We start from the raw sequence: 115343 nt of genomic DNA, 5'->3' as shown, positions 1-115343 counted from the left end.
CCAAGGGCAAGTTCAGGAGTTGGAAAAACAACTGAAGCAAGCTCAGGATGCTGAGAAAGCCGCCGGCGATCAAATGACAGTGGCACAGCAACAATTGGGTTTTGCCCAGAACCAATTAAATTATGCTCAGCAGCAGTTAAGTTCTTCGCAAGAGCAAGTAAAATCAGCCCTGGCTCAGAGAGATTTGGCCCAAGAACAGTTAGCGAAATCCCAACAAGTATTGAAGTCGAATCAAAACATTCTAGGCAGACTCGCCCCCCTGGTGGAGGAAGGAGCCATCGCTGAACTGCAAAAAGAACGTCAAGAGCAAGATGTTTTCAGAGGCCAAAGCGACGTTCTCAAACAGCAAGATCAAATCAAGCAGCGCGAAGGTGAAATCAACTCTCGCAAAGGCGAAATTAACACGCGCCTCGGTGAAATCAATACGCGCCGAGGCGAAATTAACGCGCGTCAAGGTGACATCCAAAAAATTAGTGCTGACATACAGCGCCAGCAAGGAGAGCAAGCGCGCATTCAGGAGTCCATCGCCCGCGCCCAAGAACAGTTAAAAAACACCAAGGATTCCTGGGCAAAAGAACTTTACAGCAAAATAGCTGAAAACCAGAAACAAATTGCCAGCAGCGATTCTCAGCTAAGCCGCTTCAAAGTGGAAAACCTGAAAAAGCTGTCCGAGGTGAACGCTCAGCTAGAAAAGGCTCAACAAAACCGCGACACTCAAGTGATGAAGGCTCCGGTATCGGGGGTAATCTTTGATTTGAAGCCTTCTACGAAGGAAAAAGCTGAGTTGGATATGGCGAAAGATCCGATATGCCAATCCATTATTAATACGGTGGTGAAACCGGGCGAACCGCGCCCAGCACGCTGCGAAGAAGCTTATTACGAAGCGCAGCAAACTGAAAAGCTGCTCAAAGTTTTGGATGACGACAACGGTCTGCAAGCAGTGGTTTACCTGGAAAACAGCAATGTGGCTCTGGTATTGGATGCTTTGAGACAGAAGCGGGCAAAATTGGAGCAGTATCACGGCAAGCAATTAGATGGAGAAAAGATTGACTGCGAAACAGGTAAAAGTTGCGTTTGTCCAGAGAAGGAAGTTAACAGAGAGAAACTGGGTTTGACGAAATACCAATGCGTGCCTGTGGAAGTGAATGTTGAAGCTTTCCCGGCGCTGGAGTTTGGTACTGCTGAGGGTGAAGTGATAGAGATTAGCAGCGATGCTGAGCCTCCTACGGAACTGCGGAAATACTACGCTTTCAAAACCAAAATTAAGCTCAAGAATCAGAAGTTTGTTTTGAACAAGGGCAAGGCCAATCAAGTTGAGGTTAACTTGCAGTCTGGAATGTCCGTGAGTTCTAATATCAATATCGGCAAGCGGAGTGTTTTGCAGATGTTTATCAACCGATTTACTGGGAAAATGGATACGTTCAAGACTATTAAGTAATTCGGTTAACCGAATTGAACGCGAGGCTTTTAGGCTGTTCGGAAACCCGGTTTCTTCAAGAAACCGGGTTTCTAGGTGTTATGTTTTTCAACTTGTTTGTAGTAAGGAATGCAAGTCCCGCTCGGCTCAAACTATGAGGAGTAAAGTCTTCACTACCAACTTGATAAAAATTATTTAACCGGGTTTGATATAAAATGGTGATGGCAATCGGTGCGATCGCACTTTCATGAAAAAAATCATCTTATTTACTTTATACCTAATTCCTGTTGTCCTGTTAATCGGATTTGTAGCGAATTTTAGTGTTAACGTTCCCGTTGATGACGAGTGGAGGTTAGCGGGTCTTTTTCAAAAAATAGCTGCGGGAAATGTAACTTTTAACGATTTTTGGGGTTTGCACAGCAACCACCGAATACTTTTCCCTAAAATAATTATTGCGGAGCTGGCTTTTGCTTCCCGATGGAATATTAATTATCAGTTGTGTGTCAGCATAGGTTTGGCTGGGATAACTTTTATCGCTATGTACAAGTTATCCTCAATGCAAGTTAAGAATGTCGCGGATGATTTGTGGCATTTAGCTAATATTTTAACTTGTATTTTGCTTTTCTCTCTAGTTCAGCACGAAAACTGGCTTTGGGGATTTCAATTAGCGTGGTTTTTTGTAAATTTATGTTTTGTAGCTGCGGTTTATGCGCTGGTTTCACATCACAAATTATTGCCTAATATTAGAATCTCTATTGCTGCTGTATTCTGCTTTTTTGCTAGTTTTTCGCTCGCTCAAGGCTTGCTGTCTTGGTTGGCTGCGATTCCGGCTGTGGTGGCTTTGGAGGGAAATGCAGCGCAGAAACGAAAAAGAGCGATCGCATGGATGCTGCTGTTTGTGGCAACTTGTGCTGTTTACTCAATAGATTATCATCCTAGTCGGAAAGCAAGTATTATTTCATTGTTGAATCAGCCATTTGTAGTTATTGATTACTTTTTAAGTTTGCTGGGTTCGCCAATTGTGCGATCGCCTGGAATCTCGGCATTAGTAGGATTGCTAATATTTGCAAGCTTTGTATTTTTTGTAGTTTATTTTGGTCAAAAGATTGTATCACGTTCGGTAGCTTCATCTGTGAGTGCTAACTCAGAAAAGCAATTTCAAGTCCCGGCGATTCCTTCCTCCCTCGCAATGACAGATAGGAATGATATTGGTGAGAATTATGAGGCTTTACCTTGGCTGTCCATAGGTTTTTTTTCTGTTTTATCGGCTCTGTTTATTACGGCTGGTAGGGCTGAATTTGGGGCAATTCAGGCGCTCGAATCGTCGAGATATACGACTAATTCAATTTTGCTATTAATTGCTGTGGTTCAGCTAGGGCAATTGTTTGTCCGAGGTAATTATCAAGAAACAAAAGCAACGTTAAAACGGAATTATAAATTTATTTATCGCGTAGTTGCAGGGCTGTTAATTGCCACAATTATTGTTAACTCTCAACAGGCGATCGCCCAATCTCGCTCAGCACTTATTTACAAACAAGGCGCTCAAGATTGTTTGCAGTTAATTAACTATCTGGAACCCTCTAATTTTTTCGATAATTCGCCGGAAAGCTGTTTGAGGGTGCTGAGCAAAAAAACTTGGCTGGTGAGAGAAGGCGCTGCAATAATCGACAAAATAGGTTGGATAAAGTTCGCGAAAAATGTAGAGTTTATTTCTAATACCAAGAAAGTTTACGGTTATTTAGACAAACCTCAAACTAGCGATAAATCCTTGACTGTTAAGCAAAATGATGCTGTCAAGGCTGCTGGTTGGGCGGTTTTGCCAGAAAAATTACAACAGCCGAATATTGTACTGCTATCTGTCGGGGACAAAAAATCTTTTTTTGCTAACGCTTATGTAAATTTGGACAGTCCCGACATCGCTAAGAGTTTAAAATCTGAGTTGTACAACAATGCCAGGTGGGCTGTTGATTTGTCGGATAATAATTTGTCCATCGCCCAAACTGAAATTAAAGCTTGGGTGTATAATCCTGTGGACAACCAATTTGTCAAATTAAAGGGAGAGGAGCAAGTGAGAGTCGAGGAACTCTAAAAAATTCATGCAAGAGATTTTTTGGTTTCGCTCAACTTGTTACTCAAGTCCTGTTATGATTTAGAACAGTTTATCACTGTTATCCGTAAACATAGAACACAACCTCTCGCTTGTTGCCTTAATCAAGCACTTGAATCATTACTCTTTTCTCTTTCCTGTCCAAGCAAACATAATGAAAAAAAGTACCTTACTGATTCTTTATCTGATGCCTGTGCTCTTAGTAATTTGGTTTGTAGCTGCTTTTAGCGTCAATGTTCCCTTTAGGGATCAATGGGCATTAGTCCCTATTTTTGATAAAGTGACGGCTGGAACTTTAACCTTTAGGCCTTTTTGGGCTTTACATAGTAACCACCGGATACCAGTCCCAAAAATTATTATGACTATACTCGCGTTTATATCCCATTGGAATATCAATTATGAAATATGTTTTAGCATTTTTTTATCTCTCATAAGTTTTGGTATCCTCTATAAAATCTCTGAGACCACAGCCAAGGGTGTGAGCGCTCGTCTGTTCCATTTAACAAATATTTTAACCTGCTTGTTGGTCTTTTCCCTCGTTCAAGAAGAAAACTGGCTGTGGGGGTTCCAATTAGCATGGTTTTTGATTAATTTATGTGTTATTTTAGCAGTATATTGGCTGAATAAAAAATCCCAAATATCTGCTAAAATGAGAATATTTTTAGCAGGCATATTCTGTTTCGTTGCTAGCCTTTCATCCGCCCACGGCCTCCTCTCTTGGCTCGCCATCATCCCTTCATTATTTGCCTTAGAAGGAACAGTAAAGGAAAAAATCCAGCGATTGCTAGGATGGGTGAGCCTTTGGGTAGCTTTATTGGCTATCTATACAATTAATTATCATCCTAAAAATGCTAATTACAAAATAGATTCTTTGCGAGAAGAGCCATTCCTCCCATTCCATTACTTTTTTAGCTTACTCGGTGCGCCAATTGTCCGATTGCCGATAGTTTCAGCGGTTATAGGCTTAGTCATTTTTTCCGGTTTTATTGGTATAGTTGTCTATGTTATCAAAGTTATAAAAACCTCTCAGTTCAAGTTTGTGCCTATCACAGAATTAACACCCTGGCTATCAATTGGTTTGTTTTCTCTGTTATGTTCTCTTGCAATTACGATTGGTCGCGTGCGATACGGGGTCGAACAGGCTTTTGAATCGAGATATACGACAACTTCTCTGTTGTTAATCATTGCTTTTGTTCAGATTTTTAATATATTAAATTTTAAAAAGAGTAAAAAAATACAACTTTTGCTAACCTGATTTATCCTGTTTTTACGGTTATTTTAGCTGGTACAATCACGATAAACTCTGGATTTGCAATTGCCAAAGCTCAAGGTGATCTTCCCTACAGATCAAGCATCAAAACTTGCTTAGAGCTAATTAATTATATGGAAAAATCTCCATTTCACGAATCAGAAGATAGCTGTCTCTTTCTGCTCAGTGGTGAAAAACCTTTGTTCGTTAGAAAGCGTGCAGAAGTCCTCGATCGAATTGGGTTTAGACATTTCCCCAAAGACGTAGCTTTTATTACCAATAATAGCGAAAACTACGGCTATCTTGACCACCCCCAGACAATAGATAAACCCTTAGTTGTCAAAAGCAATGATCGCATCCGGGTGACAGGCTGGGCAATTCGCCCAGATCACCAGCAACAACCCACACTCGTGCTACTATCATTAGCAGACAAAAAATCATTTTTTGCCAATGCTTGTGTCACTCTGGATAGCCCTGATGTAGCCAAGGCGTTAAGGTCTAATCAGTATAGTCGCGTGAGGTGGGCTGTTGATTTTTCGGCGAAGAATTTGCCGATCGCCCAAACGGAAATTAAAGCTTGGGTGTATAATCCTGTGGACAACCAATTTGTCAGGTTGCGTGGTGGCGCTAGGATAAAAGTGGAGGATGAGGAGTGAAAATTTCTGTGATTATACCAGCTCACAATGAGGAGGGCTGTTTGTACGGTACTGTGCGGGCGATCGCCCAGACGCTTGATTTAGAAGGCATTCCGCACGAAATTTTGATTGTGAATGACAACAGTGTCGATCGAACTATTGATATTTGCCAGGAGTTGTCAGAGACTTTTCCCACAGTGAGATACATCAACAATCAACCTCCCAACGGTTTCGGATTTGCCGTGCGCCGGGGATTGGCGGAATTTGACGGAGATGCGGCAGCAATTGTGATGGCGGATGCTTCCGACGATCCGATGGATTTGGTAGCAGGATACCGCAAGTTGCAAGAAGGATATGATTGCGTTTTTGGTTCCCGCTTTATCAAAGGCGGCTTTATAGTTGATTATCCAATTCACAAGTTAGCAATTAACCGCTTAGCAAACTGGTTTGTCAAAAGTATTTTCGGCTTGCGGTACAGCGATGTCACCAATGCTTTTAAAATTTACCGCCGAGAAGTAATTGAAGGCGTACAACCGATTTTGAGCCATCATTTTAATTTGACAGTGGAACTGCCTTTAAAAGCAATTGTTCGGGGTTTTTCCTATACGGTGATTCCTTTGAGGTGGTACAATCGGACTGCGGGTATTTCTAAACTGAAAATCAAAGAGATGGGTAGTCGATATTTGTTTATTGTCTTGTATGTCTGGCTGGAAAAACATCTCTCTCGCGGCGACTACCACCGGACTAGAAAGATAGCAAAATTAAAAGTGAATGCCTGAGAGAATTTTAATTGTTGGTGGTGCGGGTTTTATCGGCAGTTGTTTGGCAATTGGCCTGAAGAAACTGCACCCGGAATGGCAAATAATTTGTTTAGATAACCTGCGTCGCCGGGGATCGGAATTGAATCTGCCTCGGCTTAAAAGTTGCGGGATTGAGTTTGTTTACGGGGATATTCGCACAGCGGCAGATTTAGATCCAGTTGCACTCAATGCTGACTGCATTATAGATTGTGCTGCGGAACCTTCTGTGCTGGCTGGTTTTAGTTCGCCACAGTACGTTTTGCAGACGAATTTACTGGGCACTGTGAATGTTTTGGAGTTGGCGAGACAAACGGGTGCGAGTTTGCTGTTTTTGTCTACGAGTCGGGTTTATCCGATCGCCAGTGTCAAATCTGTTAAGCTGTTGGAATTGCCGAATAGATTTGCGATCGCCCCTGAGCAAACTTTACCCGGTATATCGGAGTTGGGCATATCAGAAGACTTCCCATTAAAAGGACACCGTTCGCTTTACGGAGCAACTAAATTAGCTTCGGAATTGCTGATTGAGGAATACAGGGAAGCATACAATGTGTCGGCAATTATTAACCGTTGCGGGTTAATTACCGGTGCTTGGCAAATGGGTAAAGTCGATCAGGGAGTTTGCGGTTTGTGGGTGGCGGCTCACTATTTTCAAAAGTCGCTGAGTTATATCGGTTTTGGCGGCAGTGGGAAGCAGGTTAGGGATTTACTGCACGTTGAAGACTTGTTGAGGTTAGTTAATTACCAGTTAGAACATTTTGCTGAATTTGACGGCGAAGTTTTTAATGTTGGCGGCGGTGTGAGCAACAGTCTTTCTTTGGTTGAGACAACTGATTTGTGCCAAAAGATTACCGGAAAATCGATTTCAATTAATCCTGTTTTGGAGGAACGCGCGGGGGATATTCCGATTTTTATTACTGATTCTTCTAGGGTGATGGAGAAAACAGGATGGCGGCCTGTTATTGGGCCGGAAGCGGCTTTGCAGGATATTTATGATTGGATTGCTGCTAATGAGGTGGTTTTAAGTTCGATTTTGTAGGGAGTTTTTTAATGGCAGATTGCAAATAGTATGGTGCGTCGCTATGGGAAATTTCGCCACTATTTGAGTGACTAGAACCGACGCACCCTACGGCGAAATTTCATCCCCGTCTAAAATTCCCACCATTATTTTCATTAAATCCTCTAAATCGTCAGGCACTTTAAACAAATTGATATCTTGAAAAATAGTGTGCTGATTTCGGTCTAACTTGCCAAATCGCCAGACATCTCCCATTGTCACCGCACCGTAAAAGATATTTTGCTCTTCAACGTGAGACATCGCAATCAATTCTACAGCTAGTTGGGTAAATCCTCTAGTCATATCGTCGTTCTTTGCTTCAATGACTAGCAATTCTCGCTCGGATTTTACGAAATAATCTAAATTTCCCTTTAACCAGCTATTAACGTTGAGAGTATACTCAAATCGCAGTTGACATTTGCAGTACCGGATGATGTCCAACAAAACTGGCGATACTAATGATTCTCTTCTAGCTGTTTCGCTGCTGAGACTGACAAAAAATAAAGTTTCTTTAATTCTTTGTTTGAGAAAAGCTATTTCTGCCAGTTCTCTAGAGGTATGCGGCAAAGACAGCTCAGTTTTGATCAGCGAGTAATCAAATTCTGCTAAAATTTGATCCGTTTCGTAAGGTAACTCAAAGTATGAACGAAATGTATATTCTCGACCTTCCTGTAAGATTTTTTGCTTGGTCATTCTGTTTGAAATCGCAATGTATTTGTTTGTACATTATATATCAATTTTTCCAAGCTTAGAAGATGAGGAATAGCCATTTTTAACAGGACTCAGCATTTATCCCCAAACTTCTGTCAAATCCAAGACAAACCCCGGCAACACATCTTCACCGGACAAAGTAACAGGATTTTCCAGCACTTCTACATCTTGATTTTGCCTGTAAATTTCCACCTTTCTGTTTTTTCTATCTATCAACCAACCTAAACGAGCGCCATTGTTCATATACTCTTTCATCTTGGCTCGCAGCGGTTCCATGTTGTCAGTTTTAGAACGAAGTTCTACCACAAAATCAGGACACAAGGGAATAAAGCTTTCTTTTTGTTTTGGGGTGAGTGCATCCCACCTTTCTTGACGCACCCAAGCTGCATCGGGAGAGCGATCGGCTCCATTGGGCAGGTGAAAACCAGTAGAAGAGTTAAATGCTTCTCCTAATTTAGTCTGGCGGTTCCACAACCAGAGTTGTCCTTCTATACTGAGATTTCTCTTTCCTGTTTCGCCTCCGGTTGGTGGGTTCACGATTAATTCTCCTGTGGCTGTGCGTTCTAATTGTAACTCCCGATTGGCGCTCGCCAATTCAACGAACTGTTCGTGGGTAACGGTGAGTGTTAGTGTTAGTGGAATATTGACTGGAAGGGCAGCGGATGATTGAGTTTGTGTCATCATTTTTGTCCTCAAGGTGATGCTTTAATGGCAGCTTCATCCTAATTGGACAAAGCCAGAAATGCGGGAGACTTTGTAACTTTTATGATAACACTTAAAAGTGCCATCTACAAAGTGCGATCGACCTTTTGTCAACCAAAGCTCGATCGCATCTGGTATCATAGAAAAAAAGTTCCCCGCCCAGACGCAAAAACATGATAACTTCTACAGTTGTTGCCCCATCGAAAATCTACTCTCTAGAAGCATGGATGGAAAGTCCACCGGATCTGCAAGAGTGGGTTGATGGCGAATTATTGGAGAAAAATGGCATGACTCTCAAGCATAGCAGAGTGCAAGGAAATCTTTACTTTTATTGGAGAACGTACAAAGACTCTAGCGGACAAGGAGGGGAGGTTTATACTGATGTTCCCTGCCGCACAAACAACCAGGGGCGCTATCCTGATGTTGCCTACCTTCCCCCGGAATTAGCAGCACAATTTGGCAATCTCAAAGTGCTGCCGCAAAGTTTTCCTTTATGTGCTGAAATTGTTTCACCAACAGATTTGGCGGAAGATGTAATTGCTAAAGCTACAGAATATTTAGAATCGGGAAGTGAGGAAGTTTGGCTGGTATATCCTGAAAACCAATGGATTATTGTAGTAACAAAACAAACCAGAAGCATCTTTATTGCTGGGGAATTTGTTACCACTCAAATTGTTTTACCGGGTTTTAGTATTCCAGTAGATGAGTTATTAAAATGAGCGCTTTCCCTACATTCTCATTTTCAGCCTCCGACGGCAAGTGTCGATATTGAGGAAGATACTCACTTGTTGGGTTTCGATGCTTTAACAAACATTTGCCCTCCCAAAAAACGCCACAACAAAGGCAATTTTAAGTAAATTTTTAACAGCAAGGGCGAGGCCGGTCTGCCTTTCGTCGAAAAGGGCAAAAATCTCGGTACAATCAGGTCAATTTCAAACCCGACAGTTTGTAAAAGCTCTTGTAGCGATAAATGCGTTATCGGTAATTGATGGTCGATAAAATCGTAGTATTCCTTGTAGGAATATTTAAAATTAGGCTGAATTACCAACAGAGAACCGCTAGGCTTGAGGGCCTCGAAGCAAAAAGAGATAATTTCTACAAGTTCCTCTTTGTTGCGGAGGTGTTCAAAAAAGTTTGAGATAAAAATGCGATCGAACTGTTCGGTAAAAGATGTGTGAGTATCCAAATTTAAGACATCAATATTAAGCACATTTACATCAGCATTAGCAAATAACTTTGAATCGGGATTCAGATCAATTAAATATTTTTTTTTAGCCCGAATTTGATTTATAAACTCGCAGTAACCGCCGCCAATATCTAAAACTGCTGATTCGGGAGGAACATAATTTTGTAAAAATTCGTCAATTAAAACTTTCCAGAGTGCCACCTTCGCTTGGATTTGTCGCGAATCAAAGCGGTTGGCATACAACTTTTTGAGATATGTGTCAGTTTTCATAGTAAAATAGCCTAGACTGAGTATGAGTTTATCACGGTCACAGCTAACTATGAATGTTATATCTACTGAAATACCGGAAGTTTTGATTATTGAGCCGAAAATTTTCGGAGACGATCGCGGTTTCTTTTTTGAGAGTTTCAATCACAAAGTTTTTGTAGAAAAAACAGGCGTGACGGCCGAATTTGTGCAAGACAATCATTCCAAATCCTCTAAAAATGTGCTGCGCGGTTTGCACTACCAACTGCAGCAGCCTCAAGGCAAATTGCTGCGGGTAGTTGCTGGCGAAATATTTGATGTAGCGGTGGATATTAGACAAAGTTCGCCGAATTTTGGAAAGTGGGTGGGGTGTTTGCTGAGTGCAGAAAATAAACGGCAATTTTGGGTGCCGGCGGGATTTGCACACGGTTTTTTAGTGGTTTCGGAGACTGCTGAAGTTTTGTACAAAACTACAGATTATTATGCACCGGCACACGAGCGGTGTATCCTGTGGAATGACCCCGATTTGGCGATCGACTGGCCGCTAGATGGTGCCCAACCAATCTTATCAGCTAAAGACCAAGCTGGACAAACATTGAAAACAGCTCAAGTGTTTTGATTATGAAAATTTTACTCGCAGGCGGCAGCGGGCAGCTAGCTCAAGAATTGCAGCCGATTTTATTATCTTCGGGAGAGGTAATTGCGGTCGATCGCACTCGCCTCGACTTATCCCAACCGGAAAGCATCCGTCAAGCAATGGCTGAAATTCAACCGGATTTAGTCGTCAATGCGGGTGCTTACACTGCGGTAGACAAAGCAGAAAGCGAACCGGAATTAGCAAACGCAGTCAACGGTATTGCACCAGGAATTATCGCAGAAGAATGCGAAAAACTGGGAGCAAGTTTGATTCACTTTTCCACTGATTATGTATTTGACGGCAGCCACGGTTCTGCTTATCTGGAAACAGATTCTACGAACCCGCTGGGAACTTACGGCAAATCTAAATTAGCAGGCGAGGAAGCAATTCGGAAAGCGGGAAACCGACATATTATTATTAGAACCGCGTGGGTTTACGGCAATGGTGGCAAAGGTAATTTTGTCAAAACCATGCTGAGGTTGGGAAAGGACAGGGAAGAAATTCGAGTAGTAGCCGATCAGATCGGAAGTCCTACTTGGACGGGCGATTTAGCGGAGGCAATTTCGCAAATTATTCCTCTGCTTGGGCCAGAAAGTTTTGGGACTTACCAGTACACTAACAGCGGAGTTTGTAGTTGGTACGATTTTGCGATCGCCATTTTTGAGGAAGCAGCACAACTCGGCTTTCCTCTAAAAGTTCAGCGCGTAATTCCCATCACGACCGCCGAATACCCGACACCCGCAAAACGCCCCGCTTTTTCTGTCCTCTCTACGGTAAAAATATCAGCACTTCTAGGCACGTATCCTCCCCACTGGCGGCAAGGGCTCAGACAAATGCTGGCAAGAGAAGTGAAATAAAAAAATTGAGGAAAACTCAATACGCGAGGGCGGGTTTTGTTCATGAGTTACCTGTTATACGCAAAGTTTCTCGCCTAAACCCGCCTTTACCAATTAAAACTCTCCCCATGTCTGAATTTATGAAAATCAAGCAACAAGATATTTTAATTGCCGCATCAGTTCTCGGCATTCTCATACCAGCATCATATATTTTGTACTTGATATCGCAAGCAGGAGACTTGTCTAATTTTGATTATTGGTGGATGACGTGGAATTTTTATTCAGTAGACGGTTTCTCTACAAATCCTTTTAATTGGATATTTCGGGCGAACGAGCATTTTGTCTTGATTCCGGCAATTATTTATGGCTTGAATATAGCTATCACCCAAGGTTCAAATATTGGTTTGTGTTTAGTTGCCTGGTTTTTGGCTTGGATTCAGTGCCACATATTAATTGCTCTGCTACCGTTAAATTTGAGGCGTTTTCCGCTGCAATTTATTTCGCTACTGCTTTGCATTTCTATTTTTAATTTTACTCCGGCGGCGGCTCACAATTGGATGCGGGGATTCAGCGGCGTTCACTGGATAATTGCTAATTTATTTGTGATTTGTTCGATATTTTGTTTGCAATCCTATGTGACGCTTTTGTCAAGTAAGAGGGAGGCGGAGCCTCTGGATATTCATTCCCAGGCAGAGCCTGGTAACGAGTTTGTAGGGGCGGCGCCCCATTTACAAAATAAGTGGGTAATTGGCAGCATTGTTTTTGGCATTTTAGGCTGTATTAGTTACAGCACTCCTTTAGCAGTGTGGCCGATATTGTGTGCTGCTGCTGTTGTGCTGCGTTTTCCTCGGCGAATAACTTATTTGTATTTCATTGCTGCGATTGCAGTGATTGGGATTTATTTTTTAACTTATAAAACTCCATCTCATCACCCTTCTTTAACTAAAATTAACCCCCTCAAAACTATCGAATATATTCCCACTTATCTCGGCGGAATTTTTAGCGAAAATATTATTGTTGCTTCAATTATTGGTATAATTGGTTTGATGGCAGGGACTGGTTTTGTGGCTTATTGGCTATTTGTAAAAAAGGTAGATCGCCCGGATTGGCTGCCTTGGCTATCAATCCAACTTTACACGCTGCAAACGGCGTTAATGGCCGCGGTTAGTCGATCGGGATTTGGCGTCGAACAGGCCACCGCTTCCCGCTACGCCACACTTCCAGCCTTGTTTTGGATGAGCACAATTGTGCTGACAGTATTGTGGGTGCGCGAGTTGCAGCCAACACCAAGAATTCAAGGGCGTTGGCTGACACCGCTGTTTGCAGTCGCCACAGTCGCGATTATTTTAATGTACGGCGTGGGAGGGGAAACTGCAATGGCGATCGCCCGCAGAGCAACCTATCAACCGTTAGTAGCATTATCACTGCAATTAGGCATCACCGACGTAACGCTAATTAAAGACCGCGTAGGCAACAAACCTGCCGCTTTTATCGGATTAATCGACGCCTTACAAACTAACAACTTAGTGCCATTTAACCGAGACATCAAAAAACACAATTTCTGTGCAGCATTAGACACAAAAATCGACCCAAATTTACTGTCAGCGCCCAAAGACGGAGTACCCGGATATTTTGATACAGTAACTAAACTCGCGCCCGCCGCCTCCAGAGTAATTGGCTGGGTAGGAGACCCCGAAAACAATGTAAAATGTATTGCCATTCTCAACCAAGAAAATGTCGTTCGAGGTTTTGCCATGTCAGGATTTCCGCGCCCAGATTTAGTTAACTTGTTTGGCCCTTCCTACGAATTCGCAGCTTGGAGAGGATACATTCAAACATCACCAACCGATAAATTATTAACAGCCTATGCCTCCTTTAAAAACCGCAAAGGTTGGGTCGCATTGCGAAACTCCCAAGTTATCAATAAAAACTAAAAAACCTCTCTTTCTCGTCCTCTGCGTCCTCTGCGCCCTCTGCGGTTAATAAAAAAATCTCATTTACAACACAAATGAAATAGAATAGCCCTATGCCAAAACATCTCAGCTTCGTCATCCCAGTTCACAACGAAGAAGCCACCCTAAAATTGCTGTTTGAAAAAATCAAACTTGTCATGTTCCAAACAGGAATTGACAGTTACGAAGTCATTTTCATAGATGACGGTAGCCGCGATTATTCCTGGCAAGAAATCACTGATTTAGCCAGCCAACATCCCAAACTAATTAAAGCGATTAAAATGCGCCGCAACTTTGGCAAATCCGCCGCACTTTCAGCAGGATTTCGCAATGCCGCAGGGATAATTATCTTTACTCTCGATGCTGACCTTCAGGATGACCCCGCTGAAATTCCCAAGTTTTTACATCATTTAGAATCGGGATTTGATTTAGTTTCTGGTTGGCGAAAACAGCGGAACGACCCGCTTTCTAAAACTTTACCTTCCAAGCTGTTTAATGCCGTTGCGTGTTTGCTGACTGGGGTACAAATGCACGATATGAATTGCGGTTTTAAAGCTTACCGTAGGGAAGTTTTGCAGTCGATTAAATTGTACGGGGAATTGCACCGTTACATTCCGGCTTTAGCAAACAATTTAGGGTTTAGAATTGGGGAAGTAGTTGTCGAACATCATCCGCGAAAGCACGGAAAATCAAATTACGGCTGGGAACGTTATGCGCGGGGTTTTATTGATTTGTTGACGGTGTTAGCCACGACGCAGTATTTACACAAACCGGGTCATTTGTTTGGAGGTTTGGGGTTGTGTTTTGGCTTGGTTGGAACTGTTTCGCTGAGTTATTTGATAGTTATTTGGTTTCTGAATTGGGCGGGGATGAATTTTGGGCCGATCGGGAATCGACCTTTGTTATTTTTTGGTATTTTGTGTACAATTCTGTCGGTGCAGTTGATTTCTTTGGGGATTTTAGCTGAGTTGATGGCGCGGAATGTTGATGCTGATTATGTGGATAAGCAAATTAGCGAAATTATTGATGATTCGGGTTTTGATATTTAACCGCAGATTAAGGCGGATTAACGCTGATTAACGCAGATAAATCGGATCTAGAAGTTGCTTAGAGACAAGCAAAGTTTGTCTCTGCAGACTAAGATAAAAGTCATATTTGGATTTAACAAGTTTTACCAATTACCTATTATCTAATTTTAAACAGTATCCATTTGCCTTCTTGCTCTACTATTTCTCCGTCAATATTTGGATGCCAATCGCTGCGAGTCAGGATATAATCGGCCTGATAGTTTCTGGCTAATTTGACTAAATCTGCACTGCTGCGGCGGATGAAAAAGTCATTTCCTCCCCAGATCATTTGCGGGTTTAAGGGAACCCCTAAAACAGCTTCCATGCGAGTTTGCCATTCTTTGATGCCTTTTTCGGTAAAGGGAAAGTTCTTGAAGTTGACGACAATCGCTCTTTCGGAGAAAAACTGGAAGCTGGTAACTGAGGGAGGAATTAATACGAGTGAATCGCGGCTGCTAATTTGCGAAAATCGCACAGCTAATCTACTTAAGTCGTCTCTGGGAACGGCATTGATATTAACTCTTGTTTGAAATACATTTAATATAGGTTTGGGCAGAATTCCTGCTAGGCCAAAAACTAAGGTGGCGGTAGTTATTAAGGCTAATGTGTGAGTTAGAGTCTGTTTTATAGATGTAGCTAGGGATGTTTCTTCTAAAATGAATGGGAAGGCGAGGATTGAGAAAAAGATTGGGAGGCTAATTATTCGATCGCCCATTATTTCCCATGAATCAGTCACCGGATATATCAAGCTAAAAATTACTGTCCCTGCTGCTAAAATCCACAACAATATATTATATCGTTTGGAAAATACGTATTTTTTTGTTGGCCACACTGATAATACTAGGAAAATGATACCCCGAAAAGGCAAAGTTAGTACAGCTAACAGCAACAAGCTAATAGCTATTTGTTTGTATCTGTAAAGTCGATCTACCGTCAAAGCAACAGCAATAAATATAATTAATTGAGCAAAAGGTACGGTTCTAGCTAACTGTAGTTTGGCGATAAAAGCCACTGGGTAAATTTCTACAAATATGTAATTTAGAAACAGTCCAAAAATGGATGTACCAACAATTATATAAAAATTAACCTTGTCTTCTTTTCGCAATAAATCGGAATTTTTGATGCAGAGCAAGCCGCCAATGATGAAACATATAAAGTTGAACCAACTCCAAATACCCCAATTTGACGGGAGGATGTGGTGGGGGTTGCGGACTTTCGCGTGAATGTAGACAAAATCAGCGTTGTCGATAGTGTGAGTGCTGGTAGTACCTGTTAATAACATCGGTACGTAAACGATACTAGCCATTGCTGCTAAAAGTGCGATCGCCCAAATCAGTGTTTTAAACTTCCGCTGTCTTACAGATTCAATAAATAAAACGGGAACCATCATCAATCCCGGCAACAAACCAACTAAAAATTGCAGCAAACAGCCCAGTCCAAAACAGAAATATCCAGTCAGCCATTTCTGCCGCAAACAAAAGTAAATTCCCCAGATTGCGAAACCCATTGCGAAGGTACTGGGTACTGATTTGGTGGAAAATATCAGCGTGTTACCAACATCTGTAAATGAAGCGGCTATACATAAAAAAGCCATCGCTGCGGCAGGCAGTTTGGAATTAGTATAGATATTGATAATTGCGTAGCAAGCTAGGATAAATGAACCGAAGGCTAGAAATTGATAAATAAAATGCGCTAGGGGAATGCTTGTGCCTAAGTTGGCGAGCAAATAGATAATATAATAATAGTAGTACCTGGGATTAAATTTAACCATTTCCTGAACGTAATAGTCATTTTTGTATAGTTCAGGATTTAACATAAATTGAATTGGCGGCACTTCGGGAAAATTGCCTCCAATGGGGAAAATATAGCCAGTTGCCATCAGAGAGCCGATGATGACAAAAGTATAGAGAGATAGATTAAAATACCAGTGGGATTTTGGATGTTTTTGCATTGACGTTTCAACTTACCTACTGACAGCTAAATTGTTAATCTCCAGTTGGCATTGGTTTGTTAAATCCTGTTGGCTGCTACTCAATACCTCAAGCAGCAGATAAATGGGATTTTTGCCCTCAACTAATAGATTTAAGCCGATCGCACTTTTTTGACTGTAAGCCATCTCTGCTGAGTCTACTAATTTACCTTGCTTGTCCCACAAAGTCAAGCGCAGGGCAATTCCCGGACATTGTTTGTTAGGTAAATTGAGTTTGCCGGTAACTTTCGCTTTGTCTGAGATGGAACCTAAATACAGGAAAGATGTATCGAGTTTCTTGCTGTTTTTAATTGGATGAGTTACAATATTGTATAGGTTATCCGATTGTTGAGTGACCGAATAATTGGCAGTTGTGTAGATTGATTGATGCAAACTAATCCAATCTAACTGCGTGCCCGGTCGATCGACTATTTGCCGCTGCATCGCATCCAGAGTCCTAACTGCCGTTGCTGGATCAGTCGGCCGCATCCTCCGGTAAATGCTGACAGTCACGCCGTTTTCTAGCTTAAACTGTTCCGGTAGCAATTGGAAATCGCGGGCAATTTCCCAGTTTTGAGTAAAGGCATCGTACACAACTTTAACAACATCTTGTTCGTGCGATCGCAAAACTTGTTCGTCAGTCGGTAACACCTGCTGAAAAGGCACAGCAACCACCGCATATTGTGACTGCAACAACTCCGGTAGCGGGTAAGTATCGCGCGAGTCAATTTGCGGCCTCCCGATTGTATTTAATCTCCACCAACCCTCCGGCGGATTTAATTTTCGGTTGGCTTGTCGCAGGATGTTAGCATTAAAACTGTTAGAAGCACCGGCAATATAAATCGGTTCTTCATTCGGTGCTAATTTTCGCAGAAACTCTACTAATTTTACAACTTCGTCGTAGTCCGATCGCACTAACGGCGGAAAATTACCCACAAACAGTCTTGACAAATCAATTTTGAGAGGGATTAACCCGACTGCGGCATTCAAAACCAGGTACAAACCCGCCGCGCCTACCATGAAATACCGGACTTTTCCCTTGAGTGTCAGCCAAGTTGTCCAGAAAAATGTGGATAGTCCTAAAAGTGCGATCGGTGTAATATGAATTGTATAGTGCAAGTAGCCGTAACGCAACACTAACAGCCATTCAATCAGCGACAAAACCCCAAACAACGAAACAAAAATAGCCGCCGCCGGAACCAGCCTTCGAGTGAGAATTCCCGCAGAAAAACCAATCAGTACCAGCAGCCAAGTTCCCAAACCGTAAAAATCGGCATAACGAGTTAAAATATCATTTACAGGCAAACTCCAAGCAACATACAAATTGCGGTAGTCAACCGTCAGAGCACTGCGAGTAAAATCTCCCGCTACCAACATTAAAATAGTCAAGCTAGTTACAGCTATTAAGCCCAATTTGATGCCGGATTCAAACAAGCCTCTGTAGGCAAGCGGCACTGTTGCGTCCTTGTCTTTTGGAGACGACAACGCCGTTTCCTTACGGTATATTAGTACAATAAACTCGATGAAAGCCTGTAAAGTCGCTGCACCAAAAAATGCGATCGCACTATAAGCAAAATGGCGCCGCAACAGAATCGCCGCCGCCAGCAAAAACCCAATTAACGGGATTTTCCACCAAGATTTCAGCTTAACATCCTGCAAATAAACCCAAATTGCCAAGGCTACAAACACACAGCCGCCAGTATCCAGATATCCCCGCAGAGTCGGTATCCAACTCATCGGAATTAATAAACTCAGCAGCACAGTTGACCAAAACACCCGGCGGGGATAAACTGGAATTAGCTTTGCAGAAATTGCCCCCAGCAACAGGCGAAACGGCAGCACATAAATCAGGGATACGCTGAGAATGTAACTCAGGCGAGACTCGCCAAATAACAGAATAAACGGCACTAACGGCAAAGAGATTAATAGATTTTTTTCTTTAGATAGCGATTCTATAACTCCGCGCCATGCTTGATCTGGCGAGTCTCGAAATAAATTCGCCGTGTTGACTGTAGCGGTATTGTATCCCGCGTAATCCCACCAATAAAAAGTATGTTCGCTAGATACATAGATTGATGTTACTGCAACTGTTACGAGAACAAGTAAAAATAGGAAAAACCCATCACTGAGAAAATTTCTAGGCAATTTAAAAGAAACAGCATCAAATAATCCCATCAGTCTAGCAACCCTAAATCAATTGTATAGTCCTGGAAGCACGGGTAGTCAGAAACCGGGTTTTTTGCCAAAATATTGCATCAAAGCCTTTAATTTCGGCAAAAACCCGGTTTCTTTGGTATGGATGCGCGTCCCAGATTGTTACCTTAAAACAGTACCTTGCAAAAAACCTGCCAACTTTTCTGCATATTGCCGATTCGCGATCGCACTTGGATGAAGGTCATGAGGTAAATTATTATTGGCAGGTATTTTCAAATCAACCGAAATATCCGCCGTAGCAATTCCCTCCTGACTTAACTCCTCCAACATCTTAGCAGAACCCGCATTAATTCCCGCCACAACTAACTTAACACCATTAGCCTCAGCCACACGGTTAAACTCTTGAATAATTGCCTTAGAAACCTCGTGACTTTTGTACAATCCCTCTTCAAATTGATTGTAATTAACCTCCAAAAAATGGCTTAAGGCAGAAACCCGCATCAGGGGAAACTCGTGATATTCAAGCTTTGCCATTTTGTAGGTAAAATTATTTTCTCCATTCAGCCTAGCATCGGGCTGGAATAAAATACCCAGTTTATTCCAAGCAGCCATTTGCTTTCTTCTCGCCCTTAACAAAGTATTGCGGCGGTCATGAAAACCCGCATAAGCAATCACCGCAATTTTGGGTTTATTTCCTTGTTTGAGTGCTTCTTTAAATTGAATCAACGAGTGCAGCGTGCCGTAGCCGTTAACGCCAAAATTCACTATTTCATATTTGGGTAATTTCTCTTGCAGCAGCCAAGCATAAGTTTCGCTGTCATTCAATGACCAACCGTAGGTAAAAGAACAGCCAAAAATCCAAATTTCTGGCTTTTTTGACGATAAATTGTAAGTATTGAGGGGATGTGTTATTCTTAAACTATTATTGAGGTGAGTGGCATTAAATGAGTAATTGCCGTTAAGTGTCACCTTGAATTTACCCGGCAAATGTTTGTAGCCGAGTTCCGAGTCTTTAGTGAAAAAGTTACCTTTTGGTTCGACCGCAACATCAACATTTTCTATTTGCCAGGGTTTGTATCCCGCAACTCGCAAGACGATTTCAGCCGTGGTGGTAGATAAAAAAATTGGAAAAATTAGATATGTTATTAATCTGAAAATAGAGGTTTTAATAAAGTCTTTTTTCATAATTTATCGTAGGGGCGGGTTTCACCAACCATATCGCCGTAAGACCAACAATATAATAAACCCGCCCCCGCCCAACGAATAATCGGAATCTACATTTTTTTGGATCATCTCGAACATCAGGTTAATCTAGATTATCGGCTGTGTGGGGGCGGGTTTATCTAAATTGTTTGTGAACCTCAAATATTGTTGGTAAAACCCGCCCCTACAGGCAATTGTAGGGTTTATTTAAATTGTTTGTGAACCTCAAATATTGTTTGTAAAAGCCGCCCCTACAGGCAATTGTAGGGGCGGATTTCACCAACTATCTATGTCTAAAACAAACAATCTCGTAAATCCGCCCCCGCCCAACCGATAGATTAATTCCTAATAACCAGGCTCTTCCTCGTACTCAGGAGTCTTAGTCTTCTCAGGGATATTCACCCGAGGAGGCTGGTAAGGCTTCGGCGCCTCATCGTCAGCCCAAGCATCCGCCTCCACATCATCCTCATACTCGTACTCCACCACCGGCTGCTTCGGGCGAGAAATCTCAGGGCGAGTGTACTGCGGCTTCTCCTCGTACTCCTCCTCGTAATCGTCCTCCTCACCGCCCCAATTATCCTCTTCGTAATCGTCGTAATCGTCGCTTATTGGCTCAGGCTGCTGTGCCTGCACCGCGCGCATGGGCGGCTGGCGAACAGCAGGCCGATTCCACTCTAAATCCTCATCCCAAGGAACTTCCTCCACCGCAGGCGCGGCTACCCGGCTCCGCATTTCCGGTGCAGGTATCCGCACGCCCGGGCCCAATTGATTTCCCGTAGCCACGGGTTTCGGATAATAACCTGCCTCGTCCTCTTCCCGTTCCCAAGGTGCTTGGCCCAAACCAACGCGCTCCAGCAAACCCACACTAAGCTGCCTGAGCCTTTCCTCGGAACCTTCAAACACAATCAAGCGATTCGGGCCACTGCTGACAATTTCTTCAATCCCCAACTCGTAAGTGCTGAGAACTTGGTCGGGGATTTGGGGGATTCCCAAGGAAGCGATAATTATAGAAACTAACTTACCGTCTTCGGGATCGAACCTAAAGCCCCGCACCCTACCCAAAAGTTCGCCGGTTTCGGTAATAACTTCGCTGTTAATCAAAATGCTGTAGACTTCAACATCAACATCATCTTCGATCGCGCTCTCATCTTCCACCAACAGCACGTCGCCGATTTCACTGACATTGCTGAGGAACATAAACTTCGGCATTCCAGCGACCGCGAATATATTATCTCGCAGACCGATCGCCACAACTTCCCGCCGATCGATGTCCACCCACAATTGACTAACCACCCCCAAGCGTTTACCTCTGTCGCGGGTGATGACTTGAGTGCCGAGAATATCTGAGCGTTGGCAAATTTGTTCTGATGTCATTCTAAGTTTAGTCCTGATTTATCATAAAAATGGGCCTAAAACCCCCGTGCTTCTAGCACGGCTTTGCTGTATGCTTGTAGTAGTGGAAAGGTAATCAACCACTCTAAAAACCTAGCTGTCAAAAGACAAAGCGCTGAACCTTGAAAATTGAATCTAAGCGGTTCTACTGCATTTTTCTAGACTCCATCTCGCAGTAGGTAAAAGATTCAGAGGAGCTAGACAAACAGCATTTGAAGCGAATTTGCTTCAAACTGAAACAGGACTTGCCTAAAAGCAAATAGGGTAGGGCATACCCGAATTAACTCTTGGGGAGAGTCCCACCTCTGGGCTAGAGACTTCAAGGAATCTAGTTTAAGTGGTCTCGGTGAGCCAAGAATCCTCGTACCTTCAGGTCGAGGAGTGTCAATAAGTACATATATCACTCAACACGATCGTCAACCGACACTCCGGCACTACAACTTCAGTCCTATGACTTGAGTATAAGCTCCCCGCGCTTGAGTAACACCAATTGTACGCTCAGCCGATTGAATCATAGGTCGCCGCAAACTCACAACAATAAACTGGGCTTGTTCAGACTGTCGTTTTATCATTCTAGCTAATCGCTCCACATTTGCCCCATCCAGAAACATATCCACTTCATCAAAAGCGTAAAACGTAGACGGGCGGTAGCGTTGCAGCGCAAAAATAAAACTTAGCGCCGTCAAAGATTTTTCGCCTCCAGACATGGAAGCCAGCCGCTGTACGGGTTTTCCCTTCGGGTGAGCCACCAAATTCAAGCCACTGCTGAAGGGGTCTTCCTGGTCATCTAGCTGGAGATAGCCATCGCCTTCGGAAAGTTCCGCAAAAATAGTCTGGAAGTTCTCGTTAACCGCGTCGAAAGCTTCTTTAAAAGCGCGCCGCCTGAGCGTGGTAAAATTTTCGATTCTCAACAGCAGTTCAGTGCGTTCTCCTTCCAATGTCGTCAATTTTTGACTCAATTCTAGAAGGCGTTCTTGAGTGCGGTTGTACTCTTCCAAGGCTAGCATATTGACAGGTTCTAAAGCTTGAATGCGTTTGGCGATCGCCTTTACTTCCTGCTGCAATTCCGTCAAATTGGCTTTCTCGACATTTTCAGGAATCGACGGCACGGGGTCGGGCATTTCCGCCCGCTGCGCTTCCAATAGAGTGCGGATTGCGCTCAATTGTTCCCGGCGTTCTTGCTGAGTTTCGTGGAGTTTTTGCAACTGCCATTGTAACTGTTGTTTGGCTAAATGCTGTTCTCGCAGTTGAGATTCCGCCCGATCGCGCTCTCCCTTCTGCACGCCCAATTTTTCCTCAATTTCCCCCAAAGCCGCCTTAGCTTCGGTAATTTGTCGATCGAGTTCTAACTGCTGCGAAACAATGCGATCGAGTGCATCCGCACCCACATTTTGCTGCACTTGCCATTCCTGCAATTTCTCGCTGCCTTCCTTAATTTTTTCTTCCAAACGCCCGAATTGATTTTCCAAGTCTACAAGGCGCTGCTGGACGTTTCTCAGAGCCAATTCTCGCTCTTGGAGTTGCGCTTCTAGAGCGCGCAAACTCGATTGCATTTGCTGCCATTCGCTGTGACTGTTGGACTCTTCCAACTGCGCCAAAGTTTGGCGGTATTGCTGCAATTGAATTTCCTGTGCGGGCAATTCTCTCTCCAGCAACTGCAATCTCGATCGCGAATTAGTTAATTCCTGCGTATTTTTCGCAATTTGCGATCGCACTTGTTCCTGTTGCGCTTGCAAATTCTTAATTTCTGAATCCAACTGTTCCAAGCGCAACTGATGTTCGCGCAAATTTTGTTTCGCTTCCATCAATTCTTGGCTGCGAGTTTTGACTGCAACAGAAGCGCGATCGATCGCAATTTTGCACCGTTCCAAAATCCGCTCAATTTCCTCCAACCTTTCTTGCAGAGATGCGATCGTCCTGGCTTCACTAGCAGCCTCACTAGCCTCAACCGTGCCAAAATGCAAAGTAGATCTATTCGTAGAACTTCCCCCAGTCATCGCCCCGCTAGTTTCCAAAATTTCCCCGTCCAAAGTGACAATCCGGTACTGTCCCAAATAGCGGCGGGCGTCGCTGAGGTTACTAAACACAACCGTACTGCCAAAAACGTAAGCAAAAATTTCTTGATACCGCGAATCGCAATCAATCAAATTAACAGCCGCATCCACAAATCCAGCCGCGCGCCGCAAATTTTCATTCACCGAATATCTGCCGCCCCTAATCTTATTCAAAGGCAAAAACGTCATCCTTCCCGCCCGTTTTTGTTTCAGCAATTCGATCGCAGCAGCAGCCACGCTGTCATCTTCCACCACCATATTTCCCATACGCCCGCCCGCGGCAATTTCCAGCGCCAACTGATAGCGCGGTTCCACCCTGCCCAGTTGAGCCACCAAGCCGCAAACTCCGCCAATTCCGCTTTGCGCGACAATTTTTGCAGTAAACGTTCCCGTCGCTTCTTGCAGTGCTTGAAACTGCACTTCTAGTTTGTCTAATTTGCGCTGTCTTTCCCGCTGTTCTTCCAACAAACGAGTTTGAGTTTCCTGTTGCAGTTGCAATTCTTGTTCGGCTTCGACTAAAATCTGAGTCAGCGATTCTACTTGCAAAGATGCAACTCCTTTGGTTTCCACAAGGCGAGATTGCTGCTCTTTTTTCGCGGCAATTTCCTGATCCAATACTTGCAGCGATTGGTTTTGTTCTTGAATTTGACTTTGCAGGCGATCGGCTCTTTCTCCGATAGTAGCTTGTTCTGTACGCTGCGGTTCCAAAGTTTGTTGAATTGTTTCGATTTGGCGGTGCAGTTCCGTTTGCTGCTGTACCCAAACTTCGGCCGTCGAGGCGATCGCGTTTGCAACTTCCCGACTCTCATCTAAACTTTGCTGGGCTGTATCCCGCTGTTCCTGCAAAGTTCCTGTTTGAGACTTAACATAAGATATTTCAATCTCAATTTGCTCCAAACTTTGCTTAAATTGCCGAACTTCTTCCTCGGTTTGTGCTATATTAGCAGCCATTTGCCCAGCAGTTGTTTCCAAATCCTGTTTGCGGTTTTGCAGTTGCCGCCGTTCCGCTTCCTGAGTCGCAATCGTCGCTTGCAAAGCCAACAATTCCGACTCCCCCAAAGCTTTAACGCGGGCATTCAGTGCGTCAAGTTCGGCGGTTGCTGCTTGAATTTGGGTGCTAATTGCTTGCAGTTGTTCCGTGAGAGATGCCGAAGTGCGATCGCCCGTTTCGATTTGTTCTCGCAGCTTCCATTCTTGTTGCTGCAATTGGCGGAATTTCAGCACAATTTCCCATTGCGACTTTTCTTGAAATTCCGCCCGCAATTTTTGATATTTTTCCGCTTTTGTGCGATCGGAAGCAAGTCTATCGCGCTGAGAAATCAGCTCTTTTTCTACAATCCGGCTGCGTTCTTCCACCTCCTTAACTTCATCCAACTTCTGCCTAGCTAAAGAGATTTTGCGATCGAACTGAGCCACACCAGCTAACTCGTCAATGATTTCTCTGCGTTCCTTAGAATTCATCGAAATAATGCTGGTAACGTCTCCTTGCAGCACGACGTTATAGCCTTCGGGATAAATTCGCAAGCGGTTGAGTTGTTCGTGAAGTTGAGTCAGCGTGCAAGGTTGGCCGTTAATGTAATAAGTTGAAGTGTAAGTACCTTGGCGAGTTACCCGAAGTTTGCGGGTTACACTCCACTCATCCGATTTTGGATTTTCGATTTTGGATTTTCGATTGGTAGCGAGTAGTTGTCCGTTGTTGTCTTGAGTTGCTGCGATTTCAATCTCTTCTACGTCTTCAACAGATAACTCTTCCGATTTTCGATTTTCGATTTTGGATTTTCGATTGACAGGAAGTGATTGGCCGTTGTTGTCTTGAGTTTCGGCAGTTTCTATCCCTTCGACTTCTTCAACAGATAGAGGCGATTTTTGATTGACAGGAGATGATTGGCCGTTGTTGTCTTGAGTTTCGGCAATTTCTATGCTTTCGACTTCCTCTGCTGCAACAGATAACTCATCTGCTGCATTTTCCTCCTCATCTTCATCCTGGGCGAACCATTCCTCCCCCACATCTTCCAGCGCAAACGTCGCAGTCACGCTAGCTTCGATCGTACCGCGTTTGTTTTGGGCGCTGTTCACCAAATCCGGCAAACGTTCAGCCCGCATTCCCTTAGAACTCGAAAGTCCGAGACAAAACAGCAAAGCGTCGAGGATGTTGGACTTCCCAGAACCGTTGGGCCCGGAAACCACAGTAAAACCGGGCAGCACGGGAATGGCCGTCGTACCGCCAAAAGATTTAAAGTTAGTCAGTTCGATCCGTTTAATGTGAACCATGTGCTAGGAGTAGCTTTGGCTCTAGGTTGTTGTCACAGGTTAGCACAGGGAATGGGGCGATCGACAATCTATAAACTTTCACCCATTGTCGATCGAACCGATATCTTACACCTTTGTCAACAATTCAGCCGGCTTTTACTTCAAAAGATCGTTGACAAAGGTACAACATCTGCGATCAGATCGACCGCTACAAATGAATGTAAATTTTGATACAGATAACTCCATAGACTCGATCGACATTATTTGTGCGCTAAAATCTGAAAGCCTTGTCCAGAGTGAATGCCAGCAAATATAACTCCGGGAATTCCTAATGTTACCCCTAGACATATAAAAACTTTCCGGTAAAATCGAACCAAAATTAATAATGTATAAAGTAACGAAGCGAATTATGGAGGGCAAACCCATTACACCAGCTCAGAACTCATCTAACCTGCCAGCTTCACCTGAAAGCGACCAACAAGTATTGCAAATTTGGGGTCGCCAGCCCCTTAAAGGACACGTTAAAATCAGCGGCGCCAAAAACTCGGCCTTAGTTGTCATGGCAGGAGCCCTGCTATGCCCAGAGGATTGCCGTCTCCGCAACGTTCCCGGTCTAGTCGATGTCGCCCGCATGGGGCAAATTCTCTCGGCTGTAGGAGTCAAATTACAGCAGCACGGCGACGTTTTAGACATCAACGCCAGCAACCTCATAGACGCTCAAGCCCCCTACGAATTAGTCAGCCAACTGCGGGCGAGCTTCTTCATCATCGGCCCACTGCTAGCGCGTTTGGGATTTGCCAAAGTGCCCTTGCCCGGTGGGTGCGCCATCGGCGCCCGACCGGTTGAACTTCACGTTCGCGGTTTGCAAGCCCTCGGTGCCGAAGTCCACATCGACCACGGCACGGTTCACGCTTACGTCAAAGGGCCGAACCGCCGCCTGAAAGGAGCCAAAATTTATTTGGACTACCCCAGCGTCGGCGCCACTGAAACTTTGATGATGGCGGCGACTCTGGCTGAAGGAGAAACCGTGATTGAAAATGCGGCTCAAGAGCCGGAAGTCGCAGATTTGGCGAATTTCTGCCGCGCTATGGGAGCAAAAATTCAAGGCGCTGGCACGAATACGATCGTCATTTCGGGAGTTCCTAAGCTGCACGCGGTAGACTATCCAATTATTCCCGATCGCATTGAAGCCGGAACATTTTTAGTAGCCGGAGCCATCACTCACTCGGAAATCAGTTTGTCGCCGGTAATTCCCGACCACCTGACCGCAGTCATTGCCAAATTGCAGACAATTGGGGCGAAAATTATTGCAGAATCCCCCGACATTTTGCGGATAGTTCCCGGCCAAACTCACTCGGCCACAGACATCGAAACTCTGCCTTACCCCGGTTTCCCCACAGATATGCAAGCTCAGTTTATGGCTTTGCTGACGCTGAGTGAAGGCGACAGCTTGATCAAAGAAACCGTGTTTGAGAATCGCTTGCGCCACGTAGCAGAACTCAACCGCATGGGCGCGGACATTCGCCTTAAAGGCAATGTAGCGATTGTGCGGGGAGTGTCGCGGCTGTCGGGTGCGCCTGTCGTGGCAACAGATTTGCGGGCTTCGGCGGCGTTAGTGCTAGCGGGACTTGCAGCCGATGGTGTCACCACCATCAGCAGCTTGCAGCACTTAGACCGCGGCTATGAGCAGTTAGAGGTGAAACTGCAAAAATTGGGAGCTAAGTTGCGGCGCGTCAAAGAGGGTACAGACCCGGCGACTGCTGAGGCTCCTGTCAATCCCGCGCGATCAGGTTTAAAGTAGTCAGAAGGAAGAAGGAAGAAGGAAGAAGGAAGAAGGAAGAAGGAAGAGGAAAAAAGGAAGAAGCAAAAGAATTCCTCATGCCCAATTCCCCATGCCCCATGCCCAATTCCCAATTCCCAATTCCCAATTCCCCATTCCCAACTGACTAAAATGTCGAACATACCGCTCATCGGTTTAAAAGCAGACCAGTTTCGCCACCCGCTAGACTTGGAAGCTACCAGCACTCTCAAACAACTGCCCGGCCTGGATTTGATCGTGCGGCAGTTGCTGGGACAACTTGGCGAACAGTTTTTTATGCTGGAAAATCTGGCTTCCAGCGTCCAAGTCGGCGAAAATCAATTGCCCCACCTGCATCAATTGCTGTTGGATGCCTGCAAAACTCTGGATTTGGAGCCGCCGCAGCTTTATGTCCGCCAGCATCCGATGCCGAATGCTTACACCTTTGCGATGCGGGGAAAACAGCCTTTTGTGGTGATGCACACTTCTCTGATTGATTTGCTCACAGACGAGGAAGTTAAGGCAGTAATTGCTCACGAGTTGGGGCATTTGAAGTGCGAGCACGGAGTTTACCTGACTCTGGCTAATTTAATTGTGTTGGCCGCAGGCCAAATTTCGCCTGTGGGAACCGTGCTCGCGCAGGGTTTGCAGGCGCAAATGTTGGAATGGTTGCGGTGTGCGGAATTTACGTGCGATCGCGCCGCCTTGCTCGCGACTCAAGACCCAAGAGTGGTAGCATCACTGTTGATGAAACTGGCCGGAGGTTCGCCGACTTTAGCTCCGAAACTGAATGTCGATGCGTTTTTGGCGCAGGCGCGCTCCTACGACGACCTCAGCAGCACTCAACTGGGAGAAATGCTCAAACAAGCTCAGACGGCTCAGTTGTCCCATCCTGTACCAGTCTTGCGCGCCAGAGAGATCGATCGCTGGGCAAGTTCAAAAGATTATGAATCTCTTGTGCAAAATCGATCGGTGTATTATGATGCTGAAACCACCAAAAAGGGCGGGTGGCGAAATTGGTAGACGCATCAGACTCAAAATCTGACACCGAAAGGTATGAGAGTTCGATTCTCTCCCCGCCCATTACTAGAAAAGATGGTGATGTATTAATAAAGAGTCTGTGAGCACCACTCAACTGGGAGAAATGCTCAAACAAGCTCAGACGGCTCAGTTGTCCCATCCTGTACCAGTATTGCGCGCCAGAGAGATCGATCGCTGGGCAAGTTCAAAAGATTATGAATCTCTTGTGCAAAATCGATCGGTGTGTTATGATGGTGAAACCCAAAAGGGCGGGTGGCGAAATTGGTAGACGCATCAGACTCAAAATCTGACACCGAAAGGTATGAGAGTTCGATTCTCTCCCCGCCCACTGCTAGAAAAGCTAGTGATGCCTTAATAAAGAACTGTGTGCTAGGTAGCCCAGTAGCTCCAAGTGCATATCTCCTCACTTGAGTTCGCCCTTGCTGGTGGCTGTCCTTGCTAGCTGAGTATTTTCCCAAATTCAGTTCAAATAACTGATGACCAACCGCACTATTACTTTCATCGGCTTTTTTATGTAATAAAAACATAAAAAGATGAGTAATCGGGCAAGCAATATACCTTCTTTGGATTTAGCTATCGTTCCATGCACAGTTTATATCCAAGATTGTATCTAAAATCACTTAAGTAAACTGTATACTCTGGATTTAGCCACAGGTAAAGCAACATTCATCGGTGAGCTCATTAACAGAAGTTTATGATATTGCCTTTGTTGATTCACAACTCTATGGCATCGATCGAGTACGAGCTCGATAAAATGCTCGTTGCTTCTGACTTCGCACCACTGAAAGATGAGAAAGATGTATCCGCTCAATAATTCGGGGCGGGCTACCCACTCAGGAACGATTTTGCGTCATTTGAGGTGCATCGTTGAGCGATTTACTCCGGATTATTGAGCGGATACAGAAAGATGTTACGCTTTATAACGAAAAAAAAAATTATCTACCCCTTTAGATAGACTAATAGTCATTCCCGGAGCTGTTAAGCTTGCGCCCAATTCTAGCAGATGGTGAGTTTATCAGCACTAAGGGAAATACCGTCATCAGCAACCTCGATTATGATTTCTTAACTGTTTGGCAAAACAAGTCTAATAGCAGATATCACATTAAGTGATTACCAAAAACTGAATGTAGACGAATTTTTGGCGCAGGCGCGAGCCTACGACGATCTCAGCACCACTCAACTCGGAGATATGCTCAAACAAGCTCAGACGGCTCAGTTGTCGCATCCTGTACCAGTATTGCTGGCCAGAGAGATCGATGGCTGGGCAAGTTCAAAAGATAAAGATGAGTAATCAGGCAAGCATTATATCTTCTTTGGATTTAGCTATGGTTCCAGGGACAGTGTATATCCAAGATTGTGTCTCAAATCAGTTAAGTAAACTGTATACTCTTGATTTAGCCACAGGTAAAGCAACATTCATCGGTGAGATCATTACAGAAGTGTATGATATTGCCTTTGTTGATTCACAGCTCTATGGCATCGATCGAGAAGGCGACACAACCCAGCTCGTTAAAATTGACATCAAAACGGGCCATACGACTGTCATTGGGGATACAGGCTTTGCTACAGCCGGCTTGGCTTATAATGCCCAACGTCAAACCCTTTATGCCAGCACAGCTAAACAACTGATTGCCCTGGATCTCAAAACAGGAAAAGGTACACCAGTAGCTACCGTAGCTAATAAAGACTACAACTGTGGCGAAGTTGCCTTTGATAGCAATGGCATAGCATATATCACATTAATTGGCTACCAAAAGAAGAAATTACTTGCTAGATGCAATCTCGATACTAGCGAAGTTAAAACTATTGGTGATACCGGATTTCCTGGTATTGGCAGTATGGAATTTGTTGGCAATGTCCTTTATGGCGTTACCGGCAGATTTTTTAATTTGGGAAAAGACGGTCAATTAATCCGCATTAATACCAAGACAGGTAAAGGCACATTAGTGGCTCAAACCAAGCCTAGCGGTCGTTGGGCAGGAATTGCGGTTTATCATCAACCAGCAGCAGAAGTGATTCCCACCATCACTTCAAAAGTTAAGACTGAAACGGCACAAGGTGCAACAACTACTACAACGGGTGACGAAACTATGAAACTGTTAACGATTGATACCAAAGAAAACTGTTACGTTATCAATACCGCTCAGATGAATAGCTTGCAACAAAATGTTGCTAAGTCTCTGACATTAGACCAAGGAACTTTTGACATCCAAATTACCAGTGGTAGCTACAGTTATAGTGCCGACAATACCGTTGGTGAGCCTTTTGTTTTTCTCTGGATTTATGGACTTGAGGGCAGTACCTTTATCAACACAAAAACAGGTGTTGAGACAGGTGGAACTTGGGCAACTTTAAACGGCTATAACGACAAATTGCAGTTTGATATCAAAGAAAAAGCTGTAGTCTGTGCTTTATTCTTTGATATCTATAGTGCTGATAATCAAGGGCAAGTCACTGTTTCAATCACTGGCAATCAACAGTTGAACCCCCAAACTTTAACCGTTGATAGCAAGGAAAACTGCTATTCGCTGGATGGCAATTATCTCTCCACTCTTAAAAAAGCCAATGCTAATTCTATCGAGTTAGCCCCAGGGAACTATCGCGTCAAGATTCGGGAAAGCAATGCCACTTATGGAGCAGAAGCAAAAAATTTCCAATTAGAACCTTGGGCGTTACTCTTGATTCAAGGGGGAAAATTTATCTCCAAGTTGACAGGAATTGAACTTAGCGAAAGTTGGTGTTCCTTAAATGGCTTCAAAGATGACGTTATTTTTGAAGTCAAAGAAAAAACAACCATCTCCGGCTTCTTTTTTGATACCTACATTGAAGATAACCAAGGGCAAGTTGTTTTAGAAATCAACAACATCAGTGATCTAGAAGTACGCCAAGAATATCTAACAAAGTGTCCACCATTACAGATTGATCAGGGCAGCAGCGAAAGCACTGTTAGTGTAGTTGGTGGTGGTCGCACAACTAGCTCTAGTAATACAGCAGTTACCACTGGTGGTACAACTAGCTCTAGTAATACAGCAGTTACCACTGGTGGTACAGCTAGCTCTAGTAATACAGCAGTTACAACTGGTGGTACAACTAGCTCTGGTACTGAAAATATCAATATTAGTAGCAGTGGATTTAACTTCACTTTTGACCAAGATCAGATGGAACAAATGTGGCAGCAAATGGCAGCCCAAATCAATACTTCCATCACAGTAACAGGTGACCCGAACGAGAAAAAAGAAGCTTATTGGGACAATTTGGAAAAATGGCTGCTTAAAGGCTATCAAACTCAAGCTAAAGACTTAGCGATGAAGGTAGCACGGCTGGAGTTTATGCTTAAAACTCTTACCCAACAAATGGAAGTTAGTTTTAATCAGAATTTCCACAATTGGTCGGGATACTTCAACAAAAATCTCAACGACTTATTTATTTCCCGAATCCCCCGCATTGTTAGCGAGCAGGTGAATTTAAGAATCTCTGAACAAACCCAAGAGATTAAAAGCTTAGTGCTGCAACAAATGCAAACCGAACTCAATGAGCGTGTTGAGTCCGTCGTTAATCTCAAAGTGTCTAATCAGACTCAAGAAGTTAAGAACCTCGTAGTTCAGCAAATGCAAACTGAACTTGAGCAACGGATTGAGAATGTAGTTAACATCAAAGTTGCCAATCAGTCTACAGAGATTAATACCCAGGTAATTAATCAAATATCGACTGATATTGATGAGCGCATTAGTAACTCCGTTAATGTCCAAATCGCCAATCAATCTCAAGAGATCACTAATCAGGTAATTCAGCAACTCCAACATACTATTGATCAGCGTGTTGAGAATGTGGTGAGCATCAAGATTTCCGATCAAACCCAGAATGTGAAGAATCTGGTGATTCAGCAGATGCAAACTTACATCGATCAACGCATCGATAATGTCGTGAACCTGAAAGTGTCTAATCTATCTCAAGATATTAACACTCAAATTGTTCAGCAAATTCAACACGACATCGATCAGCGGATTAATGCGGTAGTTAATCTCAAAATTGCTGACCAAAGCCAAAACATTAAAAATCTGGTGATTCAGCAGATTGAATCTAACATTGATGCTCGCATCAATACGGCTGTTAATCAATCTAGCACTAGCAACGTGCAGTTAGTGACTAATAATATTGTCAACGATCTTGACAATCGCATTAATGTTAGCTTGGATAACAAGATTCTCAACTTCCGTAATGATGTCTCTGCTATCGTCCAAACTGAGCTTAACCAAAACTTCACGCAGAACCTCAAAAATACGATTTTTGCAGAATTGAAACAACAACAATTCTACCTGGATATAAACTTGATCAAGGCAGAAGTTGAGAACTTCTACTCTAATCTTGCACAGTTTGAGAATCAGTTCTATTTACGCATTGAACAAGGGGACACTCAACTGTATAACTGGACGCTGGAACAACTTATTGCTCTCCAAGGTTGCTTAACAGATCGTCAGGCGTTAGTCGATATGTTTGAATCTTTCGCCACTAAACTCAAAGACGAATTAGATAATGCTGAATGCGTTCGTCCCGATCGTTTTGGTTCTTGGGTAAGAACAGATATGCGGTCACAATTTCAACCTAGCCAATCTCCGCAATTACCACCACGTTAATCAGTAGTAGGTAGACATATCTTGGGTGTCCGAAGAAAGGAACGAAGCCATCCCAAACCGCAAGCGAATTGCTTCGTTCCTCTATTCGGACATGATGGTATTGATTTATGTTCACCGCCCACTGCTAAAAAAGCTTAATAAATCTAGGGTTCCAGGTAGGCCACCGGGAACCCTAATTTATATGGCATCGGGAATCGGGCATCGGGAATTCCGAATTGGTAACTAATGACAACAGTCAACAGTCAACAGTCAACAGTCAACAAATTTTATGGGTGAAATCGCCGCTTTAGGCGCTGCATTTGTCTGGGCTCTATCTTCCACCATCTGGCAGCGAGTGGGACAGCAAATCCCCGCAGTGGTGCTCAACTTGCTCAAAGGTGCGATCGCCCTTTTCATGCTCCTTGCCACTGTACTAATTTTAGGAAAATCTTTACCCGCAATCCACCCTAATATTTTAGCAATGCTGCTAATTAGCGGCGGCCTAGGAATTGGCATCGGAGACACCGCATTCTTTATCGTATTAAAATATTTAGGCGCGAGGCGAACGCTGCTTTTAGAAACCCTCTCTCCCCCTTTAACAGCTTTATTGGGCTTAATATTTTTGCAAGAAAAGTTATCGCCCATTGCTTGTACAGGCATTCTTTTAACAATCTGCGGGGTAGCGTGGGTAATTGCCGAACGAACAGCCGAAACAACCTTATCATCAAAACATATTTGGCAGGGATTAGGTATTAGTTTATTAGGACAAACAAGCCACGCCGCTGGAGCAATTTTATCCCGCGCCGCCTTCACTCAAATAGATATTGATCCTTTGTGGACGGCAGCTTTGCGTTTGAGCGGTGGTATGGCAGTCATGCTGTGCTTTTTAAAGCCAACAAACCTTGACAGTTTCAAACAATTAAAATCCTCAAAAATATTAGCTGCCATAATTCTGGCAGCTTTTTTAGGAACCTATCTCGGAATTTTCCTGCAACAGACTTCGTTGAAATATGCACCCGCAGCAATCGCCCAAACACTCAGTTCTACCAGTCCCCTATTTATACTGCCTTTAGCGGTGCTGGCGGGCGAAAAAGTGAGCATTCGGGCTGTTTTGGGGGTAGTTGGTGCGATCGGCGGAATCGCCTTATTATTGGGTTTGAAGTGATTAGATTTGATATCAATTCCGGTGCCACCGGAATGATTGTTGACTGTTGACTGTTGACGGGCGGGTCGAAAAACTGAATGGTTGAGTGTTAACTGTTGACACTAATAGGCACGGCGCCGTCTCGAAAGCAATGGGTAATATTAATTCCGATGCTACCGGATTTGATATCACAACTCCGACAAGTGGAAACAAAACTCTACGGAGAGATTGAGAAGCAAATTGCAAACGCTCACCAGAATCAAGAGGAAGGGATTTATGCTTATAATACTTGGGTAAAACAATTGGCAGAAATCCGTAAGGATTTTGGTCTGATTATCCGCTAAATCACGAAGGCCACAGCTAATCCGAATACTTGAATCTGAGAAAGCGCGATCGCCCTTACATCCCAACTTGTCAAAAAGCGCGTGAAGCGCAGCTATCCCGTAGGGAATCGCCCTTATATTATTTAGAGAAGAAACGGCCAGCATAATATTTCTTCATCGATTCGTGAGAAATAATCCCCTCACAAGATTCGTCTCTCGGCAAATCTCCTCTCGCTTCCTGCCAAGGCATTTCACTGCAAATCATTCGTTCCAAAGTTGCATCATCATACTCAAAATAAGCATCAGCAACTTCCTCGATAAATTCCCCGATTTTTTGGGGAAGTTTCGGTTGTTCGATTTTCTCTGTAATTGGTTCCCAACTAAATTGTCGTTGATAGTTTTCTAATAAATCAGGAATAACCGGCCCGTGAATCCCTGCTTGAAAATCTGCATCAAATAGTGGCTTGCCGTAAACTCCTAAATACCAAGCTTGAGCGTAATACATAAGTTTTTGTAGCTTGTAGGCGTTGATTGCTACATTAGTTTGGGCGGCTAACCAAATAAAAGCATTTGCAATATCTTGCTCACTCACTTTTACTGAATTACCTGGAACCGCAACAACTTTGAGTTGACCTTCGCCTATCTGTTCCAAGAGTTCAGAAACTGACAAGTTAAATTCTGCGGCAATTTGCTCAACTCTTTGCCAAACTGGAGAACTCACAGTTATTTGATATTCATTTTTTGTTGAGATAGCTTCAGTCATGGTCGTCCTTAGAGCTGACTTAAATAATTCTAGCAAACAGTGCGGAATAATGACGTAATGCAGTCTTTTCTAAGCATTATAACTCAAGTGCAACTCACCCACAATCGGCAATTCAAATACATTACTCTCTCGCAACCGCTTGGAGAAAAACATAACTTCCAGATTTTCAATTTCCTCCGTGTCAGGATTGAGACGAGCCACAATTCCATATTCTAGTTCTTGCGATTCTTGCTCTGCATAAGGCGAACATTTATTGACGTACAAAATATCCCCAATAGCATCATATTTAAAAGTTAGTTTTTCTGCCATATTATCTCTCCTTGGGTAACATTTTTTGTTAAGTAAGCTGTCACGATCCAATAGCGCTCTCTCGGAACTGTATCATTCACAACAGCTACTACAACATACCTACCCTTGCGACCCTTACCATACTGCTGTGAAAATAGAAAAGTATTGCCGAAACGTAAATCACATCGAACCTCATCTGGGTCAGCTAGAGTTTTAGCAATTCTTTCCTGATAAGATGGTAGCAAATCGGGATGTGTATCAACAATATGTAGTTCTCGCTCTTCAGTGAGTTCAACCTCGCTATCGAGATATGGACAGAAAAATTGTGTTGTCACATTCCTCCATTCTTGCCAGTCCTAGTTACCTAACTTTTAGATTACCATAATTACCTGACAAGTTTAGCGATCGCCCATCCCAACCCAACTTCTCAAAAAGCACGCGCGGCGCAGATATCCCGTAGGGAATCGCCCCTGCTTGACCGATCGCCTCAACTCTGGTTAATATACAAGAGTAAGCTTTGGAGAGAGTGCTTGAAACTGCCCAATTATGAAAGAGCAGTCGTTCCTGAAAAGAAAATTACCGAATATCTGCTCTCTCTCACCCACCGCGACGGGAAAAGCAAAGCAAAATTTTTTTTACGGTTTGGTTTTTCAGTTGATGCTTGGGAAATCATGGCAACTGCCTTGCTGCGTCATGCCGCCGACCATGAATTAGCTAAAATTGAAGAATCTCCTTTTGGCAGTCGGTACGTTATTGAAGGAGAAATGCTAGCAGCAGATGGCAGAAAACCCTTTGTGCGTTCTGTTTGGTTTATTGAAACCGGAGGCGACACTCCCAGGCTAGTAAGTGCCTATCCACCAGATTAAAAAATAAAATGATTCAAGAACTTGACAGCATTGTTTTAACAATTGATATCCCCGAAAAAAATTTAAGCCAAGGCGATATTGGCACAGTTGTTTTAGTACATCAAGGTGGGGTAGGATATGAAGTAGAATTTGTTACCTTGACGGGGAAAACATTAGCTATTATTTCACTCTTTAGCTCCCAAGTCCGTCTCATAGGTGATAGAGAAATTGCTCACGCCCGGATGCTAGCTTGAGCGTTATCTAAATGGAAGCAAAAACATTATGAACACTCACAGATTCACAGGCATCATTTACAAAGAAGAAGATAGATACATTGCCGAATGTCCAGAAATCGGCACAGTTGACCAAGGCGAAACCATAGAATAAGCGATCGCCAATCTTAAACAAGCTACAAAACTCTATCTCGAAGAATGTCCATTATTAGAGCCCCGACTTATTAAAGAAGCCGGAGCTCTAGCTACTCTTACAAATTGCAACTCATATCCCCAGATAATTGACTGAAACGCGCATTTTCCCGATAGTCTACCGGACAGTCAATCACGCAAGGGACATCTTGAGCAAGGGCTTCTTTCAGAATCGGAATGAAATCCGTTGCAGATTCTACTCGATAGCCTTTTAAACCCATACTTTCGGCAAATTTCACAAAATCGGGATTGCCAAATTTGACGAAATCGGAATGACCAAAATAATCTTGCTGCTTCCATTCAATTAACCCGTAACCGCCGTCATTAAAGATCAGCGTCACAAAATTAGTACCGACTCGCAAAGCAGTTTCTAACTCTTGGCAATTCATCATAAAACCACCGTCGCCGGTGGCTGCTATTACTTTGCGATCGGGATAAACGAGTTTTGCAGCTACCGCACCCGGAATCGCAATTCCCATCGCCGCAAAGCCGTTGGAAATCAAACAGGTATTCGGGCGATCGCAATGATAGTGCCGCGCGATCCACATTTTGTGAGCTCCCACATCAGATATTAGAATATCTTCCGGGCCCAGGATTTGCCGCAAATCGTAAATGAGTTTTTGTGGCTTGATCGGGAAACCGTCGTCGGCTGCATATTGTTCGTACCCAGCCCGAATATCCGCCCGCAATTGCTTAGCAAAAGGGTCTACTTTCTCCATGCGATCGGCACGCTGCAAAATTTCATTGAGAGAATCAGAAATATCCCCCACAACTTCTATAAGAGGAATATAACTGCTGTCAATTTCTGCTGGCAGAGCTCCAATATGAATAATCGGAATTTTTCCTTCAGGATTCCACTTCTTCGGGGAATATTCAATCAAATCGTAGCCAACAGCAATCACTAAATCCGTTTCTTCAAAAGCACAGCTAATGTAATCGCGTTTTTGCAAGCCCGTTGTCCACAGTGCCAAAGGATGAGTGTAAGGAATTACCCCTTTGCCCATGAAAGTATTAGCTACAGGAATATTCAATCGAGTAGCAAATTGTGTCAAAGCATCGCTGGCGTTAGCGCGGATCGCGCCGTTTCCTACTAAAAGCAGAGGACTTTTTGCCTTGGAAATTGCCACAGCGGCTTTATTCAAGCTTTGGTAAGCGCCAAAAGTTTTTTCGCGGTTGTCTTTGGCGAGCGGCTGTCCTTCAGCAGGCATTGCTGCGATGTTTTCAGGTAAGTCAATGTGAACTGCTCCCGGCTTTTCACTTTGAGCTACTTTAAAGGCTTTGCGGACAATTTCTGCCGTCGTGCTGGGGCGAACAATTTGAGCATTCCACTTAGTAACTGGGGCAAACATGGCGACCAAATCTAAATATTGGTGCGATTCTATGTGCATTCTGTCTGTGCCGACTTGTCCGGTAATTGCTATTAAAGGAGCGCCGTCTAAGTTGGCGTCAGCAACTCCTGTCATTAAGTTAGTTGCGCCAGGGCCCAAGGTGGACAAGCAAACGCCGGCTTTGCCTGTGAGACGACCGTAAACGTCTGCCATGAATGCGGCGCCTTGTTCGTGGCGAGTAGTAATAAATTTAATTGAAGAGTTTCTCAGGGCTTCTAGAACTTCTAAATTTTCTTCTCCGGGAAGTCCGAAGACGTATTCGACGCCTTCATTTTCTAAACATTTTACCAATAGTTGAGCTGTGTTCATTTCCGTTTTTCTCCTCGGTTAATGGGGGTTGTGGGTCTTTCTTTTTCAACCGATCGCCAAAAAAATACAAATGGGAATTTTTAACCGCAGGTAAACGCAGATAAACGCAGGCTTATGTAGATTTGTGCGATCGGTTGATAGAGTGGGATGTTATTTCACCCACACTGTTTTTATGTTAACAAATTCGTGCATTCCTTGGATGCTCAATTCGCGTCCGTAACCGGAGCGTTTGATGCCGCCGAAGGGCAATCTCGGGTCGGATTTTACTAAGCCGTTGATGAATACGGCGCCTGCTTCTAGTTCGGAAATAAACCGATCGCTCTCTTCTCTTACTGTAGTCCAAGCTGACGCACCCAAGCCAAAAGATGTGCTGTTTGCCAGTTCGATCGCCTCATCGATGCCTGCAACCCGGAATACTAAAGCTACGGGCCCGAAAAATTCTTCTTGACGCGCAGCAGCCTCCGGGGGGATCTCTGCCAAAATAGTTGGCAAGTAGAAATTGCCGCCATTCTCTGACAATGGGCGGCCGCCTGTCAGAAGTTTTGCTCCCGATTGGATGCAAGTTTGCACTTGCTTGTCCAAGTCTTTGAGGATTGCCGGAGTAGCTAAAGGGCCGATATCGGTTTCGGGCAACATCGGATCGCCTACTTTTAATTGCTCGATTTTTTCGACAAATCCTTTGATGAATTCGTCGGCAATCTCTTCGGCTAAAATAAAGCGTTTGGCGGCGATGCAAGATTGACCGTTATTCAGCATCCGCGATGTCACAGCAGTTGATAAAGCTACTGCTAAATCAGCACTGGGCATCACAATAAATGGGTCGCTTCCTCCTAATTCCAGTACAACTTTTTTCAAGTTTTTGCCCGCATTGGCTGCCAAACTTTCACCCGCTGGCTCGCTACCGGTGAGAGTTGCTGCTTTTATACGATCGTCCGCAACGATATCAGCTACTTTGTCGGCGCCCACTAACAAAGTTTGAAAAACTCCTTCGGGAAAGCCAGCTTCCCTGAAAATTTCTTCGATTTTCAAAGCGCACTGAGGCACGTTGGAAGCGTGTTTGAGCAAGCCGACATTGCCCGCCATCAGTGCTGGCGCCGCAAACCGAAAAACTTGCCAAAATGGGAAATTCCACGGCATGACGGCTAAAATAGCCCCTAGTGGTTGGTAGCGGACAAAGCTGCTGCTAGCGTCAGTGGTTGCCGGTACGTCTGCCATAAATTGAGCAGCATTTTTGGCGTAATAGCGGCAAACTAAGGCGCATTTTTCGACTTCGCCGATCGCAGATTTGAGCGTTTTGCCCATTTCCTGGGTCATCATTTCAGCGTAAATTTCGCGATCGCGTTCCAAGATGTCTGCCGCTTTCTGCATCCACAGAGCTCGCTGCTCAAACGGCAGGTGGCGGTATTTGTTAAAAGCTTGCTGTGCTAATTCCAGCTTAGCTTCGATTGCCTCATCCGCGATCGGCTCGAAAGTTTTCAGCGTTTCTCCCGTTGCCGGGTTGATAGTAGCAATAGCCATTGTTTCATCTCCTGTGTGAAAAACACAAAACTCCCTGCTAGTTTTCCGCCTAGGCAGGGAGTTGTATCAAGGTATTACAAAATAGGAATTTACCAGCCACGTTTTCTTTCAGGTCTTGCCAATTTGCAAGTGTCGCGATTTGTTTAAATTTCTCTACTTTTAATTATAGTTCAGAGTCTCGATCGCAAATCTTAAGAAAATTTGTCTTTCTGAAATCACGCACAAATCTCAAGAACAGGCTTTCCGGCCTGTTCCACAAAAGTTAAATGTTCTTGTGGGGCGTCCCGCCCGCCCCTGAAAGCTTTATTCACAATTAAGGCTGCAAGATGGATGAAATATCTTGTCGGGTGTCGCGCCCGCCTTGCATTCTCAAGAACAGGCCCGACGGCCTGTTCCACTACACATTTCTCAATTCCCCTCCCTCAAACAGACTGTTCCTGGACGTAATCCTGCACGTAAGACTGATAGTAATACCTGCTGCCTTTATCGTTATTCGCCACCATTCCCAACAGCGGAATTCCCGCCATTTTTAAATCTTCAAAAGCCAACACCAGCGCCTCCCGCTGAGTTTGATGCAGCCCTACTACCAGCATCAATCCGTTAGTGTGAGCCGCCAACAAATTCGCATCCGCCAAACCTAAAAGCGGCGCAGTATCGTAAATAACTAAGTCAAAATGACTTGACAAAGCTGCCATTAAATGCTGCATTTTTCGGGAAGAAAGCACCTTTGTGGGATCGAGAGGAACCGGGCCGGAAGTTAACACAAACAAATTTTCATCACGGGGCGATCGCACAATCACCTTTTGCACATCCACATCATCAGCAATCACATTGTGCAGGCCTTGCCAATTCGGTAAACCCAGCATTTCGTGTACCTGCGGGCGCCGTAAATCCCCATCCACCAACAGCACTTGCTGCCCCATTGCAGCCGCCGCCCGCGCCAGATTTACTGCTACCGTAGACTTGCCATCACCTACTTGACAAGAAGTAATTACACAAGAATTAATCGGAGTTTCAACGTTTAGTAAGCGAATATTAGCATTGAGCGATCGAAAAGCTTCTTGAAAAGCATCCGTCGGCATCGGCGACATTGCCACATCCACCGGGCTTGTCTCAGCAGGAGGAAGTCTCAAAATTTTATCGCTAGCAGGAATTACCCCCAACAAAGGCAGGCGAATCGACTGTTTGACATCCTCTGGAGTTTGGAACACCGTTTTATTTTTAAACCGTTCCGCCAACTGCGCCGTCAGCATACCAAACAGCAAACCAGCCAATCCCCCCACAGCCAAATTCAAAGGCATAATCGGAGCAACAGCCATCAACTCGCCATTTTTGTAGCGCGGAATTTCCGGCTTAGCAATAACTTCCCAAGCCACCTCTTTTTTACCCACAGCTTCAAGCTGCAAAGCTTGCTGTTTTGCCAGCAAACCATTCAGCGTATTGTTAGTTAAATCCAACTCGCGCTGCAAATCCGAATAGCGCCGCAAAATCACTGGTAATCCTTGAGAGTATTGATTCAACTGCTTAGCAGCTTGTTCCAAAACTTGATTCCGCACGCCCAGCACCTGAATTAAATTAGCAGTACCAATAAACTGCTCGATTAACTTAATCCGCACCGGATCTTGAAAAGCCAGCACTTGCGAATTTACCTTAGCCAAATCAGTTCCCAGAACCTGTTGGGCTTCTTTCTTCAACAAAGGAATCAGGTTCTTGCGCTGTTCTCGCAACAATTGCATTTGCGGAGTTTCGTCTGTAAACGTAGCCGAGTTAATCGCAATTTGCCCTTCTAATTGCTGCAATTGAGTCAGCATCGCTTGATAGCGGGGAGCTTGACTCAGAGCCGAGGCCATCAGCGCTTGCTTCTGGTTTAATCCGAGCTGATTTTGCAGATTGGAATAGAGCAATCTCTGCTGATTGAGCTGCGATTGCGCTTCCAATCTTTGCGTTTGAAGTTGGCTAATTTGCTGCGCGAGTTGTTGGGTTTGAATTTGCGGGTCGATGAAATTGTACTGCTGCCGCAATTTTTGAATTTCTGTTTGCAGAGCTTGTTGGCGCTTTCGCTGGTTGGGAATTTGCGATTTCACAAAATCCAGAGTCTGACTAATTTGAGTTGTGGTATCTTGCACGCTGTAGTTGCGGTAGCCTAGCGCCACTTTTTCCAAAACAAACTGAATTTTTTTCGGGTCATAATCCCGATATCTAACTTCGATAATCTTGGTATTTTTGAATCGATTAATTGACAACCTACTTTCCTGAGAAAACGGCAAATTATCTGCTTTTTGGTTCAAGAGGTAGTTGTAATTTATTTCGGGATACTTAGCCTGCAACTGTTTAATAATCGGCGACATTACTTGCGGGCTTTGCAAAACTTGAATTTGGGATTCGTAGTCAAAACCTGCCTTGTCGGTCGTCGCGGGGCCCGCTGGTTGCAGTTTCAGCTCACCGGAGTATATCTTGGCTAAAGTATTTTGCGTAACCGCTGGTTCTACTAATAATTGAAAGCGCCCTTCGTACTCGCTTTTTTGATTCAGTGTCCAGGCGAAAACTCCGGTAGTCACTGCCGCTGCTACGCCGATGACTAAGATGGAGCGACTGCGGCAAACTTCCCAAAAACTTAACTCTTCTGCCTCGGTTTTGTTTCTGCCTAAAAATTGATCTTCTTCATAAAGCCCCGAAGAGATTTTTTGCAGATTGGCGGCTTTTTTATGATTAAACAGTGCTACTTGTGATTGTTTCCCTGGTTTCATTGGATTTCTACAACTTATTAGTTTAAAGGTCTGTCTTGGTAGCGGAGTTTCAGGAAATCGGTTGATTCCTAGATATTTCATTACCAAACCGCAATTTTTTATAGAAAGCGGGTTTCTGAGGTCTTAATGCCAGTCTATTCAACTCACCGAAAAATATCGAACAATCGAAATATTCCTAACAGGGGGCTGAGAGGAGCGAGAGTCCCGCCTACATTATCCGAGAACGTAGCGCGACCCGATCGCCTTACCATAATTACATCATTATTTTGCAGTTTGGGATTAGTTTCTTCATTGGCAGTTGCGGAAAAATTCACCTTAACATTTAGCTGCGAAACGGTGCCGTTAGGATTGAGGCGAATTAAATTCACTGAATCCATTTCTGCCCGCGCTTTATTAAAACCTCCCGCTGCTACCAGCGCTTGATTTAAAGTAGTGTTGGGCAGCACCGCAATCGCTCCCGGTTTCACGACTTCTCCTACAATGTTCACCCTAATCGTATCCGGTGAAAAATTAGAATTAGCAACTTGTTCGTCTTGGGTTGCATCGAGGTTTTCGGCTTTGGGAACGATTACCGTATCTCCCTGTTGCAGCGCTAAATCTTGGGATACATCTCCCCCTTCCAAAAGTTGCCACAAATTCACATTAATAATTTGTTCGGTACCCGCCCGCGTCAGGCGGCGAACTTGTATTTGTCTGATATCAGCTACCGGCGTAATGCCGCCCGCCATTTTAATTGCCCTCGTTACAGTTTGCTGCAAAACATTTTCCCCGCCGTTGGTTTCGCTAGCAGCAAACAAACCAGAATTTTCACCCATTTCATTCTCTTGTACCCTACTTTGAGCCTCTTTTGCCAAAGTATAAGTACCGGGGCGAGTTACTTCGCCCACCACAGCAATATTAATTGGTTGAGTGCTTTGTCCGGTAATGTTAGCTACTGCTAAAGTCGGTGCTTCTTGGCGGTTGAGGCTAGTTACAGTGGGAATAAATATAGTATCGCCGTCGCGCAAAGTCATATCGGCCCGCAAATCGCCGTTTTGCAATAATTCCCACAAATCCACACTAATAATTTGTTCCGCTGCGTTGCGCTGGGGGCGGCGGATTTTGATTTGCCGCACGTCTGCTGACTGGGTAATTCCGCCGGCCATTCGCAGAGCCCGCGATATCGTTGGCATTTGAGTTCCCATTTGCTCTGCTGTGCCTCCGGGGCCTGCTGCTGAGGATATTGTATAGGCTCCGGGGCGGTTGATTTCGCCCGCGATCGCAATTTGCAAAGGACGCGGCGCCAGCAGTTTCAAGGTAATCCAGGGACGTTTAAGGTATTTGCCGTATTTGTCTTTAACAGCATTAGAAGCTTGTTCTAGCGTCATCCCGTACACCGAAACGCTGCCAATTAACGGCAAATTCAGGGAACCGTCTGCCTGTACTTGGTGTTGACCGTTGGGGCCGCTGTATTCCGGGACGTTGAAGATGTCCATTTGAATACGATCGCCCGCTCCCAAAGTGTAAACTTCCGATCGTACACTTGAAGGTTCACTTGCCGGCAATCCCGGCAATCCCGGCACTGCCGGTACTGGTACAGGAACAGGAGAACCCGCATCAGCAGGAGGAGGAGGAGGAGGAGGCATCAACTGGGCCGCCGCAGGAGATAAACCCACCGCCGCCAGCACTGACACTGTTAAACTTTGAATCATTAAACTTTTGACAGCATTGCTTGCCCAATAACTTAGCTTGCAGCTTTTGCTGGAAACCTCTGCCTCAGCCCCTTTCCTTGCAGGAAATGGGAGAAATTCTTCACCCTCCCTATCCGCGAAGGGGACACAAGGGTGAGATTTTTTCTCAACTTGTACGCCGTGCGAATAACTTTTCACCACCATCGCTTTTTGCCCCTATCCTCATCCAACCCCGCCAACATCAAATGTAACCCAACTGTTCTAACTTGGTCAGAACTTTTTTAACACTCTCTTCCACACTTTCTCGCTCTGTGTAACAAATAATCTCAGGATTAAGCGGTTCTTCATAAGGATCGTCAATTCCCGTAAAACCCTTAATTTCTCCTGCTCTCGCCTTAGCGTATAACCCCTTGACATCGCGACCTTCGCAAACTTCTAACGGCGCTGTGATATATACTTCAACAAAATTGGGCTCCATTGCTCTAATTTCGTCGCGAATTGCTCTGTATGGGCTAATAGCTGCGGTCATTACGGCTACTCCATTGCGGCTCAGCAGGTGAGCTACAAATCCAATCCGCCGAATATTAGTATCTCTGTCTTCTTGGCTAAATCCCAAACCTTTTGACAAGTTGGTGCGAACGACATCTCCATCTAATATTTCCACTTTGCAACCTCTTGCCTTCAATTCAGGTTCGAGAGCTTTGGTGATAGTTGTCTTGCCGGAGCCGCTCAGCCCGGTGAACCATAGGATAAAACCTTTTTCCATTTTCAGCCGTTAATTAGTAACTGGGAAATTATTAAGACGTAAAACTTTATAGATGCTGTTCCCTTTTTTCTATTATCGTTACTCGCGGTGTCATATTGGCAATATTTACGCGCCAAAAATGAGAAATCAAAATTTGCGATCGCTCCTGCGGTCACTTAGTAACAAAATTGTGCGCTCGCTGCATAATTCCCGATTTATTATTTGTCAAGTCTTTACACAGTAAAATTCAATTCGCGATCGCCCACGCCGAACATCTATCCGCAGGGTACGCACGGAACACGTTAGCTTACATTATGCCAAAATGACAAACGCCGAACATCTATCTACAGGGTTAACCGCACGGATCACCTGACTGAGCCTTTCGCAATCTCAAATCTCCAATCTCAAATGGTATTGCCTATGTCTTCCGTTTTGAAAGCAGATGTTTTGGTAGTCGGTGGCGGCACCGGCGGCACCGCTGCAGCCGTGCAAGCAGCCCGCCGAGGTGCCAAAACAATTTTAGTAAGCGAATTCCCCTGGCTGGGAGGAATGCTGACTTCGGCTGGCGTTTCGGCCCCCGATGGCAATGAATTAGCAGCTTTTCAAACCGGTTTGTGGGGCGCGTTTTTGCGGGAACTCCAGCAGCGACAGCCGGGAGGTTTGGATTGGGGCTGGGTAAGTTTTTTTACTTACGATCCCCGCACCGGTGCTGATATTTTCGCTGATTGGGTTAAATGTTTGCCGAACTTGCACTGGATTTCTGGACAAAAAGCTCAAGATGTGCTGTATGAAGGAGATCGCATTTCTGGCGTTCAGTTTGCAGATTTTACGGTTTCGGCCAAAATCACTTTAGATGCAACGGAATTGGGAGATTTGCTGGCTTTAGCGCAAGTTGGGCACCGCTGGGGTTGGGAATTCCAAGTCGAGTGGGGAGAACCCAGCGCGCCGATCGCCTCTAATGATCTCACAGAGAGCTATTCGGTGCAAGCTCCGACTTGGGTGGCAATCATGCAGGATTTTGGTAAAGGTGCGGCCGGGTCAGAAATTCCCGCGCCGCCTGTTGACAATCCCGATCGATTTCTCGGTGCTTGGGACGGTTACACTCCCGAACAATTTCTCAATTACGGCAGGCTGCCAGGGGGATTGTTGATGATTAATTGGCCGATTCGAGGTAATGATTATGGTGAAGGAGTCGATCGACTCATTAAATCTGAAGCATCTCGACAAGAATTCCTGCAAGAAAGTCTCTGGCACACTCAAAGTTTCGCCCGCTTCATTCAAACGCAACTCGGCCACCGCTACGGCTTAGCACAGAATATTTTCCCGATTTCAAGGATCGACAATCAACAAAATTCTTCCCTTCTTTCTTCCTTTGCCTTACATCCTTACTACCGAGAAAGTCGGCGCTTGCGAGGGATAAGTACAGTCAGAGAACAAGATATTTTGCCTATTGTCGGTGGAAGAGTCGCGAAGTTGCCGATAAATTCTGAGGGCATTTGTGAAACAATTGCGATCGGGAACTATGCCAATGATCACCACTACACCAGTGGCGACATTCCCTTGCAGCCAAAATCGATCCGCTGGGGCGGCCGCTGGACGGGAACTCCGTTTACCATTCCTTACAGCGCGCTAATTCCTGCGAGTACAGACGGTTTGCTAGTCTGCGAAAAAAATATTTCCGTCTCTCACATCGCCAACGGTGCAACTCGCTTGCAACCGACGGTAATGAATATTGGACAGGCTGCAGGGATGGCGGCGGCTTTGTGCGCGGAATCTGGATGTCAGCCGCGGGATTTGCCGGTGAGAGTTTTGCAAGAAGCTTTGCTGCAAGATTCCGAGGCGAGTGCGGCGGTTATTCCTTTATTTAATTTGACACGGGCTCGCTCGGACTGGCTGGATTGGCAACGCTATTATCTCGATCGGCCTGAAGCATATCCCGCCAGCGGCGAATGTCAGGAGTCAGTAGAGAAACAAAGCAGTCAAACAGCAAATACCCACAGCCAATTTTCTGGCATTTTCCGTCGCCTCGGCGAACAAGACTGGACACTAACGCTGACAAGCCCCGCATCCTTAACCTGTCAAACTTGGCAACTCGTGACTTTGGACTCGGAAACCGACAGATTTTTACACAGTTGCGAAACCGAAAAGCCTCTGACAGTATGGGGCAGGCTGAATTCGGCAGGTGCTTGGCTGCTGGCGGAATCAGTAGAATTGAAGAGGTAAGGTTTTTTGCAGAGATCCGAAAATTTCACAGAAATTTATCCTGATCGATCGGGGAGAGTCCGTATCAGTTAATAGACAATGACACGGATACTAACCCCATGCAAACTTACACACCAATTGCTTTACAGAGTCTTTTGGGCGTTACTTTGAGCGCCACTGTCGTTCGAGCCTTTGAATCCCTCGTCGGACTGCTGGAAGTTGCCACCGCTTCATACATTTTATCCGCCCAAACCGAACAAAGGGGCGATCGTTCTCCAGAAAGAGGCAGCGGACGCCGAGAGTTCAGTGAGCCTAATCTTTACACTCATCAACTACAAGCATTTTAATGACATTGGACGAAATCGATTTCCGTTATTGAGTTAGTTTCTGCCGCCCGTGTCGAGCGCTCAATCTGATTTCCTGGGAGGCTAGTTTTTCAGGTTTCCAAGGCCACTGCATTTCTTGTTTACAGTCATTAGGCTCTTCTTTTATGTGAGTGATGATAGCATATAAACCTTAAACCGCCATCTATTGAGAGATTGAATCTCGTATTTGGCGGTTTTGTATATTATTGCAACCTTCTGGGTAGTGCAATTAGGATTTTTTTTATTACTGAAGCCAGAGATTTTATTTATTCCATTTTACATCGACTTCTCACAGTTCTCATAGATCAGATGCTACGCATCTAAAGTGTCTGTTGCTTCGGGAGGGGTAGAGGGTGAGAAAGGGAGAGGGAAAGATAATTTTCCGCTTTTTATACAAGGATTTTAGGAGACAATTTAAATGCGAGATAGCTTAACTTAAGCCTGATTCCTTCTTCCTTTTTCCTTCTGATTCTTCCTTCTGATTCCTGATTCCTGATTCTATAGTTTGATAATTTCAGGGAAATTAATCCTGATCAGCCTGGGTAATGTCGTATCTCTAAATAGATACTGATACGAATACTACCCATGAAAACCTACACTGCAATTGCTTTACTGAGCCTGTTGGGCATTACCTTGAGTGCCAGCGCCGCTCAAGCTTTTGAATCTCCACTCCCCATTGTCGAAACTGCCACCGCCCAATATATGTTGTCAGTCCAAACTCAACAAAGGGGCAATCGCCCTGCTGAGAGGGGCAGACGCAGAAATTTTACTGAGCCTACAGTTTACACTCATCCGCTACAAGATTTCTAATGACACTGGACGCAAGTGATGACCACAACTGAGTGGCTTCGGGCCGTTCATTCGATCGCTCGATCGGATTTTCTGGGATTCTAGTTTTTCAGCTTAAGCGACAACTGCACTTTTTGTGGACAGTTCTGAGGAAATTATTTTTTTTGTGAGATATGATAGCATATAAACGGGAAACCGCCATGTACCTAGAGAGAGATTCTAGTATGTGGCGGTTTTGTATTGAAAACGCTTCAATTAAACAGGAACTAACCACAGGGCTCTGATCATCTGGGTTTTTCAAACGATATCCCTCGCCCTCCACGCCTTATTGTGGCATTGCACAATTTGAGGAGGATTCTTGTGGGGTGTCCCGCCTGCTGTGAAAATACAGCGGATCGGCTACGAGATCCCATCCCACAAAACCATCAAAATCTTCCCGCAATTATGCAACAGCCTTATTTTAGTCGATCGAACCGGGTTTGGGCATCCATGACTATTCAAGAATTAGGGGCTCGGAGTCGCCTCAAATTCCTGGCATCGCAACAGTTATTTACCTTCTCCCCCCCACAGGTAGGGTTTAATTTTCAACCGCTGCACTATAATTAACTTGCGATAACTAACTTATATATAGGTAAACTGTCAGCGCAGAGGGTGCAGCAATCTACTTAAATTGGCCACCAATAAGAACCACTTATGCGGTGTGGATAGCCTTTAAGCCCATGCCCCTGTTACCTCAGGGAAATTAACTAACCTGAATATTAGGGTAGCTGGCAAGCTTTCCGGCGACAGTCGGCTATGCTTGATTCGGCGCTCTCGCAATAATTTAATGGAGGATGACAAAATGCCTCCTAATTTGGCTATTTCGGGGATAGTGATGAAAAATGACTCTTTGGATCTGGTCAAAAGCCTCAGCCCTAGTGCAATGGATCAGATCATGCTATATCTGGCGTTTAGCGCCATGAGAACCAGTGGGCACAGGCACGGGGCGTTTCTAGACGCGGCCGCAACGGCGGCTAAGTGTGCCATTTATATGACTTATATGGAGCAGGACAACAACCTGCGGATGACCGGACACTTGCATCACATTGAGCCTAAACGGGTGAAGGTGATAGTTGAAGAAGTCCGGGAAGCTCTGACTCAGGGAAAATTGCTGAAAATGTTGGGCTCGCAAGAACCTAGATATTTGATTCAGTTTCCTTATGTCTGGCTGGAACAGTATGGTTGGATGCCGGGACGCCCTCGCATTCCGGGAAACAATTTGACTGTAGATGAAAAAAAATATCTTGAAGGCAAGATTCCTCCTAATCCGCCAGACGCTCAACTGATCAATTCTTTTCAGTTTATGGAGTTGATCGAGTTTCTGCATAGGCGATCGCAAGAAGATATGTCTCCAGAAAGGCGAATGCCTTTGAGCGAAGCTCTAGCAGAACACATTAAGCGGCGCTTGATCTATTCTGGGACAGTAACTCGCATTGATTCTCCTTGGGGAATGCCGTTTTATGCCCTCACCCGCGCTACTTACTCTCCCGCAGAGCAGGAAGAGCGGACATTTACTATGGTTGAGGATACGGCTAGATATTTCCGGCTGATGAAGGATTGGGCGGAAAAACAACCAAATGTGATGCGAATTATGGAGACTTTGGATATTCCGCCGGAACGGCTCGACCAAGCCCTTGAGGAATTAGATGAAATTATTCGCAATTGGGCCGATCGCTATCACAAGCGGGGCGAACCGACGATGATTTTACAAATGGTTTTTGGGCCGCAAGACGACGCTTAGTTTGATTAACTATTAATCATTAGTCATGAGTTGATTGCTTAAGACTCATAACTAATGATTAATAGCTAATAGCCCTGGGCGGCGCAACCGGGTTTTTTTCCAAAAATACTGCGTTAATCCTTTGAATTATCGTAAAAAACCAGGTTTATTGGGTCGCGAATGCGTCCGGGATTAACTAAGCTAAAAAAGCTCTCCAGGTCGCCGCTAAAATAATCGCTGCGATCGCTCCTATGAGCGTATTGAAAAAATTTACCACCTCGTTCGTCAGCCACTCAAACTTTGATTGCACCGTCGCCCCAATGACGCTCTCGATATTCGTGGCAATAAAAGCTGCAATAACACAAAAAACAATTCCTGTCAAGTCAATTAAACCGACGGCCCAACTCAAAAGCGCGATCAAAATTGAGCCGACAATACCTGCGATCGTTCCTTCCAAACTAACTGCCCCTTCCGTACCCCTAGGTACAGGCTGCAAGCTGGTAATCAAAAAAGTCCGCTTTCCGTAAGCTTTGCCGATTTCGCTGGCGCAGGTATCGGAAAGTTTGGTGCAAAAACTCGCCGCGTAACCCAGCAATAACAGGGAAATAGCATTTTGTGGCACAGACATTTTGCCTGTCTCTCCTAAAATAGATAATGCCAAAACTCCCAAAGCGCAAAAAGTAGCGGTTAAAGCCGAACCCCAGACATTTTCCGGGCCTCTGGCGCCTGAACGCTTTTCGGCTATGCCTTCTGCTTCTTTTTGAGCTTTGCCGATGCGGGTAACTCCCGATCCGACAAGAAAGTAAAACATCACGACAGCATAGCCTTGCCATCCCAAACAGCCCCAGATGAGGACGCCCAATACCCAGCCGTGAAATTGCCCAGCGGGAGTGAGCAATTTTTTAGGAGCAATGGTGGCGATCGCGAGTAAAAATGTATTTAGGGCGATCGCCACCAACCAAGGATTAGACCAAGATAAATAATTAAAGAACAATTCTGAATTCTGCATTTAGTACCTCCATGAACCAAGTCTTATTTCATCTTGCCTTCCCCGTGACCGATATTGCCCAAACCAAAGCGTTCTATGTAGACGGGCTCGGCTGCGAACTAGGTCGCGAATCGCCAAATTCTGCGATTATGGGTTTGTGTGGGCATCAAATTGTCGCCCACGTCAGCCGCGAACCTTTGGCGCCTCAGCGAGGCATCTATCCCCGGCATTTTGGGTTAATTTTTACTTCCGAAGCTGACTGGGAAGCGTTGCTAGAAAAAGCCCAGCAAAATAACTTAAATTTCTATCAAGAACCGAGACGGCGATTTGTCGGTTTGCCTACAGAACACCGTACTTTCTTCTTAGAAGACCCTTTCCACAATATACTTGAGTTCAAGTATTATTGTGAAGCTGAAGCAATTTTTGGTCGCAGCGAATACGCTGAAGTTGGCGATGCTGTTTGATAAGTAGTCAGACAGAATTAATTACACAAATACATAGTAGAATGATATTTCCGGCAAAATTATGAGTTAATTACAGTTTCATATGATGTTTATCAGAGAAATAAACCCTCTTTCGTCTAAATTGTTACAGCGAATTTATCGCCAAAGCCGACATCATCAGGTACGTCAACGAGCACATTGCCTCATATTAGCTTCGCAGGGAGTAAAAAAAGGAGAGTTAATGAATATTTTCAGCATAAGTTATAAGACCCTCTATAACTGGTTCAATCGGTGGGAATTAGAGGGAATGATAGGACTTTATAATAAACCAGGAAGAGGTTCTAAGCCACTATTTAACTCTTCGCAGAAAGCCCAAATTAAAGAGTGGGCTAAACAAGAACCAAGGCAATTAAAAAATGTTAGCCAAAAAGTTCAAGAGACCTGGGGCCTAACTCCCAGTACAAAAACAATTAAAAGAATACTAAAAACTCTAAATATGAGTTGGCATCGTATGCGAAAAGGAGTGGCAGGAACGCCTCCCGCCCAGGAATATCAAGAGAAAAAGGCGCAATTAGAAGAATTAAAGCAATTGGATGAACAGGGTAAAATTGATTTATATTACTTGGATGAAACGGGATTTTGTTTGATTCCTTGTGTCCCCTATGGCTGGCAGGAAATCGGAGAATATTTAACAATTCCTAGTCGTCGTAGTCAGCGAATAAATGTACTAGGAATTATGAATCGAAATAACCATCTTGAAACTTATATTTCATATCAAAGTATTAATTCATATGTGGTTATTGCCTGTATTGAGGCTTTTTTTCCCACCGTAGATAAGCCAACGGTGATTGTCACTGATCAAGCTTCTATTCATACCAGTGATGCTATTGTTGACAAACTTGAAGAGTGGAAACAACGTAATATTACTCTCTTTGAGTTGCCTTCTTACTCTCCAGAATTAAATTTAATTGAAATTTTATGGCGGTTTATTAAGTATGAATGGATTGAGATATCTGCTTACAAGAATTGGGGTACTTTTGTTACCTCTGTGGAAAAAATCCTGAAAGAATTTGGAGAAAACTATGTAATTAATTTTGTCTAGCTACTTATCTAGTCCGGTAGCGATTTGCCGTGTTCCTGGGGGCTGGTTTACAAGATTGTTGGTTTTAGGCAATTATTGTAGGTCAAACCCGCCCTACAAAATTTGACCTTATACAAAAATGAATCAAACGGTTAAGCATGAACTTTCAATGGTTCTGAGAGTGCTTCAGCGACCGCTTTTAAACTGCTGGAATGCCTCGCCATCATGGCATGGGCGAAAACAGACAATTTTACTTCTTTGGCCGCCGATATTTGGGAACTAGAAGCGGGTACGATGATGAAATCCCAATCTGTCCAAATCGAAGTAAAATTGAGCTTTTCCAACAAGGCCGCATCTCGATTTAAATCTTCCAGAAAAGCACTGCCAGGACGCATTTGGATGCAGCCTTTTCCCCAGAGAGTGTAAGCCATCCAAGTACCGCTGTGAGGAGAAGATATGGCAATAAAGCGCTGCACTCGGTTAATGCCACCTAACCTTTGCAGGTAGTAACGAGTTACTAAACCGCCCATGCTCAATCCTACTATATCTAGATGCTGTTCTGGCGCAAAGGTTTTGTCTATATAATCTGCTATTTGTTGGGCTAATTCGTCTATGCTGGCGTTGCCCCAATGGGGTGAGAGATTGAGGGTGTAGACTGACCATCCTAGTTGGGTGAGGTAGGCAGACATTTTGTGAAAAATTCCCGATTTTCTGAAGATTCCGTGAATTAGCAAGACTGGGTTGCGGCTGAAATTGCTATTCATTTTTAAGTAGGAATTTTATTTTCTATAGGTGCTTTGAGTTCTTCAACTATTGCGTTAATACTTAGGGGTTCTGTCACCATTTGGCGGTGCAGCAAAACGTTGACTTTAACTTCTTTACCTACTGGCATTTGGGAGCTGTTCGCGGGTACAATCATTATGTCAAATGGCGTCCACATTGATGTAAAGTTTATGCGTTTGAGCATTGTCACATCTTGATTTAAATCGCGCAGCAAGCCACTATCGGGGCGCATATCCAGGTATCCTGGTAGGCGTAGGGAATAGGCTGTGAGGGTGCCGTGGTGGGGGGAAGATAGGGTGATGAAACGCTGTACGCGGTTGATTCCTCCGAGTCGCTGGACGTAGTAGCGACTGACGATGCCGCCCATGCTGTAGCCTACTATGTCTAAAGGCTGTTCTGGATCGAAGGTTTCAGAGATGTAGTCTGCTAGTTGCTTTGCCAGTAAGTCGAGGCTGAGGCTGCCGTCGTTGGGGGTGAGGTTGAGGCTGTGGACTGACCATCCGAGTTCGGTGAGGCGGGCGGACATTTTGCTGAAAATCATCTTTGTGTCCCAGATGCCGTGTAGGAGGATGACGGGATTGCGATCGAGCGAACTGTTCATTTGAAAAGAAAATTGCTTGCTGATTACAGCATAAATCACTCCCCTAGGGAGTTTTACCCCTACTAGGACAGCTAGCGAATCGGATCGAGGTACGATCGACAATGAGTGGGAATCCCTAACAAATTCTGAGATACTTGTAAATAAGTGCAAAGGCGTGCTGGTATTTATACCTAAAATTTGCTTTGATGAGGCAGCTTAGATACAGCAAAATGTAAATTTTGATGAAGAAATGTAGACAAAAGTTGCCTTACCTCGTAATCTAACTTTGTTGACAAGCTTGTACAAATTTCTCTAAAAGAACAAAAGGAGTAAGTCTAATGTTTGGTTTTATCAAAAATTTCTTCGGCGGTATTTTCGGCTTTTTTGGCAGACTGTTGGGCTTGAAAAAGTCTGAATATTTCCTAGATTTGGGCGAATCGGGAGCGAAGGAACCAGCAAAAGTTGCGCCTGCGAAGGCTGAGCCTGTGGCGATCGCACCGACAAAAGTTGAGCCTGTTAAGTCTGAGAAGTCTGAGAAGTCCGAACCGGCTAAGAAGGCTAAGGTAGAGAAAAAGTCTAAGAAAGAAAACGAACCAGTCGCTAGCGCTCCTGCTAATAATTCGGAACCCGTGAAGGTACCGACTGCTGCAGCAACTAACGGCAAAGTGCCGAGTCAAGCTGAACCGAATCGGACTTTTGCTCCTAATAATTTAATGCCGACACCAAATGGAAGTCGTCGCACCCCCGGCCCTAGCATGAACAATTTCCGGGAAATGGCCCGTCAGGTGAAAATGAAGTAGGAATTTGGGAATTGATAATAGGGAATTGGGCATTGGATAATTCCCAATGCTGACGTTAACAAATTAAAAATGGGATTCCTCATTTTTAATTTTAACTATTTGTTCTATTCCCTATTTTCTTGGTTTCTGAGGAAAGCTAATCCGCTGTATAGCTGAAAAGCTGAGTCCCAAGGAGTTTCGGATTTGCGCTCGACTTCTATATGAGATTCGATTTTGCTCAACATATTAGTGTAATCGAGCACTGTCTCGGCAAAGGGCGTAAATTCTGACCAAACTGTAACGTCAAGCTGGCGATCTAATATTTCCAGTAAGTTATTCCAGTTAATTCTGGTGGTACTTTGAGGAATTTGTGGAGAGTTTTTGACTCTGGATGTTTTGTTTTTCTGGTTCGGTGAAGTGGGGAGATCAGCCGAAGCTTTGGTGAAGTCAACTCCTTGTTGAAATTCGTAACTTTGGTCGCAAATTCGCAGAATGCAGTTTCTGCTGGGAATGTGTAAGTCACAGATTTGAGCGTAATCTTGCCTGATTTCTCTGTGGCGAAATTGCTCCTTTCTTCGGTTGGGGGAGTAGTCCATGACTTCGATGAACATCGGCAACAAGCCTTCTACTCTTTGGGTAACTTCTGACCAGCTAAATTCGATCGCACCGAGTCGATCGAGTTTATCTTTACAAACAACGGCTGGGGAAGAAAGAGACTGGAAGTGTTGCACTCGGAAGATTTGGATTTTTTGAATATCGCTTAGGGTTGCCCAAAATACGGGAATGCCGGCGTTGAGGAGTTCTTGACCATAAATTCGGAGTTCGGCGATGGGGCCAGTTTTGTAGAGTCTCCAGCCGCGGCTTTGGATTTGCATCCGGGTTGTGTAGGCGTCGATTTTAAAGATTCTGCTGATATTTTGAATGGCGGCGGGTTTGTTTTCGGGACTCACGGGTTCGAGGATAAGGAGTCCGGGTTCGAGGTTGCTGGGGTCGTTTTTGGCGGTTTCTATGGCTTGTTGGCGAAGGTTTTGTTGTGCGCTTTCAACCCGTTGAATAGCTTGGCGGGTCTGGGAGACGATTTTGGGGTTGGTGATGTCGCGGAGTATTTGTTTATAGGTTGTTTGGGCTTTTTCGAGGTTGTTGGTGAGTTCGTAGTAGCGGGCGATATAGTATTGTACCCACGGATTTTCGGGGGAGTCTTTTTGTAGTTTTTTGATGAGTTGGGCAGCTTGTTTGTATTCTTTACCCTCTAGGGCGGCCGCTATTTGGTTGATGTCTGTCATGGCGATTGGGGGAATGGCGTTGTTTCTATCTTGGCTGATGTTTGGTTGGTTCCGCCACTGGTTAACAATTTTTGCTGTTGTGTTAACTTATAGATATGATATGCCGGAAAGAAACAATGGTGAAACAAAAAGTAACTTACACGCTTGAAGTCAATGGTAAGTTTATTCTCATTGAAAACGTTCCTGCTAGAGTGTGTGGGGAAACGGGAGAGCGTTTTTTTTCGCCGGAAACTGTGGAACAGTTGCAGAAAATGATTTGGGAAGATAGAAAGCCTATTAGGGTGGTTGAAACACCTGTGTTTGAGTTTGCCTAGCGGTTGGTTTAAATTGAGTTAAAGCTGATTGGAATTAACGCTTAATGTGTAAGTACCTTTGCTTGTACGATCGCCTCCTTTAACAACTATTTTATAAGTGCCGTTACTAGGCAATTTGACGATGAGTTGAGACTCTCGGAGATTCTGGGAGTTACCTGTTGTTTGGGCAATATTTTTGCCGCTGGTGTCGAACAGTGTTATGTTGTGGTCGAATGCTCTGCTTTTGAGGTCGATCGTAATAGATTGACCTGCCCGTCCTTGAAAGCTGTGTTCGCTGGGGGCGCCGTCTTTGAGGGTTCCCCGCTGCTGTAGGATGGAAAGGGAGGTGAGTTTTGGTCGATCGACATTGCTCAACTCTAAGCCGTAATTTGTCACTGGTGCTTCGGGGCCGTTTCCTTCTCTGACTGCGATGATAAAGGCTGTTTTGTTGTTGGGGTCTCGGAGTATTTTGTCAATAAATTGGGATTGTATTTGTTTTGCTGTTAGAGGTTTAGGTTGGTTGAAGTTGGGTTTTGAGGTACAGAAAAGCACGGCTCCGTCTAGATAGCGGGCGGCGTAGAACAAATAGTTTTGACCGTTAGTTGTAAATTCGTTTCTGCTGAAAACAGTGAATCTTTCAAGTTGCGGTAGTTGGTGATTGCGCTGGCAATTTTTATCGATGTAGATTTCGTTGGCTGATGGCTGTCGCTGGGCGAAAACTGCTGGGACGATGGTGGTTACAATTGCTGAGATGATGGTGAGGGTGAGGGTGAAGGGCGATCGGCTTTTCATAAATACTTGTTTCTATTTATTGTTGTCAGGTGTTGTACGGTGTACTTCGTATTTTATCTTTGTTTTAAATAGTTTTCTAATTCCGCAGTGCGCTGTTTAGTCATGCGATCCAAACATTCACTGAGGAAACCTCCATAACCGGTACCGCCACGATTTTTATAAACTTCAAATTCACAGGTTTTATCTCTTAACTGAATCCACCCTAATTGTGCTTCGGAAAGTAGCGATCGCTCTTCGCCGCTCAATTGGGGAATCAGTTGTTTGTAAACCTCGTTCAGTCGTTGATCCGAGGCTTCATACCTCAACCGAATACAAGTTCGGACTTGTGCATCTCCTTGGGGGCGATCGCAATTAATTTGTTGAGCAATGGGAAAAATCGGAGATTGTGCAGAAACTGATGTGGTACCGAAAATTGCCAAAAGCGCGCTCGACCAAAAGAGCGATCGACCTTTCCTCAACTCTATTTTCATGACTTGTCAACCCATTTATCTGATAATTCCTCTTAACACGAGACAGAGTTGATTTGATTAATTTAAGTATTTTTTTATATTTCCTGAATTAAAACGCCTTTTTTTATCAGATTGCCAAAGTGTACTTGAGTGCTGCATCTACTGCCACCATATCCGACAAAATACCAATTTTGCGATCGATTTCAACTTCTAGAAGCGTCACAAGATTGTCTGTCATAATTACCGAATCAGCTAGCAATCCCGTTTGCTGCCCTTCCGGTGTTGCTAGGGAAACAAAAACCCGGCTTGGGTGTCCTGAACGGGCTAAGTTGCTAGTAATCATTGCCGTAATTGTTTGCCCTAAACCCGTCCCCAGATTATTAGCTTGAACTATCAAAGCTGGACGGCGTTTCGCAGTACGCAAATCCGAGCTGGGGAACAAAACCAAAACCACATCACCGCGACTATAAGGCATCGTAAGCATCCATCTCCGGTAGTTCCCAATCAGGAGCAAATCTACTCAACCGAACCCGTAAATCTGCTGCTTGTTCCTGGTTGATACCGCGAGATTGCAAGTTTACTAACCCTACTTTTGGCATAAAAGTAACAATAACTTGCGCTTCTTCTATGTCAGCGGGCATTTCCAATAACTCAATTTTGCCATTTCGGTATATCCCCTCTACTGACTGTAACATATTACTTCTCTGATAATTATCTATTTACATTTTAGCTGCGATCGCCAAACCCAGCAAGTCTCGGTACTTTTGTGTGGATATTAGCACTTCTCAAAAGCCGCGCCCACCAACGATAAAGCAACTATCGGCGCAGTCACAGCCCTGAGAATTCTACTCCCCAAAGAAACCGGCTCAAAATCAAATTCGATCGCCCTTTTCACCTCACCCTCAGTCCATCCACCCTCCGGCCCAACAGCTATGACAATCGATAATTCTTCCTCAGCCGGGGGCGGGCACGGGGGCACCGCCCCTACAAAGGGGGGTTTTAAATTACCCAACAAACAATCCCACAAATGCCGATTGTCCCCGCGAGCCACACAAATAAATCGATATTTTTGACCGCAATCTTTTACAGCCAAATCAAACGAAATAGGCTCTAAAATCGTCGGCACAATTTGACGTTCCGACTGTTCCGCCGCCTCTGCAGCAATTCTTCTCCAGCGATCGACTTTTTGATCACTTGGTTTGAGCAAAGTTCGATCGCTCGTCACCGGCACAATACTTGCCACACCTAACTCGGTCGCTTGTCTCACAACCTCGTCAAAGCCGTTTCCTTTGGGCAATGCCGCCATCAAAGTTACTTCAACGGGTAGCTCCCTGTTGACAGCAATCTCCTCTGCTATCGAGGCAAATAACCCGGTTTCCCGTGCTGCTAGGACTGCTAACCACCAATGTCCCCGTCCGTCCATCGCAATAAATCGATCGCCCGCTTGCAAACGTAGCACTCGATTTAAATAATGCTGCTGTTCTCTAGTTAAGTCGATTTTGCGATCGCAAATTTGAGCTGCTGTAACTGCTAATCTTTGTAATTGAGGCATTGAATTTGGGATTGTTCGTTTTCTATTAGAGATTTTTTTATTTAACCGCAGAGAACGCAGAGAACGCAGAGAAAGAGAGAAAGAGAGGAGATAGGCAGGCGGGGTTTCAACGGCTAATAAATAATAAAGGCAAAGCATTTACAACCAGATTTATGTTAAAAATCCAAGTTTTTTTCTGCAAATGCTCTGCCTTTATATTATTTTTGCGTGAGTTTTATTTGATGCTAGCAAAAATCGAAAATTGCAAATCGGCTTATGCTTCCTCCTTAATCTTCTTTAAATAAGTGGAAATCGCTTCTGTAGCTAGCTGTGTAATCGGCTTGCCCTGACGGGCTGCTTCTTCCTTGAGCTCGTTGTAAATTTCATCGCGGACGCTAATTCGACGGCGGACTTTGCCACCGCCAGCAGTGGCAGTCTCGTTTTCCTCGCCGTTACTAGACGTAACTTCTAATTCATTTATCTCAGTTGTCATCGAGTCAGCAGATTGGTAGTTGGTTACAAATTGACGGATAGATTCTAACCCGACGCGATCGCAAAAATTGCCAAAACTCTCGCTCAGTTGCCGTTTTTGCTTGAAATAAACAAAAATCGGCTCCAGAAAAGCTTCAAAATCCTTGACGTGCAGCTTTTCCTCAATTGGTTTTGCCAGCCGCGTTTGTTCTGGAGAACCGCCCAGCCAAATCTGGTAGGATTCCGGGGAACTCCCGACAAACCCCAATTCTGCCATATAAGGGCGGGCGCATCCATTTGGGCAACCAGTCATCCGCACCACCAAATGCTCGTCTTGCAAGCCAACTTTGGTCAAAAGTGCGCGAATCCGCTCTAAAATGCTCGGCATCACGCGCTCCGATTCGGTAATCGCTAACCCGCAAGTCGGCATTGCTGGACACGCCATCCCATAGCGCACTAAGGGGTCGATCGCAGTTTCCCGTTGAATGCCACATCGATCGAGTATTCCCTGAATTTCCTGTTTGATATCCGGCGAAATATCGTAAATCAGCACGTTTTGGTGCGGCGTCGCCAGTACCGGCAAGTTGTACTTCTGCACAATTTCCCGCAAAGCAGTTTTTAGCTGAAATGAACCTTCATCCTTAATCCGGCCATTATCCACAGAAATGCCGACAAACAGCTTGCCGTCTCCTTGTTCGTGCCAGCCCAAGAAATCAAAATACTTCCACTCAGGCAACGGTTTAAAGGCTTCTAGCGGCTTGCCAAAATATTCGGCTACTTTTTCGCGGAACCACTGTACGCCTTTGTCGTTAATCAGGTACTTTAGTCGCGCGTGCCGTCTGTCTGTGCGATCGCCGTAATCTCTTTGCGTTGCTACAATTGCCTTGACCAAATCGTAAACATCATCCTTGGCAACATAGCAAATCTCATCCGCAACCCGCGCAAAAGTCTCTTCTTTGTTGTGAGTACGGCCCAAGCCGCCGCCAGCAAACACGTCAAAACCTTGCAACTCGCCAGCTTTATTGGTAATTACCACCAAGCTCAAATCCTGAGAGTACAAGTCAATTGAATTGTCTCCCGGCACGGTAACGGAGCACTTGAACTTGCGCGGCATATAATGCTGCCCGTAAATCGGTTCTTCTTTGTCGTCGCTAAAGATTGTGCCGTTGCCGTTTTTCTGTCTGGCGGCCTTCACTGCGGGGTCTTCCTCGGCCGAAACAGCTTTTTCGCCGTCCAACCAAATTTCATAATAAGCACCGGTTTGCGGCGTCAGCAAATCGGCGACATTGTTAGCGTATTGCAGCGCATACTTGTATTCTGGGCGATTTTTGTACGGTGCTGGCGGTGCCATGATGTTGCGGTTCAAGTCGCCGCAAGCTCCCAAGGTTGACCCCATATTTTTAATAATTGAGGAAAACACTGCTTTAAGATTTTTCTTCAACACGCCGTGAAGTTGGAAACCTTGGCGCGTTGTGACGCGGATCGTGTGGTTCCCGTATTCTTCAGATAGCTTGTCTAAGGCTAAGTATAATTGCGGCGGAGTGAACCCGCCGGGATTGCGGGTGCGGAGCATGAACTGATAGTCTTTTTCTTGTCCTTTAACTCGATTGTCGCGGTTGTCTTGCTGGTACGAGCCGTGAAATTTGAGAATCTGAATCCCGTCTTCGGTGAAGTGGGTAGTTTCTTGTAACAGTTCAGTCGCAACGGGTTCTCGTAAATAGTTGCTGCGTTCTTTAAGACCTTCTGATTTAGATGGTTTGCGCGCAACAGGGGTTGAAGTGGAAGATGTGATCATGGGAATGTATAGTGCCAGTTATAATTAGATACAGCCGATCGAAGATTTCTTGACAATTTGACACTTGACAAATTTGCACTTGACAAATCTCCTCAGAAATGCTGTGTCGGATCTGTTGACAACTCGGTTAACAACTAAGTTAACAAGTAAGTTAATAACGGTAATCCGCTAGGAATTCTGATGGTGCTAATTGTAACACGATCGAGCCGGGCCTGAAAAATTGTAATTAAGAGTTTATACTTTGGTTCGCTTAAGTGTACGAAACTTTAGAAATAATTAACCTCAACCTTTGAAACTATGTCACTGTATGACGAAGACACGTTTGTGGTTTTAGAAACAAACCAGCCAGAGCAGTTTTTGACGGCGGCGGAACTGTTAGAAAAGCTGAAAGCCGTGTTAGCCGAGGAACACGAAGATTTGCCGCAGGACGTGCATAAAATATCTGGCGTGGAAGCTCAAGCCAAGTATTTAATTGATACTTATTGTGAATTAGATGTCGGGCCGGGAAAATTTTTGCAGTGGTACGCAGTGCGCTTGGAAAAGTAATTTTGGGCATCGCGCATTGGGGATCGGGCATGGAGAATTGGTTATTAGAACCAACAAGTAACAAATAGCAAATAACAACACACAAATAATAATCAACAACTAACTCATGCCCTATGCCCTATGCCCCATGCCCCATGCCCGATTCCCAATTCCCCATGCCCAATTCCCAATTCCCAATGGTTAATCTTCTAACTGTTGAACCGATGATACTTCAACTGCGGTAACATCGATCGTACCGGGCGGTGTCAAGCGACTAAAATGACCTTCCTCTATTTTCAGAGGTTCGCCGCAGTTGGCACACTGAAACTGAGTTTGATTTAAAGCTGTAAATTCGTATTGACAAACTGGACAATTGTCCTCAATTAAATTGCGTTTCAGCCACCACTGAAGCGCGAAAAATGCGACCACAGGCGTCAGCAACAAAAAAGCTACTAAAATTAACACTGATTTAACTATCCAACCCAAACCAATAGACACCAACAAATACGCGATGCCCAGCAGTATCAGCCAATTACTAATACGGGGTAGCTTGAAAGATATTTTGGGGGTGCCTTGGTTCACGGTGGTCTCCTTGGGTGTCTTTGCAGGTAGGCATAACTCTCACTGTTTTTTCGGACATTTCACGACAATCTCACGCAAACGAGTAGTTGTACCCATCGTTGCGATGAACAGGTTTAAGTTGATTTCGAGAAACGCTAATCACACTATCGTTCACCCGAATATCAAAATTACCTTTAAACCTAGTGGTTTTAATTCTTTTGCATTTAACTCCCTGATGCTTTCCATCAATCACTGAAACAATATCGCCACTGTTCCAACCTTTGACCTTTTTCTTGGGTTTATACCCCAGACGCGGCAACCCATATTTATCAGTCTGTACGACTTGACGGCTACCCCAACCCATTGCCTTAATTAGCAACGGTTGGTTGATAGTTAAAGTTAAACCTTGACTTACATCTCCACAGCAAGCAGCATCGATCCAATGAGCTTTTGGAAACTTCAGATTAGTCCGATTGAACTTAGTTAAAGAACCCCGCCCTACATAAATAGGTTCAATCGCTGTAGTTTTTAAAGCTTGGAACAAAGCGGACTTGGTTGCGTTAACTGCTGCGGCATCTTTCAACGATACTTTAGCTTGACTCATTATTATTTTAATAATTTCGGGCTTTTTCTTAAGAAAATCCTTAAGGTCTTGAGTCCCTTTTTTGATGTTGCATTGTTCGCAAGCCAAGCAAAGGTTGGAAACACGATTAGTGCCACCCTTGGCGCGTGGGATAATATGCTCAACTTGCAACGGTAAGTTTTCGCTACCACAGTAAGCACATTTGCGATTCCACTTTTCAAGTAGGTATTGTCTAACCTCGTAACCTTGCAATTCCCCTTGTTGATATTCAACGCCGGAAATCTCTGGATTTTGCATTTTTTGAGGGTCAAAGCTTACCAACTCGAAAGCAATTGATTGGATAGGTGCTAGTTTGCGAAGGCGAGAAACCCACGTCATAGTCGTCAATACTCGGTGCTGCAAGCTCGGAGGCAGCCATCCTTTCGGACGAGTACGATTTAAGAATCGTGGTTGGCGATAACGAGTTTTACGGTTACGGCTGCTGCGTCGGACGGCCCGACGGGTTTCAATTCGAGACTTGATAGCTTGACCCCGATGGATAAGTTCAGCACCCCAAATGACTTGGGTTTCCTGAACCAACGCTATGCCAGTAGTTTTGCTACCAGGATCGATGCGGATTTCAATTGGCTTTGGTAGATCGTTGACTGATTTTTTGAGAATGATTGTAAACGGGTACAGCCTAAAAACCTTTGCTTTGCCTGCATTTAACAGCTTTCTAGCTATCACTGGCAGGCACGGAGTTAGAGGTTTTTTGTCGGTGTCAAGTACGAATACTTGATTGGGAGTTTTAGACATGGTTGCGTCTATTCCTAATTAGTAAAGGTTGCCTCGGCATGGTTATTAGGCGGTACTTTCTCCACAGCACTGGCTTTACAAATCCTTGCCTGTTTAACTGTGGAGTTATAGAGCAAGGAGCTGGCACGTACTCCAAGGTATGAACTTTAACGCTTCCTAGTAACAACAGCCTGGACTTACTTAGCTATTTCGGGATTTCTCCAGAAATGTCTAGGATTTCAGTAAGTCTATCCTACTCAGAAATTCCGGCGGTCGATCGAGTTAATTTTCCCATCATACACCCAGAAACCGCTCTCTACGTTATAAGTTAATCAGAGTCAGAGGGTTGAAACATTCCTTGTAAGGATTGACAAAGAGATTCAAAACTAAATCTTGCCAGGGTTTGTTCCCTCAACCAGTGGCGATCGCACCTTTTATCCTCCCCTCGCAGCATTTCCACACAAGCAAGCGCTACTGCTGCTGAATCTCGGTGAGGAACTCGCCATCCCAGTTTACCATCTTGCAGCGGATCGGCAGACCCGTCCGCGTCCCCCGCCAGCACGGGTACTCCGCAAGCCAGCGCTTCCAAATAAACTATACCGAACCCTTCCTGGGAGGGCATTACATAAGCATCGGCTAACTGGTAATGTGCTGCTAAATTTTCTGTGGGTACAAAACCCGCAAATATTACTCTTTCGGTAACTCCCAAATCCTCAGCGAGTTTGGCTAATCTAGATCGATCGTCTCCGCGTCCAATAACTAAGTATTTCACATTCGGAAAAGTTTTGGCTATTTGTGCCAAAGCTTGAATTGTGACATCGACGCCTTTGTAAATATCTGTCGATCGCAATCTGGCTACAGTCATCAATATTTTAGCACCAACCAAATTGTACTGCTCTAATAAATCCTGTGGCTTCGGCCCAGTGGTAAATATATTTTCATCTACAGTACAAGGCACTATTTGGAATTTTTCGGGATTTAAGTTGTTAATTTCGCAAGTGCGATCGCGCGTGTACCTGCTAATAGTCCAAATACTGTCAGCTTTACTCATTGCTGTTTGATATTTGGGCCCAAGCGGTTCCCACACTTCCTTGCCGTAAGTTAAAATTGTGTAGGGAATTCCCAAGGGTTGGCACAGAATTTGAATTAGCGGTGCGAGTTTGATGTGACCGCAAAAAACCCGCTGCGGTCGTTTTTGCAGCAAGCGAGTTAGTAATACTGTAGCAAACTTAAGACGACCCAACCCGGGATTCTCGGTTTTGAAGTAATAAAATTTCAGATTTTTTGATTCGTAAGGATTGTTGCCGTCTGGGGAATCTCGCAACAGCAAAACTTCAGCTTGCGGCGGCGAGTTTGACCCTGCGGTTATTGACACGTAAGCTTTGAGAATGTCTTGAACGTAGGATTGAATGCCGCCTTCGCTGGCAAATATTTCTAGGAAACAGAATAGGTGATTTGTCGATCGCATTTTTCGATCCAATTAAAACTCCCGCCTGATTTCGATGATGCGGCGAATTCTTCGCGCACCCAATCATATATATAGCGTGTTGTTGGAGTAGTGTGCCGGCGATCGACCAACTTTCGGATGCGCGCGCCGCATTGGGTCGATGGAAACCATCCCTGCGCGCCACATCCGGGTAACAAACCCCTTCTGGGGCTTTCTTGTCGGTGCGACAACAAAAAACCCCTGCCATCGCTGGCTGGGGTAGAAAATTATCAGGGTGCATCTACTAATGTGCTCAGTATAGCATGGTTTGTGGGGTGTCACCCCTGATGGGTGACACCAAAGAAGATTATTTAATGACAATAACTTATAATTAAGGGTGTAAATGATTAACAAAGCTTGTAGTTTCGCCCGTATTGTCCCTGTTAACCTAAGATAGGACAGACGCAGGAATCCTCAGAACCCCTGTTAATTCATAGATTTATGCTTGCCCAAGCCAAGATTTTCATTGAAACCGGGTTTCTGAGCGCAAGTCCGATAAGATTTAAGATTTAGAATAAATCTGTGCTAGACCTCAAATTAATCCGAGAAAACCCGCAAGCCGTACAAGAAAGCCTCAACACTCGCGGAGGCAACTATGAAATCGAGCCGATTTTGCAATTAGACAAACAGCAGCGGGAGTTGGAAGGCAAGCGATCGCAACTACAAGCCCGCAGCAACGAAATTGCCAAACTCATCGGTCAAAAAAGAAAATCGGGTTTACCCCTCGAATCTCCCGAAATTCAGGAACTGCAAGCAGAAGGCAACGCAGTCGGCACCGAGTCGAACGAACTGCAAGCACAGGAAAAAGACCTAAAAGCTCAAATAGAAGCTTTATTGCTACCGCTGCCAAACTTGCCGGGTTCCTCAACGCCGATCGGCAAAAATGAAGAGGAAAACCTCGAAATCCGGCGCTGGGGAGATGAATACATACCCCAAAATACGGGAATTTTACCGCACTGGGAAATCGGCGAAAAATTAGGAATTCTCAACTTTGAACGGGCAGTAAAAATTGCTCAGCCCCGCTTTGTGAGCTTAATTGGCGCTGGTGCAGCCCTGGAAAGAGCGATTATTCAATTCATGCTCGATCGCCACACAAAAGCCGGTTATGTAGAAGTAATTCCCCCATTTTTAGTTAACACTGAATCCCTCACCGCTACGGGTCAATTACCCAAATTTGCTGAAGAAAGTTTCAAGTGCGACCAAGATGATTTGTGGTTAATTCCTACTTCCGAAGTTCCGGTTGTCAATTTGTACAGAGGTGAAATTTTGACAGCAGAACAGTTGCCAATTTATCACTGTTCTTACACTCCTTGTTTTCGGCGGGAAGCTGGCAGTTACGGCAAAGATACCAGGGGATTAATTCGACTGCACCAATTTAATAAAGTTGAATTGGTGAAACTCGTGCATCCGAGTACCTCCGAGGCAGAGCACGAAAAGTTAGTGCAGGATGCTGAGGGAGTTTTGCAGGCGCTGAAATTGCCTTATCGGGCGATCGCACTGTGTACCGGCGACTTAGGTTTCGCTGCTGCCAAAACCTACGATTTAGAGGTGTGGCTGCCATCTGCTGGCAAATACCGCGAGATTTCCAGTTGTTCTAACGTCGCAGATTTTCAGGCGCGACGGGCAAATATTCGCTTTAAAGAAGCGGGTAAAAAAGGCACTCAATTCGTTCACGCCCTTAACGGTTCCGGTTTAGCTATAGGCCGCACAATGGCAGCAATTTTGGAGAATTACCAGCAGCCAGACGGAACTATAAAAGTGCCGGAAGCCTTACAACCCTATTTGGGACGGGAAGTTTTATAAGTCACTCGGCGATTGAAATCGCGACTATACAAACGAAGTCCGCCTTCGCGGACTAAGAAGTAACACTGTTAGAACCCCGACTTCTTCAAGAAGTCGGGGTTCTGGATCTTCTGTTTTTTGAAGTGGCTCTAATTATACCAAATCAGGCATAAATATCCTCCTTATTTCTTAGTCCGCCGAATCATCTTTGTTTGTGTAGTAGCGGTTTCAACCGCTGAATCATCGACGTGGTAATTTATAGTTTAACTAATGCTTCCTTGATATCGATCGCCAAAAATCTATCCAATGCTAGATACATCCAGTAAACAGATAACTGACTATCACTGCTAGTCTTCTGAAATCCCAAAGTCAGGCACAGTTTTTCGTACATGGGGTGAATCATCAGCGTGTACAAGTCGCAAAGATTGGGAAAATCTGTTTTCATTTCGCCTAAAACTTTCTGTGAGTCTTCGAGAAAAGCAATGCGGTATTCTGACAAATACTGCGGATCGATCATCCAACTGCGGACAAATACTGACTGGCAATTTAGATCTCCTGGTAGCGCCATCTTGAAAGGATCGATATCGGAAATAGAACTTAAATGAAGCCCTTTACTAGCAGCATTAAAAAAATTCACTTCCGATTCGCTAGCTGTGGGATAAAGCAAGTAAAATCCGACTGGATTGAGATTATCTGAACGGCGCAAAACTCTCATTCCCTTTGAGTATTGACTGGCAAAAAGCCGGAGGATTTTAGCAATTTTTTGGGGAACGGCGTTAGTGTTGCGGTTCATCCAGTTGTAATTGGTGGCTAATAAATTGGCAACGATAATTGCGTCGCACCGAGGGTTGAAATCATCTAATTGGAGTTGGACAGGCTTTTGAGGTTCGGCGGCCTCTAAAATTTCTGAAACTGGTTGAATTTGAATTGCCGTAGAGTTACCATCAAAGTGTTTTGCGATTAATCCGAGTGCTGCTAATTTATCTAACATCATTCCGGCGGCGCGATCGCTCCCGCGATCGGAATCGCAGTAAAATAGTTCGGCGGCTTCCCGGTGAGTGCACAGCACTTCTGTTGCTGGCACTTCCAGTTTCGCCAGCGGTGGTTTGAGACGGGGCTGGCTTTCCTGAAGCTGTTTCACCGATAAGTAAACCCAAAGTCTGATAAAGCATTCAGCCCTAGTGCGAGTTACGCCTACTCGTTTCATCAACAGCGAAACAGCCGTGCGGCGTTGAGAAGGAGAATACCAAGTATCTAGTTTTGCAATATCCATTTCAGTCGAGAAGCAGCGAAGGAACTCTAGTTACATATTGGCTCAATTACCATAAACTTCACCCCGCTTCAGGTAACTTGTTGTCGCTGTTGCTCAACTTGCCTGATTTCCGGCGAGTCTACAAGATAGCTGGTTCCTCCTTGCAAGTTCACAAATCACCAAGCACAATCAATTTTAGATATTTTCTGGCTTGATTTAACCAAACAACGAACCAGAGTAAATTAGCAACTTTAGCAGGAAACACTATATTATAACAGCAAAATGGCAGCATTTGCCGTCCGCGATGCGATTTCTCAGGCAAATCTGGAACCAGGGGCGATCGACTTATTGGCCTGCGCTACTACTTTACCAGACTTATTAGTACCGGGATTTGCCAGCACAGTACACGGGGAACTTTGCGAATTATTTCCCCTAGAAATAGTGTCAACTCAAGGAGTTTGCTGTGCCGGAGTTAGTGCTTTAAATTACGCCGCCTCTCAAATCGAACTCGGCAAAAAACAAACCGCCATTGCCGTCGCTTCCGAATTTCCCTCGCGCCTGTTCAAAAACACCCAAAATGTAATGAAATTAGGTGTTGAAGGTTGGCTGCGGTTGATTAAAGCCGAGAGAGTTTGTCCGCAGGAAATCGACTGGCTGCTGTGCCACTATTCGTCTCACTTTTTCCGGGAACAAATTGTAGAACTTCTGGAACAAACAGGCTGCATGATTCCTGAAGAAAAATGGTTTACCAACTTATACAGTCGGGGAAATACAGGCGGCGTCTCGATTTATTTAATCTTAGAGGGATTCTGCAATTCTGACAATTTGCAGTCTGGACAGAAAATATTTTGTTTCGTGCCGGAAAGCGGCAGCTTTACAACGGCATACATGATGTTAACTGCTGTGGAAAATACCAATAAACCTATGATTTATCAAATTTCTAACTTTCTTGAGGTTCCCGAATCTTCGACTCTCGAAAGCGTTAAACCGGAACAACCCAACTTTCGGCAAGCTTATTTGTTGCGGGAGTTAGTATGGATTTGGCTTACGTCAGCGATATTACCGGAAATTGCAACTGGAATCATGTAATTGTCAACCGCCATCCGCTAGCGCCCAACAGTCCGTTTAATGCGGCACGGGACTTGTTTTTGCACGGAATAATTGCGGAATATCTCTATCGGTATTTGCAACAGCAAAAAGAGATGAACTCAACTCCGATTAAATTACCATAAGTACCGTAGGGGCGGGTTTTACCAATAATATTTAATAACAGCCAACAATCTACCTAAACCCGCCCCATACAACTAATAATCTACATCAACCCGGGAGCATCTCAATGAAAGCAGCAAAGCTCGAAATTGGAATTAGGAGTCAGGAGTCAGGAGCCAGGAGAAAAGAGTCAGAAGGAAGAAGAAAGAAGTGTTTTTGCAAATATGAGATGCTCCCCATCAACCCTTTCTTTGATATTATAAAAAAATGTATATTCCAATTGACCGTTGAGCGGGGCGGGTTGACGAGATTGTTGGTTTTATGCATAGATGGTTGGTAAAACCCGCCCCTACGCAATCTGAAATTAGAGTAGATTTTTCAGGGATAAAATTAATAGGAAAACTCAAGCGGCTGCTAGCTGTGCTTGTTCTGCTGCTTGGGGCAAAGTCTGATTTACCACAATCCACTTGCCTGTAATTGGGTCGCGGTAAGTAATAAACGGATTAGATTTTAAAGGTTGACTGCAAGGTTTAGTGGCCATTTCTACACACTCCCAATAAATGGTATTGAATAACTTCTACAACACCATACCTTTAATAATCGGCTATGTTGCCTAAAATCAGCGTGATTTATACCTCAACAATAGGTGATATTTCAGGTATGTTTTGGTGACACAGAACACTGTCTAATGTGATTTAAAACTGCGTTGGCAGTGAGCAGTATCACCAAAAACCTTCCGTAAAAAAAATCGGCCTTCTGGCTTTTACCTTCTACCTTTAAGAGGGCCACTATTTTCAGTATACATCTGATATTATTAAGTAAGGTAAAGACGTTTATCAGAGATCCCCTCACAAACTTATGGTGCTATTTGGATTTGGCAAAAAGTCGAGCCTGCCCTCTCCCCAAGAGGCATTACCGGGACGGGCAGAGTCGATGTCGGTACCGGCAAGTCACTTTGTTAACGGCAATCCGCTCAAACCTCCCTTTCCAAACGGTATGGAGACTGCCTTGTTTGGCTTGGGCTGTTTTTGGGGAGCAGAACGCAAATTTTGGCAGCAAAATGGAGTTTTTTCGACGGCGGTTGGCTACGCAGCCGGGATTACTCCGAATCCTACTTACAACGAAGTTTGCAGCGGGATGACGGGACATAATGAAGTAGTTCTGGTTGTGTTCGATCCCAAAGTAATTAGTTACGAAACGCTGCTAAAAGTTTTTTGGGAAAGTCACAATCCTACTCAAGGAATGCGTCAGGGCAATGATTCTGGTACTCAGTACCGATCGGGAATTTACACGTATTCAGCTACCCAAAAGCAGCTAGCTGAAGCTTCGCGAGATGCTTACCAGCAGGCTTTGACTCCGGCTGGTTACGGCAAGATTACTACTGAAATTATTGATGCTCCTGAGTTTTATTACGCAGAAAGCTATCATCAGCAGTATCTTGCTAAAAACCCGAACGGTTATTGCGGTTTGGGCGGTACTAAGGTTTGTTTGCCTGCTATGTCTCAGGCTTAAAACTTTTACAAGGGTTATTTTGGGGCTGTTGCAATAGTCCGGCAGTCCGGCAGGGGTTTAAACCCCTGCCTCAAAGCTTAAGTCGTCTGAAGACGACTGAAAGGTTATTGAGATGGTAAAAGGGATTAGTTGAAAGCAGGTAAAATAATGCTGGCTGGTGTCGTAATTATCAATTTAATGATATCTCTGGTCTGTTTTTATATAGCTGCGAAGGTGGGGAAAATCAGGCGGACGATCGCACGTTTGGAACTTCGGATCGCAGCAATGGAACGCTGTAGCAGCAATGTCCTCAGTACGTCGCCGGATTTCCTTGGTAAAAGGCAGCAAGGTACCCGCCAACTGCGACGACGTTATCAACAACTGGAATTGCAACTGCAACAGGTTCAGCAACTTTTGGGATTGCTGGGTTTGGGACGGATGCTTTGGTCCAGGCGCGATCGACGTTTGAGGTAAGCTATCCTAAAATTGCCGCCCGTGCTGACTCCGTAGGATTTTCAACAATATTTCTACCTTTGTAAAGGGCTGCGATCGGGCAAACGCCCCTAAAATTGGTGTATGGAGAGAAGTTATACAAATGTCAACTAAACGTTCAGGATTATTTATTGGCGGTTTGCTTGTGGGTTCTGCGATCGGGGCCGTGACTGGCTTGCTGATGGCACCGCGACCGGGCAAGGAGACGCGGCAGATATTGAAAAAATCGGCCGATGCTTTGCCGGAGTTGGCAGAGGATTTATCGACTAGCGTGCAGTTGCAGGCCGATCGACTTTCTGAAACTGCAATCCGAAATTGGGACGAAACTTTGATTAGACTCAAAGAGGCGATCGCGGCCGGTTTGGAAGCGACTCAGCGGGAACGCCAAACACTGGCGGAAACTGAAGCTGAAGTGAGTCCCCCGTCGCGCCCTCCCATCCGCTAAATGGCATGAAATTCCCAACCCTCAATCCCAGATTCAAGTGAGTGATCCCATATTTTGGCTAGGACTTTCGATTTTGCTAGTGGCAGTTAGCCTGACTGCTGTTTTAGTGACTTTAATACCTGCAGTGCAAGCGCTGGCCCGGGCGGCCCGCAGCGTGGAAAAGCTCGCGGACACGCTTTCTCGCGAATTTCCGCCCACTTTGGAGGCGATTCGCTTGACGGGGCTGGAAATTAGCGAGTTGACGGATGATGTCAGCGAGGGAGTACAAAGTGCGGGCGAGGTTGTCAAACAGGTCGATCGAAGTATTGGTAGCGCCAAAAAGCAGGCGCAAAACGTGCAGGTAACTACTCGCAGCGTGGTGACTGGGATTAAGGCTGCTTGGAAAACTTTAACTCGGAAGCCGCCGATTTCTGGGACAAATCGCCGATCGACAGAGAGATTGTCGCCTAGTCAAAGAAGTGCGATGGCGCTGAGGGATTCGAGTTTGGAGGATAGGTATTCTGGGGTTTACGGTACGGGTGCGAGTAATGGGGAATCGCCCCGGTTGAGGGGTAGCGAGGGTTCGGGTTTGCCGGGGGATGCTGAAGAGTTTGAGGAAGTGCGATCGAACGATTCTTGATTGTCGATCGCTTTTTACCTTGCTTGTTTCAACTTTTGAATTTCCTCAATACTCAATCCTGTTGTTTGAGCGATCGTTGCTTCATCTAACACATCCAGAAGTCCTTTGGCAATTTCGATCGCTTTTTGTTTCACAGCTTTAGTAATAGCATTCCGCTGGTCTTGTATGTAAATTTCCTGATGTTCTAAATCTTCCAACTCTTCGCGGGTTAAATCGGCGCGATTCGCAACTTCAAAAGCTTTCTTAATTGCCTGGACTTCTCCCATTTGTTCTGGTACAACTTCTAAACTTTTGGCATTTTTCATAAAATATATCCACTTATCGGTTAGAGTTTCTAGTTCTTCTAATTTTTTGCCAAATTTCGGTAATTCAACAAACACTAACTCGATATCGTAAATTAGATAGTCAACCAGATAATCTCTTTCTTTGAGGACAAAGCGGGAAATTACTTTGTCGAGATTGGGAAACATTTCAAAGTCAGTAATAGTTAAGGCAATTACCGGATTTAGTAGCGTGTAATCTGCTCCCGTGTCGAGTTGAATCGAATAAGCTTTAGCAGCATTGTACAAGATCCGCTTTTCAAAGCCTTCTACATTCAATACCTGCATTTCGATAATGACTGTTTGCTCGTTATTCAGCTTGGCTCGGATATCTAAGTAAGTATCTTTAACTCCTCTAATTTTGGGGGGTTGATAGGGATTGAGGATTTCTAAAGATTCGATCGCAGAATTACCTTGGTAGAGGATGGCGTTGAGAAAACTGATAAGGATTTCTTTGTTTTGTTCGTCGCCGAATATTTTTTTAAATGCAAAATCTGTTTTAGGATTGATAAATCTCATTTGTGAAACCTCGACTGTGAAGGAATCGCTCTCGATTAAGATTATAGCATTTATGCTCTTTGGTTGAGGGTATGATTAGAGCGCAAAGCTTTTCAGTAAAATTGGTAGTTGGGAGACCGATCGCCATTCAGTTAGATTAGTTACTATAGGGGCGATCGCCCATCTAACCGTCTTTATCCAAATCTTCTGTTTTCGGAGCTTCTGAAGTTGAGGGGAATTCTAGTCGAATGTTAATATCAATTGATACTGTATTTTTCTCAATCACACCTATACCAACTATTTTTACTAATGCTTCTGTAGGTACAGAATTATTTACTTTAAATTCAGGAGAAGACTGAGTTTTATATCCGGCTTCCTGTAGCCGATCGCAAATATTGCGCCAATTTCCTACAGGTTCGTTAGGTACATCGGCGAGTTTTTTAACATATTGGTATAAAGTTTTACATAAATAAACCTCGGCACTTTTGGAACTCTGAAACAGTTGGCGGGCGATTTCGGCGGGACTGCAACCGGAAAGCAATCCTCGCAGGTAAAGTTTTTCTGTTTCTGTGAGTCCCCTGCGCGATCGGGGTGAGATTTGCCGTTTAGCTTCTGCAAAAGCTTGGTACAGTCTTTCTAAATCCCAGTGTTTGGCGGCTTCGGCAAATAAGTCTTCTTTTGATGCCATTTTCGGGTGTGGTGAGATGTGGCTAACGACAGCATAACCGAAATTGCTAGCGTTTGTTAGTTGTTTGCTAACAATAGGTAGTCTAGTATTAAATTATCGACTCATCTTCTAAGTGCAAATACTTAGAAAAGCGGGAAAGTGCGATCGCGATCTTTCAAATTTTGCCTGTTTAATTAACTTTAGTTAGTCAAACAGTTAGTTTTTGTTCCTTACACTGAGGTATTTCAATGGCTAAAGGTGATGAAATAGCGAAAGCTGCGGGTGCCGCTGCTGCGGGTGGTGTTGCGGGTGCTGGTGTGGTAGCTGCTGCTGGTTTTACTGCAGTTGGTGCCGTTGGCGGAGGTGCGGGTATTGGTGCTGCTGCTGGGCCCGTTGGTGTAGCCGTAGGTGCGTTGGCAGGTTTGGCATTTTACGGGATTAGCAAGGCTTTTTCTGACGACTAAACATTGACTCGCGCCAGGGACTTCAGTCCCTGGCTAATAACTAAAGTCGGTTCAAACCGACTGGAAATGCTCAGGCAATTATCTTTGTGTCATTTTTTATTCTTCAAAATTATTAATTTATGTCTTCTCAAGAATTCCAAGCAGCCTACAACAGCATCTACGACACAGGCGATCGGCTCTTACAATATCTTAAAGAATTCCGAGAGGGACTGGGCATTCAGGGAGACGACAGTCAAGGGCTACAAAGCATTGAAAATGAAATCAACAAAGCTTTAAAAGCTTTGCAAGATCAGAAGTATCAAGTAGCCGTTATAGCAGCGATGAAAGCAGGAAAAAGCACCTTCTTGAATTCTGTCATCGGTGCTGACGTGCTGGCGAGTGAAACGGCCGCCTGTACCATTTGCCGCACAGATGTCCGACACATTAAACCGGGCAAAACTCCTAGACTTTTAGAGTATCGAGAAGGAGAAAGACAACCAGTCACTCTTGTTGAGGGTGACGCGGGTGAAATTCAGCAAAAATTCCTGCAGCGTACCCGTGAAATCAGACAAACAGGCAATCCTGACAGCACTACACGCTTTGAGATAGAGCATCCGATTGAAGCAATTAGCCAATTATCTTCTCTAACAGGTTTTACCTTAGTTGATACTCCCGGTCCTAATGAGTGGGAATCTGCAAATTTTAACACAAATGCACTGAAGCAGACCGCATTAGAAGCCCTGCGAACCTGCAATGCTATTCTGTTCGTTTTAAACTACGCTTCCTACAAAGATAATGCGGTTTCCGATTTGTTTAAGGATGTTGTGGACAATCGCAAGGACTTCATAGCCGAGAACACGGGGAAAATTTACTTTATCCTGAATAAAATTGACCAGAAGACAGAGAGAGACAGAGAGATTGCTGATGTCATCAAAGATTTACAACGAGAGTTAGCTGATTTTGGCTTTTGCAATCCTGTTATCTACCCTGCTAGTTCAAGACAAGGACTGCTCGCGAAACTGATCCAGCAAGGAAAAGCTACGGAAAAAGATACAAAAGATTTTGAAGATTTTTTTAGCGCCAAATATGCTGAGAGAGATGAACGAGGCAGGAAAGTCATTCCTTTACCTGAAGAGATTGCACCAAAAGCTTTGCTAGACAGTGGTATTCCTACCATTCAAGAAACAGTCATTCAAAGAATTACTCAAAATTCCGGCTGGAATCTATTGAGTGAAGTTGTGGCAGAAATCGATAAAGCTGCTAAGGCTATTGAGGATACTCTGAATACAGAAATCAGGGGTAGGGAAATGGGGATTGAAACCCTAAAACAAAAAGTAGAAGACTACAGAAGCTGCTCAGAAAAGGCAAGGGGCCAAGTAGAAAAAGTAAAACAAGCTGTGGAGGACCAGAAGCAAATACTAATTTCAGGATTTAGTCAAGGCATTAACACATTTGCTGAGGAGGCTAAAGCTCAGATCGAGAGTGAGATAGAGAAAATTGCAGAGCCTCGTTCCGCCAACTCTCCAAAGCCAAAAAAAACTCTATCCCTTGCCCAGCAACTACCAAAAGTTGAAAAAATCAGCTTCGGGTCAATAGTGGGAGGGATTGGAGAGGCTGCATTAGGATTGATCCCTGTTTTTGGTAAGGGATTAGGTACAGCATTCAAGTTAACTACATCTTTGTTGGATAACCTGAGTAAATCTGTGCCTGATACTTTCAATAGCTCTTTCTTTGAACAAGACGATCGGCCTGAAGATTTTAATCCGTATATTATCCGGTGTCAAACCAAGGCAGAAGCTGGGAAAATTGTTAAAACCATCAATGAGTATTGTGCGCCACATATTCAGAATTGGTGGATAGATACTCAAGATGAGCTTGTTCGAGATGGAACAAATATTCGCCAAGAGTTGGCAAAAAGAATTCAAGAAGACATCCAAGAAATCTCTGATGAACTGTCTGCTTATCTGGGCGCTGCTTTAGAGGTAAAACTGAACATTAACCCGATTCAATTTCCTAGTTTTGATTTTCCCGGAATTGATGCACGAATTCAAGATGTGCAAGTAGAAGTTACGAAAATTCAAAAGAGAGAACAGCGAAAAAGTCGTTGTTGTAATTCTGATGAAGTCTATTATGCTGATGTTCCTGTCACCGAAAATCGCTCCTTCTTTGAGATTGATTTACGACAAACATTAGAGTCAATCAACCGAAAAATAGATGAGCAGATAGTTAGAAATAGACAACTGTTAGAGCGAGTAATTGCAAAACAGGTTAAATCCGACTTCCGAAGTGCAGAACGGCAAATTAATGATTACATCAACAGGTTTCAAAATGACTTCGATCGCGTGCTGAAGGAACGGGAAACGAAGGAAGCAGAAGCGCCGGAAATTCTGGCTCGTCTTGAGTATCAAAAAGCCAAACTTAATGAGTACCTCCGTGAATTGATTTCGATTCGGGAATCTCTCAATAGTTGGAAGCCAGTTAAGTAAAGTTAGAGAAAGTACGATCGCCCTTTTTTCCCAAAGTGCGATACTACTTTCAGTGTCGGCATTTATGAGGACTTGTCAAAGCTCGATCGCCTTTCCCATCCCGAATCCCAAAGGGCGATCGCACTAATTTTTGGATAAGCTATCCCTTTACACATATAAAAGCTGATTGGCAATTTCATCAGCCGTTAACGTATTTAATAGAATAGCAACCCGTTGGACAATTTCATAGGCGTTCTTTTGAGGAGTCACAATTATCCCAGAATGTTCCCGTCCTTCTGTCATATATTCTAGGTGTAATCGCTCAAAATCCACGCGATTGTGAGTGAGCAAACATCGATCGACAGATGCAGCATAAGCCAATTGTTGGCTATCCAATTGACTCAACATTCCCTGTTAGCTCGTTGTCGTCACATCAAAACCCCTAGCCCGCAGCAAAGTCGCTACCAGCCTAGAAACATCTTCATCTGTATGAATAGTTGCAAATAGTTTCACAGTTTTTTCATGGCAGCTTTCACAGCAGGATGAATCAATTCTTCGGGAATTCGATTGCGCTCAATATAAGTATTTATTTCTTCCTGGTTGTCCAAATAAAAACTCAGTGCGTCAAAAATTTGAGCTAATTTCAGATGATGTAAGTGCATCGGGATTTCTTCAGGAGTAATACCCAAACGCCACAACTCCACGATCGCACGAACGGAAGTTCTCGTTCCTGCGATAATTGGTTCCCCTTGCAAGATTTCAGGGTGACGTGCGACATAACGCGAAGCAGATTGTGTAGTCATGGGAGATTAACCGGACACATCGATCTTGATTATAACTTACGCTAAAACGCCATGAGGTCGATCGCACTTTAACATAACCGAATTTTGATTTTTCAAATGTTAAGCTTATTTAACTATAAAGCCTGGTTTCGCTGCTACTTTCAGTGAGGGAAAAGACATGAAAATTCGAGAATCAGTTGGTCAAAGTGTCTGGAACCATTCTCAGGGTTGGTGCTGGGAGCCTCTTGACCCCATACCGCCCGGTCATATTGCCCTAGCCGTTGAAGCGATCGATCTATCACTTTTAGACTGGGATATCGAAGAAATTGGGGAAAAAGCCGGTTTTGATATTCAGTACAAATACACGGGAGTGAATGACCCGAAAGATTCATCTTTAGCTTGCGTAACTCAGTTTGTCGGCATTTATGAAGACTCGTCAAAGCTCGATCGCGATGTGGAAGTTTTGATTGCAGCCGGCATCCCGCGTCATTTATTTAAAATACTCACTTCCAACGATGACATCGATTTGAAGCCTGTAACCCAATACCTCAAAGCAGTCTCATAATGTCTTGAGTGTAGCGCAATTGTTCTTTTTCCGAAAGTGCGATCGCCCTTATTTTCCTAAAGTGCGATCGCCCTTATCGAACTTCTATTCTCCTCACATTCCTAAGCAACTGCAAGTTCATATTGCAGAACTAAAATTTCATCAGCTTTCAACATAGCCATAGCATATTCACTCCCTTGACTATCAGCAAACTCCACTAAATACTGACATTCCTTGCCCGTCTCATACACTTCAACAATAGTTCCCACAAGTCCAACTGGCAAACTAGAAATAGATGCGTATTCTGGTTCCACTAGCGCTAATCGCGTATTGGCAATCGGCTTGAGACTCGCAACAGAATCCAAAACTCTAAAGTGTTTGATCATAGTTTAAGAAAAGCTGAAATTCAACAAGGGTTAGAATTAGTTGAAGTAATTTCCCAGAAGTACCTTTTCAAGGTTTTTAGGGGCAGGTTTAGTTAGGATATACGCAATCGCCGCGAGTTTACCCCTTTCACGCACCCGCCCCACGCTAGGATATAGGCCTTACTTAGGCCTTAAGTTCGCGCTGCTAAACTCAGAAGCAACAATCATCGACCCAATCCCCGCATCCGTAAATATTTCTTGCAGCAAAGCATGAGGAATTCTACCGTCAATAATGTGAGCACCCTTCACACCCTGAGCCAAACTCCGCACACAACAATTAACTTTCGGAATCATCCCCCCAGACACAACTCCCGACTCAACCAACTCTCTTGCTTCTTGAATATCTAACTTAGCAATCAGACTATCCGGCTTGTGATAATCCTCCAAAATTCCCGCCGTATCAGTCATCAAAATCAACTTTTCTGCTCCCAAACCAGCCGCAATTTCCCCAGCCACCGTGTCAGCATTAATGTTGTAAGATTGACCTTTTTCATCCGCTGCCACGCTCGACACCACCGGAATATATCCGCTGTTCACCAAAGACTCCAAAATCTGGATTTTCACGCCGCTGACTTCACCAACAAATCCAATTCCTTCCCGGCCATCTGGACGAGCTTGAATCAGATTGGCATCCTTGCCGCACAATCCCACTGCTTTGCCGCCAGCTTGGTTGATTAACGAAACAATTTCCTTATTTACTTTACCCACCAAAACCATTTCTACAACTTCCATTGTCGCCGCATCAGTTACCCGCAAACCATCCTTGAATTGCGGCTCAATTCCCAATTTTTCCAGCCAAATATTAATTTCCGGGCCGCCGCCGTGAACCACAACCGGACGCATCCCCACGCAAGCTAGCAGCACAATATCCCGAACCACCTTGTCTTTGAGATTGCTATCTTTCATCGCAGCACCGCCATATTTGACCACTATGGTGCGATCGGCAAAGTGTTGAATGTAAGGCAGTGCTTCGGACAGCACCTCTACTCGATTAGTGTCCGAATTCCTAACAAAATCGCTTTGTTTGAGCATGGGTAAATTACAGAAGACTAAAAACTTAATTCTAAACTTTAATGGCTAAAGCATATATCAACAGCCACAAAAATCACTTTTTCCCTTGAATTTATCCACGCGCAGGCTCGATCGCCTTTATCGAACCCCATCCTCAAAAAAATCATAGGTTTTTTTAATAAAAGCATTATAATTTATGTATTATAACTTATACATTTTTTGCTAGAGTCAAGAAATGTATAACTCCCTAGATTTACTTAACGTTTTATGTTAACTGCTGTCGCGCAAGACTCCGAAAACCTTCAGTACAAGCTACCATCAGAGGCTGAGTCGTCCCCCCGGATGACGGTATTTTGCGATTTAGACGGGCCCATAGTCGATGTGTCCGATCGCTACTATGCCACCTATCAACAGGGATTGGCCGATACTCAAGCAGCTTATCTCGATCGGGGAATCAACCTCAACCTTCAAATACTCAGCAAACAGCAATTTTGGCAAATGAAGCAAAACCGCGTGCCCGATGCTGAAATAGCCAAAAGTTCCGGCTTGTCGGGAGAAGAAATTAACGTTTTTCTAGGATGCGTCAGTCGGATTGTCAATCAGCCAGACTTGTTGCACTTAGATCGCATCCAGCCGGGAGTGCAATGGGCGATCGGACTTCTGCACTCCCGCGGCGTGCGGCTGATTTTAGTCACCCTGCGGCCGAGAAATCAAGCCGTTCAACTGTTACAAAATTACGGTTTAGCCAGACTGTTTACCAGCATTCGCGGAAGTCAGATGGCGGATGCCGCCTATCACAACTATACAGCCTTAAAAACTGAATTGTTGGCTGAAGTTGCAGAAGAATTTGAGTCATCGCTGGGTTCGGCTTGGATGATCGGAGATACAGAAGCAGACATCCTCGCGGGCAAAGCATTGGGAATACCTACAATTGCCGTTACCTGCGGAATTCGCAGCCGCTATCAACTGCAAAAGCACCAGCCTAATTTCATTCTCAGCGATTTGATTATTGCCGTTCATCACTTATTAGGTTCGGGCCAACAAGTAATAGTAGAATGACTACAGTTAACTGTTAACTGTTGACTGTTGACTGTTGACTGTTGACTGTTGACTGTTGACTGTTGACTGTTGACTGTTGACTGTTGACTGTTAACGAATGACTAATGACTAATGACTGATGACTGATGACTAATGACTAATGACTAATGACTAATGACTAAGATTTTTCTAAATTCCTGGTCATTTCCCACAAGCGATTGAGCGGAAAATAAATCACCGGAGCCCAAAGACTGCTAAGAATAGCAGAACACAAAGCCACTCGCTGGTGATAGCTCCAAATTTCCAGTAAAGCCCGATCGCCCATAGCAAAAAATTGCAGCCCCATCACCGTTTCCGCTACCACCGCCATCCCAAACACAATTAACGCGATCGGAATCGGATCTCTCTCAACAATATCTACCGGAATCGACCAGGTTTTCTGCAAAACAACTGTTAGGACTCCTACAAAAACTAGACTCACAGCGTGGCTGGGATGAGGAGCCGTCATCGCATCTTGAAGAAACCCCAAAACCAAGCCCATGCTAGCAGCTCCCCAAACTGTACGTTTCCGCTTAATACTCCAAGCTACCAACCAAATTAACAGCCAGTTTGGTCCAATTCCCAGCAATTCCATTCCCGGCATCCGAGTGGGCAATATCAGTATGCACAGCATCACAGATAGAAATGTAACTGCGAAGTTGAGAAATTGGCGCGATCGCGAAGACATCCGAGATAAAGCTTTCATTGTTGCTGTGCTCCCTCAGATGCTGCTGAAGATTGACTCGGCGAATCGTTTGGTTCGGCTTGCTTAGAGTGCGGGTAAACCACCGCCCACTCCAGAGCATTCATCGGTGCAGAGAACTCAACCACAGCTTCGGGAGCCGGAGTTTTATTCATATCCACCGAAACCACTTTTCCCACAGGCAAACCAGGAGGGAACAACTGACTGTAAGAAGAAGTTGAAACCACATCCCCAGGCTTGACATTGGGAACATTATCAAAAAACTCCATCACAGCCTGATTTCCGCCTTTCCCGCGCATAAAACCCATCTGGCGACTGCGGGTAATTCCCACACCCAATTGACTCGTAGCGTCGCTGACTAACAGCACCAAGCTAGTATTAGGAGTAACGCTGACAACTCTGCCTACCAAACCGCCGGGGCCCATCACAGTAAAATCTGTTTTGATGCCATCGTTACTGCCGCGCCCCAAGGTTACTTGCTGCCACCAGTGGCCCGCACTGCGGCCGACAATAGGAGCCACAATCCCTGCTGGTTTCTTAGCCGAAACGTAACCTAAAAGCTCTTTTAGCTTCTGATTTTGAGTTTCTAATTCTAATAGTTGCGCTTGCAATTCTTGAGTGCGCGCCGAGATGAGTTCCTCTTGCCCAGAGCCGTTGGCGTGAAACGGACGAGTCACCCAATTGTAAACTTCAAATACTGCCCCACCTTGTGTTTGCCGAACTCCCCAAGCGGCAGTTACAGCTAAACCTAAAAGAGCTATTGGCAGCCGCAGATCCCACCACTTTCGGAATGTATTTTTTAGCATAATTTCACTAATCTAAAATTGTTAAGTCAGGATTTTAGATTTGAGATTGCAGCCGTATTTCTAAATCCACAATCCCAAATTTGTTAACTACATATTACGCGACGACTGCCCGCTGAAAACCCGTTCCAACTGTTTGTTTTCCAATACCCTACCAGTTCCCAAAACCACGCAGCAGAGCGGATCGGCTGCCACGTGAGTGACAATTCCTGTTTCGTGACTGATCAGAGTATCTAAACCTTTCATCAGCGCGCCACCACCAGCCAGCATAATTCCCCTGTCAATAATATCTGCTGCTAATTCCGGCGGGGTGCGTTCCAAAGTACGCTTGACAGCTTCCACAATTACTGAAAGCGGTTCCGACATACTTTCGCGAATTTCTGGGCCTTTGATAGTAACAGTTCGCGGCAAACCCGACAGTAAGTGCAAGCCCCGCACTTCCATCATTACATCGTCATCCTCTGGAGTTGGATATGCAGAACCCACCTGAATCTTAATTTCTTCAGCAGTGCGTTCGCCGATGACCAAATTGTGAACTTTTTTCATGTATTGGACGATCGCCTCATTGAGTTCGTCGCCGGCTACCCGCACAGACTCACTGATCACCGTACCTTGCAAACTCAAAACCGCAACTTCCGTCGTACCTCCGCCTATATCTATAATCATATTGCCAGTCGCCTCAGCAACAGGCAGTCCCGCCCCGATCGCCGCAGCGATGGGTTCATCAATTAACCGTACTTCTCTAGCACCGGCCTGAGTCGCCGCCTCAATGACAGCACGCCTCTCGACTCCGGTGACACCGCTGGGGATGCCAATAATGATCCGCGGCGAAACTAAGCTTCGGCCTTCGTGAACCCTGCGGATAAAAGTCTTGAGCATCAGTTCCGCCGTATCGAAGTCTGCAATTACCCCGTCGCGAAGCGGGCGCAGTGCTATGACGTTCCCTGGCGTGCGGCCGAGCATTTTTTTTGCTTCTTCTCCAACAGCCAGCGGTATTTTTAAATCTTGGTCGATCGCCACTACAGAAGGTTCCTGCAGAACAATACCTTTGCCCGATACATAAACGAGCGTGTTAGCAGTACCGAGGTCGATACCCATATCTCTAGATAACGAAAATCGATTGAGAAGACCCACTGATTCGTACCCCCCCCAAAAACTAAAATACTATTGTGTGCAATAATGTTGTTACAAAAGTGTAACCGAGGTGGATTCTATTACGTTTTTCATCCTGAGTCTAGTCAGAAATGTACATTGTCGAGCTCAGGTTGAGCGCAGACTCGCCAATCATCCACTATCAATATGTTCTGCTAACTGGGTGTACAATCAGGATGAAGCCTCACAAGCGCTGTTCCAAGTTCAGTTTGGAGGCTAATGCCCGTGTGGACTGTTTAACTACATCACCGATCGACCACATTCCCAAAAAAGTTTATGAGTCTTAATGTTGTGACTTTAGTAGGCCGCGTCGGCGGCGACCCGGACGTGAAGTATTTTGAGTCGGGTACAGTTAAGTGTAGTTTGACGCTGGCAGTGAACCGCAGAACCAAGAACAGCGATCAACCAGACTGGTTCAATCTGGAAATCTGGGGCAAAACAGCGCAGATTGCTGCTGACTACGTTCGCAAAGGCTCTCTAATTGGCGTAACAGGCTCTTTGAAGTTCGATCGCTGGCAAGACCGCAATACCGGTTCAAATCGCTCGAAGCCGGTAATTAAGGTAGACCATTTAGACTTGCTGGGTTCCAAACGCGACAACGAGTCGGGTATGTCGCAACACAACAGCGAATTCTAGCGTTTGGGGAATTGGGGAAGTAATATTTGTGAATTGGGTGGGTGCTCGTGACTTCAGAAAAGTTAGAAATTGTTCAAACTGAGTACCAAGCTGGGCAAGTAGCTTTTGAGAGTGGCCGGTATGCTCAAGCTGTGCAGAGTTTAGAAACAGCTACCGGTTTAGTCGATCGAAATTCCCGGTTGGGCGGTGAGGTGCAGATGTGGCTAGTGACAGCCTACGAAGCCTCTGGCAATACAGAAAGGGCGATCGAGCTTTGCCGCAAGCTCACCCGCCATCCCCGCCAAGAAACCCGCCAACAAGCAAAACGCTTGCTGTTCATTCTCGAAGCTCCCAAACTCACTATCCCTCCTGAATGGATGGTGAAAATCCCTGATTTGGCAGCTTTAGATGAAAATCAATCAATCAGTTTTCAAGCAAATCCGAACGCTGATATCAAGTACGCTAAACCCAAGGCCGCCGTACCAGAGCCTGTAGATTTGAGTCAGGTTAATACCAAAGACAATCGATTTATCTGGGTGGCGTTAATTGCGATCGGGCTAATTTTAGGCGGCTTATTTATTAGTTATTAAGCAGATGACCAATACACATTTCCAATAATTATTGTGGAACAGGCATCTTGCCTGTTCAATACAGGCTTTTCTGGATAGAACCAATGCCTTTTAGCAATTATAAAACTATCAGCGCGGTCGCCAAAGAATTCCAAATTAATTGCCGACGGAATAATTTCATTGTCGAAACAGAATTTGCAGTCAGCGAAGTTTTTCGGAATGAATTAGAATTGATTTTCAATGACGGAGTATTTGACAACTCGGAAATCGCCATTTGTGAAAATATCATTTATCCTGTATTAAAAGAAGTTTGGAAAAATTATCGCAGTAATTTTCTCCTCTGGAGTCACCAAACCTTATTCTATAATGAGAATCTGTCAGGAATTCCAGATTATATATTGGCGAAGCGCTCACCCCTCGGCACAGTAGTTTTTGACAAGCCCTATTTCATATTAGTTGAAGCCAAGAAAGAGAGCGCATTTGATGAAGGATGGGGGCAGTGTTTGGCAGAAATGATCGCCGTGCAGCGACTTAACAATGAACCAGAACAAACTATCTTTGGTATTGTTTCTAATGGCGCAATGTGGCAGTTTGGCAAGCTGAAATTAGAAAGGTTTACTCAAAATAAATTTTTCTATACAATTCAGGACTTAGAGCGACTGTTTGCAGCCGTTAACTATGTTTTTAAACAGTGTGAATTACAATTATAGGAGAAGGAAGTTCGGCAACGGATTATTTAACGGATGTAACGGAGGTAGCTGAGGTTAGGAAGAAGGAATAAGGAAGGCACCACCAGTGATTTTGACACGGATACACCGATTAATTATCGAGCAAGAGGCAGGAGTCAGATGTTGAATAGCGATAATTGCTAAAATAAAAAAAAGACCAAACCAGAAAGGCGATTATTGTGAGCGATTCTACCATAGAGCAGATTTTGAAATTGGCATCTCAACGCGCCGATGCCGCTGAAGTATACTACCTGTCGAGTCAAGACACCCCCATAGAATTTGAAAACAATCGCCTCAAATCCCTGCAAACCAAAGCACTGCAAGGCGTAGCACTCCGGCTGATTTACCAAGGCAAAATCGGTTTTGCCAGTTCCACAGATTTAACGCGGATAGACGATTTAGTAGATGCAGCGATTCAAACAGCCGAAATCGGCGACCCCGCAGAATTTGAACTCGCCTCCAACTTTCACCTAAAAGGCCCGGAAACCACCTACACTCCGCCCACAACTCAAGAATTAGTGGAAAACGGCAAAAACCTCATCGAGCAAGTTCACGCCTACAATCCCGATATTATGGTAGATGTCGGCTTCCACGTCCGCAGCGGTCGCGTGAAAATTGCCACGACGCAAGACCTGTATGCCGAAAGAAGCAGCCAAATAGTCAGCGGCTCGATCGCGGGAAATTTGGTAAAGGGAGAAGACTTTATGCAAGCATACAGTTACGACGTAGTGTGCGATCGTCCCCTGGACACCGACAGCATCCTCCAATCACTCCTCGAAAAATACCGCCTCGCCGAACATTCAGCCACCATCACCAGCGGTTCCTACCCAGTATTATTTACCCCCAGAGCCGCCGCTAGCACCCTGGGGGGCCTGTTTGATACCATCCTTTCAGGTCAAGCAGTAGTTCAAAAAGCCTCTCCCCTAGCCGACAAAATCGGCGAAACCTTATTTGACGAACGCTTTACCTTTTTTGAAGACCCCACTTTAGGCCCTTCTGCTTGTCCCTTTGACGACGAAGGTACACCCACCACCCGCAAAGTCTTGATAGACAAAGGTACTGTCACCGGATTTTATTGGGATCGCAGGTGGGCCGCTCGCGCCGGTGTACAATCAACCGGCAACGGTTTTCGTGGCGGATTGTCTCGCCCAGGCCCTGATTTGACTAACTTTTGCATTTCCCCCGGAAATACCGCCACTCAAGACTTGATTGCTAGTATGGACGAAGGTCTAATAGTAGAGCAGGTTTTAGGTGCCGGTCAGTCCAATCAGTTAGCTGGCGAATTTTCGGTCAATTTGGACTTAGGCTATAAAGTAGAAAAAGGCAAAATTGTGGGTCGCGTCAAGAATACAATGGTGGCAGGCAGCATTTTTGAAGCCTTTAAAAATTTGGCAGATTTGAGCAGCGAAGCCGAATGGGTAGGCGGTGCGGCATATTTGCCGAGTATGCTGTTTCACCAGTTGGGTGTAGCTTCCAGGCAATAAGTTCAGTGGGGTTAATTTACTCGTTACCAGGCTCTGCCTGGTAATACATATCATGAGGCTCTGCCTCGAATTTGAATGAAAGCTTGCGAGGCAAAGCCTCTAGACATGGGTTCCCAGGCAGAGCCTAGGAACCAGTTAAAAGTCCCGACGTGCAAAACAAACATAGAAACAGTGTCGGCAATTCAACGCTTTGCTAATTCATGCAACTAGGTAAAAATAGGGAAAAATATATAATGAAAGAGCAAAATGTCAAGGATGGAACTCGGAAGAAGAAAAAGCACTTTTTCTTTCTTTTACCTTTGGTTTTTTGCCTTTTAACTCTAGTGACTGGATGCGTTCAGTACGATGTCGGGGTTAACTTTGAGAGTCAAACTCGCGGCGAAATCGTGCAGCACATTAAACTGGGGGAAAGGTTGACGAGCTTCAGCAGCGAAACTGTTGCAGAATGGTTGAAAAGCGTAGAAAGCCGGGTGAGGTTGCTGGACGGAAAAACTAAACGGCTTTCCCCCACAGAAGTTCTAGTGAGGATTCCTTTCAATAATGGAGCAGAGTTGCAAGACAAGTTCAACCAATTTTACAATCCGATCGCACCAAGCACAAAATATCGGGTCGCAAGTCCGCTAGAAACAGATTTGCCGAAGTTTGAATCTCACCTTAGTGTCAAGCAGAATAATTTATTATTGGTGCTGCGAAATCGGTTGAGTTTGGAATTGGATTTGCGCTCTCTTTCACTGCTTTCTTCTAACGGCAGTCTGCTGCTGAGTCCGGGGGGACTTTTGGAGCTAGACTTTAGGTTGAACACGCCTTGGGGCGCCGAAAGTATTGAAACAGTCGCCGGTGCGCTGGTTCCCGAAGGCTCTCAGCAAGGAAAACAGTTAGTTTGGAAGCTCAAACCCGGAGAAGTTAACTATTTGGAGGCGATATTCTGGATTCCCAGTCCCGTAGGAATTGGGGCGCTGATTATTGCCTTATTTGTGGCGGCGGGCATTGCTTTGAAATATCAAATATTGCCAGCGCTGGGAATCGGGCAGAAACCGCAAAACATCGGTCAAACCTAAAGAGGATATGTCGTAGAGGGGCGGCTTAACCAATCTCTTCAATCAACTCTCAGAGCTGCAATAAATCCGCCCCTCCCCGGATATTATGGTTAATTGACCAGATTTGAGCTTATCAAAAAAAACTGAGAACATCTGTCAAAACACAGTTGACAAATCGTAAATAATTTGCTTAACCTGAATTGAGAATTAGGAACAGAGAAAATGCGATCGCTAAATTTCTTCTTCATCTTTCTGATTTGCTTGGCTCTAGTATTATTCAGCATCGAAAATACACAGCCAGTCGCGATTCAAGTTATCGAAGGCGTCCAAGTTAAAGCTCCGCTGTGCGTAGAACTAATTGTAGCGACCGGATTAGGGGCAACACTAGCGTGGCTGTTCAGTCTGTGGTCGAGAATGCAGCGAACCCTCGCCTCGCGCCAAGAGATTCGCCAAGTTCGCGAAAAAGAGCAGCGGATTCAGGAATTAGAACAAAATCTTGAACGCTATAAAGCCGAAGTAGAAGGCAAACAACCTTTGTTAGAAAGTGCAGAACCGATAAGTTTAGAAATAGCAGCCATTGAGGGCACCAATCCTGAAATGACCGCCAATTAACTGGATATGCTCTCTGATTTTCTCAGAGGGAAAACCTAAAATCTAAAATCTAAAATCTAAAATCTAAAATCTAAAATCGAATGGCCGTTTCCCGAGACCAAGATGGCTTAGAAACGATTTCCGAGGGTATCGCAATTTTAATTGACCTAGCCGAACGGGGAGAAATTGATCCTTGGGACGTTAAGGTAGTTGAAGTGTTCGATCGATGTTTGAGCAAGCTTACGAACGCCTGCGATGCCGATCAGAGTAAGGATTTCTCCGATTTGTCCCACTCCGGCCAAGCGTTTTTGTACGCTTCAATGCTGGTTTTGCTCAAAGCAGAAAGTATCGTCCTCTCCGAACCCCCCGCGAATCCCGACGCCGACGAGCCTGCAGTAGAAGACGCAGAGCACTCAGGCGGGCGCCACTTGCCGCAGCATTTAGAGCGGCAATTGCGCCGTCGCGGTGTAGCTCAACTACCGCAAAAACGCCCGGTGACACTCCCAGAACTGATTGAGCAGTTGCAGCTAATGAAAGCAGCAATGGAGCAGCAGACAGTTACCCCCCGGCGCCGCCCTACCTCAAAAATGCGATCGCAAGCGGCCCAGGCTATCTTTGAGCTAGCTCACCAAGAAAATCTCGTAGAAACTGCTAGCGAACTCGAACGGTTTCTGGCTCAGCGCGGCCCGGAAATTGACGAGGGTTGGCTGGACTTGGACAAATTGTTGGAACTCTGGCATCATAACGAGTTGCAGTCTCCTGTCAACCCAGAACTCCCGCTATCGACTGGGGAAATTCACTTGCCAAATCATGACCGCGTGGGTATTTTTTGGGCACTGTTGCTGCTGTCGGCTCAGTCTAAAGTAGAGTTGCTTCAAGAGGAGTTTTACCAAGACCTCAAAATCCGCGCGCTTTGAGCTTGCACGGTATTAGGTTGTCGGGGGAAACTAATAACTACGCCACTGCGTCGGTTAAGATTCTAGGCAGAATCTCGCTCTATGGCATTCTGTTGCTGAGTCTGGGATGCGGAGAGCGGGAGCGTGAAGTTATTGCTGGTTCCCGATACCTGGTTTCTTAAATCCAGGTAAATTCGGAATAAATGATTGATAGCCTGGTACGATGTCGCCTATAAACAGGTCAGGATTTTGCTGTGCTCGATCGCTTCGACGATCGCAACCGCTAGCATCTAATTGTTCAGTTGATATCAGTTAACAGAGGGTTGAGGAAGTTAAGAATGAAAGCGATGATTCTGGCGGCCGGTAAAGGCACTCGCGTCCGTCCTATTACTCAGACAATACCCAAACCGATGATTCCCATCCTGCAAAAGCCAGTGATGGAGTTTTTGGTTGAATTGCTCCGCCAGCATGGATTTGACCAGATTATGGTCAATGTTTCCCACCTGGCAGACGTGATTGAAAACTACTTCCGCGACGGTCAAAAGTTTGGGGTACAAATTGCCTATTCTTTTGAAGGGCGAATTGAGGACGGAGAAATGATTGGAGAGGCTGTCGGTTCGGCTGGCGGCATGAAACGAATTCAGGACTTCTCGCCGTTTTTTGACGATACTTTTGTAGTGCTGTGCGGCGACGCTTTGATTGACTTGGACTTGACTGCTGCTGTGAAGTGGCACCGGGAAAAAGGGGCGATCGCTACTATTGTTATGAAATCGGTTCCCCGCGAGGAAGTTCCCAGTTATGGAGTGGTGGTAACAGACGAGTCTGGCAAAATTAAAGATTTCCAAGAAAAACCTTCTGTAGAGGAAGCTCTGAGTACCGATATCAACACTGGCATTTACATTTTTGAACCAGAAATATTCAATTATATTCCCTCTGATACAGAGTACGATATCGGTTCGCAATTATTTCCCCACCTTGTAAAAATAGGCGCGCCTTTTTACGGGATTAGCATGGACTTTGAGTGGGTGGATATCGGCAAAGTTCCTGACTATTGGCGGGCTATTCAGAGCGTGCTCCTGGGACAAGTTAAAAATGTTTCGATTCCGGGAATTGAAGTACGCCCCGGCATTTACGCTGGTTTGAATGTAGCTGTCAACTGGGATAAGGTTGATATTACTGGGCCTGTTTACATCGGCGGGATGACGATCATTGAGGATGGAGCAAAAATTGTCGGCCCGACAATGATTGGCCCAAATTGTTGGCTTTGCAGTGGCGCCACTGTGGAAAACAGCGTGATTTTTGAGTATTCTCGTTTGGGCCCGGAGGTGCGGTTGGTTGACAAACTGGTGTTCGGGCGCTACTGCGTTGATAAAACCGGGGCTGCGATCGATTTGCAAGCGGCGGCTCTAGATTGGCTGATTACTGATGCTCGCCAAGTTTTACCCACTCAACACGGAGAAGAGCGGCGGGCGATCGCAGAAATTCTCGGCAATCCTGAATAATTGGTAATTGGTAATTGCTCAAGGTAAGGTGCGCCCTTACGCACCCTACTTTTACATTTACGATCTCAGCTTTCAATTCTGGCAATGTGCTTAGGTTGCACCCTACATTGTAACTCAATCGGCGTAAGTCCCACGCTATAACGGTACTCCGCGCAAGCGCGGGAATATAAGCCGAGCAAGGTCTGTCAAAAAGATCGACAATTCCCGGATTTTCTAACAGAAACGTGTAAGATATAAGTGGTTGCGACCCACCCACTCGACTGCAAACAATAGGTCACAGTAGCAGTAATATGCTTGACCTTGGATAACTGCGAGAGAAAGGGGGAAAGAACAGACCGCTGGTTGGTAAGGTAACGCCCTCCTGTAAAAAATAAGCCATGTTTGTTGTACGAAGAAAAATTTTGCCTTGGGAAACAGGGCTTCTGCGTGGGTTCCCTACGAAGGGATAAAGGCTGCAAAGCCAGAGATGCTGTGTAAGACTCGGATCGTCTTCAGTGACGAATACTCGGTAACGGGTATTCCCAACAGAGCAACGGCAAACGAGACACGAAGCCCGAACTATAACGGTACTCCGTTTAGTTTGGGTATTTCACGACTGAAGATAAGTATACTGGCTGAGACTCCGCTCGTAATTTTGCAGCAAAAGTTGGGCTTCGGAAAGAGTAATTTTATTTTGCTGCAAAGCTGCTTCTGTCTGACGGCGGATGCTTTCCACCAAATTTTCTGAATCATACTGTACGTAACTGAGGACTTCTTTCATAGTGTCTCCTTTCACAACGTGTTCGATATGATAGCCAGAAGGTGTTAGCTGAATATGAACTGCATTTGCATCGCCGAATAAGTTGTGAAGGTTGCCCATAATTTCTTGATAAGCACCTCCCAAAAATAGCGCCAAATAGTAAGGTTCTCCAGGTTTAATAGTATGCAGTTCCAAAACCGACTTCACATCTCGCAAATCAATAAATTGGTCGATTTTGCCGTCGCTGTCGCAGGTAAGATCGGCTAAAATACCGCGTTGAGTTGGTTCTTCGTCGAGTCGGTTAATTGGCATAATAGGGAACAATTGGTTAATTGCCCAACTGTCCGGTACTGACTGGAAAACAGATAAGTTGATGTAATAAATGGACGCCATCACTTTTTCTAAGTCTTCCAAATCGTCAGATACGTATTCATTTTGCCGCGCGATCGCCTGTATTTTATCGCAGCAAGCCCAGTACAACTGTTCGGTTTTCGCCCGTTCCGCAATTCCCAAATAGCCTAAGTTAAATAAACTGACTGCTTCTTCCTTGAATTGGATAGCATCGTGATAAACTTCTTGGTAATTTTCGGGGCTGATAGATTGGTAAATTTCGTAGAGATTGCGCGGAATTTGGTGCGCGTTTTCGTCTACTGGTTCGGGTACTTCTCTGGGGACATCGCTAGTACCGAGTACGTCAAAAACTAACACTGATTGGTGAGAAGCGATCGCCCGCCCGCTTTCGCTAATGATAATTGGAACCGGGATTTTCCGCTCGTCGCAGGCATCTTTCACTCCCGCTACTACGTCGTTAGCGTAGTTTTGCATATTGTAGTTTTTGGAAGCGTGGAAGTTTGTTTTAGACCCGTCGTAGTCAACGCCGAGTCCACCGCCTACGTCCAAGTAGTTCATATTAGCTCCCAATTTAGCTAATTCTACATAAATGTGGCTGGCTTCTCGAATGGCGTCTTTGATGACGCTAATTGAGGAAATTTGAGAGCCGATGTGGAAGTGCAGTAATTGCAAACAATGGAGCATTCCAGCTTTTTCTAGTTCGTTGACTGCACGGATAATTTCAGGAATTGTCAAGCCAAATTTTGCCCGATCGCCCGTGGAACCTCCCCAGCGGCCAACCCCTTTGGTAGTGAGTTTGGCTCGCACTCCCAAAATCGGTTTAATTCCTAATGCTTTGCTGGCAGCGATTGCGAGTTCTACTTCCTCTATTTGCTCCAGCACAATTACGGAAGTTTGGCCTAGCCGCTGCGCCAAAATAGCAGTTTCGATGTATTCGCGGTCTTTGTAACCGTTACAAATTAATAAAGCGCCTGGGTTTTTTAAGGTCGCCAAAGCTATCATTAATTCCGGTTTAGATCCGGCTTCGAGCCCGAAGTGATGGGGTTGACCGAAACGCACCAAATCTTCAATTAATTGTCGGTGCTGGTTGCATTTAACAGGAAAGACACCGCGATAGACATTTTTGTAATTGTACCGAGCGATCGCTCTGGCAAAACACGAATTTAACCGCTCGATCCGGTCTTCCAAAATATCAGAAAATCGAATCAGCAGGGGCAAAGCCAAATTTCGCTGTTTCAGGGATTCTACCAGTTCGCACAAGTCGAGGGAACCGCCGCGATCGCCCTTGGGAGATACTGTAACGTGACCGGCTGCATTGATCGAAAAATACGGTTCGCCCCAACCTTGAATTCGGTAGAGTTTCTCACTATCTTCTATAGTCCAAGATGCTTGTGGCAGTTGAGCCGCCGTTACCAAAGCACTGTCTGGTGCCGCCAAACTCGTGACTGTTGGCGAGTGAGTCGATAGCGGATCGAGATCGGAGAAAGCAGCGGTGGCTGGGGAACTCATCTTATTGGCAACCTCTTTTAGGAGTGGTCAAATAGATAGTTTATCGCACATATCGGGTTTCCTGATGCAGTTGAAAAATCACTTTGGGTACAGGGGCTGGCGATTTTAGATTTTAGATTTTAGATTTTAGATTTTAGATTTTAGATTTTAGAATTGACTCTACAGATGGATGAAAACCGGGGATTGAACTACAATCTCAACCGTATTTGCTTTGCTGGACTTATTTCTTCAAGCAAGTGTCCCTATGCAGGTGAACTCTGAAACTCGGTTTCAGAGTTCACCTGCGCCAAGAGAGTTGTCGGACGATCGCTCGCCCGACACACACTAACCAAAAATCACCTCCGGCGGCGCCATGTCAGCCCCCACCCTCAATCCCCCGTTATTAGACTTCTTCAAGCCCGGTTGAGGTGCTTTTTCTGGGGTCTTCTGAGCCGGTGCAACTGAGGCTGGCGGTGTCACCTGCGGTTGAGGTACTGCCTGTGCTCCGGGGATCACGGGTTGCTGCGACAGCCAACCCAAACCCCCTACAGCCCCAGCCATCAAAGCGGTGTAGCCGATGTACAAATGCACCGGACGCATTTGAAAGCCTTCGCCTGACTCGGAATCGGAAACAGACACAGACATACTGGGAATTGGACTCGGAGCGGGTTTGGGCAAAGCATTCGCCATAGCGCTGCCGTCTAGTCCCAAGGCGTCGCCGAGTCTGCGGATAAAACCTCTAACGTAAATATCTTGGGGCAGTTTGTCGATTTCCCCATTTTCGATCGATTCGATGTGGTGCAGCGGCACGAGAGTTTGACTGTGGAGTTGCTGCAGGGATAGGGAGCGAATTTGCCGTCCCTTACGCAATTCTCTACCCAACTCCTGCAGGCACTCTTCTCGCTGTTGAACGGCTAAAGCTGCTTCTTCTTCCTTGGTGAGTTTTTTTGGCTTCTTGGGAAAACCGAACCCTGGGAAGGATTTTCCGGGGACGGTGACAGTTGCAGGTGGAGCCGACTCGACTTTAAGTTCGTCTTGGGGCGCTTGTTTGCTGTCTTCAGTGTTACTGTCTCGATCGGAAGTTTCAGTTTCAGACTCGGTTTGGGGCGGCGCTTCCACAGTAGCGCTGCGCCAATAGAAGACAGGAGCAGCTACTGGTGGCTCCAATTCTTGAATTTCTGTCACCGCGTCAATGGCGGGACTTAGAGGAGTAAAACTCTCTTGGGGTACTTGCGGTTCAATTTTGTTTTGTTTGGGAAATCGATCGAATGCGAGCTTGACGGCTTCTCTGCTAACTGCTCTAATTAAAATTTCGGCAGCGGAAGCGGCTTCGCCCAACATTGTTTGCAGGCTAGCTAGAGCGTGGCTATAGGTGTCGCTACAGAGGAGTTCAGCTTCTATTTGACCTAGGACAGAACGAAAACTTTCTTGAGAAATTTCAATAGTTGGGTGATCTGTCACCCCAAAATAAGCCTCGGGTTTCAGTGCCATGATATTCATGTTGTCTTGGTAGAAGGTATCTGAGTACGTTCTTCGACAGGTTGGCAGTGATTCCGGATGTCGGTTGGGGGAGACTGGGAGAGTGGGGCATTGGGCATTGGGCATCGGGCATCGGGCATCGGGCATCGGGCATCGGGCATCGGTTGCCCCTCACCAATAACTATTGTTTGTGGATGCGATCGAGCAACCAAAGAGCACCGAAAATGCCGACAAAATGGGCAACAGTGGCGTGAGTATTGGCGAGTACGACAAATATATCTAGGGGCTGAATAAATCGACCAACATCAACTGCGGCACCGAACAAGGCTTGCGGCTGAGCTAGAGATTTGGCTAAAAGTGTGCCGCTGATGGCTTCTGCGCCGATCAGCGTCAGGATCATTCCTGACAAGTTGCTCATCAGTGCCAGCCGCACCTCTTTGATGGTGTCTGCTTTTTTGGGGCGGACTGCGTTACCGGGCGATCGCAGTTGTCTCGACAAACGAGTGAAGCGGAAAGAGCGATATACGCTGTAAGCGAGGACGGCCAGCCCGCAAATGGCAAAAAATACGCCGCCGCCGGTGCCGGCACTGTTTGAACCCGCACCGGCGGTAGCCCTGGGGAGGGCGAAGGGGATGGCAAAGAGCAAAATGATCGCCGCTACCACCCCTAGCACTAACTGTACCCAGAAGCAAACCCAGCCTGTTGTACGAAGGGCAAAGGCTACTCGCTGTACGGCGACAGGAAGCTTATCGTTATCTAACTGATTAGTCATATTTTGAGCGGGTATAATTAATTGGCATTAGTTGGCAGCAGTTTTTTCTCTTCGGGGACGGTTGACGGCGGTTAACCCTCTTTATAATAGAAGTAGCAATGTTTAAGATTTGTAACTAACATTGGATTTCACATTTGAATAGCGTCGATCGCCAGGTACCCAAAGCAATGACACAACTACAACCCACCGTCACCCCCAAACTGGAACAGCCAAAGTTTGGTTTCAACAGCTACGCGGAACGCCTTAACGGTCGAGCCGCGATGATCGGTTTTTCTCTAACTTTAATTATCGAGTATGTCACAGGCCAGGGCTTGCTGTCCTGGTTAGGTCTCAACTAATTTTAGCAACGGCGCGGTCAGCCTTACACTTTGTCTTGACTCTTCCGGCAGCGGGTGTGACTTCTGCTGACCGCGACAAATTCGGGAATTGATTAAAATATTAATTAGAAACAAGCCCAGCGACTTCTCTGTGGAGAGAGATCTGTTCCCGAATGCAATAGCTGGCTTTTGGAGGTATATATGGGGTGGAATTTTGATTTGACAAGCTTGGCAATTTTGCCTCGCTCCCGTACAATTCCCCACAGGCGAGAAGATGAATTTAGGTGAAGCTAGTCTTTGAGCTAGAAATCCCGATCGTTCCGCCAACTCTAAGTTTTAGAGATGGATCTAATCGCTTAATGCTTTATTAAACTTGCCCTCAAGCGAATTATGGCGACCATATTGACAGGCGCTCCGTTTTATGTAACATTCTCAGGATAATGCCGAAAACCAAGGCAAAAATTTTCTGGTTTGTAAACCACGGTCGATTTAAGACTGACCAGCCTATAACAAGGTCGAACGGGATACCACGATTCGTTAAATGGGTTGAAAATAATGGTTCAACAATGGCTAAAAGCTTCAAAAAGAATAGTTGTACTGACTAAAAAAATAGGGTGGGCTACACCCGAATTTACGCCTGTGGACAAGTAGGAGCCGACTCCCTTGGCAGAAGCAGGAATCAGACCCTCTAGAAAATACTTCTAGTTGAATGGTGAAACTGAGATAAGTTTAGCCAAGTTTTGTATAGCAGATTGTAAATAAATATAGAACAGAGTAAAACCAAATGAATGCTTCGTGGACGCGACTTTTGAGGTCAGCTTACCGTAAAGAGCCAATTACCAGCTTTGTTGTGACAGTGGGCGTTGTCGATGCAGCCATCGGCAGCATGGGTGCGAGTGGCTCTTTATTGGCTTTTGGGCTTGGCACCGCTGGGGTGGCGATGGCTCTCCGCTGGTGGCAATTTTACCGATCTGGAGCCGAACAAACCGCACCTGCTCCCGAATACTATCTTCCTCCTCAGTCTTCTCGCCCCCAGTTGCCCGTGCTTAATGTGTCTAAAAAAAATCCTCCTTATTAAGATTACTGGGCAATGGTGACTGGGCGATGTGCCGATCGACTCCCTGGATCTGAGGCACTAAAAGATAGGGCAAGAAAGTCTTTCGATCTTGGATGCTTGGTGTATGAATATTTCTGTTGCCGAGAAACTGTACAAAATTGGCTCTGTAGCTGCCTGTAGTGGTTTGTCGGTGAAAACTGTTCGTTACTATGAGGAGATGGGCTTGCTGTCTGCTTTGTAAAACTTATCTAAACTTGTCTAAACTCATTTTTAGACACAGTTTGCGCTTACTTCCTACGCTGTTGGGTAGACGGCTAATCCCAAGATAAGTAGGCTATCCCCCTCAAGCCGAAGGTTCCCAGTTTAAAATATTAACGCTCGCGTTAAAATCTCGATCCAAAGATATGCCACAAGCAGGACAGTCAAAAGTCCGAACGCTTAGTGGCATATCTTTTTTGGTGCCACAGTTGGAACAAGTCTTAGTGCTAGGAAACCACTGGTCTACCAACACTAAATTGGCTCCATACATTTTTGACTTGTAGTCGAGTTGACGTTTGAACTCGTAAAAGCCGAGGTCAGATATTGCTCCAGCCAACTTGTGATTCGCCATCATTCCTTGAACATTCAAGTTCTCAATCTTAATTAAATTAAATGTTTTAGCCAAATAAGTTGTCAACTTGTGAAGGAAATCTAAGCGAATGCGAGCTATTAGGGCATGGAGTCGGCTGATTTTATTGTAGGTCTTGCGCTGGTTTTGAGAACCTTTTACCTGCCTTGATGCTTTACGCTGCAAGGTCGAAAGCTTGGTTTTCGCACTGGCTATTAACGGCTTCGGTGCATCAAAAGTTTGCTGAGTTGATAGCGTGACAAAAGACTTGATACCGATGTCTATTCCTACAGAACCTTCAGACTGCTGAACGGGTAGAGGTTCTGCATCAACACAGAACGAGACAAACCAGCGATTTCCTTCTTTTGAAATCGTGAAAGTTTGAGAGACGAAGCTACACTCCAAGGGTTCAAAAAGTCTAAAAGTTCCCAACGTAGGAATCTTAATAGTTCTGCCAGCAACTAGCAAAACTTTGCCGTTAGACGAATCAACCGTAAAAGATTGACCATCCCTGCGACTAGCAAATCTTGGATGACCCGCTTTCCCAGAGCGATACCTACTAAACGCATCTTTGAGATCGATCAAAGCATTTTGGTAGACTCGACTAGATAACTGGTTCATCCAATCGAATTCAGGCTTTTTCTTGACATGATTGGTGAGAACTTTCTTGACTTCGTTGAGTACCTTCGAGTCGGTAAATTTTCCCTCGCTATACATTTGAGTCCGCAAGCTCAACCCAAAGTTAAATACTACGCGCCGGAATCCTGCGTGTCTTGCCATCAAAGCCGCTTCGTTGTTATTCAGTTTGAGCGCTCGTTTAATAGCAAACACAAAACTTCCTCTCAATAATCAACTATGGAGAATTTTAGCAAACTATTTGGCACTTTAGTCAAGCTCCTGCGGTGGAGCGATCGCCCGCTGGTTATCGCTTGTTTGGCGAAACGGTATTTAACAGGTTGGCGTTTATTAAACGATCTCAGACTCTGGGTTTGAGCCTTCAGGAGATTAAGGATATTTTAGAGGTTCGCGATCGGGGAGAGTTGCCTTGCTCTGAAGCGAAGCAGCATCTCACGGCTAAGGTAGAGGAAATTTCCGTGCAAATTGCAGCCTTAGAAACTTTGAAGGGGGAGTTGCAAGGCATTCTCAACTGCTGGCAAGAGCAACCTTCGCAAGCGAGCATTAGTAGCACGATTTGTCCGAACATTCAGCGGGATTGAGCGGCGGAAAGATACAAAATAAGGGAAGGAATTATCGGTTTCCTTCCCTTGATGGTTTTGTTGGTGGTTTTGTTGGTGGTTTTGTTGGTGGTTTTGTTGGTGGTTTTGTCGATCGTGTTGAGCTTTTAACTGTTTTCGCAGAGTTTGCTGTTGCTTTTTGAGTTGCCGAGCCCTGGCTGAGCCGCCTTTACCTTTGGAGTTTCTACCCTCGCTGCGAGGAGACTCCCAACTTTTTAGTCTCATGTTTTTAATTCTATGCACTACTTCTATACTACACCGCCCGATTTTCACTGTCAAGTATTTTTTAGACTGATGTTTTCTAGTATCAACTTTTGACTGATGGGGATTTGCTACAGACATAGGGATTGTGCGCCCATAAGCACCCTACAGCCCGATGGTGCCCCCATAAGCACCCTACAATTAGAGTTTTTTGTCGGATTCCGTTAACAGCCCTAATTGTGTATATTTATCAGTCCAAATATCCGGCGGGTATTTCAGCATCTGTAAAAATTGGCAGCGTTTCCCAACTTTTCACCCATTCCGGCAATTGGGCTACTTTTTTTAGCTGGAGCGACATTTCTATTAAGGAAAATCCTAAATTGTGGAAATCTTGAATAACTTCGGCTTTCAAGAAAATTTCATTTTTAGCTAAATCGGGAGCATTAGTCGCAATGACAACGCTGTTGCCGGCTTCTAAATTGCATATATAAACTTGTGCGAACACAGTTTGAATTGTTTTCACCGCTGCCGCATTAAACTCTTGTTTGTGGAACAGGTGGACAACTAGAACACCTGCGCTTGACAAGCGAGTTTTGCACAGTTGGTAAAATTCTTGTGTCACCAATCTATAGGGCATATAGCCGCTGCCAAAACCAGCATCCACGATAATTATATCGTTTTTTACTGTGGAATCTTGTTGGGCTAGATATTCGCGCCCGTCTTGAATGGCTACTTTGAGTCTGTCGTCGAATTGAATGCCAAAAAATTTTTGAGCTACTTCGACTACTTTTTGGTCAATATCTGTACATTCGACTATCGCGTTAGGGAAATAGTGGTGGAAAATTCTGGGGAGGGTGCCGCCACCAAATCCGATTACATAGATTTTTTTTGGGTGAGTTTTCCAGACTAATGCTAGCAACACGGATCGGGAATAGGGAAAGATTAAATTTAGTGGATTGTTGAGGTCTAGGATTGATTGAGCTACATTTGTGATTAAGGTTTCTCTGTCTGCTAAAAGCAGTAGTATCACTGAGTTTATTTTTTTTACGGCGATGCAGTTGTCGCCGGAATTTTGTTGAAATAGGAAGCCGTCTGGCTGTTGCTGAAGCCAATTGATTTGTTGGTGAATAGCTGCTAAATTGCTAGTTTGTAGATCGCCTTTATAATCAGTCATACGATTTTAGATTCAGGGTAAACGTCTCTTAACTTTAACCCAAAATATGCTACAGTTATATGCGACTATTTTTTTGTGTAGTTTATTCTAGTTCATGAGTCTTATCAATGGCAAGAGGTTTTAGTAAAACTGTAACTTCCCAACAAAAACAAATAAATTAATTTTCTTCAGTGAATATTTTGACTGCCATTTTTTTAAAATATTTTGCAACCTGGAACGATCCAAAAATAGAAAAAAGTAAAGAACATTTGCTCAAAAATATTAGATCAATTGCGATTCTAGCTATCATCAGCGGTGCCGACGGATGGGTGGCAATAGAAGCCTATGGTAAGGCCAAATATGAATAGTTAAAAAGCTTTCTAGAATTACCGAATGGTATACCATCTTATGACAGGTTTAGTCTCCTTATTTGCGCGAATTGAAGCGCAGCAGTTTCAAGAATGTTTTTTGAGTTGGGTAAATGCGATAGTCGGGGAATTAGGACTAAACGTGATTGCCATTGATGGCAAAACAATGAAACAATCTTATGACCGAAATGACCAGCAAAAAGCGCTACATATAGTCACTGCATGGTCTTCATCTCATCAATTAGTGTTAGGCAAAAAAAAAGAGATAAAAAATTTAATGAGCTAGATGAGTATGAACCCGTAGAAGGGCGGCTGAGTGTGTCGGAGTTAGTTTGAATAATTCATGTAGGGGCGATCGCACTTTGTGACAAGTTGGGACGTAAGGGCGATCGCTATTTCATTACGATCGCGATCGACCCCTACAAGCTACAAAAACTCATCTACTGGGAAACCCGTTTATTCTCACTTATAAATTAGCTATAAACTCATCAGGTGTGACCTTTGCTTGCTTTAGAACACCGCTGAGAGTACCAATTTTTAACTCGCGGTGGAGTGGCACAACGCAAACAATTTCTCCGTCTGGAAGAGGCTTTTTAAGGACAACGTGGCTACCCGTTTGTCTGGCTTGATAAAAGTCTAAACGCTCTAGTACGCGAATTACTTCTAGGCTTGATATTCTGGGCAACCTAGGCATAGCTAACCTCTATGCTAGTTACAAACCTGGGAGTGATTTCGTCGGGTAAAGGACACTCTTCGAGATAGAGCCTTGTAGCTTCTTTGAGATTGGCGATCGCTTGTTCTATGGTTTCGCCTTGGTCAATTGTGCCGACTTCTGGACATTCGGCAATGTACATATCTTCTTCTTTGTAAATGATGACTGTGAAGCTTTTAGTTTTCATTATATTTTTGCTTTCAGCATCAGAGGTTGCTTAGTTTCTATTTCCTAGTTTATCTTGGATGTAATTTTTTTGCAAGTACAGGGGAAGATGCGCGATCGCGCTTTTTGACAATTTGGGATGTAAGGGCGATCGCGATTTCTAGTAACTAGGATATCAGCAGCTAGGATTTGGGCTTAATCTCTGGTAATTTAAAACTTAATTGGTAATATGGATAAAATCAGGGCGATTCAGTTTTAATTCTGTTGCTTACTAGCCTGTAGTTTTTCTGATAATCAGCAAGCTTTTCTTTAGCTTGAGCTTCCACAAATGTACCTTGAGGAATAGAAGTTAACAGGTTGATCGCCTGCTGCAATTTTGATTGAGCATTCTGCCAGACTTCTTTAGGATGAGGTGGATTATTCACCATGAGGGCAGCTTCCCCTGCTAGTTTTTGGGCGGCTTCTAAATTAGTGGCTGCTTTCTGTTCAGTGACAATTCTATTAGTAATCGCCTGATAGTTAGTTCGATAAACACTTAGCTTTTCTTGAGCTTGAGTTGCAACAGGCGAATTGTCTGGAATTGCCTCTAACAATTTGATTGATTCCTGCCACTTCCCTTGTACTTGCTGCCAATTTTCTAGTGGATGAGGTGGATTTTGAGTCCTAACGGCAGCTTCCATTGCTAGTTTTTGAGCTGCTGCTAAATTTGTTGCTGTTGGGTCTGGCTGAGGAGTCGGTGTTAAGGTGGGTGAAGGTTCAGAATTTGTTTTTTGCTCTCCAACATTTAGAGGAATTCCCGAATTTGGTATTGTCTGCTGACTCGGTGAAATTTGAAAGGTAGTTTTCCAGCCCACAAAACCCAAAACTCCTAGAGTCAGTGTGGATAGTATCAGTATCCAGCCACTTCTACCCCCGCGTCTTTGCTCTGAAGACATGGTACGGTCAATAGGATTTAGAGATTCTCCTGTCTGTGTTGAGCTTTCGCTTTGCTTACGACTAGGTTTTTTTTGTTCCTTGTGACGGCGTTCTTTTTCTAGGTGTTTAAGAGATTGTTCAGCCTCTCCTCTTAACCTATTAGCCCGGTCAATTAAAGCATTAGCTTTTTCTTTTAAAGATACACATTCATTCAAGATAATTCCTAATGTTGTAGTTTGATCCTCATAAGATATAATAAGCCCATGCTCTTCATCAAACCATTCTATCGCAAACACTGATTCCCCAAAGTAAGATATAAAAGCTTTTATGCGCTCAATTGGCTCGACATTACGTTCAAGATTGTGTACGATACTATCCAGTTTGGGCTGAACCTGTTTTAGCTGTTCTTGAGCTACCTTTATTTGCTGAACTTGTTGCCTTAAACTTTGCTCTTCATCAAAGTCTATGTGAATTCTTAAATTTTCATCAATTTGCCTTACTTCTTCTGGGATACTTAGAGATTTCCTTTCCCATTCTAGCTTGATCAATAATTGTGAATCATTTAAAATATTTTCTGCTATATTCTTTAGACCCTCGCCCCACTCAATTAAGTTTTCAACATTTTCTATTAAGTCAGCAAGAGACGTTTCCTTATCTGGATCGCCCAATTTGTCTGCAAGCAATTTGCTCCCCCCTGCGACAAGTCCCTCTACTAAAAATCCACCAGGTATTAACAAGCCCGCCACCGCCCCTAACCAAGGTATCGCTCCCAAAAATCCTTTATTGAATCTCTCATTATTTAATACTTCTTCAAGTTCCTTGCCAATAGTATTTAGTCGCTTTAGAAGATTATCGATCTTCCCAATTTCACGTCTAATTTCGCTAGGATTGCCAATAGTAAGTTTCATTGCCTCGGCAATTTCTGGCAGTTGGTTTAGAAGGTTTTCAAGGTCAGCCATGATTTACTCTCCTTTAGAGTGGGGGAATCCCCACTCTAGTTTATCAATAATGGTTTAACAGCTAGCTAATTAAAACTTCCACTCCTGGTTGGGATCGGCCAGAGCAGCCTGCACAGAAGATAAATTAGCCAGTTCTTTAAACGGGCTAGACTTCGCAAGCTCTGTAATCGAATGTAATGCTAATCCCAGTTGCTCATTATTACCAGATGCTATTGCTCGATCGACCACATCGAAAAGTTGATTAAAATTTTGCGAGCGTTCATCAAAGGAGCGATCGAGGTACTCCATTAACAAGTCACGTTGAGCTTTAATCTTGGCGAGGCTTTCCTTTTCCCAGGCTTTGATTTCACGACGCTTTGTCCGCTCTTGTTCCGCGATTTGCTTGTACTCAGCGTAATGTTCAATAACTTGCTGCAAGACATCACCACAGCTAACAAACGCTGCCATTTTGCTCATTGTTAATTTCCTCACAGATTCCGGTATTTTGCTTGAATATTTGCCACTGCCGAATTCAGATTTCCTTTGCTGTCTAACACAGGGGTTTTCATAATTTCTACAAGGGCTTTCACCAGTAGGGCTACCTGTTGAAAATTAGCAGCATCTTGAACTCGATCAAAGGGTTTTGATTCAAGTTCCTTGAGAAGTAGAGCAACGCGATTGTCTAAATCAGACACCAATTTGCCTAATTCTTTGACTCGCCGTTCAACTTGTCGGATGAAATCTCTAGCCTCTTCTATTTTGGCAACTTCAACGTTAACCTGAGCTTCGTATTCACGTGCTTTCGTTAAAGCTTCCTCACCTTTACCTGCAATTTGGAAACCGCCAACAGCTAAAGCAGGGCCAAGTGCAATACCTCCGAGTACAGCGCCACCTAGTGCCATGCTGCCACCGCCTAACCACGCCGCCACACCAGACATACCGAGTTGAGAAACAGCTACATTGGTACTAAACAAGCCAAAAAATTGAGGAACCGCAACTGTCCCAAAAGTTTGCGCCACGCCTACTGCTGTAGCACCAGCAGCCGCGCCTGCCCCTGCGGCTGAAGTCACACCTTGGAATACTTCCTGACCTTCCAGCGCGACAGTTTTGTATTCTTTTAGCTGCTGAATTGATATGCCTTCTAGTCCAGCTAAAAATTTCATATCACTTTGGGAAGCTTTCTGGCCAATGCGTTCGATGAAAGCCACAAAGCGCCCAATAGTACGATGCCTTACACGAATTTGCAGTTGACCGTAAACTTCTGCTAATCTGTTGGCTGCTTCCCAGTCTACTTTTAGATCGCTGACTGCTTTCTCGTGTCGATGTTGGGCTCGCTCTCCTATTTCCTTGGCTTGATTGATGTTACCAAAGCCTTCAGTACCTTTCACAGCGCCATACGCAGCAGTAGCTAAAACAGCAGCGCCCATAATAAACGGAATTACAAAAATCATAAACCACTCCTTTTCTTCCCAGTAAATCAATCACCCAAAGACACGTTTAGCTCCCAGTTTTTATCCTCCATCTCTTGATATGAATATGTCAAATCGCCTCGCCTACCGATTTGAATTGTGTAAAACTCTGCTTTTCTTATACCATTCACTTCGATAGAAAATTGGCAGTGGTTATCAGATATTATTTTACCTATGCCTAACTCTCCAGTCGCAATAGTTTCTCCTTTATGATCTTTTACTAGCACCTGCCTACCACTTTTAATATCCCCGTAACCTCCTTTTCCATTACAAAACTGACCCACTCCACCGAAGAAGTCATCCTTGAGTGTTAGTGAGCCTTTAATATTGTGATTGAAACCTAAAAAAGGTATTCCTTTAAAGGTTAGAGTTGCTAAGACAATAACTCCTACTATAATCAAACGTTTTTGACGCTCTGGATTTTCATTAATATAATTTTGGCCGATGTCTAACAATTCTTTGAATTTTCGTTCTCTAAGCAAATCAATAATCGGAGTCAATAGATCAGTCAAATTTGCAAATTGATCTGTTGATAATTTTTTTGAATCTGAACTAACCTCTGCCTTTAGCTCAAACTCTCGATTCCAAGCCGGAAAATTCTCACCCGCCTGCTGCCCGTAAACCTTCACAGAAGTGATCGCCCCCGCCTTCAAATTCGTCAACTCCCTGCGGACAATCCTGATAGAAACCTCCTCATCAGGAACCACATCCGACTCCAGCATCACTTGCAAACAACCGTCTTGCAAACTCGCAGTCGCCGTAATTCCCTTATTTTGCAACGGAAGATTTAACAAAGATGCGATCGCCTCCACATCCCCAAGCTTAGCCCGTTCCTTCAAACTAAGCTGATTTGACTCCGTATTCTCACTAGAACTTGCCCGCCCCTCTGTAACATTTGCAACAGGCAATTTTTGCCCCGCCACTTCAAACTCTTGACTCCACGCCGGCACCTTCGCGCCCGTCTGTCGCCCGTAAACCTTCACTTTCTCAATCGATGCAGCCCCCAAGCCAGCGATCGACTTACTCACCCACGGGGTCAATATTTGCTGGCTAGGCGCTTCTGCCGCTTCCAGCATCACCTGTAAACAACCATCCTTAAGAGAAGCTGCGGCGGTGATGCCCTTGGCTTGTAGCTGGCGGTTCAGCAGAAGCGCGATCGCCTTTGCATCTCCCTGTTTCGCGAGTTCCAAAATATTCGGTTGTGTCATAACAGGTAGATACAACTAGCGCTTAGGATAACCTTTTGTTGTCTTAAGTATAAATTTTTTCCTAAATACCAAATCTTGTCAAGCCATATAAAGTCATATTTAGTAGTTTTTTTTCATCCCAACTAGGTCATAAAAAGTCACATTTAGTTGGTTGCTACTGAAAAAGTCCTATTTAGTTGGGTTACAATCAGGTCAACCCCTTGCATCTGGCTGACTGATGGACGTTGAAGAAGCTTTAGAATTTGTAGACCATCTAGCTTTGACTACTACGGGAAAACATTTAGATAGTCTGCAAAAAGCTATATTACGTGGCACTTGGAACAATCAAAAATATAAGGAAATTGCACAACATCACAACCGTTCAGAGAAATATGTTAAAGAGGTTGGCTTTAAATTATGGAAACTTTTATCAGTTGCATTAGGCGAGGAACAAGTATCTAAAGCAAATTTTAGAGCTAAATTGGAAAATTTACAAGCTTCTAATATTGTCTCACTCGTCGGTAATGGGTGCATCCATATTGGTAACATCTCTGCTGATAGTTCGCAATCCTCAAAAAAATTACAATTTGAACCGCAAAACAAGGATAAGTTTAACGAAAAAACAAGCAATTCCGAACCGAAAGTACATTTAGATTTAGCTGATGCACCAGAACCCAACCTATTCTATAACCGCACATCCGAACTCACCACCCTAGAAAATTGGATTTTAGGCCACACCCGCCTCATCAGCATTTTAGGCTTATCCGGTATTGGCAAAACCGCCCTTACACTCCAACTAATCTCACAAATTCAACACGAATTCGATCGCATCATCTGGCGAAGTCTCCGCAACTCCCCACCGCTGGCGTCACTCCAAACCGACTTAATTCAATTCTGTAGGGGCGGTGCCCCCGTGCCCGCCCCCTCCGTGCCCGCCCCCTATCCAGAAGAAAGGGCAACCACGGGGGGATTGCCCCTACTAGAATATTTACGATCGCACCGCTGTCTGATCATCCTCGATGATGTGCAAACAATCTTCAGCAGCCAACAACTCGCAGGAAATTACCAGCCAGGATATGAAAATTACGGCGCATTCTTCAAACAACTAACAGAATCATCCCACAACAGTTGCTTAATCCTCCTGAGTTGGGAAAAACCCAGAGAAATCGCCGCCTTAGAATGCGAAAACCGCCCCTGCAAATCTCTGCAACTCAAGGGTTTAGGCCCAGAAGCACAAGAAATCTTTAGAGAAAAAGGTTTAGGAGAACCGGAGAAATGGTCAGAACTAATCGACCTTTACCGAGGCAATCCCCTATGGTTAAATATAGTTGCAACTATGATTCAAGACTTATTCAGCGGTAGCGTTTCCGAATTCCTCTCCTATGATACCCTGTTCTTAGGTGACTTAGAATCTCTGCTGCACCAGCAGTGCGATCGCCTAACCCCATCCGAACAACAAGCTATGGGTTGGCTAGCAAGTACCACCGAACCAGCAGACATCTCAAAAATACCAGAAAACCTGCAACTATCACGGGCAGAACTATTAAATGTCATGCAATCTTTAGGACGACGGTCATTAGTTGAAACAGTACAACAAAATGGGCGATCGCACTTTACGATCGCGCCCGTAATCAGAGAGTATATAACAAACAAAAAATGAAAATCGCCACCTGGAACGTCAACTCAATCCGCACCCGCCTAGAACACGTTACTAGCTGGCTGCAAACAAACTCCCCAGACGTTCTCTGCCTCCAAGAAACCAAAGTTACAGACAAAGACTTCCCCCTAGAACCCTTCACCAACCTCGGCTACAACTGCTACATTTCCGGTCAAAAATCCTACAACGGCGTCGCCATTTTTAGTCGATCGCCCCTAACGCAAATCAGCACCGGATTTGCCCCACTTCTCGGCGACGAAACCACAGGTATTTTTGACGAACAAAAACGCCTCATAGCCGGGGTTATAGACGATATTTGCATTATTTGCGTATACGTTCCCAACGGTTCCGAAGTTGGCAGCGAGAAATATGAGTACAAACTAAAGTGGCTCAAACTCCTCCAAGAATACCTCAAAATAGCACTAGATAAATCCCCCAACTTGTGCATTTGCGGCGACTTCAACATCGTCCCGGACGATCGAGATATCCACAATCCCAAAGCCAATGCTAACTCCGTCGGCTTGTCTGTCGCCGAGCGCCTCGCCCTCACAGAAATCATAGAATTAGGATTAAACGACCCCTTTCGCAAATTCACATCAGAAGGCGGCCATTATAGCTGGTGGGACTACCGCGCCGCCGCATTTCCCCGCAACAACGGCTGGAGAATCGACCACCATTATCTCAGCCCTCCCCTGTACGAACAAGCAAAAAACTGTACAATAGATGTTGCTCCCAGAAAATTAATCAAACCCAGCGACCACGCCCCCGTAATTGTCGAAATTTGATTTATGAGTTATAAATAAAATTAAGGCAAAAGAAACCCGGTTTCTACCATCAATCTTAGGTTTATCAACGATAAATTTAAGAAACCGGGTTTCTCGACCCTATGCGTAAGTTCCGATCCAGTTAATAACAACCAACAACCAAAAATCATGTTCTTAGTAACCGGAGCAACAGGCGCACTAGGCCGCCGAATTGTACGAGAAATCAGACAGCAAGAAAAGCCTGTCCGCGCATTCGTTCGCCTCGCATCTCGCTACTCAGAACTAGAAAACCGAGGCGCCGAGATTTTTATCGGCGACTTGAAACAAGACAAAGATATTAAAAAAGCCTGCCAAGGAGTGCAGTACATCATCAGCAGCCACGGCACCGGCGGCGACGTTCAAGCAGTACACTACCGCGCTAACATAGAATTAATCGACTGCGCCAAAGAAGCGGGAGTGCAGCACTTTGTCTTTCTTTCGGTACTGGGAGTCGATCGAGGATACGAAGATTCCGCAGTATTCAAAGCCAAGCGAGAAGTTGAAAAATACCTGCAAAACAGCGGATTGAATTATACAATCTTGCGGCCTGCCGGTTTTGCTTCCAGCTTGTTACCGCTAGCAGAAAGATTTCGAGAAACCGGACTTTACCTGCTGATTGGCGACGGCAAAAACCGCACCTCTGTTGTCAGTACCGACGACTTAGCTCATATTGCCGCAGACTCGCCAACAGTCGAAGGCGCCCGCAACCAAATTCTGCGAGTCGGTGGCCCGGATGTGCTGACAAGGGATGACATTCCCCGCATTTTTGGACGCTTATTCAATCGCGAACCGATGGTAATCAACCCGCCACTGGTTGTATTTGACGGTTTGAGAAATGCCTTGGGTTTATTGAATCCTCAAGCTCAAAAAGACTTAGGAACTTTGCGCGTATTGCTGGGTAACGAGTATTTCTGCACTCCCGAAGAAGTGCAAAACTTGGAATCAATCTACGGCATGAGAATGGAATCCTTAGAAAGCTTTCTGCGGCGCAATTTGAGCGTTTAAAATGCTAGTTATTCTCGTTCCCGGCTCTGCCTGGGAACGAGCAAATGTAGCGCCAAATCGCAACTGGAAACCATTTAAGCAGAAATAGGTAGTGGTTCAGCACCAATATAGCTCGTAACTGCGATCGGCGGAGAAGTCGGCTTAGCAATCAAATAACCTTGAACAAAAGTTGCTCCCCGTTCCCGCACCCACTCAAACTCCTCCAAAGTTTCCACACCTTCAGCAACAGTTTTAATTTCTAGTTGCTCAGCAATTTCTAACATCTTTTCCGTAATTAGTGCTTTATAATAATCTTGATGGACATTGCGAATCAATTGCATATCCAACTTAATAAAATCTGGACGCAGTTGGTGCATCAAATTTAAATTAGAAGAACCGCTGCCAAAATCGTCCAGGGCAATTAAAAATCCCGCCTCTCGGTAAAACCTCAGAATATTAATCAAGTGATCGATATCAGGAGGGTGCTGAGATTCCGCTACTTCAAAAACAATATTGCTGTGAGGAATTCCCGCTTCATCAATAGCCTGTACTGTTCTTCGCAGGCACGTAGCGGGATCGTAAACTGAAGTCGGAGAAAAATTAATAAAAAGTAGTTCTTTGATATCGTAAACATGGGCTTCGCGGATAGCGCGAGTCCGGGCTAAAACATCAAGTTGAAAAATTAGGCCTGCTGATTCTGCTTGGGCAAAAATCCGACCCGGATAAATTAAGTTTCCTTGCTCATCAATTCCTCGGAGCAGCGCTTCGTGGGCGAAAATTTTAGAAGTATCTGAGGTATAAACAATGGGCTGAAAATGTGTAGTAATGCGTTCTTCGGACAATAAATCTAACAGCCAATCAGAGTTACTCAAATTAATAAAACTGTCTAAGGAAGTGCTGCGATAAAAATCGCTAAGTTTTGGCTGTTCCACTTCGCGCATCCACAAAACTTTTGTCTCTTTCAACTCTTGATTTGTCAGCACCGATGATGCTAGGGCGTTAAACTTTTCTTTTGCTATTCCCTCAAGCATAATGTACAAACACTTGCTCTCTTCTAAAAGCTTGAATTCAAGTTTAGCCTTAGTCAGTGCCGAAATAACCTTGGTCAGGGTGTGCGATACTGGAAACCACAGGTACAGACCTCCCCTGCCCTCTATTTTTTCGGGTACTGTTTCGCAGCGAGAGCAGGAGCCGAAGGCTTTGCCACTTATTTGCATTGGAATATCCTCCGGTTTTCGGGTTAATTTTAGACCCGCTAAGAATTAGCTTTTATTATAAGCTCATTCAGCTATTAATTCATCTATCTCAAGATGTAAATCTTAATGAACTTGTATTTAAGAATTATTATTTCAGTATTTATACTGACCTCCGGTTTCAAACCTTGGTCAAAGTTCTCAGCATTGAGCAAGTACCTGTGATTAAACACAGTCCCAAATCATCACAGAGGGAGAAGGCAAAGACTTGTTCTCTACTCTCTACTGCTGATCTGATTGTTTACGTTTTATTCTCTAATTCCCTCTGCCAAAACAGTCGCTACAGTTAATTTTTTAGCCAAGGCGAATTAACAAGTCCGTGAAGCGCAGCTATCCCCTAGGGAATCGCCCGATCGACTAATTTATGCGTACCACAAATATACACACCCGGACGATCGCCCAAAACAAACTCAGTTGCTGCGGCATATCCCATTTAATTTTATAATCGGGATGACAGGATTTGAACCTGCGACCCCCTCGTCCCGAACGAGGTGCGCTACCAAGCTGCGCTACATCCCGAAATTAGTCACTATATTTTAAGCTTATCACATTCAAGTTAAAATTTAGCAAGCTCGTATATAATGATTTGTAAAACACTACTCAGGCGGAGACAGACGTGACAGTTAAGCCCCAGTGGTTGCGAGTTAAAGCCCCCCAGTGGGAGCGCGTCGGCAACGTCAAAGAAATTTTGCGGGATTTATCCCTGAATACGGTTTGCGAGGAGGCGTCGTGTCCGAACATCGGCGAATGCTTCAACGCAGGTACTGCGACATTTTTGATTATGGGCCCGGCTTGTACCCGCGCCTGTCCTTACTGCGACATCGATTTTGAGAAAAAGCCCCAACCATTAGATCCGACGGAACCCCAAAGATTGGCGCAAGCGGTGCAGCGGCTCAAACTCAACCACGTCGTCATTACCTCTGTCAACCGGGACGATTTGCCGGATGGGGGCGCGTCTCAGTTTGTCGAGTGCATTCAAGCAGTGCGATCGGCAATGCCCGATACAACTATAGAAGTTTTGATTCCCGACTTGTGCGGCAACTGGCAAGCTTTAGAAATCATTCTCGCAGCCCGACCAGAGGTACTCAACCACAATACCGAAACCGTAAAGCGACTTTACCGCAAGGTGCGGCCGCAAGGCAAGTACGATCGCACCTTGGAACTATTGCAGCGAAGCCGCCAACTCGCACCTGGGGTTTACACCAAATCCGGCATCATGGTGGGACTCGGAGAAACAGACGCCGAAATTCGGGAGGCGATGCAGGACTTACGGGCTGTCGGCTGCGATATTTTAACAGTTGGACAGTACCTGCAACCGACTCAAAAGCACTTGAACGTAGAAAACTTTGTGCCTCCAGAACAGTTTGATGCTTGGAGAAAGTTTGGCGAATCTTTGGGATTCTTGCAAGTTGTCGCTTCTCCCTTAACTCGCAGTTCCTATCACGCCGAACAGGTGAGGGAACTGATGAAACTTTACCCACGCTAGCAATTTTAATTTGAGTTGACTCGCGCCCATTGGTGACAAGTTAAGACTTAACTGCATTTGTCAATCAGTAATATTACTCAAAAAAAACTGCTTTTTTAGGAGTGGAAAATTTACGATTTGAGAGCATTCCACGGGCGTCGCACGCCCGTTATGAATCAAAGAAACTCTTTCTCCCCTGCTCCCCTGCTCCCCCGCTCCCCCTCTCCCCCTCTCCCCTTCTCCCCTGCGAGTTTCTTAGGAGGGAGTAAGTATAAATATCATGGGAGGCATGATTCCTCGATCGCCCAAATCTCAGTTTTATGCCCAAAATCCGAGTAAATGTTGAGCATAATTGCTGATTGACAATGCTTTCTTAGCTTAACTTGTTACCAATGACTCGCGCCCGATCGCACCATTCTCACTAAAACCCGATCAACTGGGTAACAGCGAGGAAAAACCTGCGCTTGATATGCAGCCCCTGGGCAAAAAACCCGATTTCAGATGCTGGTGTTCGGGGCGTGATGTTAAGCCGGAAGCAGCAGCCAACAGCAAAACTATTATCGGTCGATCGCCGCCTCAAAGTCGCGACTTAGGCAAAAGAGATCCCGAAACCGGGTTTCTTCCTCAAACTTCTAGGTTTTAATCCAGAAATTTGAGGAAGAAACCCGGTTTTTGCGTCAGCCAATAACTCGGTACTGCGGACTATAGCAACTCTGAAGCTCATATGCTGTAATGGATTAAAGTTCTGCGCTCACAACAGCGTATTTAATCAAGAGCGCCGAGTTATATAAAGTTTTATTAAAAAAATGGCGAATTTTCCGAAGTGATCGGGAACCAGCTTATTGGTGATGAAGATTAACTTAACTTCTGACTAACGTCACTTGTTTCTAGCCAGTAACTATCTATACTAGCTACATAAACAAAGAAGTAAAGCACACTTTTCGGGCCTTCAACCTGTTACATCAGAAAGTTCTTAGCGTTTTCCAGAATCTTGGTAAAACAAGTGGGGCAGCAAAAGTTCGATCGAACAACAGCAGAAAAGTCAGAAAAGTTACTAAAGAAACACAAAGCGGTGATGCTTCGTCTTAACCAAATGGGCATCTTAATTATAAATAACCGCTAAGCGTAGCATCTTTTCACCCGGAGCCACTGAGAAAATCACTATGCCAGCCACCTCTTTTTACGCTGAAGCTGAATTCGACGAACAACTGCAAGTCAATCCCTTGCAAGGTGATGTGTTGGATGAAGATGCTGAAGAAGCTGGAGACGAACTGCTCGACCAAGACCCAGCAGAGACAGAAGATGCAGACCCAGCAGCCAAATTGCAAAAAAATGCAAACCGTCGCACTACAGATTTAGTGCGCCTGTACCTCCAAGAAATAGGTCGGGTTCGTCTCTTGGGTAGAGACGAAGAAGTCTCGGAAGCTCAAAAAGTTCAGCGCTATATCAAATTGCTGGAATTACGTAACACCGTCGCCTCCCAGGAAGAAGGACTAATTGGACGCTTCGTGCATTTAATAGAAGTGCGCGATCGGTTATCCGCACAGTTGGGACATAAACCTTCCCTGGAACGCTGGGCATTAACCGCCGGTGTCGGTGACGTGCCAGAACTCAAGCGAATTATGTCCGAAGGCAAGCGCCAGTGGGCCGAGTTAGCCGAGATGACGGTCGAGACGATCGAAAGAATTCAAGCTGAAGGCGTCGAAGCTAAAGACCACATGATTAAGGCGAACCTGCGCCTGGTGGTTTCGGTGGCGAAAAAATATCAAAATCGCGGTTTAGAATTGCTCGACTTAATACAAGAAGGTACTCTGGGACTGGAGCGAGCTGTAGAAAAGTTTGACCCGACGCGGGGCTATCGGTTTAGCACCTATGCCTACTGGTGGATTCGGCAGGGAATTACGCGGGCTATCGCCACTCAAAGCCGCACCATTCGCCTCCCCGTCCACATCACCGAAAAACTTAACAAAATCAAAAAAGCCCAGCGCAAAATTTCTCAAGAAAAAGGTCGGACAGCTACGATCGAAGACATCGCTGTCGAGTTGGACATGACAGCGCCCCAAGTCCGAGAAGTTTTGCTGCGAGTTCCCCGTTCTGTTTCTTTGGAAACTAAAGTGGGCAACGAAAAAGATACAGAGTTGGGCGACTTGCTCGAAACCGACAGCATCTCCCCAGAAGAAATGCTGATGCGAGAAGCTTTGCACCGCGACTTGCAGCAACTGCTGGCAGATTTGACCAGCCGCGAGCGAGATGTAATTCTGATGCGCTTTGGTTTGGGTGACGGACACCCCTATTCGCTGGCAGAAATCGGTCGCGCCCTCGACTTGTCCCGCGAACGAGTCCGTCAAATTGAAGCAAAAGCTTTGCAAAAACTCCGCCAACCTAAGCGTCGCAACCGCGTCCGCGACTATCTGGAGTCTTTGACTTAAATTGGGACGGTCAGTCAGCGCGATTAATCAGGGAGCAAGGCATTCGGCACTTGTGCAGAAGGCATGAGGCATTCGGCAGAAGTAACAATATTTACTTCTCAACAACTTCTCTGTCCTCTGCAGCAAGTCAATCGATTTTAGATTTTAGATTTTAGATTTTAGATTTTAGATGGAAGTATTGACCCCACGGATGAATCCGGGGGCTTGTATCCTGGATGCTTTCATATCGTTTCCGGTTGTATCGGAATGATTTAACCGCAGAGGGCGCAGAGAACGCAGAGGGAGAGAATACAGACAGGAATAATTCCGATGCTACCGGATTTGATATCAGTCATAAAGCTGGTTAAAAGTCAATAAATATCATAAACCATAGGACTTACGCATTGACAAAAAACATTATCTATGTATTCTAGACTCTAACATCATTGCTAAGGTTCGCCAAAATAT

The 115343-nt window shown here is 44.8% G+C and carries 114 protein-coding genes, 3 tRNA genes and 1 pseudogene (1 of these 118 running past the window's edge); 65 read left to right on the top strand and 53 right to left on the bottom strand.

Annotated elements, in window-relative coordinates:
• From QUB06_RS03675 to QUB06_RS03650, 6 genes are all read left to right on the top strand, one after another.
• A protein-coding gene (locus tag QUB06_RS03675; RefSeq protein WP_333434156.1) for a chromosome partitioning protein ParA crosses the window boundary here: on the top strand, positions 1-1438 show its 3' portion. 569 nt of this gene lie to the left of the window's left edge; the window shows 1438 of its 2007 coding nt (coding positions 570-2007); the start codon falls outside the window, past its left edge; it ends in the stop codon at positions 1436-1438.
• A 226-nt stretch (positions 1439-1664) separates the two neighbouring features.
• Positions 1665-3506, top strand: coding sequence for a hypothetical protein (locus QUB06_RS03670; protein ID WP_333434155.1), 1842 nt, complete (start codon positions 1665-1667; stop codon positions 3504-3506).
• 172 nt (positions 3507-3678) lie between these two features.
• A complete protein-coding gene (locus tag QUB06_RS03665; protein ID WP_333434154.1) occupies positions 3679-4779 on the top strand; it encodes a hypothetical protein in 1101 nt (366 codons plus the stop codon).
• Positions 4780-4907: 128 nt separating this feature from the next.
• Positions 4908-5429: a hypothetical protein gene (locus QUB06_RS03660; RefSeq protein ID WP_333434153.1), complete on the top strand. Its 522-nt coding sequence runs from the start codon at positions 4908-4910 to the stop codon at positions 5427-5429.
• Complete coding sequence (locus QUB06_RS03655; RefSeq protein ID WP_242724549.1) at positions 5426-6187, top strand: glycosyltransferase family 2 protein; 762 nt, start codon at positions 5426-5428, stop codon at positions 6185-6187. Before QUB06_RS03660 ends, QUB06_RS03655 begins: the two co-directional genes overlap by 4 nt.
• Positions 6180-7244 (top strand): NAD-dependent epimerase/dehydratase family protein, encoded by a 1065-nt coding sequence (locus QUB06_RS03650; protein WP_333434152.1) that lies wholly within the window; start codon positions 6180-6182, stop codon positions 7242-7244. The genes QUB06_RS03655 and QUB06_RS03650 overlap by 8 nt, the downstream gene beginning before the upstream one ends.
• Positions 7245-7331: 87 nt before the next feature.
• Here the strand turns inward: QUB06_RS03650 and QUB06_RS03645 are convergent, their stop codons facing one another.
• On the bottom strand, positions 7332-7955 hold the full coding sequence (locus tag QUB06_RS03645; protein ID WP_333434151.1) for a hypothetical protein: 624 nt from the start codon (positions 7953-7955) through the stop codon (positions 7332-7334).
• Positions 7956-8051: 96 nt separating this feature from the next.
• Complete coding sequence (locus QUB06_RS03640; protein ID WP_333434193.1) at positions 8052-8654, bottom strand: Uma2 family endonuclease; 603 nt, start codon at positions 8652-8654, stop codon at positions 8052-8054.
• A gap of 194 nt (positions 8655-8848) precedes the next feature.
• Between QUB06_RS03640 and QUB06_RS03635 the strand changes: the two genes are divergently transcribed.
• Positions 8849-9394 carry a Uma2 family endonuclease gene (locus QUB06_RS03635; RefSeq protein ID WP_333290094.1) on the top strand — a complete coding sequence of 182 codons (546 nt, stop codon included), beginning with the start codon at positions 8849-8851 and terminating at the stop codon, positions 9392-9394.
• 62 nt (positions 9395-9456) lie between these two features.
• Here QUB06_RS03635 and QUB06_RS03630 read toward each other — a convergent pair whose 3' ends face one another.
• Positions 9457-10131 (bottom strand): methyltransferase domain-containing protein, encoded by a 675-nt coding sequence (locus QUB06_RS03630; protein WP_333434150.1) that lies wholly within the window; start codon positions 10129-10131, stop codon positions 9457-9459.
• 49 nt (positions 10132-10180) lie between these two features.
• Here QUB06_RS03630 and rfbC point away from each other — a divergent pair, with 49 nt between their 5' ends.
• The 4 genes from rfbC to QUB06_RS03610 all read left to right on the top strand — a co-directional run bounded on the left by rfbC (position 10181) and on the right by QUB06_RS03610 (position 14581).
• A complete protein-coding gene (gene rfbC, locus QUB06_RS03625; RefSeq protein ID WP_333434149.1) occupies positions 10181-10726 on the top strand; it encodes a dTDP-4-dehydrorhamnose 3,5-epimerase in 546 nt (181 codons plus the stop codon).
• A gap of 2 nt (positions 10727-10728) precedes the next feature.
• Positions 10729-11601 (top strand): dTDP-4-dehydrorhamnose reductase, encoded by an 873-nt coding sequence (rfbD, locus tag QUB06_RS03620; protein WP_333434148.1) that lies wholly within the window; start codon positions 10729-10731, stop codon positions 11599-11601.
• Positions 11602-11708: 107 nt separating this feature from the next.
• Complete coding sequence (locus QUB06_RS03615) at positions 11709-13514, top strand: hypothetical protein (protein WP_333434147.1); 1806 nt, start codon at positions 11709-11711, stop codon at positions 13512-13514.
• A gap of 92 nt (positions 13515-13606) precedes the next feature.
• Complete coding sequence (locus tag QUB06_RS03610) at positions 13607-14581, top strand: glycosyltransferase family 2 protein (protein ID WP_333434146.1); 975 nt, start codon at positions 13607-13609, stop codon at positions 14579-14581.
• Between the two features lie 136 nt (positions 14582-14717).
• Here the strand turns inward: QUB06_RS03610 and QUB06_RS03605 are convergent, their stop codons facing one another.
• From QUB06_RS03605 to smc, 5 genes are all read right to left on the bottom strand, one after another.
• The gene (locus tag QUB06_RS03605) at positions 14718-16550 is read right to left on the bottom strand and encodes a DUF6798 domain-containing protein (RefSeq protein WP_333434145.1); all 1833 of its coding nucleotides are present in this window, start codon (positions 16548-16550) and stop codon (positions 14718-14720) included.
• A gap of 12 nt (positions 16551-16562) precedes the next feature.
• A complete protein-coding gene (locus QUB06_RS03600) occupies positions 16563-18743 on the bottom strand; it encodes a hypothetical protein (protein ID WP_333434144.1) in 2181 nt (726 codons plus the stop codon).
• A 141-nt stretch (positions 18744-18884) separates the two neighbouring features.
• Positions 18885-19907, bottom strand: coding sequence for an SGNH/GDSL hydrolase family protein (locus QUB06_RS03595; RefSeq protein ID WP_333434143.1), 1023 nt, complete (start codon positions 19905-19907; stop codon positions 18885-18887).
• 363 nt (positions 19908-20270) lie between these two features.
• The gene (locus tag QUB06_RS03590; RefSeq protein ID WP_333434142.1) at positions 20271-21299 is read right to left on the bottom strand and encodes a PRC-barrel domain-containing protein; all 1029 of its coding nucleotides are present in this window, start codon (positions 21297-21299) and stop codon (positions 20271-20273) included.
• Between the two features lie 452 nt (positions 21300-21751).
• Positions 21752-25642, bottom strand: coding sequence for a chromosome segregation protein SMC (gene smc, locus QUB06_RS03585; RefSeq protein ID WP_333434141.1), 3891 nt, complete (start codon positions 25640-25642; stop codon positions 21752-21754).
• 364 nt (positions 25643-26006) lie between these two features.
• On the opposite strand from smc, the gene murA reads away from it, so the two are divergent.
• The 9 genes from murA to QUB06_RS03540 all read left to right on the top strand — a co-directional run bounded on the left by murA (position 26007) and on the right by QUB06_RS03540 (position 34561).
• Entirely contained in the window at positions 26007-27422 is a 1416-nt protein-coding gene (gene murA, locus QUB06_RS03580) for a UDP-N-acetylglucosamine 1-carboxyvinyltransferase (RefSeq protein WP_333434140.1), read from the top strand.
• 150 nt (positions 27423-27572) lie between these two features.
• The gene (locus QUB06_RS03575) at positions 27573-28442 is read left to right on the top strand and encodes a M48 family metallopeptidase (RefSeq protein WP_333434139.1); all 870 of its coding nucleotides are present in this window, start codon (positions 27573-27575) and stop codon (positions 28440-28442) included.
• Positions 28421-28502, top strand: a tRNA-Leu gene (locus QUB06_RS03570). The genes QUB06_RS03575 and QUB06_RS03570 overlap by 22 nt, the downstream gene beginning before the upstream one ends.
• 37 nt (positions 28503-28539) lie before the next feature.
• Positions 28540-28728 carry a hypothetical protein gene (locus tag QUB06_RS03565; RefSeq protein ID WP_333058992.1) on the top strand — a complete coding sequence of 63 codons (189 nt, stop codon included), beginning with the start codon at positions 28540-28542 and terminating at the stop codon, positions 28726-28728.
• Positions 28707-28788: transfer RNA gene (locus tag QUB06_RS03560), tRNA-Leu, on the top strand. Before QUB06_RS03565 ends, QUB06_RS03560 begins: the two co-directional genes overlap by 22 nt.
• Positions 28789-29598: 810 nt before the next feature.
• Positions 29599-29751, top strand: coding sequence for a hypothetical protein (locus QUB06_RS03555; RefSeq protein ID WP_333434138.1), 153 nt, complete (start codon positions 29599-29601; stop codon positions 29749-29751).
• Positions 29744-33094 (top strand): hypothetical protein, encoded by a 3351-nt coding sequence (locus QUB06_RS03550; protein ID WP_333434137.1) that lies wholly within the window; start codon positions 29744-29746, stop codon positions 33092-33094. Before QUB06_RS03555 ends, QUB06_RS03550 begins: the two co-directional genes overlap by 8 nt.
• Before the next feature lie 268 nt (positions 33095-33362).
• A complete protein-coding gene (locus QUB06_RS03545; protein ID WP_333434136.1) occupies positions 33363-34238 on the top strand; it encodes a DMT family transporter in 876 nt (291 codons plus the stop codon).
• 95 nt (positions 34239-34333) lie between these two features.
• Positions 34334-34561 carry a hypothetical protein gene (locus tag QUB06_RS03540; RefSeq protein ID WP_333434135.1) on the top strand — a complete coding sequence of 76 codons (228 nt, stop codon included), beginning with the start codon at positions 34334-34336 and terminating at the stop codon, positions 34559-34561.
• Between the two features lie 118 nt (positions 34562-34679).
• Here the strand turns inward: QUB06_RS03540 and QUB06_RS03535 are convergent, their stop codons facing one another.
• The 3 genes from QUB06_RS03535 to QUB06_RS03525 all read right to left on the bottom strand — a co-directional run bounded on the left by QUB06_RS03535 (position 34680) and on the right by QUB06_RS03525 (position 35926).
• Positions 34680-35303, bottom strand: a complete 624-nt coding sequence (locus tag QUB06_RS03535; protein ID WP_333434134.1) for a type II toxin-antitoxin system antitoxin SocA domain-containing protein — start codon at positions 35301-35303, stop codon at positions 34680-34682.
• 69 nt (positions 35304-35372) lie between these two features.
• Complete coding sequence (locus QUB06_RS03530) at positions 35373-35612, bottom strand: DUF2283 domain-containing protein (protein ID WP_333200083.1); 240 nt, start codon at positions 35610-35612, stop codon at positions 35373-35375.
• The gene (locus QUB06_RS03525) at positions 35597-35926 is read right to left on the bottom strand and encodes a hypothetical protein (RefSeq protein WP_333142692.1); all 330 of its coding nucleotides are present in this window, start codon (positions 35924-35926) and stop codon (positions 35597-35599) included. Before QUB06_RS03525 ends, QUB06_RS03530 begins: the two co-directional genes overlap by 16 nt.
• A 195-nt stretch (positions 35927-36121) precedes the next feature.
• Here QUB06_RS03525 and QUB06_RS03520 point away from each other — a divergent pair, with 195 nt between their 5' ends.
• Positions 36122-36457 (top strand): DUF6883 domain-containing protein, encoded by a 336-nt coding sequence (locus QUB06_RS03520; protein WP_333142691.1) that lies wholly within the window; start codon positions 36122-36124, stop codon positions 36455-36457.
• 8 nt (positions 36458-36465) lie between these two features.
• The gene (locus tag QUB06_RS03515; RefSeq protein WP_333434133.1) at positions 36466-36690 is read left to right on the top strand and encodes a DUF4926 domain-containing protein; all 225 of its coding nucleotides are present in this window, start codon (positions 36466-36468) and stop codon (positions 36688-36690) included.
• 230 nt (positions 36691-36920) lie between these two features.
• Here QUB06_RS03515 and QUB06_RS03510 read toward each other — a convergent pair whose 3' ends face one another.
• The 5 genes from QUB06_RS03510 to cysC form a co-directional block, all read right to left on the bottom strand.
• Positions 36921-38558, bottom strand: coding sequence for an acetolactate synthase large subunit (locus QUB06_RS03510; RefSeq protein WP_333434132.1), 1638 nt, complete (start codon positions 38556-38558; stop codon positions 36921-36923).
• A 150-nt stretch (positions 38559-38708) separates the two neighbouring features.
• A complete protein-coding gene (locus tag QUB06_RS03505; protein WP_333434131.1) occupies positions 38709-40076 on the bottom strand; it encodes an NAD-dependent succinate-semialdehyde dehydrogenase in 1368 nt (455 codons plus the stop codon).
• A 422-nt stretch (positions 40077-40498) separates the two neighbouring features.
• The gene (locus QUB06_RS03500) at positions 40499-42823 is read right to left on the bottom strand and encodes a polysaccharide biosynthesis tyrosine autokinase (RefSeq protein ID WP_333434130.1); all 2325 of its coding nucleotides are present in this window, start codon (positions 42821-42823) and stop codon (positions 40499-40501) included.
• Positions 42824-42966: 143 nt separating this feature from the next.
• On the bottom strand, positions 42967-44697 hold the full coding sequence (locus QUB06_RS03495; protein ID WP_333434129.1) for an SLBB domain-containing protein: 1731 nt from the start codon (positions 44695-44697) through the stop codon (positions 42967-42969).
• A 37-nt stretch (positions 44698-44734) separates the two neighbouring features.
• Positions 44735-45259 (bottom strand): adenylyl-sulfate kinase, encoded by a 525-nt coding sequence (gene cysC / locus QUB06_RS03490; RefSeq protein WP_333224077.1) that lies wholly within the window; start codon positions 45257-45259, stop codon positions 44735-44737.
• Between the two features lie 399 nt (positions 45260-45658).
• Between cysC and QUB06_RS03485 the strand changes: the two genes are divergently transcribed.
• From QUB06_RS03485 to hetR, 5 genes are all read left to right on the top strand, one after another.
• Positions 45659-47461 (top strand): FAD-dependent oxidoreductase, encoded by a 1803-nt coding sequence (locus QUB06_RS03485; protein ID WP_333434128.1) that lies wholly within the window; start codon positions 45659-45661, stop codon positions 47459-47461.
• A 98-nt stretch (positions 47462-47559) separates the two neighbouring features.
• Positions 47560-47787, top strand: coding sequence for a heterocyst-inhibiting protein PatX (gene patX / locus QUB06_RS03480; RefSeq protein WP_333142683.1), 228 nt, complete (start codon positions 47560-47562; stop codon positions 47785-47787).
• 603 nt (positions 47788-48390) lie between these two features.
• Positions 48391-48615 carry a hypothetical protein gene (locus QUB06_RS03475; RefSeq protein ID WP_333434127.1) on the top strand — a complete coding sequence of 75 codons (225 nt, stop codon included), beginning with the start codon at positions 48391-48393 and terminating at the stop codon, positions 48613-48615.
• 423 nt (positions 48616-49038) lie between these two features.
• On the top strand, positions 49039-49200 hold the full coding sequence (locus QUB06_RS03470) for a hypothetical protein (RefSeq protein WP_333434126.1): 162 nt from the start codon (positions 49039-49041) through the stop codon (positions 49198-49200).
• 268 nt (positions 49201-49468) lie between these two features.
• The gene (hetR, locus tag QUB06_RS03465; RefSeq protein ID WP_333077431.1) at positions 49469-50374 is read left to right on the top strand and encodes a heterocyst differentiation master regulator HetR; all 906 of its coding nucleotides are present in this window, start codon (positions 49469-49471) and stop codon (positions 50372-50374) included.
• A gap of 175 nt (positions 50375-50549) precedes the next feature.
• Here the strand turns inward: hetR and QUB06_RS03460 are convergent, their stop codons facing one another.
• Positions 50550-51362, bottom strand: a complete 813-nt coding sequence (locus QUB06_RS03460; protein WP_333434125.1) for a TIGR00297 family protein — start codon at positions 51360-51362, stop codon at positions 50550-50552.
• Positions 51363-51373: 11 nt separating this feature from the next.
• On the opposite strand from QUB06_RS03460, the gene QUB06_RS03455 reads away from it, so the two are divergent.
• The gene (locus tag QUB06_RS03455) at positions 51374-51805 is read left to right on the top strand and encodes a VOC family protein (RefSeq protein ID WP_333434124.1); all 432 of its coding nucleotides are present in this window, start codon (positions 51374-51376) and stop codon (positions 51803-51805) included.
• 82 nt (positions 51806-51887) lie between these two features.
• A complete protein-coding gene (locus QUB06_RS03450; protein WP_333434123.1) occupies positions 51888-52886 on the top strand; it encodes an IS630 family transposase in 999 nt (332 codons plus the stop codon).
• Between the two features lie 131 nt (positions 52887-53017).
• Here QUB06_RS03450 and QUB06_RS03445 read toward each other — a convergent pair whose 3' ends face one another.
• Positions 53018-53629: an alpha/beta fold hydrolase gene (locus QUB06_RS03445; RefSeq protein ID WP_333434122.1), complete on the bottom strand. Its 612-nt coding sequence runs from the start codon at positions 53627-53629 to the stop codon at positions 53018-53020.
• A gap of 2 nt (positions 53630-53631) precedes the next feature.
• Positions 53632-54249, bottom strand: a complete 618-nt coding sequence (locus tag QUB06_RS03440; RefSeq protein WP_333434121.1) for a triacylglycerol lipase — start codon at positions 54247-54249, stop codon at positions 53632-53634.
• 317 nt (positions 54250-54566) lie between these two features.
• Between QUB06_RS03440 and QUB06_RS03435 the strand changes: the two genes are divergently transcribed.
• On the top strand, positions 54567-55028 hold the full coding sequence (locus QUB06_RS03435) for a hypothetical protein (protein ID WP_333434120.1): 462 nt from the start codon (positions 54567-54569) through the stop codon (positions 55026-55028).
• Positions 55029-55132: 104 nt separating this feature from the next.
• Here the strand turns inward: QUB06_RS03435 and QUB06_RS03430 are convergent, their stop codons facing one another.
• Positions 55133-56290: a tetratricopeptide repeat protein gene (locus tag QUB06_RS03430; RefSeq protein WP_333434119.1), complete on the bottom strand. Its 1158-nt coding sequence runs from the start codon at positions 56288-56290 to the stop codon at positions 55133-55135.
• Between the two features lie 95 nt (positions 56291-56385).
• Here QUB06_RS03430 and QUB06_RS03425 point away from each other — a divergent pair, with 95 nt between their 5' ends.
• Complete coding sequence (locus QUB06_RS03425) at positions 56386-56604, top strand: YgiT-type zinc finger protein (protein ID WP_333434118.1); 219 nt, start codon at positions 56386-56388, stop codon at positions 56602-56604.
• An 18-nt stretch (positions 56605-56622) separates the two neighbouring features.
• Here QUB06_RS03425 and QUB06_RS03420 read toward each other — a convergent pair whose 3' ends face one another.
• From QUB06_RS03420 to sir, 6 genes are all read right to left on the bottom strand, one after another.
• Positions 56623-57375 carry a PPC domain-containing protein gene (locus QUB06_RS03420; protein WP_333434117.1) on the bottom strand — a complete coding sequence of 251 codons (753 nt, stop codon included), beginning with the start codon at positions 57373-57375 and terminating at the stop codon, positions 56623-56625.
• Positions 57376-57428: 53 nt separating this feature from the next.
• Positions 57429-57845 carry a lysozyme inhibitor LprI family protein gene (locus tag QUB06_RS03415; protein WP_333434116.1) on the bottom strand — a complete coding sequence of 139 codons (417 nt, stop codon included), beginning with the start codon at positions 57843-57845 and terminating at the stop codon, positions 57429-57431.
• A gap of 106 nt (positions 57846-57951) precedes the next feature.
• Positions 57952-58299, bottom strand: a complete 348-nt coding sequence (locus QUB06_RS03410; RefSeq protein WP_333434115.1) for a type II toxin-antitoxin system PemK/MazF family toxin — start codon at positions 58297-58299, stop codon at positions 57952-57954.
• Positions 58289-58519 carry a hypothetical protein gene (locus QUB06_RS03405; protein WP_333147873.1) on the bottom strand — a complete coding sequence of 77 codons (231 nt, stop codon included), beginning with the start codon at positions 58517-58519 and terminating at the stop codon, positions 58289-58291. The genes QUB06_RS03410 and QUB06_RS03405 overlap by 11 nt, the downstream gene beginning before the upstream one ends.
• 80 nt (positions 58520-58599) lie before the next feature.
• Complete coding sequence (locus QUB06_RS03400; RefSeq protein WP_333434114.1) at positions 58600-59376, bottom strand: 16S rRNA (uracil(1498)-N(3))-methyltransferase; 777 nt, start codon at positions 59374-59376, stop codon at positions 58600-58602.
• Between the two features lie 253 nt (positions 59377-59629).
• Complete coding sequence (gene sir, locus QUB06_RS03395; RefSeq protein ID WP_333434113.1) at positions 59630-61621, bottom strand: sulfite reductase, ferredoxin dependent; 1992 nt, start codon at positions 61619-61621, stop codon at positions 59630-59632.
• Between the two features lie 297 nt (positions 61622-61918).
• Between sir and QUB06_RS03390 the strand changes: the two genes are divergently transcribed.
• Entirely contained in the window at positions 61919-62167 is a 249-nt protein-coding gene (locus QUB06_RS03390; RefSeq protein WP_333434112.1) for a chlororespiratory reduction protein 7, read from the top strand.
• 180 nt (positions 62168-62347) lie between these two features.
• Here the strand turns inward: QUB06_RS03390 and QUB06_RS03385 are convergent, their stop codons facing one another.
• The 3 genes from QUB06_RS03385 to QUB06_RS03375 all read right to left on the bottom strand — a co-directional run bounded on the left by QUB06_RS03385 (position 62348) and on the right by QUB06_RS03375 (position 65532).
• Positions 62348-62728, bottom strand: coding sequence for a hypothetical protein (locus QUB06_RS03385; RefSeq protein WP_190737398.1), 381 nt, complete (start codon positions 62726-62728; stop codon positions 62348-62350).
• Between the two features lie 70 nt (positions 62729-62798).
• Positions 62799-64085: an RNA-guided endonuclease IscB gene (iscB, locus tag QUB06_RS03380; protein ID WP_333434111.1), complete on the bottom strand. Its 1287-nt coding sequence runs from the start codon at positions 64083-64085 to the stop codon at positions 62799-62801.
• A gap of 307 nt (positions 64086-64392) precedes the next feature.
• Complete coding sequence (locus tag QUB06_RS03375) at positions 64393-65532, bottom strand: glycosyltransferase family 4 protein (RefSeq protein ID WP_333434110.1); 1140 nt, start codon at positions 65530-65532, stop codon at positions 64393-64395.
• A gap of 540 nt (positions 65533-66072) precedes the next feature.
• On the opposite strand from QUB06_RS03375, the gene serS reads away from it, so the two are divergent.
• Positions 66073-67353, top strand: coding sequence for a serine--tRNA ligase (gene serS / locus QUB06_RS03370; protein WP_333434109.1), 1281 nt, complete (start codon positions 66073-66075; stop codon positions 67351-67353).
• A 235-nt stretch (positions 67354-67588) separates the two neighbouring features.
• On the opposite strand, the gene QUB06_RS03365 is transcribed toward serS, so the two are convergent.
• Positions 67589-68605 (bottom strand): hypothetical protein, encoded by a 1017-nt coding sequence (locus QUB06_RS03365; RefSeq protein WP_333434108.1) that lies wholly within the window; start codon positions 68603-68605, stop codon positions 67589-67591.
• Positions 68606-68866: 261 nt separating this feature from the next.
• Between QUB06_RS03365 and QUB06_RS03360 the strand changes: the two genes are divergently transcribed.
• The 3 genes from QUB06_RS03360 to QUB06_RS03350 all read left to right on the top strand — a co-directional run bounded on the left by QUB06_RS03360 (position 68867) and on the right by QUB06_RS03350 (position 70133).
• Entirely contained in the window at positions 68867-69673 is an 807-nt protein-coding gene (locus QUB06_RS03360) for a 3-oxoacyl-[acyl-carrier-protein] synthase III C-terminal domain-containing protein (RefSeq protein WP_333434107.1), read from the top strand.
• The gene (locus tag QUB06_RS03355) at positions 69619-69816 is read left to right on the top strand and encodes a DUF6999 family protein (RefSeq protein WP_333434106.1); all 198 of its coding nucleotides are present in this window, start codon (positions 69619-69621) and stop codon (positions 69814-69816) included. Before QUB06_RS03360 ends, QUB06_RS03355 begins: the two co-directional genes overlap by 55 nt.
• 104 nt (positions 69817-69920) lie before the next feature.
• On the top strand, positions 69921-70133 hold the full coding sequence (locus QUB06_RS03350) for a hypothetical protein (RefSeq protein ID WP_333434105.1): 213 nt from the start codon (positions 69921-69923) through the stop codon (positions 70131-70133).
• 63 nt (positions 70134-70196) lie between these two features.
• Here the strand turns inward: QUB06_RS03350 and QUB06_RS03345 are convergent, their stop codons facing one another.
• Positions 70197-70334 (bottom strand): hypothetical protein, encoded by a 138-nt coding sequence (locus QUB06_RS03345; RefSeq protein ID WP_333282124.1) that lies wholly within the window; start codon positions 70332-70334, stop codon positions 70197-70199.
• Positions 70335-70651: 317 nt separating this feature from the next.
• Here QUB06_RS03345 and msrA point away from each other — a divergent pair, with 317 nt between their 5' ends.
• From msrA to QUB06_RS03325, 4 genes are all read left to right on the top strand, one after another.
• On the top strand, positions 70652-71305 hold the full coding sequence (gene msrA / locus QUB06_RS03340; RefSeq protein ID WP_333434104.1) for a peptide-methionine (S)-S-oxide reductase MsrA: 654 nt from the start codon (positions 70652-70654) through the stop codon (positions 71303-71305).
• Positions 71306-71452: 147 nt separating this feature from the next.
• Complete coding sequence (locus tag QUB06_RS03335) at positions 71453-71758, top strand: hypothetical protein (protein WP_333434103.1); 306 nt, start codon at positions 71453-71455, stop codon at positions 71756-71758.
• Positions 71759-71879: 121 nt separating this feature from the next.
• Positions 71880-72221, top strand: a complete 342-nt coding sequence (locus tag QUB06_RS03330) for a YtxH domain-containing protein (protein WP_333205936.1) — start codon at positions 71880-71882, stop codon at positions 72219-72221.
• Between the two features lie 37 nt (positions 72222-72258).
• Entirely contained in the window at positions 72259-72840 is a 582-nt protein-coding gene (locus QUB06_RS03325) for a DUF948 domain-containing protein (RefSeq protein ID WP_333434102.1), read from the top strand.
• A gap of 14 nt (positions 72841-72854) precedes the next feature.
• Here the strand turns inward: QUB06_RS03325 and QUB06_RS03320 are convergent, their stop codons facing one another.
• Entirely contained in the window at positions 72855-73679 is an 825-nt protein-coding gene (locus tag QUB06_RS03320) for an Rpn family recombination-promoting nuclease/putative transposase (protein WP_333434101.1), read from the bottom strand.
• A gap of 163 nt (positions 73680-73842) precedes the next feature.
• The gene (locus QUB06_RS03315) at positions 73843-74346 is read right to left on the bottom strand and encodes a DNA-binding response regulator (RefSeq protein ID WP_333434100.1); all 504 of its coding nucleotides are present in this window, start codon (positions 74344-74346) and stop codon (positions 73843-73845) included.
• 227 nt (positions 74347-74573) lie between these two features.
• Here QUB06_RS03315 and QUB06_RS03310 point away from each other — a divergent pair, with 227 nt between their 5' ends.
• Both QUB06_RS03310 and QUB06_RS03305 read left to right on the top strand, forming a co-directional pair.
• Entirely contained in the window at positions 74574-74789 is a 216-nt protein-coding gene (locus QUB06_RS03310) for a hypothetical protein (RefSeq protein WP_333434099.1), read from the top strand.
• 119 nt (positions 74790-74908) lie between these two features.
• On the top strand, positions 74909-77254 hold the full coding sequence (locus tag QUB06_RS03305) for a dynamin family protein (protein ID WP_333434098.1): 2346 nt from the start codon (positions 74909-74911) through the stop codon (positions 77252-77254).
• A 147-nt stretch (positions 77255-77401) separates the two neighbouring features.
• Here QUB06_RS03305 and QUB06_RS03300 read toward each other — a convergent pair whose 3' ends face one another.
• The gene (locus QUB06_RS03300; protein ID WP_333434097.1) at positions 77402-77641 is read right to left on the bottom strand and encodes a DUF5615 family PIN-like protein; all 240 of its coding nucleotides are present in this window, start codon (positions 77639-77641) and stop codon (positions 77402-77404) included.
• Between the two features lie 101 nt (positions 77642-77742).
• On the bottom strand, positions 77743-78036 hold the full coding sequence (locus QUB06_RS03295) for a DUF433 domain-containing protein (RefSeq protein ID WP_333434096.1): 294 nt from the start codon (positions 78034-78036) through the stop codon (positions 77743-77745).
• 157 nt (positions 78037-78193) lie between these two features.
• Between QUB06_RS03295 and QUB06_RS03290 the strand changes: the two genes are divergently transcribed.
• Positions 78194-78580, top strand: coding sequence for a hypothetical protein (locus QUB06_RS03290; RefSeq protein ID WP_333434095.1), 387 nt, complete (start codon positions 78194-78196; stop codon positions 78578-78580).
• A gap of 101 nt (positions 78581-78681) precedes the next feature.
• On the opposite strand, the gene QUB06_RS03285 is transcribed toward QUB06_RS03290, so the two are convergent.
• Positions 78682-78945, bottom strand: a complete 264-nt coding sequence (locus QUB06_RS03285; protein ID WP_333434094.1) for a DUF4926 domain-containing protein — start codon at positions 78943-78945, stop codon at positions 78682-78684.
• Between the two features lie 159 nt (positions 78946-79104).
• Positions 79105-80016, bottom strand: coding sequence for an acetylglutamate kinase (gene argB / locus QUB06_RS03280; protein WP_333434093.1), 912 nt, complete (start codon positions 80014-80016; stop codon positions 79105-79107).
• Between the two features lie 246 nt (positions 80017-80262).
• On the opposite strand from argB, the gene QUB06_RS03275 reads away from it, so the two are divergent.
• On the top strand, positions 80263-81054 hold the full coding sequence (locus QUB06_RS03275; protein ID WP_333434092.1) for an HAD family hydrolase: 792 nt from the start codon (positions 80263-80265) through the stop codon (positions 81052-81054).
• Between the two features lie 157 nt (positions 81055-81211).
• Here QUB06_RS03275 and mreD read toward each other — a convergent pair whose 3' ends face one another.
• The 3 genes from mreD to QUB06_RS03260 all read right to left on the bottom strand — a co-directional run bounded on the left by mreD (position 81212) and on the right by QUB06_RS03260 (position 83676).
• On the bottom strand, positions 81212-81778 hold the full coding sequence (gene mreD, locus QUB06_RS03270; protein ID WP_333313641.1) for a rod shape-determining protein MreD: 567 nt from the start codon (positions 81776-81778) through the stop codon (positions 81212-81214).
• A complete protein-coding gene (gene mreC / locus QUB06_RS03265) occupies positions 81775-82581 on the bottom strand; it encodes a rod shape-determining protein MreC (protein ID WP_333308818.1) in 807 nt (268 codons plus the stop codon). Before mreC ends, mreD begins: the two co-directional genes overlap by 4 nt.
• A gap of 87 nt (positions 82582-82668) precedes the next feature.
• Entirely contained in the window at positions 82669-83676 is a 1008-nt protein-coding gene (locus tag QUB06_RS03260; protein WP_006632285.1) for a rod shape-determining protein, read from the bottom strand.
• 330 nt (positions 83677-84006) lie between these two features.
• Here QUB06_RS03260 and QUB06_RS03255 point away from each other — a divergent pair, with 330 nt between their 5' ends.
• The 8 genes from QUB06_RS03255 to QUB06_RS03220 all read left to right on the top strand — a co-directional run bounded on the left by QUB06_RS03255 (position 84007) and on the right by QUB06_RS03220 (position 91152).
• Complete coding sequence (locus tag QUB06_RS03255) at positions 84007-84366, top strand: single-stranded DNA-binding protein (protein WP_190663675.1); 360 nt, start codon at positions 84007-84009, stop codon at positions 84364-84366.
• A gap of 47 nt (positions 84367-84413) precedes the next feature.
• Complete coding sequence (locus QUB06_RS03250; RefSeq protein WP_333434091.1) at positions 84414-84935, top strand: tetratricopeptide repeat protein; 522 nt, start codon at positions 84414-84416, stop codon at positions 84933-84935.
• Between the two features lie 83 nt (positions 84936-85018).
• Complete coding sequence (locus tag QUB06_RS03245) at positions 85019-85624, top strand: hypothetical protein (RefSeq protein ID WP_333434090.1); 606 nt, start codon at positions 85019-85021, stop codon at positions 85622-85624.
• Positions 85625-85821: 197 nt separating this feature from the next.
• Complete coding sequence (locus tag QUB06_RS03240; protein ID WP_333434089.1) at positions 85822-87126, top strand: metallopeptidase TldD-related protein; 1305 nt, start codon at positions 85822-85824, stop codon at positions 87124-87126.
• A gap of 233 nt (positions 87127-87359) precedes the next feature.
• Entirely contained in the window at positions 87360-88184 is an 825-nt protein-coding gene (locus QUB06_RS03235; RefSeq protein WP_333434088.1) for a DUF3153 domain-containing protein, read from the top strand.
• Positions 88185-88385: 201 nt separating this feature from the next.
• Positions 88386-88775 (top strand): lipopolysaccharide assembly protein LapA domain-containing protein, encoded by a 390-nt coding sequence (locus QUB06_RS03230; RefSeq protein WP_333434087.1) that lies wholly within the window; start codon positions 88386-88388, stop codon positions 88773-88775.
• Positions 88776-88855: 80 nt separating this feature from the next.
• Positions 88856-89671 (top strand): ScpA family protein, encoded by an 816-nt coding sequence (locus tag QUB06_RS03225; protein ID WP_333434086.1) that lies wholly within the window; start codon positions 88856-88858, stop codon positions 89669-89671.
• A gap of 317 nt (positions 89672-89988) precedes the next feature.
• Entirely contained in the window at positions 89989-91152 is a 1164-nt protein-coding gene (locus QUB06_RS03220) for an NDP-sugar synthase (protein ID WP_333434085.1), read from the top strand.
• A 589-nt stretch (positions 91153-91741) separates the two neighbouring features.
• Here QUB06_RS03220 and speA read toward each other — a convergent pair.
• The 3 genes from speA to QUB06_RS03205 all read right to left on the bottom strand — a co-directional run bounded on the left by speA (position 91742) and on the right by QUB06_RS03205 (position 95981).
• Positions 91742-93751 carry a biosynthetic arginine decarboxylase gene (gene speA, locus QUB06_RS03215; RefSeq protein WP_333434084.1) on the bottom strand — a complete coding sequence of 670 codons (2010 nt, stop codon included), beginning with the start codon at positions 93749-93751 and terminating at the stop codon, positions 91742-91744.
• A 324-nt stretch (positions 93752-94075) separates the two neighbouring features.
• Positions 94076-95221: a helix-turn-helix domain-containing protein gene (locus tag QUB06_RS03210; protein WP_333434083.1), complete on the bottom strand. Its 1146-nt coding sequence runs from the start codon at positions 95219-95221 to the stop codon at positions 94076-94078.
• 169 nt (positions 95222-95390) lie between these two features.
• A complete protein-coding gene (locus QUB06_RS03205) occupies positions 95391-95981 on the bottom strand; it encodes a DUF3611 family protein (RefSeq protein WP_333282041.1) in 591 nt (196 codons plus the stop codon).
• Positions 95982-96148: 167 nt separating this feature from the next.
• Between QUB06_RS03205 and QUB06_RS03200 the strand changes: the two genes are divergently transcribed.
• The 3 genes from QUB06_RS03200 (at position 96149) to QUB06_RS03190 (ending at position 97596) form a co-directional block, all read left to right on the top strand.
• Positions 96149-96319, top strand: a complete 171-nt coding sequence (locus QUB06_RS03200) for a hypothetical protein (protein ID WP_172186391.1) — start codon at positions 96149-96151, stop codon at positions 96317-96319.
• 763 nt (positions 96320-97082) lie between these two features.
• Complete coding sequence (locus tag QUB06_RS03195) at positions 97083-97376, top strand: hypothetical protein (protein WP_333158163.1); 294 nt, start codon at positions 97083-97085, stop codon at positions 97374-97376.
• A gap of 103 nt (positions 97377-97479) precedes the next feature.
• Entirely contained in the window at positions 97480-97596 is a 117-nt protein-coding gene (locus tag QUB06_RS03190) for a MerR family transcriptional regulator (RefSeq protein WP_333434082.1), read from the top strand.
• Between the two features lie 102 nt (positions 97597-97698).
• Here QUB06_RS03190 and QUB06_RS03185 read toward each other — a convergent pair whose 3' ends face one another.
• Positions 97699-98793 carry an RNA-guided endonuclease TnpB family protein gene (locus QUB06_RS03185; protein WP_333434081.1) on the bottom strand — a complete coding sequence of 365 codons (1095 nt, stop codon included), beginning with the start codon at positions 98791-98793 and terminating at the stop codon, positions 97699-97701.
• 71 nt (positions 98794-98864) lie between these two features.
• Between QUB06_RS03185 and QUB06_RS03180 the strand changes: the two genes are divergently transcribed.
• Together QUB06_RS03180 and QUB06_RS03175 are read left to right on the top strand one after the other, a co-directional pair.
• Positions 98865-99179: a MerR family DNA-binding protein gene (locus QUB06_RS03180; RefSeq protein WP_333434080.1), complete on the top strand. Its 315-nt coding sequence runs from the start codon at positions 98865-98867 to the stop codon at positions 99177-99179.
• Positions 99176-99340 (top strand): hypothetical protein, encoded by a 165-nt coding sequence (locus QUB06_RS03175; protein WP_333434079.1) that lies wholly within the window; start codon positions 99176-99178, stop codon positions 99338-99340. Before QUB06_RS03180 ends, QUB06_RS03175 begins: the two co-directional genes overlap by 4 nt.
• Before the next feature lie 308 nt (positions 99341-99648).
• Here QUB06_RS03175 and QUB06_RS03170 read toward each other — a convergent pair whose 3' ends face one another.
• Positions 99649-100572, bottom strand: coding sequence for a fused MFS/spermidine synthase (locus tag QUB06_RS03170; RefSeq protein ID WP_333434078.1), 924 nt, complete (start codon positions 100570-100572; stop codon positions 99649-99651).
• 170 nt (positions 100573-100742) lie between these two features.
• Here QUB06_RS03170 and QUB06_RS03165 point away from each other — a divergent pair, with 170 nt between their 5' ends.
• Entirely contained in the window at positions 100743-100919 is a 177-nt protein-coding gene (locus QUB06_RS03165; protein WP_333434077.1) for a transposase family protein, read from the top strand.
• 40 nt (positions 100920-100959) lie between these two features.
• The gene (locus QUB06_RS03160) at positions 100960-101205 is read left to right on the top strand and encodes an ISAs1 family transposase (protein WP_333434076.1); all 246 of its coding nucleotides are present in this window, start codon (positions 100960-100962) and stop codon (positions 101203-101205) included.
• A gap of 180 nt (positions 101206-101385) precedes the next feature.
• Here the strand turns inward: QUB06_RS03160 and QUB06_RS03155 are convergent, their stop codons facing one another.
• From QUB06_RS03155 to QUB06_RS03130, 6 genes are all read right to left on the bottom strand, one after another.
• Entirely contained in the window at positions 101386-101613 is a 228-nt protein-coding gene (locus QUB06_RS03155) for a type II toxin-antitoxin system HicA family toxin (RefSeq protein WP_015174173.1), read from the bottom strand.
• Positions 101606-101818 carry a type II toxin-antitoxin system HicB family antitoxin gene (locus QUB06_RS03150; protein WP_333148509.1) on the bottom strand — a complete coding sequence of 71 codons (213 nt, stop codon included), beginning with the start codon at positions 101816-101818 and terminating at the stop codon, positions 101606-101608. Before QUB06_RS03150 ends, QUB06_RS03155 begins: the two co-directional genes overlap by 8 nt.
• Before the next feature lie 217 nt (positions 101819-102035).
• Positions 102036-103670, bottom strand: a complete 1635-nt coding sequence (locus QUB06_RS03145; RefSeq protein WP_333434075.1) for a hypothetical protein — start codon at positions 103668-103670, stop codon at positions 102036-102038.
• A 69-nt stretch (positions 103671-103739) separates the two neighbouring features.
• A complete protein-coding gene (locus tag QUB06_RS03140; RefSeq protein WP_333434074.1) occupies positions 103740-104126 on the bottom strand; it encodes a hypothetical protein in 387 nt (128 codons plus the stop codon).
• Positions 104127-104137: 11 nt separating this feature from the next.
• Positions 104138-105100: a hypothetical protein gene (locus QUB06_RS03135; RefSeq protein WP_333434073.1), complete on the bottom strand. Its 963-nt coding sequence runs from the start codon at positions 105098-105100 to the stop codon at positions 104138-104140.
• A gap of 26 nt (positions 105101-105126) precedes the next feature.
• Complete coding sequence (locus QUB06_RS03130) at positions 105127-106326, bottom strand: hypothetical protein (RefSeq protein ID WP_333434072.1); 1200 nt, start codon at positions 106324-106326, stop codon at positions 105127-105129.
• 217 nt (positions 106327-106543) lie between these two features.
• Here QUB06_RS03130 and QUB06_RS03125 point away from each other — a divergent pair, with 217 nt between their 5' ends.
• The 3 genes from QUB06_RS03125 to QUB06_RS03115 all read left to right on the top strand — a co-directional run bounded on the left by QUB06_RS03125 (position 106544) and on the right by QUB06_RS03115 (position 109770).
• On the top strand, positions 106544-107965 hold the full coding sequence (locus QUB06_RS03125; protein WP_333434071.1) for an NB-ARC domain-containing protein: 1422 nt from the start codon (positions 106544-106546) through the stop codon (positions 107963-107965).
• Positions 107962-108747, top strand: a complete 786-nt coding sequence (gene xth / locus QUB06_RS03120) for an exodeoxyribonuclease III (RefSeq protein ID WP_333434070.1) — start codon at positions 107962-107964, stop codon at positions 108745-108747. The genes QUB06_RS03125 and xth overlap by 4 nt, the downstream gene beginning before the upstream one ends.
• Positions 108748-108894: 147 nt before the next feature.
• On the top strand, positions 108895-109770 hold the full coding sequence (locus tag QUB06_RS03115; RefSeq protein WP_333434069.1) for an SDR family oxidoreductase: 876 nt from the start codon (positions 108895-108897) through the stop codon (positions 109768-109770).
• Between the two features lie 74 nt (positions 109771-109844).
• Here the strand turns inward: QUB06_RS03115 and QUB06_RS03110 are convergent, their stop codons facing one another.
• Positions 109845-110966 (bottom strand): EAL domain-containing protein, encoded by a 1122-nt coding sequence (locus QUB06_RS03110; RefSeq protein WP_333434068.1) that lies wholly within the window; start codon positions 110964-110966, stop codon positions 109845-109847.
• 481 nt (positions 110967-111447) lie between these two features.
• A tRNA-Pro gene (locus QUB06_RS03105) sits at positions 111448-111521 on the bottom strand.
• Positions 111522-111612: 91 nt separating this feature from the next.
• Here QUB06_RS03105 and lipA point away from each other — a divergent pair.
• The 3 genes and pseudogenes from lipA to sigC form a co-directional block, all read left to right on the top strand.
• A pseudogene (gene lipA, locus QUB06_RS03100) lies at positions 111613-112488 on the top strand (lipoyl synthase); the annotation flags it as partial.
• A gap of 448 nt (positions 112489-112936) precedes the next feature.
• Positions 112937-113110: a hypothetical protein gene (locus QUB06_RS03095; RefSeq protein WP_333434067.1), complete on the top strand. Its 174-nt coding sequence runs from the start codon at positions 112937-112939 to the stop codon at positions 113108-113110.
• Between the two features lie 520 nt (positions 113111-113630).
• Positions 113631-114896, top strand: a complete 1266-nt coding sequence (sigC, locus tag QUB06_RS03090; RefSeq protein ID WP_333434066.1) for an RNA polymerase sigma factor SigC — start codon at positions 113631-113633, stop codon at positions 114894-114896.
• Positions 114897-115343 lie beyond the last annotated feature (447 nt).

The sequence above is a fragment of the Microcoleus sp. D2_18a_D3 genome (genome assembly GCF_036702455.1).
Classification (GTDB): domain Bacteria; phylum Cyanobacteriota; class Cyanobacteriia; order Cyanobacteriales; family Microcoleaceae; genus Microcoleus.
The sequence above is the reverse complement of the archived record's forward strand: the minus strand, read 5'-3'. Positions and strand labels throughout refer to the sequence as shown.

What these genes read in the sequence shown, in the direction of transcription:
- QUB06_RS03670 (WP_333434155.1), top strand. Translation starts at nt 1,665, where the DNA reads ATGAAAAAAATCATCTTATTTACTTTATACCTAATTCCTGTTGTCCTG.
- QUB06_RS03665 (WP_333434154.1), top strand. Translation starts at nt 3,679, where the DNA reads ATGAAAAAAAGTACCTTACTGATTCTTTATCTGATGCCTGTGCTCTTA.
- QUB06_RS03660 (WP_333434153.1), top strand. Translation starts at nt 4,908, where the DNA reads ATGGAAAAATCTCCATTTCACGAATCAGAAGATAGCTGTCTCTTTCTG.
- QUB06_RS03650 (WP_333434152.1), top strand. Translation starts at nt 6,180, where the DNA reads ATGCCTGAGAGAATTTTAATTGTTGGTGGTGCGGGTTTTATCGGCAGT.
- QUB06_RS03645 (WP_333434151.1), bottom strand. Translation starts at nt 7,955, where the DNA reads ATGACCAAGCAAAAAATCTTACAGGAAGGTCGAGAATATACATTTCGT.
- QUB06_RS03640 (WP_333434193.1), bottom strand. Translation starts at nt 8,654, where the DNA reads ATGACACAAACTCAATCATCCGCTGCCCTTCCAGTCAATATTCCACTA.
- QUB06_RS03635 (WP_333290094.1), top strand. Translation starts at nt 8,849, where the DNA reads ATGATAACTTCTACAGTTGTTGCCCCATCGAAAATCTACTCTCTAGAA.
- QUB06_RS03630 (WP_333434150.1), bottom strand. Translation starts at nt 10,131, where the DNA reads ATGAAAACTGACACATATCTCAAAAAGTTGTATGCCAACCGCTTTGAT.
- rfbC (WP_333434149.1), top strand. Translation starts at nt 10,181, where the DNA reads ATGAATGTTATATCTACTGAAATACCGGAAGTTTTGATTATTGAGCCG.
- rfbD (WP_333434148.1), top strand. Translation starts at nt 10,729, where the DNA reads ATGAAAATTTTACTCGCAGGCGGCAGCGGGCAGCTAGCTCAAGAATTG.
- QUB06_RS03615 (WP_333434147.1), top strand. Translation starts at nt 11,709, where the DNA reads ATGTCTGAATTTATGAAAATCAAGCAACAAGATATTTTAATTGCCGCA.
- QUB06_RS03610 (WP_333434146.1), top strand. Translation starts at nt 13,607, where the DNA reads ATGCCAAAACATCTCAGCTTCGTCATCCCAGTTCACAACGAAGAAGCC.
- QUB06_RS03605 (WP_333434145.1), bottom strand. Translation starts at nt 16,550, where the DNA reads ATGCAAAAACATCCAAAATCCCACTGGTATTTTAATCTATCTCTCTAT.
- QUB06_RS03600 (WP_333434144.1), bottom strand. Translation starts at nt 18,743, where the DNA reads ATGGGATTATTTGATGCTGTTTCTTTTAAATTGCCTAGAAATTTTCTC.
- QUB06_RS03595 (WP_333434143.1), bottom strand. Translation starts at nt 19,907, where the DNA reads ATGAAAAAAGACTTTATTAAAACCTCTATTTTCAGATTAATAACATAT.
- QUB06_RS03590 (WP_333434142.1), bottom strand. Translation starts at nt 21,299, where the DNA reads ATGACATCAGAACAAATTTGCCAACGCTCAGATATTCTCGGCACTCAA.
- smc (WP_333434141.1), bottom strand. Translation starts at nt 25,642, where the DNA reads ATGGTTCACATTAAACGGATCGAACTGACTAACTTTAAATCTTTTGGC.
- murA (WP_333434140.1), top strand. Translation starts at nt 26,007, where the DNA reads ATGTATAAAGTAACGAAGCGAATTATGGAGGGCAAACCCATTACACCA.
- QUB06_RS03575 (WP_333434139.1), top strand. Translation starts at nt 27,573, where the DNA reads ATGTCGAACATACCGCTCATCGGTTTAAAAGCAGACCAGTTTCGCCAC.
- QUB06_RS03550 (WP_333434137.1), top strand. Translation starts at nt 29,744, where the DNA reads ATGAGTAATCAGGCAAGCATTATATCTTCTTTGGATTTAGCTATGGTT.
- QUB06_RS03545 (WP_333434136.1), top strand. Translation starts at nt 33,363, where the DNA reads ATGGGTGAAATCGCCGCTTTAGGCGCTGCATTTGTCTGGGCTCTATCT.
- QUB06_RS03535 (WP_333434134.1), bottom strand. Translation starts at nt 35,303, where the DNA reads ATGACTGAAGCTATCTCAACAAAAAATGAATATCAAATAACTGTGAGT.
- QUB06_RS03530 (WP_333200083.1), bottom strand. Translation starts at nt 35,612, where the DNA reads ATGGCAGAAAAACTAACTTTTAAATATGATGCTATTGGGGATATTTTG.
- QUB06_RS03515 (WP_333434133.1), top strand. Translation starts at nt 36,466, where the DNA reads ATGATTCAAGAACTTGACAGCATTGTTTTAACAATTGATATCCCCGAA.
- QUB06_RS03510 (WP_333434132.1), bottom strand. Translation starts at nt 38,558, where the DNA reads ATGAACACAGCTCAACTATTGGTAAAATGTTTAGAAAATGAAGGCGTC.
- QUB06_RS03505 (WP_333434131.1), bottom strand. Translation starts at nt 40,076, where the DNA reads ATGGCTATTGCTACTATCAACCCGGCAACGGGAGAAACGCTGAAAACT.
- QUB06_RS03500 (WP_333434130.1), bottom strand. Translation starts at nt 42,823, where the DNA reads ATGAAACCAGGGAAACAATCACAAGTAGCACTGTTTAATCATAAAAAA.
- QUB06_RS03495 (WP_333434129.1), bottom strand. Translation starts at nt 44,697, where the DNA reads ATGGTGGTGAAAAGTTATTCGCACGGCGTACAAGTTGAGAAAAAATCT.
- cysC (WP_333224077.1), bottom strand. Translation starts at nt 45,259, where the DNA reads ATGGAAAAAGGTTTTATCCTATGGTTCACCGGGCTGAGCGGCTCCGGC.
- QUB06_RS03485 (WP_333434128.1), top strand. Translation starts at nt 45,659, where the DNA reads ATGTCTTCCGTTTTGAAAGCAGATGTTTTGGTAGTCGGTGGCGGCACC.
- patX (WP_333142683.1), top strand. Translation starts at nt 47,560, where the DNA reads ATGCAAACTTACACACCAATTGCTTTACAGAGTCTTTTGGGCGTTACT.
- QUB06_RS03475 (WP_333434127.1), top strand. Translation starts at nt 48,391, where the DNA reads ATGAAAACCTACACTGCAATTGCTTTACTGAGCCTGTTGGGCATTACC.
- QUB06_RS03470 (WP_333434126.1), top strand. Translation starts at nt 49,039, where the DNA reads ATGCAACAGCCTTATTTTAGTCGATCGAACCGGGTTTGGGCATCCATG.
- hetR (WP_333077431.1), top strand. Translation starts at nt 49,469, where the DNA reads ATGAAAAATGACTCTTTGGATCTGGTCAAAAGCCTCAGCCCTAGTGCA.
- QUB06_RS03460 (WP_333434125.1), bottom strand. Translation starts at nt 51,362, where the DNA reads ATGCAGAATTCAGAATTGTTCTTTAATTATTTATCTTGGTCTAATCCT.
- QUB06_RS03455 (WP_333434124.1), top strand. Translation starts at nt 51,374, where the DNA reads ATGAACCAAGTCTTATTTCATCTTGCCTTCCCCGTGACCGATATTGCC.
- QUB06_RS03450 (WP_333434123.1), top strand. Translation starts at nt 51,888, where the DNA reads ATGATGTTTATCAGAGAAATAAACCCTCTTTCGTCTAAATTGTTACAG.
- QUB06_RS03445 (WP_333434122.1), bottom strand. Translation starts at nt 53,629, where the DNA reads ATGAATAGCAATTTCAGCCGCAACCCAGTCTTGCTAATTCACGGAATC.
- QUB06_RS03440 (WP_333434121.1), bottom strand. Translation starts at nt 54,249, where the DNA reads ATGAACAGTTCGCTCGATCGCAATCCCGTCATCCTCCTACACGGCATC.
- QUB06_RS03435 (WP_333434120.1), top strand. Translation starts at nt 54,567, where the DNA reads ATGTTTGGTTTTATCAAAAATTTCTTCGGCGGTATTTTCGGCTTTTTT.
- QUB06_RS03430 (WP_333434119.1), bottom strand. Translation starts at nt 56,290, where the DNA reads ATGACAGACATCAACCAAATAGCGGCCGCCCTAGAGGGTAAAGAATAC.
- QUB06_RS03425 (WP_333434118.1), top strand. Translation starts at nt 56,386, where the DNA reads ATGATATGCCGGAAAGAAACAATGGTGAAACAAAAAGTAACTTACACG.
- QUB06_RS03420 (WP_333434117.1), bottom strand. Translation starts at nt 57,375, where the DNA reads ATGAAAAGCCGATCGCCCTTCACCCTCACCCTCACCATCATCTCAGCA.
- QUB06_RS03415 (WP_333434116.1), bottom strand. Translation starts at nt 57,845, where the DNA reads ATGAAAATAGAGTTGAGGAAAGGTCGATCGCTCTTTTGGTCGAGCGCG.
- QUB06_RS03410 (WP_333434115.1), bottom strand. Translation starts at nt 58,299, where the DNA reads ATGCCTTATAGTCGCGGTGATGTGGTTTTGGTTTTGTTCCCCAGCTCG.
- QUB06_RS03405 (WP_333147873.1), bottom strand. Translation starts at nt 58,519, where the DNA reads ATGTTACAGTCAGTAGAGGGGATATACCGAAATGGCAAAATTGAGTTA.
- QUB06_RS03400 (WP_333434114.1), bottom strand. Translation starts at nt 59,376, where the DNA reads ATGCCTCAATTACAAAGATTAGCAGTTACAGCAGCTCAAATTTGCGAT.
- sir (WP_333434113.1), bottom strand. Translation starts at nt 61,621, where the DNA reads ATGATCACATCTTCCACTTCAACCCCTGTTGCGCGCAAACCATCTAAA.
- QUB06_RS03390 (WP_333434112.1), top strand. Translation starts at nt 61,919, where the DNA reads ATGTCACTGTATGACGAAGACACGTTTGTGGTTTTAGAAACAAACCAG.
- iscB (WP_333434111.1), bottom strand. Translation starts at nt 64,085, where the DNA reads ATGTCTAAAACTCCCAATCAAGTATTCGTACTTGACACCGACAAAAAA.
- QUB06_RS03375 (WP_333434110.1), bottom strand. Translation starts at nt 65,532, where the DNA reads ATGCGATCGACAAATCACCTATTCTGTTTCCTAGAAATATTTGCCAGC.
- QUB06_RS03365 (WP_333434108.1), bottom strand. Translation starts at nt 68,605, where the DNA reads ATGGATATTGCAAAACTAGATACTTGGTATTCTCCTTCTCAACGCCGC.
- QUB06_RS03360 (WP_333434107.1), top strand. Translation starts at nt 68,867, where the DNA reads ATGGCAGCATTTGCCGTCCGCGATGCGATTTCTCAGGCAAATCTGGAA.
- QUB06_RS03355 (WP_333434106.1), top strand. Translation starts at nt 69,619, where the DNA reads ATGGATTTGGCTTACGTCAGCGATATTACCGGAAATTGCAACTGGAAT.
- QUB06_RS03350 (WP_333434105.1), top strand. Translation starts at nt 69,921, where the DNA reads ATGAAAGCAGCAAAGCTCGAAATTGGAATTAGGAGTCAGGAGTCAGGA.
- QUB06_RS03345 (WP_333282124.1), bottom strand. Translation starts at nt 70,334, where the DNA reads ATGGCCACTAAACCTTGCAGTCAACCTTTAAAATCTAATCCGTTTATT.
- msrA (WP_333434104.1), top strand. Translation starts at nt 70,652, where the DNA reads ATGGTGCTATTTGGATTTGGCAAAAAGTCGAGCCTGCCCTCTCCCCAA.
- QUB06_RS03335 (WP_333434103.1), top strand. Translation starts at nt 71,453, where the DNA reads ATGCTGGCTGGTGTCGTAATTATCAATTTAATGATATCTCTGGTCTGT.
- QUB06_RS03330 (WP_333205936.1), top strand. Translation starts at nt 71,880, where the DNA reads ATGTCAACTAAACGTTCAGGATTATTTATTGGCGGTTTGCTTGTGGGT.
- QUB06_RS03320 (WP_333434101.1), bottom strand. Translation starts at nt 73,679, where the DNA reads ATGAGATTTATCAATCCTAAAACAGATTTTGCATTTAAAAAAATATTC.
- QUB06_RS03315 (WP_333434100.1), bottom strand. Translation starts at nt 74,346, where the DNA reads ATGGCATCAAAAGAAGACTTATTTGCCGAAGCCGCCAAACACTGGGAT.
- QUB06_RS03310 (WP_333434099.1), top strand. Translation starts at nt 74,574, where the DNA reads ATGGCTAAAGGTGATGAAATAGCGAAAGCTGCGGGTGCCGCTGCTGCG.
- QUB06_RS03305 (WP_333434098.1), top strand. Translation starts at nt 74,909, where the DNA reads ATGTCTTCTCAAGAATTCCAAGCAGCCTACAACAGCATCTACGACACA.
- QUB06_RS03300 (WP_333434097.1), bottom strand. Translation starts at nt 77,641, where the DNA reads ATGTTGAGTCAATTGGATAGCCAACAATTGGCTTATGCTGCATCTGTC.
- QUB06_RS03295 (WP_333434096.1), bottom strand. Translation starts at nt 78,036, where the DNA reads ATGACTACACAATCTGCTTCGCGTTATGTCGCACGTCACCCTGAAATC.
- QUB06_RS03290 (WP_333434095.1), top strand. Translation starts at nt 78,194, where the DNA reads ATGAAAATTCGAGAATCAGTTGGTCAAAGTGTCTGGAACCATTCTCAG.
- QUB06_RS03285 (WP_333434094.1), bottom strand. Translation starts at nt 78,945, where the DNA reads ATGATCAAACACTTTAGAGTTTTGGATTCTGTTGCGAGTCTCAAGCCG.
- argB (WP_333434093.1), bottom strand. Translation starts at nt 80,016, where the DNA reads ATGCTCAAACAAAGCGATTTTGTTAGGAATTCGGACACTAATCGAGTA.
- QUB06_RS03275 (WP_333434092.1), top strand. Translation starts at nt 80,263, where the DNA reads ATGTTAACTGCTGTCGCGCAAGACTCCGAAAACCTTCAGTACAAGCTA.
- mreD (WP_333313641.1), bottom strand. Translation starts at nt 81,778, where the DNA reads ATGAAAGCTTTATCTCGGATGTCTTCGCGATCGCGCCAATTTCTCAAC.
- mreC (WP_333308818.1), bottom strand. Translation starts at nt 82,581, where the DNA reads ATGCTAAAAAATACATTCCGAAAGTGGTGGGATCTGCGGCTGCCAATA.
- QUB06_RS03260 (WP_006632285.1), bottom strand. Translation starts at nt 83,676, where the DNA reads ATGGGTATCGACCTCGGTACTGCTAACACGCTCGTTTATGTATCGGGC.
- QUB06_RS03255 (WP_190663675.1), top strand. Translation starts at nt 84,007, where the DNA reads ATGAGTCTTAATGTTGTGACTTTAGTAGGCCGCGTCGGCGGCGACCCG.
- QUB06_RS03245 (WP_333434090.1), top strand. Translation starts at nt 85,019, where the DNA reads ATGCCTTTTAGCAATTATAAAACTATCAGCGCGGTCGCCAAAGAATTC.
- QUB06_RS03235 (WP_333434088.1), top strand. Translation starts at nt 87,360, where the DNA reads ATGAAAGAGCAAAATGTCAAGGATGGAACTCGGAAGAAGAAAAAGCAC.
- QUB06_RS03230 (WP_333434087.1), top strand. Translation starts at nt 88,386, where the DNA reads ATGCGATCGCTAAATTTCTTCTTCATCTTTCTGATTTGCTTGGCTCTA.
- QUB06_RS03225 (WP_333434086.1), top strand. Translation starts at nt 88,856, where the DNA reads ATGGCCGTTTCCCGAGACCAAGATGGCTTAGAAACGATTTCCGAGGGT.
- QUB06_RS03220 (WP_333434085.1), top strand. Translation starts at nt 89,989, where the DNA reads ATGAAAGCGATGATTCTGGCGGCCGGTAAAGGCACTCGCGTCCGTCCT.
- speA (WP_333434084.1), bottom strand. Translation starts at nt 93,751, where the DNA reads ATGAGTTCCCCAGCCACCGCTGCTTTCTCCGATCTCGATCCGCTATCG.
- QUB06_RS03210 (WP_333434083.1), bottom strand. Translation starts at nt 95,221, where the DNA reads ATGGCACTGAAACCCGAGGCTTATTTTGGGGTGACAGATCACCCAACT.
- QUB06_RS03205 (WP_333282041.1), bottom strand. Translation starts at nt 95,981, where the DNA reads ATGACTAATCAGTTAGATAACGATAAGCTTCCTGTCGCCGTACAGCGA.
- QUB06_RS03200 (WP_172186391.1), top strand. Translation starts at nt 96,149, where the DNA reads ATGACACAACTACAACCCACCGTCACCCCCAAACTGGAACAGCCAAAG.
- QUB06_RS03195 (WP_333158163.1), top strand. Translation starts at nt 97,083, where the DNA reads ATGAATGCTTCGTGGACGCGACTTTTGAGGTCAGCTTACCGTAAAGAG.
- QUB06_RS03190 (WP_333434082.1), top strand. Translation starts at nt 97,480, where the DNA reads ATGAATATTTCTGTTGCCGAGAAACTGTACAAAATTGGCTCTGTAGCT.
- QUB06_RS03170 (WP_333434078.1), bottom strand. Translation starts at nt 100,572, where the DNA reads ATGACTGATTATAAAGGCGATCTACAAACTAGCAATTTAGCAGCTATT.
- QUB06_RS03160 (WP_333434076.1), top strand. Translation starts at nt 100,960, where the DNA reads ATGACAGGTTTAGTCTCCTTATTTGCGCGAATTGAAGCGCAGCAGTTT.
- QUB06_RS03155 (WP_015174173.1), bottom strand. Translation starts at nt 101,613, where the DNA reads ATGCCTAGGTTGCCCAGAATATCAAGCCTAGAAGTAATTCGCGTACTA.
- QUB06_RS03150 (WP_333148509.1), bottom strand. Translation starts at nt 101,818, where the DNA reads ATGAAAACTAAAAGCTTCACAGTCATCATTTACAAAGAAGAAGATATG.
- QUB06_RS03145 (WP_333434075.1), bottom strand. Translation starts at nt 103,670, where the DNA reads ATGGCTGACCTTGAAAACCTTCTAAACCAACTGCCAGAAATTGCCGAG.
- QUB06_RS03140 (WP_333434074.1), bottom strand. Translation starts at nt 104,126, where the DNA reads ATGAGCAAAATGGCAGCGTTTGTTAGCTGTGGTGATGTCTTGCAGCAA.
- QUB06_RS03135 (WP_333434073.1), bottom strand. Translation starts at nt 105,100, where the DNA reads ATGATTTTTGTAATTCCGTTTATTATGGGCGCTGCTGTTTTAGCTACT.
- QUB06_RS03130 (WP_333434072.1), bottom strand. Translation starts at nt 106,326, where the DNA reads ATGACACAACCGAATATTTTGGAACTCGCGAAACAGGGAGATGCAAAG.
- QUB06_RS03125 (WP_333434071.1), top strand. Translation starts at nt 106,544, where the DNA reads ATGGACGTTGAAGAAGCTTTAGAATTTGTAGACCATCTAGCTTTGACT.
- xth (WP_333434070.1), top strand. Translation starts at nt 107,962, where the DNA reads ATGAAAATCGCCACCTGGAACGTCAACTCAATCCGCACCCGCCTAGAA.
- QUB06_RS03115 (WP_333434069.1), top strand. Translation starts at nt 108,895, where the DNA reads ATGTTCTTAGTAACCGGAGCAACAGGCGCACTAGGCCGCCGAATTGTA.
- QUB06_RS03110 (WP_333434068.1), bottom strand. Translation starts at nt 110,966, where the DNA reads ATGCAAATAAGTGGCAAAGCCTTCGGCTCCTGCTCTCGCTGCGAAACA.
- QUB06_RS03095 (WP_333434067.1), top strand. Translation starts at nt 112,937, where the DNA reads ATGCAGCCCCTGGGCAAAAAACCCGATTTCAGATGCTGGTGTTCGGGG.
- sigC (WP_333434066.1), top strand. Translation starts at nt 113,631, where the DNA reads ATGCCAGCCACCTCTTTTTACGCTGAAGCTGAATTCGACGAACAACTG.